Source organism: Acinetobacter sp. ANC_7513 (assembly GCF_056779915.1).
The window spans coordinates 1-115,343 of the sequence record NZ_JBWYIW010000001.1 but is presented as its reverse complement, the minus strand read 5'-3'; the positions used below and the strand labels follow the sequence as shown (position 1 = coordinate 115,343).

General features: G+C 38.7%; 98 protein-coding genes, 8 tRNA genes and 1 pseudogene (1 of these 107 running past the window's edge). 50 read left to right on the top strand and 57 right to left on the bottom strand.

The features are described 5' to 3' along the window. The 6 genes from AC1M9B_RS00535 to AC1M9B_RS00510 form a co-directional block, all read right to left on the bottom strand. Positions 1-459: the beginning of a 4-phosphoerythronate dehydrogenase gene (locus AC1M9B_RS00535; protein WP_481608301.1), read on the bottom strand. Its footprint begins 609 nt before the window's first position; 459 of the gene's 1,068 nt are visible here — the first part of the coding sequence; its start codon is at positions 457-459; its stop codon lies off the left edge, out of view. Between the two features lie 110 nt (positions 460-569). After that, positions 570-1,736, bottom strand: a complete 1,167-nt coding sequence (locus AC1M9B_RS00530; protein ID WP_481608300.1) for a type III PLP-dependent enzyme — start codon at positions 1,734-1,736, stop codon at positions 570-572. A 119-nt stretch (positions 1,737-1,855) separates the two neighbouring features. Next, the gene (locus AC1M9B_RS00525; RefSeq protein WP_228133240.1) at positions 1,856-2,089 is read right to left on the bottom strand and encodes a phosphopantetheine-binding protein; all 234 of its coding nucleotides are present in this window, start codon (positions 2,087-2,089) and stop codon (positions 1,856-1,858) included. A gap of 2 nt (positions 2,090-2,091) precedes the next feature. After that, positions 2,092-2,736, bottom strand: a complete 645-nt coding sequence (locus tag AC1M9B_RS00520; protein WP_481593150.1) for an isochorismatase family protein — start codon at positions 2,734-2,736, stop codon at positions 2,092-2,094. Between the two features lie 15 nt (positions 2,737-2,751). Beyond that, positions 2,752-4,416 carry a (2,3-dihydroxybenzoyl)adenylate synthase gene (locus AC1M9B_RS00515; protein ID WP_481608299.1) on the bottom strand — a complete coding sequence of 555 codons (1,665 nt, stop codon included), beginning with the start codon at positions 4,414-4,416 and terminating at the stop codon, positions 2,752-2,754. Position 4,417: 1 nt separating this feature from the next. After that, on the bottom strand, positions 4,418-5,647 hold the full coding sequence (locus tag AC1M9B_RS00510) for an isochorismate synthase (RefSeq protein WP_481608298.1): 1,230 nt from the start codon (positions 5,645-5,647) through the stop codon (positions 4,418-4,420). Between the two features lie 160 nt (positions 5,648-5,807). On the opposite strand from AC1M9B_RS00510, the gene AC1M9B_RS00505 reads away from it, so the two are divergent. Beyond that, positions 5,808-6,578, top strand: coding sequence for an SDR family oxidoreductase (locus tag AC1M9B_RS00505; RefSeq protein ID WP_481608297.1), 771 nt, complete (start codon positions 5,808-5,810; stop codon positions 6,576-6,578). A gap of 37 nt (positions 6,579-6,615) precedes the next feature. Here AC1M9B_RS00505 and AC1M9B_RS00500 read toward each other — a convergent pair whose 3' ends face one another. Then, positions 6,616-7,938, bottom strand: a complete 1,323-nt coding sequence (locus tag AC1M9B_RS00500; RefSeq protein WP_481608296.1) for a condensation domain-containing protein — start codon at positions 7,936-7,938, stop codon at positions 6,616-6,618. A gap of 231 nt (positions 7,939-8,169) precedes the next feature. Between AC1M9B_RS00500 and AC1M9B_RS00495 the strand changes: the two genes are divergently transcribed. Genes AC1M9B_RS00495 through AC1M9B_RS00475 form a run of 5 tightly spaced genes read left to right on the top strand, consistent with a single transcriptional unit; the run spans position 8,170 to position 12,809 of the window. Next, positions 8,170-8,979, top strand: a complete 810-nt coding sequence (locus AC1M9B_RS00495; RefSeq protein WP_481608295.1) for a siderophore-interacting protein — start codon at positions 8,170-8,172, stop codon at positions 8,977-8,979. 37 nt (positions 8,980-9,016) lie between these two features. After that, positions 9,017-9,967 (top strand): ABC transporter substrate-binding protein, encoded by a 951-nt coding sequence (locus AC1M9B_RS00490; RefSeq protein WP_481608294.1) that lies wholly within the window; start codon positions 9,017-9,019, stop codon positions 9,965-9,967. A gap of 1 nt (position 9,968) precedes the next feature. Then, complete coding sequence (locus AC1M9B_RS00485; protein WP_481608293.1) at positions 9,969-11,006, top strand: FecCD family ABC transporter permease; 1,038 nt, start codon at positions 9,969-9,971, stop codon at positions 11,004-11,006. A gap of 1 nt (position 11,007) precedes the next feature. Next, positions 11,008-12,024, top strand: coding sequence for a FecCD family ABC transporter permease (locus AC1M9B_RS00480; protein WP_481608292.1), 1,017 nt, complete (start codon positions 11,008-11,010; stop codon positions 12,022-12,024). Further along, positions 12,021-12,809 (top strand): ABC transporter ATP-binding protein, encoded by a 789-nt coding sequence (locus AC1M9B_RS00475; RefSeq protein WP_481608291.1) that lies wholly within the window; start codon positions 12,021-12,023, stop codon positions 12,807-12,809. The genes AC1M9B_RS00480 and AC1M9B_RS00475 overlap by 4 nt, the downstream gene beginning before the upstream one ends. A gap of 69 nt (positions 12,810-12,878) precedes the next feature. Here the strand turns inward: AC1M9B_RS00475 and AC1M9B_RS00470 are convergent. Beyond that, positions 12,879-12,968: transfer RNA gene (locus tag AC1M9B_RS00470), tRNA-Ser, on the bottom strand. A gap of 97 nt (positions 12,969-13,065) precedes the next feature. Further along, the gene (locus AC1M9B_RS00465; protein ID WP_481591288.1) at positions 13,066-15,099 is read right to left on the bottom strand and encodes an FAD-dependent oxidoreductase; all 2,034 of its coding nucleotides are present in this window, start codon (positions 15,097-15,099) and stop codon (positions 13,066-13,068) included. 428 nt (positions 15,100-15,527) lie between these two features. Between AC1M9B_RS00465 and argG the strand changes: the two genes are divergently transcribed. From argG to AC1M9B_RS00435, 6 genes are all read left to right on the top strand, one after another. Continuing rightward, positions 15,528-16,868, top strand: a complete 1,341-nt coding sequence (argG, locus tag AC1M9B_RS00460) for an argininosuccinate synthase (RefSeq protein WP_092765981.1) — start codon at positions 15,528-15,530, stop codon at positions 16,866-16,868. A gap of 227 nt (positions 16,869-17,095) precedes the next feature. Next, a complete protein-coding gene (gene pyrC / locus AC1M9B_RS00455; protein ID WP_481595616.1) occupies positions 17,096-18,130 on the top strand; it encodes a dihydroorotase in 1,035 nt (344 codons plus the stop codon). Next, positions 18,115-18,771, top strand: coding sequence for a ribonuclease T (gene rnt / locus AC1M9B_RS00450; protein WP_035266446.1), 657 nt, complete (start codon positions 18,115-18,117; stop codon positions 18,769-18,771). Before pyrC ends, rnt begins: the two co-directional genes overlap by 16 nt. 215 nt (positions 18,772-18,986) lie before the next feature. Beyond that, positions 18,987-21,494 (top strand): TonB-dependent receptor plug domain-containing protein, encoded by a 2,508-nt coding sequence (locus AC1M9B_RS00445; protein WP_481608290.1) that lies wholly within the window; start codon positions 18,987-18,989, stop codon positions 21,492-21,494. A 152-nt stretch (positions 21,495-21,646) separates the two neighbouring features. Continuing rightward, positions 21,647-22,588, top strand: a complete 942-nt coding sequence (locus AC1M9B_RS00440; RefSeq protein WP_035266435.1) for a hypothetical protein — start codon at positions 21,647-21,649, stop codon at positions 22,586-22,588. Between the two features lie 33 nt (positions 22,589-22,621). Then, the gene (locus AC1M9B_RS00435; RefSeq protein ID WP_171076764.1) at positions 22,622-22,771 is read left to right on the top strand and encodes a hypothetical protein; all 150 of its coding nucleotides are present in this window, start codon (positions 22,622-22,624) and stop codon (positions 22,769-22,771) included. Positions 22,772-22,855: 84 nt separating this feature from the next. Here the strand turns inward: AC1M9B_RS00435 and serC are convergent, their stop codons facing one another. From serC to AC1M9B_RS00405, 6 genes are all read right to left on the bottom strand, one after another. Further along, positions 22,856-23,938 (bottom strand): 3-phosphoserine/phosphohydroxythreonine transaminase, encoded by a 1,083-nt coding sequence (serC, locus tag AC1M9B_RS00430; protein ID WP_035266433.1) that lies wholly within the window; start codon positions 23,936-23,938, stop codon positions 22,856-22,858. A 525-nt stretch (positions 23,939-24,463) separates the two neighbouring features. Beyond that, a complete protein-coding gene (gene gyrA, locus AC1M9B_RS00425; RefSeq protein ID WP_481608289.1) occupies positions 24,464-27,439 on the bottom strand; it encodes a DNA gyrase subunit A in 2,976 nt (991 codons plus the stop codon). A gap of 318 nt (positions 27,440-27,757) precedes the next feature. Continuing rightward, positions 27,758-28,417, bottom strand: coding sequence for a hypothetical protein (locus AC1M9B_RS00420; RefSeq protein WP_481608288.1), 660 nt, complete (start codon positions 28,415-28,417; stop codon positions 27,758-27,760). 178 nt (positions 28,418-28,595) lie between these two features. Continuing rightward, the gene (locus tag AC1M9B_RS00415) at positions 28,596-29,528 is read right to left on the bottom strand and encodes an FAD-binding protein (RefSeq protein WP_092765976.1); all 933 of its coding nucleotides are present in this window, start codon (positions 29,526-29,528) and stop codon (positions 28,596-28,598) included. Between the two features lie 18 nt (positions 29,529-29,546). Then, complete coding sequence (locus tag AC1M9B_RS00410; protein ID WP_035266425.1) at positions 29,547-30,299, bottom strand: electron transfer flavoprotein subunit beta/FixA family protein; 753 nt, start codon at positions 30,297-30,299, stop codon at positions 29,547-29,549. Positions 30,300-30,751: 452 nt separating this feature from the next. After that, positions 30,752-31,360, bottom strand: coding sequence for a LysE family translocator (locus tag AC1M9B_RS00405; RefSeq protein ID WP_035266421.1), 609 nt, complete (start codon positions 31,358-31,360; stop codon positions 30,752-30,754). Between the two features lie 112 nt (positions 31,361-31,472). Here AC1M9B_RS00405 and AC1M9B_RS00400 point away from each other — a divergent pair, with 112 nt between their 5' ends. Beyond that, positions 31,473-31,967, top strand: coding sequence for an Lrp/AsnC family transcriptional regulator (locus AC1M9B_RS00400; RefSeq protein ID WP_092765973.1), 495 nt, complete (start codon positions 31,473-31,475; stop codon positions 31,965-31,967). 86 nt (positions 31,968-32,053) lie between these two features. Here the strand turns inward: AC1M9B_RS00400 and mtlD are convergent, their stop codons facing one another. Further along, on the bottom strand, positions 32,054-34,201 hold the full coding sequence (gene mtlD / locus AC1M9B_RS00395; RefSeq protein ID WP_481608287.1) for a bifunctional mannitol-1-phosphate dehydrogenase/phosphatase: 2,148 nt from the start codon (positions 34,199-34,201) through the stop codon (positions 32,054-32,056). Positions 34,202-34,411: 210 nt separating this feature from the next. Next, positions 34,412-34,786: a hypothetical protein gene (locus AC1M9B_RS00390; protein WP_481588525.1), complete on the bottom strand. Its 375-nt coding sequence runs from the start codon at positions 34,784-34,786 to the stop codon at positions 34,412-34,414. Between the two features lie 335 nt (positions 34,787-35,121). Here AC1M9B_RS00390 and AC1M9B_RS00385 point away from each other — a divergent pair, with 335 nt between their 5' ends. Further along, a complete protein-coding gene (locus AC1M9B_RS00385) occupies positions 35,122-36,792 on the top strand; it encodes an amidase (RefSeq protein ID WP_481607104.1) in 1,671 nt (556 codons plus the stop codon). Positions 36,793-36,852: 60 nt separating this feature from the next. Here AC1M9B_RS00385 and AC1M9B_RS00380 read toward each other — a convergent pair whose 3' ends face one another. The 5 genes from AC1M9B_RS00380 to AC1M9B_RS00360 form a co-directional block, all read right to left on the bottom strand. Then, positions 36,853-37,770, bottom strand: coding sequence for a tyrosine recombinase XerC (locus AC1M9B_RS00380; protein ID WP_481607105.1), 918 nt, complete (start codon positions 37,768-37,770; stop codon positions 36,853-36,855). A 112-nt stretch (positions 37,771-37,882) separates the two neighbouring features. Then, complete coding sequence (gene dapF / locus AC1M9B_RS00375; protein WP_481607106.1) at positions 37,883-38,725, bottom strand: diaminopimelate epimerase; 843 nt, start codon at positions 38,723-38,725, stop codon at positions 37,883-37,885. Between the two features lie 11 nt (positions 38,726-38,736). Then, the gene (gene lysA / locus AC1M9B_RS00370; protein ID WP_481607107.1) at positions 38,737-39,981 is read right to left on the bottom strand and encodes a diaminopimelate decarboxylase; all 1,245 of its coding nucleotides are present in this window, start codon (positions 39,979-39,981) and stop codon (positions 38,737-38,739) included. Between the two features lie 47 nt (positions 39,982-40,028). Next, entirely contained in the window at positions 40,029-40,223 is a 195-nt protein-coding gene (lptM, locus tag AC1M9B_RS00365) for an LPS translocon maturation chaperone LptM (protein WP_092765967.1), read from the bottom strand. A 150-nt stretch (positions 40,224-40,373) separates the two neighbouring features. Then, complete coding sequence (locus AC1M9B_RS00360) at positions 40,374-41,771, bottom strand: amino acid permease (RefSeq protein WP_481607108.1); 1,398 nt, start codon at positions 41,769-41,771, stop codon at positions 40,374-40,376. 322 nt (positions 41,772-42,093) lie between these two features. Between AC1M9B_RS00360 and AC1M9B_RS00355 the strand changes: the two genes are divergently transcribed. Further along, a complete protein-coding gene (locus tag AC1M9B_RS00355; protein WP_481608286.1) occupies positions 42,094-43,452 on the top strand; it encodes an alanine/glycine:cation symporter family protein in 1,359 nt (452 codons plus the stop codon). Positions 43,453-43,510: 58 nt separating this feature from the next. On the opposite strand, the gene AC1M9B_RS00350 is transcribed toward AC1M9B_RS00355, so the two are convergent. Then, positions 43,511-43,909, bottom strand: coding sequence for a hypothetical protein (locus AC1M9B_RS00350; protein ID WP_092765964.1), 399 nt, complete (start codon positions 43,907-43,909; stop codon positions 43,511-43,513). Positions 43,910-44,096: 187 nt separating this feature from the next. Between AC1M9B_RS00350 and radA the strand changes: the two genes are divergently transcribed. Next, positions 44,097-45,485 carry a DNA repair protein RadA gene (radA, locus tag AC1M9B_RS00345; protein WP_481608285.1) on the top strand — a complete coding sequence of 463 codons (1,389 nt, stop codon included), beginning with the start codon at positions 44,097-44,099 and terminating at the stop codon, positions 45,483-45,485. A gap of 131 nt (positions 45,486-45,616) precedes the next feature. Then, positions 45,617-46,621 carry a Tim44 domain-containing protein gene (locus AC1M9B_RS00340; RefSeq protein WP_481608284.1) on the top strand — a complete coding sequence of 335 codons (1,005 nt, stop codon included), beginning with the start codon at positions 45,617-45,619 and terminating at the stop codon, positions 46,619-46,621. A gap of 235 nt (positions 46,622-46,856) precedes the next feature. Here the strand turns inward: AC1M9B_RS00340 and AC1M9B_RS00335 are convergent, their stop codons facing one another. Continuing rightward, entirely contained in the window at positions 46,857-48,044 is a 1,188-nt protein-coding gene (locus AC1M9B_RS00335) for a trypsin-like peptidase domain-containing protein (RefSeq protein WP_180028696.1), read from the bottom strand. Between the two features lie 170 nt (positions 48,045-48,214). Here AC1M9B_RS00335 and AC1M9B_RS00330 point away from each other — a divergent pair, with 170 nt between their 5' ends. From AC1M9B_RS00330 to AC1M9B_RS00305, 6 genes are all read left to right on the top strand, one after another. Beyond that, positions 48,215-48,973, top strand: a complete 759-nt coding sequence (locus AC1M9B_RS00330; RefSeq protein WP_481608283.1) for a Nif3-like dinuclear metal center hexameric protein — start codon at positions 48,215-48,217, stop codon at positions 48,971-48,973. 161 nt (positions 48,974-49,134) lie between these two features. After that, positions 49,135-49,761 carry a superoxide dismutase gene (locus AC1M9B_RS00325; RefSeq protein WP_092765960.1) on the top strand — a complete coding sequence of 209 codons (627 nt, stop codon included), beginning with the start codon at positions 49,135-49,137 and terminating at the stop codon, positions 49,759-49,761. Positions 49,762-49,914: 153 nt separating this feature from the next. After that, positions 49,915-49,990: transfer RNA gene (locus AC1M9B_RS00320), tRNA-Asn, on the top strand. Positions 49,991-49,996: 6 nt separating this feature from the next. After that, positions 49,997-50,072, top strand: a tRNA-Asn gene (locus AC1M9B_RS00315). Between the two features lie 505 nt (positions 50,073-50,577). Continuing rightward, positions 50,578-50,653: transfer RNA gene (locus AC1M9B_RS00310), tRNA-Asn, on the top strand. Between the two features lie 41 nt (positions 50,654-50,694). Then, positions 50,695-51,174: a DUF2726 domain-containing protein gene (locus AC1M9B_RS00305; RefSeq protein WP_481608282.1), complete on the top strand. Its 480-nt coding sequence runs from the start codon at positions 50,695-50,697 to the stop codon at positions 51,172-51,174. Here AC1M9B_RS00305 and AC1M9B_RS00300 read toward each other — a convergent pair. The 4 genes from AC1M9B_RS00300 to AC1M9B_RS00285 all read right to left on the bottom strand — a co-directional run bounded on the left by AC1M9B_RS00300 (position 51,171) and on the right by AC1M9B_RS00285 (position 54,226). Beyond that, a complete protein-coding gene (locus tag AC1M9B_RS00300) occupies positions 51,171-51,401 on the bottom strand; it encodes a hypothetical protein (protein ID WP_481608281.1) in 231 nt (76 codons plus the stop codon). The two genes, AC1M9B_RS00305 and AC1M9B_RS00300, sit on opposite strands and share 4 nt — an antisense overlap. Positions 51,402-51,513: 112 nt before the next feature. Continuing rightward, positions 51,514-52,737 carry an alpha/beta hydrolase family protein gene (locus AC1M9B_RS00295; protein WP_481589694.1) on the bottom strand — a complete coding sequence of 408 codons (1,224 nt, stop codon included), beginning with the start codon at positions 52,735-52,737 and terminating at the stop codon, positions 51,514-51,516. 108 nt (positions 52,738-52,845) lie between these two features. Further along, positions 52,846-53,724 (bottom strand): 4-hydroxybenzoate octaprenyltransferase, encoded by an 879-nt coding sequence (ubiA, locus tag AC1M9B_RS00290; protein WP_481608280.1) that lies wholly within the window; start codon positions 53,722-53,724, stop codon positions 52,846-52,848. A gap of 10 nt (positions 53,725-53,734) precedes the next feature. Continuing rightward, complete coding sequence (locus tag AC1M9B_RS00285; protein WP_481608279.1) at positions 53,735-54,226, bottom strand: chorismate--pyruvate lyase family protein; 492 nt, start codon at positions 54,224-54,226, stop codon at positions 53,735-53,737. A gap of 160 nt (positions 54,227-54,386) precedes the next feature. On the opposite strand from AC1M9B_RS00285, the gene AC1M9B_RS00280 reads away from it, so the two are divergent. Next, positions 54,387-55,301, top strand: a complete 915-nt coding sequence (locus tag AC1M9B_RS00280) for a polysaccharide deacetylase family protein (RefSeq protein ID WP_481608278.1) — start codon at positions 54,387-54,389, stop codon at positions 55,299-55,301. A 30-nt stretch (positions 55,302-55,331) separates the two neighbouring features. Here AC1M9B_RS00280 and AC1M9B_RS00275 read toward each other — a convergent pair whose 3' ends face one another. Then, positions 55,332-55,610 carry a hypothetical protein gene (locus AC1M9B_RS00275; protein ID WP_481595635.1) on the bottom strand — a complete coding sequence of 93 codons (279 nt, stop codon included), beginning with the start codon at positions 55,608-55,610 and terminating at the stop codon, positions 55,332-55,334. Between the two features lie 96 nt (positions 55,611-55,706). Next, entirely contained in the window at positions 55,707-57,122 is a 1,416-nt protein-coding gene (gene glnA, locus AC1M9B_RS00270) for a type I glutamate--ammonia ligase (protein WP_171076768.1), read from the bottom strand. Between the two features lie 952 nt (positions 57,123-58,074). Here glnA and AC1M9B_RS00265 point away from each other — a divergent pair. The 6 genes from AC1M9B_RS00265 (at position 58,075) to AC1M9B_RS00240 (ending at position 62,583) form a co-directional block, all read left to right on the top strand. Then, on the top strand, positions 58,075-58,659 hold the full coding sequence (locus AC1M9B_RS00265; protein ID WP_092765952.1) for an anthranilate synthase component II: 585 nt from the start codon (positions 58,075-58,077) through the stop codon (positions 58,657-58,659). A gap of 9 nt (positions 58,660-58,668) precedes the next feature. After that, a complete protein-coding gene (gene trpD, locus AC1M9B_RS00260) occupies positions 58,669-59,715 on the top strand; it encodes an anthranilate phosphoribosyltransferase (protein WP_035266991.1) in 1,047 nt (348 codons plus the stop codon). An 18-nt stretch (positions 59,716-59,733) separates the two neighbouring features. After that, positions 59,734-60,540 (top strand): indole-3-glycerol phosphate synthase TrpC, encoded by an 807-nt coding sequence (gene trpC, locus AC1M9B_RS00255; protein WP_481586573.1) that lies wholly within the window; start codon positions 59,734-59,736, stop codon positions 60,538-60,540. Positions 60,541-60,824: 284 nt separating this feature from the next. Then, on the top strand, positions 60,825-61,508 hold the full coding sequence (locus tag AC1M9B_RS00250) for a Smr/MutS family protein (RefSeq protein ID WP_481596743.1): 684 nt from the start codon (positions 60,825-60,827) through the stop codon (positions 61,506-61,508). A gap of 94 nt (positions 61,509-61,602) precedes the next feature. Continuing rightward, positions 61,603-62,151: a GTP cyclohydrolase I FolE gene (folE, locus tag AC1M9B_RS00245; protein WP_171076769.1), complete on the top strand. Its 549-nt coding sequence runs from the start codon at positions 61,603-61,605 to the stop codon at positions 62,149-62,151. A gap of 72 nt (positions 62,152-62,223) precedes the next feature. Further along, a complete protein-coding gene (locus AC1M9B_RS00240; RefSeq protein WP_481608277.1) occupies positions 62,224-62,583 on the top strand; it encodes a cupin domain-containing protein in 360 nt (119 codons plus the stop codon). Positions 62,584-62,628: 45 nt separating this feature from the next. Here AC1M9B_RS00240 and AC1M9B_RS00235 read toward each other — a convergent pair whose 3' ends face one another. The 4 genes from AC1M9B_RS00235 to hemE form a co-directional block, all read right to left on the bottom strand. Beyond that, positions 62,629-64,506, bottom strand: coding sequence for an Lnb N-terminal periplasmic domain-containing protein (locus tag AC1M9B_RS00235; protein ID WP_481608276.1), 1,878 nt, complete (start codon positions 64,504-64,506; stop codon positions 62,629-62,631). Positions 64,507-64,565: 59 nt separating this feature from the next. Beyond that, on the bottom strand, positions 64,566-65,036 hold the full coding sequence (locus AC1M9B_RS00230) for a DUF3015 family protein (protein WP_035266978.1): 471 nt from the start codon (positions 65,034-65,036) through the stop codon (positions 64,566-64,568). A gap of 150 nt (positions 65,037-65,186) precedes the next feature. Further along, entirely contained in the window at positions 65,187-65,987 is an 801-nt protein-coding gene (locus tag AC1M9B_RS00225; RefSeq protein WP_180028684.1) for a DUF817 family protein, read from the bottom strand. 17 nt (positions 65,988-66,004) lie between these two features. Then, positions 66,005-67,078, bottom strand: a complete 1,074-nt coding sequence (hemE, locus tag AC1M9B_RS00220; protein WP_092765946.1) for a uroporphyrinogen decarboxylase — start codon at positions 67,076-67,078, stop codon at positions 66,005-66,007. A 205-nt stretch (positions 67,079-67,283) separates the two neighbouring features. Between hemE and AC1M9B_RS00215 the strand changes: the two genes are divergently transcribed. Both AC1M9B_RS00215 and AC1M9B_RS00210 read left to right on the top strand, forming a co-directional pair. Next, positions 67,284-68,513, top strand: coding sequence for a L,D-transpeptidase family protein (locus AC1M9B_RS00215; RefSeq protein ID WP_481608275.1), 1,230 nt, complete (start codon positions 67,284-67,286; stop codon positions 68,511-68,513). Between the two features lie 148 nt (positions 68,514-68,661). Further along, positions 68,662-69,360, top strand: a complete 699-nt coding sequence (locus AC1M9B_RS00210) for a pirin family protein (protein WP_481607121.1) — start codon at positions 68,662-68,664, stop codon at positions 69,358-69,360. Between the two features lie 141 nt (positions 69,361-69,501). Here AC1M9B_RS00210 and AC1M9B_RS00205 read toward each other — a convergent pair. Both AC1M9B_RS00205 and greB read right to left on the bottom strand, forming a co-directional pair. Further along, a tRNA-Ser gene (locus AC1M9B_RS00205) sits at positions 69,502-69,591 on the bottom strand. A gap of 90 nt (positions 69,592-69,681) precedes the next feature. Continuing rightward, positions 69,682-70,176 carry a transcription elongation factor GreB gene (greB, locus tag AC1M9B_RS00200; RefSeq protein WP_180028138.1) on the bottom strand — a complete coding sequence of 165 codons (495 nt, stop codon included), beginning with the start codon at positions 70,174-70,176 and terminating at the stop codon, positions 69,682-69,684. Between the two features lie 366 nt (positions 70,177-70,542). Here greB and AC1M9B_RS00195 point away from each other — a divergent pair, with 366 nt between their 5' ends. Further along, a complete protein-coding gene (locus AC1M9B_RS00195) occupies positions 70,543-71,658 on the top strand; it encodes a transglycosylase SLT domain-containing protein (RefSeq protein ID WP_481607122.1) in 1,116 nt (371 codons plus the stop codon). A gap of 47 nt (positions 71,659-71,705) precedes the next feature. Here the strand turns inward: AC1M9B_RS00195 and AC1M9B_RS00190 are convergent, their stop codons facing one another. Then, positions 71,706-72,089, bottom strand: a complete 384-nt coding sequence (locus AC1M9B_RS00190) for an SCP2 sterol-binding domain-containing protein (protein WP_092765941.1) — start codon at positions 72,087-72,089, stop codon at positions 71,706-71,708. 339 nt (positions 72,090-72,428) lie between these two features. Next, a complete protein-coding gene (gene ttcA, locus AC1M9B_RS00185; protein WP_035266955.1) occupies positions 72,429-73,352 on the bottom strand; it encodes a tRNA 2-thiocytidine(32) synthetase TtcA in 924 nt (307 codons plus the stop codon). Between the two features lie 514 nt (positions 73,353-73,866). Here ttcA and AC1M9B_RS00180 point away from each other — a divergent pair. Together AC1M9B_RS00180 and htpX are read left to right on the top strand one after the other, a co-directional pair. Further along, on the top strand, positions 73,867-74,724 hold the full coding sequence (locus tag AC1M9B_RS00180) for a lytic transglycosylase domain-containing protein (RefSeq protein WP_481595671.1): 858 nt from the start codon (positions 73,867-73,869) through the stop codon (positions 74,722-74,724). A gap of 124 nt (positions 74,725-74,848) precedes the next feature. After that, positions 74,849-75,754, top strand: coding sequence for a protease HtpX (gene htpX, locus AC1M9B_RS00175; protein WP_035266954.1), 906 nt, complete (start codon positions 74,849-74,851; stop codon positions 75,752-75,754). Between the two features lie 60 nt (positions 75,755-75,814). Here the strand turns inward: htpX and AC1M9B_RS00170 are convergent, their stop codons facing one another. From AC1M9B_RS00170 to AC1M9B_RS00160, 3 genes are all read right to left on the bottom strand, one after another. Further along, on the bottom strand, positions 75,815-76,390 hold the full coding sequence (locus AC1M9B_RS00170; RefSeq protein WP_035266953.1) for a DUF4112 domain-containing protein: 576 nt from the start codon (positions 76,388-76,390) through the stop codon (positions 75,815-75,817). A 40-nt stretch (positions 76,391-76,430) separates the two neighbouring features. Then, positions 76,431-77,768 (bottom strand): magnesium transporter, encoded by a 1,338-nt coding sequence (gene mgtE, locus AC1M9B_RS00165; RefSeq protein WP_481608632.1) that lies wholly within the window; start codon positions 77,766-77,768, stop codon positions 76,431-76,433. A 158-nt stretch (positions 77,769-77,926) separates the two neighbouring features. Then, positions 77,927-81,034 (bottom strand): multidrug efflux RND transporter permease subunit, encoded by a 3,108-nt coding sequence (locus AC1M9B_RS00160; protein WP_481608274.1) that lies wholly within the window; start codon positions 81,032-81,034, stop codon positions 77,927-77,929. Positions 81,035-81,363: 329 nt separating this feature from the next. Here AC1M9B_RS00160 and AC1M9B_RS00155 point away from each other — a divergent pair, with 329 nt between their 5' ends. Beyond that, complete coding sequence (locus tag AC1M9B_RS00155; protein WP_481608273.1) at positions 81,364-82,593, top strand: hypothetical protein; 1,230 nt, start codon at positions 81,364-81,366, stop codon at positions 82,591-82,593. A gap of 35 nt (positions 82,594-82,628) precedes the next feature. On the opposite strand, the gene AC1M9B_RS00150 is transcribed toward AC1M9B_RS00155, so the two are convergent. From AC1M9B_RS00150 to AC1M9B_RS00130, 5 genes are all read right to left on the bottom strand, one after another. Beyond that, positions 82,629-83,798, bottom strand: a complete 1,170-nt coding sequence (locus AC1M9B_RS00150; protein WP_481608272.1) for a LuxR C-terminal-related transcriptional regulator — start codon at positions 83,796-83,798, stop codon at positions 82,629-82,631. A 149-nt stretch (positions 83,799-83,947) separates the two neighbouring features. After that, positions 83,948-85,582, bottom strand: a complete 1,635-nt coding sequence (groL, locus tag AC1M9B_RS00145) for a chaperonin GroEL (protein WP_035266940.1) — start codon at positions 85,580-85,582, stop codon at positions 83,948-83,950. Between the two features lie 69 nt (positions 85,583-85,651). Then, a complete protein-coding gene (locus AC1M9B_RS00140) occupies positions 85,652-85,942 on the bottom strand; it encodes a co-chaperone GroES (protein WP_004810787.1) in 291 nt (96 codons plus the stop codon). Positions 85,943-86,111: 169 nt separating this feature from the next. Further along, on the bottom strand, positions 86,112-86,888 hold the full coding sequence (locus AC1M9B_RS00135; RefSeq protein WP_481607126.1) for a metallophosphoesterase family protein: 777 nt from the start codon (positions 86,886-86,888) through the stop codon (positions 86,112-86,114). Then, the gene (locus tag AC1M9B_RS00130; protein ID WP_481589682.1) at positions 86,885-87,808 is read right to left on the bottom strand and encodes a diacylglycerol/lipid kinase family protein; all 924 of its coding nucleotides are present in this window, start codon (positions 87,806-87,808) and stop codon (positions 86,885-86,887) included. The genes AC1M9B_RS00135 and AC1M9B_RS00130 overlap by 4 nt, the downstream gene beginning before the upstream one ends. A gap of 406 nt (positions 87,809-88,214) precedes the next feature. Between AC1M9B_RS00130 and AC1M9B_RS00125 the strand changes: the two genes are divergently transcribed. Both AC1M9B_RS00125 and AC1M9B_RS00120 read left to right on the top strand, forming a co-directional pair. Then, complete coding sequence (locus AC1M9B_RS00125) at positions 88,215-90,044, top strand: phosphoenolpyruvate carboxykinase (GTP) (protein WP_481588545.1); 1,830 nt, start codon at positions 88,215-88,217, stop codon at positions 90,042-90,044. Between the two features lie 143 nt (positions 90,045-90,187). Beyond that, positions 90,188-90,619, top strand: a complete 432-nt coding sequence (locus AC1M9B_RS00120) for a hypothetical protein (RefSeq protein ID WP_035266928.1) — start codon at positions 90,188-90,190, stop codon at positions 90,617-90,619. 11 nt (positions 90,620-90,630) lie between these two features. On the opposite strand, the gene AC1M9B_RS00115 is transcribed toward AC1M9B_RS00120, so the two are convergent. Together AC1M9B_RS00115 and folD are read right to left on the bottom strand one after the other, a co-directional pair. Then, the gene (locus AC1M9B_RS00115; protein WP_481608271.1) at positions 90,631-91,311 is read right to left on the bottom strand and encodes a class I SAM-dependent methyltransferase; all 681 of its coding nucleotides are present in this window, start codon (positions 91,309-91,311) and stop codon (positions 90,631-90,633) included. A gap of 173 nt (positions 91,312-91,484) precedes the next feature. Next, the gene (folD, locus tag AC1M9B_RS00110) at positions 91,485-92,333 is read right to left on the bottom strand and encodes a bifunctional methylenetetrahydrofolate dehydrogenase/methenyltetrahydrofolate cyclohydrolase FolD (RefSeq protein ID WP_481595648.1); all 849 of its coding nucleotides are present in this window, start codon (positions 92,331-92,333) and stop codon (positions 91,485-91,487) included. A 153-nt stretch (positions 92,334-92,486) separates the two neighbouring features. On the opposite strand from folD, the gene AC1M9B_RS00105 reads away from it, so the two are divergent. From AC1M9B_RS00105 to AC1M9B_RS00095, 3 genes are all read left to right on the top strand, one after another. Next, positions 92,487-92,560 (top strand) — tRNA-Cys (locus tag AC1M9B_RS00105). Between the two features lie 9 nt (positions 92,561-92,569). Beyond that, positions 92,570-92,655, top strand: a tRNA-Leu gene (locus AC1M9B_RS00100). A 119-nt stretch (positions 92,656-92,774) separates the two neighbouring features. Further along, positions 92,775-93,506, top strand: a complete 732-nt coding sequence (locus AC1M9B_RS00095) for a hypothetical protein (RefSeq protein ID WP_481608270.1) — start codon at positions 92,775-92,777, stop codon at positions 93,504-93,506. 8 nt (positions 93,507-93,514) lie between these two features. On the opposite strand, the pseudogene AC1M9B_RS00090 reads toward AC1M9B_RS00095, so the two are convergent. Next, a pseudogene (locus tag AC1M9B_RS00090) lies at positions 93,515-95,278 on the bottom strand (alkaline phosphatase D family protein). A 217-nt stretch (positions 95,279-95,495) separates the two neighbouring features. On the opposite strand from AC1M9B_RS00090, the gene AC1M9B_RS00085 reads away from it, so the two are divergent. Further along, positions 95,496-95,581: transfer RNA gene (locus tag AC1M9B_RS00085), tRNA-Leu, on the top strand. Between the two features lie 108 nt (positions 95,582-95,689). On the opposite strand, the gene AC1M9B_RS00080 is transcribed toward AC1M9B_RS00085, so the two are convergent. From AC1M9B_RS00080 to rlmE, 4 genes are all read right to left on the bottom strand, one after another. Further along, on the bottom strand, positions 95,690-96,001 hold the full coding sequence (locus tag AC1M9B_RS00080; protein WP_035266912.1) for a DUF5713 family protein: 312 nt from the start codon (positions 95,999-96,001) through the stop codon (positions 95,690-95,692). Positions 96,002-96,163: 162 nt separating this feature from the next. Further along, the gene (folP, locus tag AC1M9B_RS00075) at positions 96,164-97,018 is read right to left on the bottom strand and encodes a dihydropteroate synthase (protein ID WP_481586561.1); all 855 of its coding nucleotides are present in this window, start codon (positions 97,016-97,018) and stop codon (positions 96,164-96,166) included. 103 nt (positions 97,019-97,121) lie between these two features. Continuing rightward, the gene (gene ftsH / locus AC1M9B_RS00070; protein ID WP_035266907.1) at positions 97,122-99,011 is read right to left on the bottom strand and encodes an ATP-dependent zinc metalloprotease FtsH; all 1,890 of its coding nucleotides are present in this window, start codon (positions 99,009-99,011) and stop codon (positions 97,122-97,124) included. A gap of 137 nt (positions 99,012-99,148) precedes the next feature. Beyond that, complete coding sequence (rlmE, locus tag AC1M9B_RS00065) at positions 99,149-99,799, bottom strand: 23S rRNA (uridine(2552)-2'-O)-methyltransferase RlmE (protein ID WP_035266905.1); 651 nt, start codon at positions 99,797-99,799, stop codon at positions 99,149-99,151. A gap of 196 nt (positions 99,800-99,995) precedes the next feature. On the opposite strand from rlmE, the gene yhbY reads away from it, so the two are divergent. From yhbY to greA, 5 genes are all read left to right on the top strand, one after another. Next, positions 99,996-100,319: a ribosome assembly RNA-binding protein YhbY gene (gene yhbY / locus AC1M9B_RS00060; protein WP_035266903.1), complete on the top strand. Its 324-nt coding sequence runs from the start codon at positions 99,996-99,998 to the stop codon at positions 100,317-100,319. Positions 100,320-100,334: 15 nt separating this feature from the next. Then, entirely contained in the window at positions 100,335-100,871 is a 537-nt protein-coding gene (locus tag AC1M9B_RS00055; protein WP_481608269.1) for a DOMON-like domain-containing protein, read from the top strand. 807 nt (positions 100,872-101,678) lie between these two features. Further along, positions 101,679-102,821, top strand: a complete 1,143-nt coding sequence (gene carA / locus AC1M9B_RS00050) for a glutamine-hydrolyzing carbamoyl-phosphate synthase small subunit (RefSeq protein ID WP_035266900.1) — start codon at positions 101,679-101,681, stop codon at positions 102,819-102,821. Between the two features lie 14 nt (positions 102,822-102,835). After that, positions 102,836-106,069 (top strand): carbamoyl-phosphate synthase large subunit, encoded by a 3,234-nt coding sequence (gene carB, locus AC1M9B_RS00045; protein ID WP_180028121.1) that lies wholly within the window; start codon positions 102,836-102,838, stop codon positions 106,067-106,069. Between the two features lie 95 nt (positions 106,070-106,164). Then, complete coding sequence (gene greA, locus AC1M9B_RS00040) at positions 106,165-106,641, top strand: transcription elongation factor GreA (protein ID WP_035266896.1); 477 nt, start codon at positions 106,165-106,167, stop codon at positions 106,639-106,641. 49 nt (positions 106,642-106,690) lie between these two features. Here the strand turns inward: greA and AC1M9B_RS00035 are convergent, their stop codons facing one another. Beyond that, positions 106,691-107,308, bottom strand: coding sequence for an FMN-binding negative transcriptional regulator (locus AC1M9B_RS00035; RefSeq protein WP_481608268.1), 618 nt, complete (start codon positions 107,306-107,308; stop codon positions 106,691-106,693). A gap of 104 nt (positions 107,309-107,412) precedes the next feature. Here AC1M9B_RS00035 and AC1M9B_RS00030 point away from each other — a divergent pair, with 104 nt between their 5' ends. Beyond that, on the top strand, positions 107,413-108,030 hold the full coding sequence (locus tag AC1M9B_RS00030; protein WP_481596729.1) for a CatB-related O-acetyltransferase: 618 nt from the start codon (positions 107,413-107,415) through the stop codon (positions 108,028-108,030). On the opposite strand, the gene AC1M9B_RS00025 is transcribed toward AC1M9B_RS00030, so the two are convergent. Beyond that, entirely contained in the window at positions 108,013-109,419 is a 1,407-nt protein-coding gene (locus AC1M9B_RS00025; protein WP_481608267.1) for a KAP family P-loop NTPase fold protein, read from the bottom strand. The two genes, AC1M9B_RS00030 and AC1M9B_RS00025, sit on opposite strands and share 18 nt — an antisense overlap. Before the next feature lie 411 nt (positions 109,420-109,830). Here AC1M9B_RS00025 and AC1M9B_RS00020 point away from each other — a divergent pair, with 411 nt between their 5' ends. Continuing rightward, positions 109,831-110,271: a universal stress protein gene (locus AC1M9B_RS00020; protein WP_481596727.1), complete on the top strand. Its 441-nt coding sequence runs from the start codon at positions 109,831-109,833 to the stop codon at positions 110,269-110,271. A gap of 32 nt (positions 110,272-110,303) precedes the next feature. On the opposite strand, the gene AC1M9B_RS00015 is transcribed toward AC1M9B_RS00020, so the two are convergent. Beyond that, complete coding sequence (locus AC1M9B_RS00015; protein ID WP_481596726.1) at positions 110,304-110,627, bottom strand: MGMT family protein; 324 nt, start codon at positions 110,625-110,627, stop codon at positions 110,304-110,306. 105 nt (positions 110,628-110,732) lie between these two features. Between AC1M9B_RS00015 and AC1M9B_RS00010 the strand changes: the two genes are divergently transcribed. After that, a complete protein-coding gene (locus AC1M9B_RS00010) occupies positions 110,733-111,695 on the top strand; it encodes an alpha/beta fold hydrolase (protein ID WP_481608266.1) in 963 nt (320 codons plus the stop codon). Between the two features lie 92 nt (positions 111,696-111,787). Here AC1M9B_RS00010 and AC1M9B_RS00005 read toward each other — a convergent pair. Further along, on the bottom strand, positions 111,788-115,343 hold a 3,556-nt coding region (locus AC1M9B_RS00005), incomplete at its 5' end, for a BapA/Bap/LapF family large adhesin (RefSeq protein WP_481608265.1).

The window sequence follows — 115,343 nt, the reverse complement described above, 5'->3', positions numbered from 1 at the left end:
ATTTTCTCTTTGTACAAAAGGATCAAACCCGATGACGCTCCATCCCAATAGTTTCGCCATATGTGCGAGTCGTGAACCGACATTACCCAGCCCAATAATGGCTAAAGTGAAATCTTGTTCAGCATCTAGAAGATGAGGATTTAGAGCTAATAACGCAGTAATAACATATTCAGAAACAGCTTGGGCATTACATCCTGCAGCATTTGACCAATGAATATTTTGTTGTTCAATTGCTGGAATGTCCAAATGATCTGTGCCGATCGTTGCACTACCCACAAAGGTTAATGCAGTATTTTGAATGAGCGCAGAATTCACTTTCGTCACAGAACGTACTAATAAGGCTTCAGCATCGACCACATCTTCATGCTTTAAGGTACGACCAGCTTTATTATCAATATCGCCAAATTCTGAAAAGAAATAATCTGTGAATGCGAGATTTTCATCTGCAACGATTTTCATGAGCCTACCCATCAAGATTTTAGCATTATGATAACGCTTCTGGGAGGGTTAGGCTATGTGGCTCGCAGCTTGAGCGACTGACTACCAACCACATAGCACCATTCCTTAAATCAATCTAAATAGAACGTTTTTAAAGGTGGATAACCATTAAATTCGACCGAAGCATAAGAGGTTGTATAAGCTCCAGTACTTAACCAATAGAGTCGATCTCCAATGCTCAAGTTTTTAGGTAACTGATAAGGCACTTTTTCATACATGATATCAGTTGAATCACAGGTCGGGCCTGCAAGCACAACACTTGAATGCTCAGGTGTTGAATGCATTTTAGGTGTGTATATAGGATATTTGATCATCTCACCTAAAGTTTCAATTAGTCCATTAAAGACGCCCACATCCGTGTAGACCCATCGTTTATCATCATGTGCTGATTTATTGGCGATAAGAACAATCTCTGAAACAATCACACCAGCATTACCCACCAACGATCTGCCTGGCTCCAAAAATAATATCACCTGATCATCAAAGTGTTCATCAAGATAGCGTTGAATCTCGTGCGCATAACTTTGAATACTGTCAACATCAGCTAAGTAATGTGCTGGGAAACCACCACCCAAATTGATTAATTGTAAACTGATACCGTATTGGTCTTTCAAAGTAATAAATATTTGCTTCACTATCGTTAAAGCTGAACGCCATACAGTGACATCACGTTGCTGACTACCGACATGGAATGACACGCCAAAGGGTATTAAACCCAATTGTCTAGCTTTCACCATTAAATCAACCGCCATATCTGGATGGCATCCAAATTTACGTGACAGTGGCCAATCTGCTGTACCTCCCGACTCTACCATTGCCCTGACAAAGACTTTAGAGTTCGGTGCGAATTCGGCAATTTGTGCGAGATCTGCTTCCGCATCGGTAACAAATAAACGGATTCCTTTTCGGTAAGCGTATTCAACGTCTGAAGCTTTTTTAATAGTATTACCGTATGAAATACGATCTGGATGAATTCCACATTCAAGCGCTTTGTCTAACTCATAAATTGATGCAACATCAAAACATGAGCCAAGTTGATCAAGTTTATGAATAATTTCACGACCTGGATTTGCTTTCACTGCATAATAAATATGGGCTTTTGGAAAGCTATTTTGCAACTCAATAAATTGAGTTTGCACTTGATCTAAATCAACAACTAAAAAAGGGCTTTGCTTTGTTTCGGCAAAATTTTGGATTTTTTTCCATTGTTGATCAGAATAGTATTTTTCTAATTGCATGTAAGATCCACTCACGTTAGCGAATAATTTAACGAAAATGGCCTTTGGCTATAAGTACTTTGGCTAGGGCCGTTGATTGTGCATGTGTTGATTTTCAAGGTATGCACATTAGTCTTACATTAATCTCTATTCAATTTAAGACGATCACTCCATTCATTCAACGTTGGCTCCTCCACCAGATCTTGAAATTCAATTTGAAAGCCTTTTTCACGTAGCAATCCAACCAGCGTCATAAGACTGACTGAATCAAGTCCTAACATAAATAAATTATCTTCCTGCTGAATTTCATCTACAGGTAAATTCAATTGATGTGCGACCATATTTTTTAACTCAAGCATGCTTAATTCATTCATGATCATTGCCCCTGACCTAAGGCGTTAATCACAGTCTGAGTATCCATGACTTTTGCACAGCGCCCAGTCGCATACTTTAGTGCAAGATCATGTTCTTCTCGGCTAAAATCCGCCAAGGCATCACCCACCATAAATGCTTGAATATCCAACATAAATGCTTCCGCAGCTGTTAATAAGCAACCAATATGGGCATATACTCCACAAATCACTAATTGATCGCGATTGGCTTGTTTGATTTGCTGCTCAAAATCACTTTTTTTAAATGCGCTGTAGCGCCATTTTGTCAGCACAGTGTCTTCATTTTTTGGTTGAAGTGGATCAATAATTTTGGTCAATGCTGGATCAGCTGACAAACCTTTACCCCAAAAATCCGTTAGTAGTTGACGATGTTCTTGAGTCTGATCTCCAGGTTGTGCGGTGTAATAGACTGGAATTCCTAGTGCATGTGCCTGATCAATAAGGGCTTTACAATTTCGGATTAATGTGGGAATGGGCGCTTGGGTCTGATCGTAAAAATCTAAAAAATATTGCTGAACATCATGTACCAATAAAACCGACCGTGACGCATCTAAAGTCCAATCAACTTTGTTAACTGGAAAATCTTGAGCAGATGGCATGGGATAACTTGCAATACGTGGGATTGCCATATTTTATTTCCTTCGTTAAATCGTGTCTTCGGTGAGGCGTTTTCTGAGTAGTATCTTGTCGATTTTGCCCAATGCCGTATAAGGCATTTCTTCAATAAATTCGATGCGATCTGGGATCTTATAGGTCGCCAGACCGTATGCTTGAATGAATTGTCTAATTTGCATTTTCAGCCTTGTTTCTGATGCATCTTGGTTGTTAGGTCGCCATTGAATAAATGCACAACTTTTTTCTCCTAACATTGGATCTGGTTGTGCAACCAAGGCGGACAAGATGATTTGTTGGTGTTGATTTAAAACCTGTTCGACTTCTTCCGTCGCGATTTTTTCACCTCCACGATTAATTTGTTCCTTACTTCGCCCTTCAACAATAATATTGCCTTCTGGCGTTAATCGAACTAAATCACCAGTGCGATAAAATCCATCTAAGGTAAAAGCACTTCGATTATGTTCTGAAGCCCGATAATAACCTCTAATGGTATAAGGGCCGCGAGTTAAAAGATGCCCCACCTCACCCAATGGCAGCTCGTGATCCTCCTCATCGACGATTTTTATTTCATCATCTGGACTTATACGGGAACCTTGGGTACCTATAATGACTTCTTTCGGATCATCGTAACGCGTGTAATTCACCAAGCCTTCAGCCATACCAAATACTTGTTGTAATCGGCATTGGTATTGATCAATCAACTTTTCAGCTAAAGCATCTGGCAACCTTGCTCCACCGACCTGTAAGGCCGTTAATTTATTAAAAATATTTGTTGCGCCGTTTTGAACTGCTTCAGCCCATGTTGCTGCTAATGCAGGGACAAGAGCAACATGCGTAATATGGTGCGCTTCAATGAGTGGAAATGCAGTTTGGGGAGAAGGATCTTTCGCTAAAACAAGTGTTCCACCTGCATAAAATAGACCCAATGAACCAGCCGAACTCATACTGAAATTATGTGCTACTGGAAGCACCATAAGCATACGGCTTGCTGTATCAAGCTCACAAATATCTGTACTGGCACGAACACTATACAAATAGTCATCATGTGTTCTTGGTATAAGTTTCGGTGTGCCAGTACTGCCCCCTGAAAGTTGAAAAAAAGCCACATGGCGAGCCGTTATTTTGGGCTTTGAAACCATATGATTTTTAAACGATGCAAGATTCGGCCAAGGATCAAAATCGCCTGCATCACCAACGACAATCACTTGCTGTAAAGTCGGACATCTGCGCTGGCACTCTTGCGCTAAGGATCTGTAATCAAAACCTAGATGCTTATCTGCACAGATATACAATTTGGCATCTGTTTGCTGAATAAAATGACTTACTTCGGCATGACGATGTGCTGGTAAACTCATCACTGGTCGCATCCCTATTCGCAAAGCTGCAAAATAAGCAATAAAAAACTCTGCTATATTTGGCATTTGAATCACAACAGCATCTGCCAGCCCATAGCCTTGTTTAGTCAAGAAGACTGCAAATTGTTCAATATTTTGATTCAACTCTTGATAAGAATACTGGCGATCACCACAAATCAATGCCACCTGATTGGCAAATTTCTGGGCTGATTCTTGAAAAAACTCTGAAATGGTTTGACCTTTCCAATATCCCTTTTGAATGTACCGCTCTACGAATTCTTCTGGATATGGAACGATGCCATCCCAGAGTAAAGACTCGTCATTTACATTCGCATTCATTTTATTCCCCATGATTTAAGTGCTGAGAATCTAAACCCAATGCATTTAACATCGTTTTAAATTTCACGATGGTTTCTGACAGTTCACTGTTCGGCTGTGAAGCTTCAACAATTCCTGCACCCGCATAAAGACGCGCATAATGGTCAAAGATACGCCCACAACGTACATTCACTGCCCAAGCACCATTCCCTCGGGCATCACACCACCCCATGGTTCCAGCAAAAAGGTTACGGTTAAAAGGCTCTAGTTCCGAAATCAACTGGCGAGCCATAGGGGCTGGTTGTCCACAGACTGCTGGCGTTGGATGTAAAATTGAGACCACATCAAAGATATGTTGCTCTGGATCTTTCAACGTTCCCTGAATTTTGGTCGCCAAGTGCCAAACCGCCTCTGTTTTAATCAGTGAAGGTGATTTTGGGATATTGAGCGTTTTACACAAGGGAGCGAGTTGATCTGCAATGGCTTCGATAACTACGGCGTGTTCATGCTGATCTTTTTGCGAAGCAAGCAATTTTTCAGCTTGTTGTTGATCCAGTGTTGGATCTGAATGACGTGCTAATGTTCCTGCAACTGGATGGCTAAACAAATAATCATTTTGCTTCGCAACGAGAAGTTCTGGACTTGCCCCCATAAACCAACCAGATTGTTTTGGGTTTTGGGCCAATGCAAATGTATAGCCATCAGGATTAGAGGCCAACAACTGGTAAAATAAATCAATAATATTAATTTTGTGTTGGGTTTTAAGATCAATTGCCCGAGCCAATACTGCTTTTTCTAGCGGTGATGACTTCATCAATTCAACCAATTTAACGACACCAGCAATGTATTCCTCTTGTGCTGGGATGAGAGTCGCTTGCACTTGATCATTAAGAGAAGACTGAGCCGATTGATCAATGCGCTCATTTACAAATGTGTTTTTTGCTTCCGCAATCGAGATTTCTGGTAAATCTCGATGATCAAAAGGCAAGCTCCCGACCAAAATAAGATCTTTATTCGCTGTTAATTCGATTTTTTTTTGTAGTGCAGATTTTGCTTGTTCGAGCCACTGTGCTTGCTGCTGATTAAAATTTAAATGAGAAGCTCGATCAAATTCGATATGTTCAACTAACTTTTTACTTGAAATGGTCCCCGTTGGCGTTGCGAACACGAAGCCAGGTTGATCTTCCTCAATTAACTCTTCCTTTTTTATGCCTATCATATTTTGAAAAACTGACGGTTCTATTGGCAACATATTTGTTCTCACGATTATCTGTTCACACTGCGTGCATCAAACTTTCAACATTCACAAAAGGACAACCTCTAGGAGTTGAACGCAACCAATATAATAATTATTATTCCCAATTGAAAATGATTATCGTTTCAATTTGTTAATAAAATTAAAGGATACTTAAATGGGTTTATATATCGTGACGGGTGCAGCCAGAGGAATTGGTGCTGAAATTTGTCGTCAACTATTGCAGAAGGATCATCAAGTCATCGCAATTGATCGGATTGTTGACATCAATCAATGGGAACTTTTTAAATTAATTCCTGAAGCATCACTCAACCATCTAGACCACATCAGCTGTGACATTCGTAAGACCAATGAGATTATTCAGCACATTGAAAATTCGATACTTTTTAAAGGTACGATCACGGGGTTAGTGAATGCTGTGGGGGTCTTAGAAATTGGATCTTTATTAAATACATCTGTTGAACAATGGCATGAAAATTTGTCGATAAATTTCATTGGCCCTGCCGAACTTAGTCGTTGGGTCGCTCACCAAATGATTCCGCAAAGAGAAGGTGCGATTGTGAGCATCAGTTCAAATGCAGCCCTCATTCCAAGAATGAATATGGGTCTGTATGCAACGACCAAAGCTACAGTGAGTCACTATTTTAAAAATCTCGCGTTGGAACTCGCGCCTCACAATATTCGCTGTAACTTAGTTTTACCTGGCTCAACCCTTACACAAATGCAAAAACAACTATGGACTGAGGATCGCCCTCCAGCAGGCATTGTCAACGGAAATCTAGAACAATTCCGAAATGGTATTCCATTGCAAAAGATTGCTGAGGCTGAAGATATTGCCAATGCCGTGATGTTTTTACTTTCAGAGCAAGCACGCCAAATCACAATGCACGAATTAGTGGTTGATGGTGGAGCAACTCTAGGCGTGTAACAGCCCTATTGCCTCATTCAAAGGATAAACTGCCAGACTATTCTGGCAGTGGTTTGTGAATTTGAAGTTGTTCAAAAACAAGTTCTGGTTGAGCTAACCAAGTTTTCATCATCCCCATAAAATCATACCAATAAGCTTTGAGACTTGGCACATCATAAAGTTCTTTATGGCCGTCAACAGCGAGATACAAACGCTCAATACCATTAACAAACTTATTGGTAATCGCGGTATCAAAGTCTTCAATTGGGCCAGCGGATATGGTTGTTTTTGTTAACTTACACCCTTCGAAATGTTCAGGTAAAGGATAAGGAATCCAATTCACAATAGGTCCAAACAAGATATTTTCATAGGGATCAAAATCTTCTAATACAAATCGCATTTGCTCAAAATAGCTTTGCTGATGCGGTCGAATTTCGGCAAACCTTTTCGTTAATAATAAAATGATTTCTTTTAAGTTTTCTTGTCCAGTAATGCCCAACCTTAATGGCAGGATATTCATGACTAAGCAAGGAATACGCATAGATGAAGTACCCAACCGAGACATAAAAGGTACCCCAAAGCATTGTTGAGGATCTTTAGACTGTTTTATTAAATAACTCATCATCACTGCCATGACGATAAGAGCACTGGGCAATTTTAATTCAGTTGCTAACGCATTTAATTGTATCTGTGTAGGCCAATCAATTACCTCTTCATAACGCGGCCCTTGTGAAAATGGTTCTTTTAATTTTTGTTTAAGTCGTTTCTTAGGGGCTTTCTCATACGAAAAATTAGCCTTCCAAAAGTCTAAATCTTTTTTAGCTTTTTCAGAGTAAAGGTAGTGCTGTTCTTCTGCAATAAACTTTTCATAATGATCGAACCCTTTAATTTTTAATTCAGTACCATTTTTGAGAGATTGATAATAATCAATAAATCGGCTAATCATCAGTCCGTAAGCGTAGCCATCTAATGCAACGTGATGCGCTTTAAAAAATAATCCATACTTTTGCTCACCTAAGTGTGCAAATACATAATCATATAAATGACCCGATTCTAAATTAAATGCTGGTTCTATTTCTTTTTCAGCCCACGCTAAAATTTCCTCTTCATCAAGCTGAGATAAATCAACGAAGCTAGGTTTCCGTATCGTCACATCATCTACTCGATAGACGTGTTCGCCCTGAACTAAAGCTCGCCAATGAAGCGATTTAGCTTCCTTTAATGTGAGATAAACTGCTTTTTGAAAAAGCTCTCGATCTAATGGTCCCTCAATAACCAACCACTCCGCCGTATGAAAAGGATAACTGCCATGATAATGATGTCCTTTCCACATACTGTGTTGTGCACGAGTTAATAGATCATGGGATTCATTGATTTGCATAAGACAACCGCATATATTTAATTTTCATTAAAAATCAAAGCTTTACAAAATATCCTAACCTTCATATTTTGTGATTACACTTTGGCACAAAAAGATTATTAAATATAATGATTATCATTTGCAAATTTAATTTGTTTGATTTAGATTAATAACCATTCAAATCTGTCGACTGACGCACGTATTACTGTATCGACGATCTTCACTCCATTGATAAGTACAGAAGATTAAATAATGACGACACAATCTCCTCCTCTAGCTCGACATATTTCTGTCCATTCAACAGAACAAATTTCCACTCATTTACAGCGTATTAAGTTTAAAAGTGAAGATTTCACAGGTTATGCAAAATGTGATGGTGGTGCGCACATCAAATTGTTTTTTCCGAACCCTGATCAACAAGCACCTGACCTCCCGTTTCGAAATTCTTTAGGCAAAATTACGTGGCCATATGGAAAGAAACCAATTACTCGGACATATACTGTTCGAGATTTCGATGAAGAACTGCAACTTTTAGTCATCGATTTTGTAAGACATGAAGATTTTGGTATAGCGGCTGATTGGGCGAAGCATGCGAGTCCAGGGGACTTATTAGGTCTAGCTGGTCCAGGAGGACCAGCACGTTTTAAAATCGATGCAGAATATTGGATTTTTGTTGGAGATCTTTCAGCAATCCCGATGATCGCTGCCTCTCTTGAACAATTACCAAAAGACGCCCATGGTGAAGTTTGGATCGAGATTGAAGATGATTCAGACCAAATACATCTGAATAAACCTGAACACATTAAGCTTCATTGGTGCAACAGCACTCATGAATTGAATAATAACATCCGTCATTCTTTGCAAAACTTAGACTGGAAAAATAAAGATATTTCAGTATCACTGGCGGGTGAAAATTCAACGGTGGTTGAACTTCGTAAAATACTGAGACAAAACTTCCAGTTACCCAAGAGCAATTTATATGCTGTGCCTTATTGGAAGCAAGGTCACAACGAAGAGGCTTATCATGAGGAACGCCATCAAGTGATGGATGGCATTGAATAAGTGAATAGAATTATTTTAATGAAATATGTAGAAAGATATGAAATATAAAATTGCAATTATGTTGAGTGCTGTCACTCTCTTCACAGCATGCTCTCAGTCGAATGAACCTTCTTCACGAGACAGTAAAGCGACGGTTGAATCTCAAATAAATACGACACGACAAATTGAAGATGCTTTAGGTCGTCAAGTTACGATTCCTGTTCAGCCACAACGTGTTGTGGTTTTAAGTGAGCTTGATTTGGATAGTGCTATTGCACTTGGAATAAAACCTATAGGCAGTAGTTATGTTCGAGGTCAAAGTCATTTTCCAGATTACCTCAAAAATGAAACACAACAGATCGCCTCCGTCGGTAACTTTGGACAACCGAGCATGGAACAAATTCTCACGTTACAACCTGACTTAATTATTGCTGGAAGCATGATTGATACACAAATGATTAATCAATTGCAGCAGATTGCACCCACTGCAGTCAGTTTTGCACGCGGAGAGCCATGGAAAGACAGTTTCAAAAAGGTAGCTCATTTATTAAACAAAGAACAACAAGCCCAAAAAGCTCTAGAAGCGTACGATCAATATGCGCAAGAAGCTCAACAGAAATTACATGCTCAACAAGGTCAATCAGTCAGTGTCATTCGTTGGACAGCCAATGGACCTGTTTATATGTTAAATGATTCATTTGCGAGCCAAATTTTAAAAGATATTGGCTTAACACGACCTCAACATCAGCAACAACCAGGTGCAAGCCATACGCCTCCAATCAGTCGAGAGCGTTTTGATCAAATTGATGCAGACTGGCTCATCATTGGCAGTCATCTAAACTCGGAAAAGCAACTGGCAGAACTAGAAAAATTACCAGAATTCCAACGTCTTAATGCTGCAAAAAACAAGCATTATTTCGTGGTTGATGCATCTATGTGGACTGGCATAGGTGGACCACATGCTGCTCGACATGCCATTGATGATGTATTGAAGCATCTCCATAATTAACATGCTGACGAATGCTACAACTGTACTTGACCGATTCCCGCTGATGGGAATCGTGCTTAGCTTGATTATTTTATGTTGCGCTGTTTTGTCGATCGCGTACGGCGCTGGTCAGCCCTACTTTACAGACAGTTTGCAACTTATTCTTCAGGCATTAAGTCAATGGTCCTTAGAACCAATCACTCCCCTATTGGAAATTAGAATTCCACGTACTATTGCGGCGGTGAGTGTCGGATTAGCTTTAGCGATCTCAGGCGTCATCCTTCAAAACTTGCTTAAAAACCCTTTGGCTGATAGTGGATTAATCGGAATTAATAGTGGTGCATCTCTTGCCATTGTTTTGGCCATTGTTCTTCAAATGGATACCTTCGGACTATTTTTTTGGGCGCTGATTGGAGCTTTAGTGAGTGCATTATTGGTCTTTGCAATCACCCCTCGTCAAATGACAGATCATAGCTCACTTACACGTTTAGTCTTGGCTGGACTGGCAATCACCAGTACATTCCAAGGTTTTATGGCTGCCATTCTTATTAGTTTCCAAAATGGTTTAGACGACTATCGTTTTTGGGTTTTGGGTTCGCTCAATCGCGTTGATATTCAATATCTCGGTCTTGCACTAATTTTAATGGCGATCGGACTCATCATCGCTGTATTGGTAATACGCCCTCTAGGTCTTAGTTTAGTTGGTGATCAACTGGCGAATAGCTTAGGCTTAAATACGAAACTACTTGATGCATTCTGCATTTTAGCTGTGGTTTTATTAACTGGAAGTGCCGTTGCATTAACAGGACCAATTGCCTTTTTAGGCTTGATTGCACCTTACTTTGCACGAGCTATTGGTGCTCTGAGTATTCAGAAACAACTCATCTATAGCGGACTATTTGGCATGTTGTTGTTGCTGATCGCGGATATCATTGCACGTGCAGTCGTGCAACCTTTCGAAGCCCCTGTCAGTATTCTTTTAGCCTTATTAGGTGCACCTATTTTGATATGGATGGTACGTCAAAATAACCTACAAAATATCATTCAAGCGGAGAAATAATATGTATTCTCTGTTGAATCGTTTAAAACAAAAATCAGTGATAAAGGCTTGGATAATCATTGCGATTCTACTGATATCACTTAGTTTATTTAGCCTGATGTACGGTGAAATCACATTAAATTTGAATACGCTATGGAATGTATTGACAGGCAATGCGTCAGCTCCACATCAACTTCTCGTTGAAAAGATTAGATTACCACGACTTTTGGCAGCCTTATTGATTGGCGCTGCACTCGCCTTATCTGGTCTCATTCTTCAAATTATCACCAAAAATCCTCTTGCGAGCCCAGATGTTTTTGGTATCAGTGACAGTGCAGTGCTTGCTTTGGCATTCACCATTCTCCTCTCAAGTTCTAGTATGTTAGGTCAATGGTGGCAAGCATTAGTGGGTGCGATCTTCTGTGTTTTTTTTATTTTAATTGCTTCAGGCGGCGTAGGAACACAGGGGTATCGTATTTTGGTCATCGGGGTCGGAATTGCAACACTCATGAAAGCCAGTTTTGACCTTATCCTTGCGACACTGCCAGTAATGCACACCAGTAATATTTTAATTTTTAGTAGTGGTAGTTTGATTGGTCGAAGCTACAGCATCTTGCTACCAACTTCGATTTTTATCATGCTGCTTGTCAGTATGATTGTGCTGTGGCGGCGACTATTTAGTGCAATGGTTCTCCCTGATTCTGTCATTGATAGTCTAGGAGAACCCTTACCTAAAATTAGACTGATGCTCATTATTATTGCTGCGTTTCTCGCTGGGACCGCTGTCAGTATTGCGGGCCCCATTGGATTCGTGGCTATTGCCGCACCAATCATCGCATTTAAATCATTTCCTCATCATTTATTTCCGATTTTCCCAACCATGTGTATTGGTGCATTAATGGTTTTAAGTGCTGATTTACTTGGAAAAAATTTGCTTGCCCCTGTCGAAATTCCCGCAGGCATTATTAGTGGCATGGTTGGTGGTCCACTGTTGTTGTGGTTGTTATATCGTCATTCTAGAAGTATGAGTCGTACATGAGTTTAATCATCAATCAATTAAGTGCTGGATATAATCATCATCAAGTTTTGAAGGGTATCAATGCTGAATTTCAGCAGGGTCAAGTCATCGTCCTCATTGGTCCAAATGGCTGTGGAAAATCGACCTTGTTAAAATGTATTGCTCAAATTCATCCATATGATCAAGGCGAAGTCATTTGGGAAAAAAATCAACTGAATATACTCAGTAAAAAGTTGCTCGCTAAACAACTTGCATTACTTCCACAGCATGTAACTGCACCCAACGGCATGACAGTTGAGCAGTTAGTGCGCTTCGGTCGTTTTCCACACCAAGGTTGGTTTAAACTACTCAACATCGAAGACCAAAAAGCGATTGATGACGCCTTGTCTGCGACCCATTTAAGCGAATTAAAAAATCAAAATTTAAGCAATCTATCAGGAGGTCAACGTCAACGTGCATGGATCGCAATGGTCCTCGCACAACAAACTCCTTTAATTCTTTTAGATGAACCAATCAGTATGCTCGATATCGGTCATCAAGCCGATATTTTAAATTTAGTCCGCTCTCTAGCCTCACAAGGTAAAACCATAGTGATGGTTCTACATGAATTAGCCACTGCTGCACGCTGTGCCGATTTTCTAGTTGCCATGAAAGATGGTCAAATCATTGTACAAGGAAAATCAGAAGATGTTTTAACAAAGCAATTAGTTCATCAACTCTATAACTTAGATGCTGAAGTCAGGCTGGTTGAAGATGATCAACTCAAAAAAAGGTTACTGGTCATCCCAAATAAGTTTGGTGATTAAACACTCGAATAAAAAGCTTGAATATATAGAATGAAAAAAGCCCTGACATTTGTCAGGGCTTTTTGAATTTGGCGGAAGCGGTGAGATTCGAACTCACGGAGGACTCACACCCTCGTCGGTTTTCAAGACCGGTGCATTAAACCGCTCTGCCACGCTTCCATGTGCGCCATAATACGAAGCTTTTCATATCATGACAAGTAAAAATTACAATCAAACCATTCAAGTGAATATAGTTTCACCAAATGATTCAAATTTATTAAATTTTGGCTGCAATTTCAGCACCTTCACGAATCGCACGCTTAGCATCAAGCTCAGCAGCAAGCTTTGCACCACCAATAATGTGATATTTTGCTAAAGTTGTTTCAGTCTCTGATGGCATAATCTCTTTAACAGATTCTTGCCCTGCACAAACAACGATAGTATCGACTCGTAATAATTGATCATGCCCACCAACTTCGATCCACAGACCTTCATCACTCACTGATTTGTATTGAACGCCACGCAACATTTTCACATGATGTTTTTTTAATTGGGCGCGGTGAACCCAACCAGAGGTTTTACCTAATCCTATACCCAAAGGCGTTGTCTTACGTTGCAATAAATATATTTCGCGAACTGGATGATCCACTTCAGCAGGTTGTAAACCACCTTCAGAAACATACTGAATATCAGGATCAACTCCCCACTCACGTTTCCATTCTGCCAAAGGTTGTGGCTGTGGCTGATGTTCAGGTTTTAATAAAAACTCTGACACATCAAATCCGATACCACCAGCACCAATTACTGCTACCTTTTGACCCACAGGCGCACCTCTTAATACTTCTGCATAAGATAAAACTTGTGGTGCATCACTTCCTTCAATCTTCAATGCACGTGGTACAACGCCTGTCGCAACAATCACTTCATCAAAGCCTTCACGCTCAAGCTGTTCACGATTAACTTTAGTATTTAAACGAAGTTCAACCCCAGTGCGCTCAATTTGGACTTTAAAATAGCGAATGGTTTCATGAAATTCTTCTTTCCCAGGAACAACTTTCGCTAAGTTGAATTGTCCCCCTACATCATTAGTGGCTTCAAATAAAGTAACCTGATGACCACGACTGGCAGCAACGGTCGCTGCCGACATTCCAGCTACACCACCACCCACAACAGCTACTTTTTTTGGCTTCTTGGTTTTTAAATAAACCAGTTCAGTTTCATAGGCTGCACGTGGATTCACTAAACATGTGGCACGTTTATTTTTGAAAGTATGATCCAAACAAGCCTGATTACACGCAATACACGTATTGATTTCATCAACACGATTAGTTGCCGTTTTATTCACCCAGAAAGCATCTGCCAATAATGGTCGAGCCATTTGAATCATGTCGGCTTTACCTTCAGCCAAAATAGCTTCGGCAGTTTCAGGCATATTGATTCGGTTGGATGCAATCACAGGCACAGACACATGTTTTTTTACCTCTGCGGTATAATCTACAAATGCCGCACGAGGAACAGAGGTTACAATTGTTGGCACACGAGCTTCATGCCAACCAATACCTGTATTCAATAATGTGATACCCGCTTCTTCTAGCGCTTTGGCAACCGTGATCACTTCATTCATTGTATTACCGTCATGAACTAAATCGAGCATAGATAAACGGAAACAAATGATAAATTTTTCGCCAACTTTCGCGCGAATTGCCTTAACAATTTCAACTGCAAAGCGCATACGGTTTTCTATTTCACCCCCCCATTGGTCTGTACGTTGATTGACATGACGACTCATAAATTGGTTCAGCAAATAGCCTTCTGATCCCATGATTTCAACACCATCATAGCCAGCTTTTTTCGCGATACTTGCTGTAGCCGCATAATCTTGAATCGTATCCAAAATTTGTTTTTCTGACATTTGTCGTGGTTTGAATGGTGAGATCGGCGATTTTATTGGGCTTGCAGAAACCACAAAAGGTTGATAACCATAACGCCCTGAATGCAAAATTTGCATTAAAATTTTTGCACCATGTTTATGAACTGCATGTGTCACTAATCGGTGTGGGGCAACATCACCTAAGGTATTCATTGTGCCACCAGCTGGAAGGAGCCAGCCTTGACGATTAGGCGAAATACCACCTGTAATGATGAGACCTACGCCCCCTTTAGCACGTTCACCAAAATATGCTGCTAATTTAGGATAATTATAAAAACGATCTTCTAGACCGGTATGCATCGATCCCATCACGACACGATTTTTGAGGGTAGTGAAACCAAGATCGAGAGGTTTTAATATATTTGCATAGCGAGTTGTCATGGCAATTCCTTATTTTATGGGCTTTGCAACTTGTTGCATAAAACTATACTTCTTTTTTCATAACTGTTTATGGCAATTTTTTTTCTTTTTCTATAATAAATTACCAACTATGAAATTAGATATTAATATTCAATCACTTACAAAAAATATTTTTCACTAAGTTCGCTTTGAAAAATTGCAATAAAATAAATTGATGCATAAAAATCTTCATAAATGCGCTGTATTCTTTTCAAGAAGAAATCATGAATTAGATTAAGCACTACCTATTACTTCTGAGTTTCGACGAAATATTGCTACTTATTCTAATATTTTTGCACCACGTATCTTTTTTTAAAAAAAATTACCAATGAAAAGTGCTACAATTGAAGAAATATATTTTTCAGGTTACCAATTTTCTAGGTGCCTATATTCTATCGTTAGGATGAACAATGTCTGATAATGCAACTATCTTACAGAATGTACCTGTAGGCAAAAAAGTTGGTATTGCCTTCTCTGGTGGTCTTGATACTTCTGCAGCTCTATTGTGGATGAAACAAAAAGGTGCTGAACCTTATGCGTATACAGCAAACTTAGGTCAGCCAGATGAAGATGATTACGATGCTATTCCAAAGAAAGCTGAAGCTTATGGCGCTGTTAAAGCACGCTTAGTGGATTGCCGTTTACAACTTGCATTAGAAGGTATTGCAGCAATTCAATGTGGCGCATTCCATATCTCTACAGGTGGTGTACCTTACTTCAATACAACGCCACTTGGTCGTGCAGTCACAGGTACAATGCTTGTTACCGCGATGAAAGAAGATGACGTCAACATTTGGGGTGACGGATCTACTTATAAAGGTAACGACATTGAGCGTTTCTACCGTTATGGTCTATTAACGAACCCAGCACTTAAAATTTACAAACCTTGGTTAGACCAAACATTTATCGATGAACTTGGTGGCCGTGCAGAAATGTCACAGTTCCTCATCGATAACGGTTTTGACTATAAAATGTCAAAAGAAAAAGCATACTCAACAGACTCAAACATGCTTGGTGCAACTCACGAAGCGAAAGATCTTGAGTATCTTGATGCTGGTATCAAAATCGTTGAACCGATTATGGGTGTTGCTTTCTGGAAAGAAGACGTTGAAATCGCACCTGAAGAAGTTTCAATCACATTTGAAGAAGGCTTCCCTGTTGCACTTAACGGTCAACGTATTGAAGATCCAGTTGAGTTAATTCTTGAAGCGAACCGTATCGGTGGTCGTCATGGTCTAGGTATGTCTGACCAAATCGAAAACCGTATCATCGAAGCGAAATCTCGTGGTATTTATGAAGCTCCAGGTATGGCACTTCTACACATTGCTTACGAACGTCTTGTGACTGGTATTCATAACGAAGATACCATTGAACAGTACCGCATCAACGGTTTACGTTTAGGTCGTTTACTTTACCAAGGTCGTTGGTTCGACTCACAAGCGCTTATGCTTCGTGAAACTGCTCAACGTTGGGTTGCTAAAGCAATCACAGGTACTGTGACTTTAGAACTTCGTCGTGGTAACGATTACACTATTATGAACACTGAATCTGAGAACCTTACATATGAAGCTGAACGCTTAACTATGGAAAAAGGTGATTCTGTATTCACGCCAATGGATCGTATTGGTCAATTAACCATGCGTAACCTAGACATTACAGATACACGCGCTAAGTTAGGAATCTATACTGGTGCAGGTTTACTTGCTGTAGGTACAGGTTCTGCTGTTCCACAACTTAAAGACAAAAACTAAGATTTAGTTTAGTCCTAAAAAAACCGCGCTTTGAGCGCGGTTTTTTATTTGGACATGAAAATCTATCATTGTTCCCTAGATGAATAATGACTCATTCATCCAACGTATGCTTCATTTTTATATTAATCAGCACAAATAGATGTAAAACCCCTTTTATCGGCTTTTGTCGTTATCAATTTCAAGCAATATCGATTATCATCTATGTTATTTTTTCAGTAAGACTTGCCTTGAATACGATCACTTTAATCCAGCCAGATGATTGGCACGCTCATTTAAGAGATGGTTTAGCACTTCAACGTACTGTTCCTGATTTGGCGAAGCAATTTCATCGCGCAATCTGTATGCCAAATACAGTTCCACCTGTAAAAACTGTGGAAGAGGCACATGCCTATCGTGAAAGAATCATGGCGCATGTTCCTGAAAATGTAAAATTCGATCCTCGTATGGTGCTTTACTTTACGGATCATACTTCTCCTGAAGAAGTACAAAAAATTAAAAAATCTCCATATGTAAATGCAATTAAGCTTTACCCTGCTGGAGCAACCACGAATTCTGATAATGGCGTTAGTGATATACGTAAAGTGTATAGCGTCATTGAGCAACTTGAAGAACATCAAGTTCCTCTCTTACTCCACGGCGAAGTAACACATCATCATGTTGATATTTTCGATCGTGAAAAACGTTTCTTAGATGAAGTTTTAGCACCGCTGCTTAAACAATTTCCAAAATTGAAATTAGTTTTAGAACATATCACCACAAGCGAAGCTGCACATTTTGTACTTGAGCAAGATCGCAACGTGGCAGCAACGATTACACCACAACATTTGTTATTCAATCGCAATGACATGTTGGTTGGTGGTGTTAAACCGCATTTCTATTGTTTGCCAATTTTAAAACGCCAGACACATCAGCAAACTTTGTTAGAAGTCGCAACAAGTGGCAACCCTAAATTTTTCTTAGGTACTGACAGCGCTCCGCACTCTAAAAATGCGAAAGAAAATGCATGTGGCTGCGCTGGGTGTTATAGCGCTCCAACTGCAATTGAATTGTATGCTCAAGCATTCGATCAGGCCGGTAAAATTGAACGTCTTGAAGGTTTCGCTTCATTCTTTGGTGCAGACTTCTATGGTTTACCTCGTAATACTGAAACCATTACATTGATCAAAGAAGATCAAGTGATTCCTGAAAGCCTTGAATATTTAGATGGCGAACAGATCATTCCTCTTTATGCAGGTAAAACAATTCAATGGAGAAAAGTGTGACCACTGAAACATTACCTGTCATCGGTCAACGCTTCCGCGGGTTCCTACCCGTGGTTGTTGACGTGGAAACAGCTGGTTTTAATGCGGATACCGATGCATTGCTTGAAATAGCATGTATTCCAATCATTTACGACGAATCTGGAAAGTTTGTACCTGGTCAAGCGCATCATGCACACATCAATCCATTTGAAGGTGCAAATTTAGATCGTCGCTCACTCGACTTCATTGGCATTGATCCTTTTAATCCAATGCGTGTAGCGATGGCAGAAGATGAAAAGTCTGCACTTAAACGTATGTTCAAAGCAATTAATGAGGTACGCAAACAACAACAATGCACACATGCTGTGCTAGTTGGACACAATGCTCATTTTGATCTTGGTTTTTTAAAAGCGGCAATTGCACGTACTGGAACTAAGAATCAAAATCCATTTCATAGTTTCTCGGTTTTTGATACGGTGACTTTGAGTGCTGTGATGTTCGGACAAACTGTTTTGGCTAAATCATGTATTCAAGCTGGCATCGAGTTTGATGGTAAAGAAGCCCACTCTGCTTTGTATGACACACAGAAAACAGCTGAATTATTCTGCTATATTTTAAATAAATTAGCGCCCCATTTACTTGAAACACTCGTTTCAGAGTAAAAATCTTTAAATACCCCAATATTTTAGAAATCTTGATCATCCTGTGGATTGATCTTAATTGAAAAGTATTGGGGCTTTTTGTTCCAATTTTTAACTATCGCTTTTTTATATTATGTTAATCGGAATATAGTATTGATAATTATTCTCATTAATATTGTGAAATAAGTATTGTTAAATGATAATCGCTATCGTTTTTATTCTCTCAATGTTAAATCATGTCATTTGTACGCTCAAAATTAAATTTAGCCATTCTTACGATTCTCTCAACTACAGTTTGTGCAAATGAAACAGAAATAAATTCAACAGCTAATGATGATTCAATCAAACTCAATACAATTGTAACGAATGCAACTGAGCAACAAGAAGTTGGAAAAACCCTCTATACGAAGGATGACTTAGACAAGACACCCAATAGTTCTAAGAACATTACTGATTTTTTAAAAGTAAATCCTAATGTGCAATTTGGTAATAATTTTAAAAGTGGCTTACAACAAGGTGAACTTAGCCCAGCCGAAATTAGCATCAATGGCGGTTTACCCTATGAAAATAAATTTCTAATCAATGGGATGAGCATTAACAATAATATTAACCCTGTGGGTGCAACAACATCGAACTCAAATAATGAACTACTCGGCTCTAGTCAAGCTGTTGCAGTCAATGCAGACCTGATTTGTAATATTAAACTGCTTGATAGCAATGTGAGCGCTGAATATGGTGAATTTACTGGCGGTGTAGTGAGTGCAGAAACCTGCGCACCAAAAACTAAGGTAGGCAAAATTCACGGTAATATTACCTATGATTATACATCTGATTCTTGGTCTAAAATCAACTTTCCTGATCCAGAAAGCCAACAGGAATTTGAAACCTCCAACAGTGAAAAAAATCAACCTTTCTTTACTAAACAAGGAGTCAGTGCAACACTGTATGGTAATCTCACAGACCAATTAGGTTTCAATGCTTTTGGCTCTTTTCGACATTCCTTAATTCCATTAAAAACGAATTTTATTGAGCCAGCAGAATTAGACCAAACACGTGCTGCGAGCAATTATGGTGTCGAACTCTTCTATACACCTTCAGATAAAACCTCATTAAAAATAGGAACTCAGCTATTTGAAAATAAAGGTGAGTACTTCAATGCTACATTTTTAAACTCAGAAAACACACAAATATCTGATAGTCAAAGTATTTATATCAATTTAAAAAATAAATTAAATGCTGTTCGGTTAGAACAAAAACTTAATTTTCAAACACAAAAAAACTCGCGAAAGGCAGAGCAAGATGCGTATGTGTGGGCTCGATCTTCAACAAAGAATTGGAATCCGAATTTAAGTACGCAATCTTATGGAAACTATGGTGCATTATCACAAGAAGAAAAAAAACTCGAATACTCAATCAAAGCCCTATTTGAACCAATAAACTTTGCGAACTCATCACACCAATTCAAAATGGGTGCAGGTTATGGTCATTATGAAGCGTATTGGGAAAGACCTGAAGTTTCTAATAATTATTACACAACTACTATCGCTTCGAAAAATATTGAAAACTTAAACTGTTACACTTCTGATGGTCGTCGTTATGATGCTTGTGACGAAGGTAATTCAATTGACGGGCAATATTTAACGCAACGATTTAAATATGATGCAGGACAAATCAATGTACGCCAAGATCGTTGGCATGCATATCTCGAAGATTCAATTTATGTTAATCCATTTATTCAATCTAGTTTAGGCTTACGAGCTGATTATGATTCACTGACTCAAAACACCAATATTGCACCTCGTAGTTCATTTGTTTTGAAGCCATTTGGCAATGATCAATTATTTATCACGGCTGGTTGGAATCGCTATTATGGTTTAAACGCATTCGCCAACGAATTACAAGCTCAACGAGGTCGATTACAGACAAAATTTAAGAGAAATAGTCTTTCTGAAGATTGGGAACTCGACCCGACGTTTATGCCATCCTTCAAATCAAGGTCAGAGCTGGATACGCCGTTTTCAGATGAATCTGTATTTGCTTTTAACACCAATATTTGGAACATCAATACTGGTTTAAAATATGTTCAGCGAGAGAACAAAGACCAATTACGCCAGCAGCAAGGTAATAAGTCTTATAACAACTCAGGAAAATCTGAAGCTGAAATATTAACTTTCTCTTTAAAAAATATTAAACCACTTGTATTTAAAAATTCTGTGCATTATTTAAGCCTAAATGCCGATATGACAGATACAAATCGTAATTTTGATAGCTATGAAAGCAACTACTACACAGGTACATCACAAATTTATTATGATGGCAAACTGATTAATGCTGAAGATAAACCCACTGATAATTTCAATACTCCATGGACAGTTAGACTAGATTGGAATATTGGTTTTAATAATATTCCTTTAAATATTAACCATTATCTTAGCTATCGTGCAGGGACACCAGGTATGAAAAAAACCCTGAGTACCAGTAAAACTGAATTTGTCTATGAACTCGATGGTATGAAATATGACACTTACACTGCATACAAAACGAAAAATGCTTTGAATTGGGATATGCGTACTACCTACACAATACCGAGTTCAAAGAATACGCAAACTATTTTTGGTTTAACCATTAATAATGTACTTAACCGTAAAAATAAGTATTTTTCTTCCAATACATCCTCAGTGACACCAACACCAAGTCCTGAAATCGGTCGTCAATTCATTGCAGATGTTACATTTAAGTTCTAACTCATGATTCCCATAGAGCACTTAGGTGCTCTTTTTCATTTATGCCACGTTAAACTTTTGGATTGCATAAAGAAAAAACAATTCAAGACTTGAAAAATATCAATTATCCTCGATATTACATAAAGTAATTCACTCAATCTTAGAATGAGCATATGAACAATCAAAACAAACCTGAAATTATTACGATAGAAGATCAAAGCTTTGGTAGCCATGTAGAACATTGGGCGCTGTTAACTGATGATCCGACTGTTCAGGTTCCAAAATGGTTGAGTGAAGCACTAAATGCACCTGTCATGCCGATGGGGATTTGTGCTGAAGAACAAGATATGGATCCGAATGTTTGGCTAATTCAAGGACCTAAACAACAACCTATCCAATTGGTTCAAGTCATTGCTGTAGAAGACAATAAACCTAAAGCAGTCAAAACAGCCTTCCCTACTTTTGATAGTCCTTATACGTTGAACGCGACGATTGAACGCATCATTACATGTAAGTCCAACACGCAAGCAGTGTTACAATTAAAAGTTAGTGATAATAGTGTGGTTTATGCTTTTGATAGCTTATACAGTGTTAACCAAATTCAATACCAAAAAAATCAATCTTATAAAGTCCAATTAAATGCGTGGGCTTATGAGCTAGAAAAAGTTGCTGATCAAGAACAAATTGTTGTGGATGATCCAGCTTCAATTAAACACCATCGTGCTTTAAATGAAATTTTGAGTGAACACAATGGTGTAGCGCCAGATAATTTACAGCAGCTGATTGATGCTTGGGAACCTAAATCAGATGCCGATAAAGAACCTGTAACGGTCGATTTTTCGAAAATGGTGGCTTACTTGTACGGTGAAACCATGGGTCAGGAAGATGAGGCCTGGTTCCAAGGAAAAGTGGTTGGCAAGACCCAAATGCAGTTCAACGATCAATTTTATCAACTTTATGATGTAACACTTATTTTAGAAGAAAACCAACCTGCTACACTTATTCGTATCGCGACTAAGGATGAGAATTATAAAAATTTCGAAATTGGTCAATATATTCGTGGAAATATATGGATTCAGGCGAATATTTATGCTAAAAATACATCAAATAAATAGGATTTAACTATAAAGTAATATTTAGGCTCCTAGATGAAAATTATACCGGAACAATCAACAGGCTTAATGGAACAAGCACGCCCTCGTATTCGAGTAGACAAGGGTGCTTACTGTTTCTTTTTCTTAGGTGTTTTCCTCGCTGCTTTTATTTTCCACTTTACCAATCTTATCCCAGCATTTTAATAAATTAGTGTTGATTACTTTCATCTGCGTTTTAGTGCATAAAAAAAAGCCTGTCATATGACAGGCTTTTTTACAAACTGATTTTTAAGCATTACGCTTCGCAAAATCATCCATAAATTTCACAAGAGCTTGTACACCCTCAAGTGGCACTGCATTGTAAATACTCGCACGCATACCACCTACTGAACGATGTCCTGCAAGATTTAATAAATTATTTTCCTCTGCTTCTTTCAGGAATTGCTTTTCAAGTTCAGGCTTCGCCAATGTAAATGGCACATTCATAATTGAACGATATTCTTTCGCAATTGGATTTGCATAGAAGTCACTTGAATCAATATAACCATACAACAATTCAGCTTTTTGCTGGTTCACTTGATGAATTGCCTCTACACCACCCTGTTCAAGCAACCATTCAAATACTAAGCCTGATAAATACCAAGCATAAGTAGACGGTGTATTCACCATAGAATCATTCTTCGCTTGCGCTGAATACTTCAAAATGCTCGGAATTTCTTCTTTTGCTTGGTCTAATAAATCATCACGAATGATTACCAAAGTTAAACCAGCAGGACCGATATTTTTTTGCGCACCCGCGTAAATAAGACCGAACTTTGAAACATCAATTGGTGCCGACAAAATACTAGAAGATAAATCTGCAACCAGTGGTTTATCCGTAGTTGGGATATTTTTAAATTGAATACCACCAATCGTTTCGTTATCGGCATAATGAACATAGGCAGCATCAGCAGATAAATTCCATGTACTTTCATCAGAAATTGCAAGATTACCATCTGCATCTTTAATACCAGCTTCGATCACGTTAATTTCGCCATAACGTTTTGCTTCTTTTAAAGCTTTTTCAGACCAAATGCCAGTATGGATATAATCTGCTTTGTTATTTTTCCCTAATAGATTCAATGGAATCGCAGAGAATTGTAGAGAAGCACCACCCTGTAAGAAAAGCACTTTGTAGTTCTCAGGAATATTCATCAACTTGCGTAAGTCTGCTTCTGCTTTTTCAGCAACAGCGACGTAGTCTGCACTACGATGACTCATTTCCATGATTGATAGGCCCTTACCCTGCCAATCAAGCATCTCAGCTTGAGCTTTTTCTAATACAGCAGTAGGTAATGCAGCAGGACCAGCACAGAAGTTGTACGCGCGCATGATTTTTCCTTTCAGAGTGAAACACAATAAAATGATGGCATTTAACCACAGATAACCATAGCTTGCAGTATATTCAACTTAAATAATTTCAATCTTGTTTTCACACTAAAGCTATTTTTTCAATAAGCTCTACATTTATCAGAGATTTATGTTTACTATATTTTGAGAGACACCGTAGTTAGTAAGTTTAAATCGCTCACTACAACAGCTCTCAATCTGACAAAATTTATTATGACTATTTCGTTGTATTGTCTTTCATTTCAAGCGAACACTTAAAACATCTCACCATTATAAAGCGCATCAGTATTTACAGCTGAATGTTTTGTTTATGAACAATATTCCTCAGATTCCCCTCTCTCCTTCATTCAGCTGAAATGAAAGGGTTCACTACATGCTGTTATAAACAGTGTTATTACAATCAGCAAGCTATAATTAAATTTGAGTTTCATTTTTAATTAAAATTCTTTTTTAGACTATTGTTAATTAAAAAAGGACGCTTCAGCGTCCTTTTTTAATTCCTACAAATTATTCATCTGTAGATTTTTCATCGCTATCAGTCGTATCAATTTCTTGAGTATCTACTGATTCATTAGATTCAATTGAAGCCTCTTCACCTTCAACTGATTCTATAAAATCATCTTCCTCAACAGCTTCAATCGCTTCAACACCAACCAATGTCTCGTTTTCACCTAAGCGGATTAAACGTACACCTTGTGCATTACGACCCGTCTGAGCAATTTCAGATGCACGAGTACGTACTAGCGTACCACCATCAGAAATCAGCATGACTTCTTTGCTGACATCGATCGCTACCGCACCAACTAGCTCACCATTACGATCAGATGTCTTGATCGCAATGACGCCTTTACCACCACGTTTCTTGGTCGGGAAGTCATCCACTGGCGTACGCTTACCGTAACCATTTGCTGAAGCACAAAGCACTTCACCTGTTTCCGGAACAACGACTAATGAAACAATACGGCTTAGGAAATTAGAATCCGTATCTTCATCTTCTGAATCTACATCATTATCTTCAATTTCTTCCGCTTGAGCCAATCCAATGGTGACACGCATACCACGTACACCTTTCGCAGATCGACCCATTGCACGTACATCAGTTTCTGCAAATCGAATCGCTTTACCTTCATTCGAGAACAACATAATTTGTTGTTCACCGTCAGTAATCGCAACACCAATTAAACGGTCATCTCCAGCTAACTCGATTGCACGTAAACCATTTGAACGTACATTAGAGAACTGCTCAAGTTCAACTCGCTTGATCGTACCGTATTCAGTTGCCATAAAGACATAGAAGTTTTTACGTAAGTTTTCTGCAAGCTCAGCAAATTCAACTACTACTTCATCATCAAGATCTGTAGTTGATAATTCAACTCCTAACTCTTTCAGATGTGTACGCAATTCGTCCGATAGATCGTCACCATCTGCTAGATCAGCAAATGATTTTTCTAATGCATCATAGTGTGCAGCAATGATTTCGTTTTGCTGTAATTGAGCTTGATGAGATTTAACAAACTGACGGAAATCGGCTAGACGTTCTTTAAATTTCTTCGGTGCATCAATCACTGGCAGAATAGCAGTAATTGTCTCATTTTCATCTAATGGCAATAAGTTCACCATAGGACGACCTTTTGCACCACGAGAAGCTTGAGGCACTTCAAAAACTTTTAAACGATAGACTTTGCCGACATTGGTAAAGCATAAAACTGTTGCATGGTTAGATGTCACAATCAAATGTTGAATGTAATCATCTTCTTTCATAGACGTTGCTGATTTACCACGCCCACCACGACGTTGCGCAGCATAATCAGAAAGTGGCTGTGTTTTCGCATAGCCTGATTGAGAAACGGTTAAAACAACTTGTTCTTCTGGAATTAAATCCTCACGAGAGAAATCTACACGAGATTCTACAATCGCAGTACGACGCTCATCACCGTATTGCTGAAGAATAAGTGAAAGCTCTTCACGAATCACGTTCATCAACAATTCAAAATCATTAAGAATTGCTGTCAACTCTGCAATTTGTGCCAAAATTTCAGAATATTCTGCATGCAGCTTATCTTGTTCTAAACCAGTTAAACGATGCAAACGTAATTCTAAAATTGCACCCACTTGAGTCGGCGAGAGACGATAAATATTGCCAGATAATCCAAACGGTTTATTAGGATCTTCACCCTCAATCTCATCTGGGCGAACAGAAACTGAACCTGCTTTTTCTAATAAAGCAACTACACCACCTGCAGACCATTCCCCTGCTTGCAAACGTTCACGTGCTTCTTGCGGATTCGCAGAGGTTTTAATGGTTTCGATGATGGCATCAATATTTGCTAAAGCAACCGTTAAACCTTCCAAGATATGACCACGTTCACGCGCTTTACGTAATTCGAACATCGTACGACGTGTTACAACTTCTTGACGATGGCGAATGAAAGCAGCAATGATGTCTTTTAAATTCATCAGCTTTGGCTGGCCATTATCCAAGCAAACCATATTAATACTGAATGAATTTTGAAGCTGAGTATTTTGGAACAAATTATTAACAATTACTTCAGCGTTTTCGCCACGCTTTAAGTCAATTGCAATACGCATCCCTTCTTTATCAGATTCGTCGCGTAACTCTGAAATACCTTCGAGCTTCTTCTCTTTCACAAGTTCAGCAATACGTTCAATCGTTTTTGCTTTGTTCACTTGATATGGAATTTCAGTGAATACAATCGTCGTACGACCTGTTTTTTGGTCTTCTTCTAAATGGTACTTACCACGAATAAATAAACGACCTTTACCACTACGGTAAGCATCAACAATACCTGATTTACCGTAAATGATACCGCCTGTAGGAAAGTCTGGACCCGAAATATGTTCCATCAATCCTTCAATACTGATATTCGGATTATTGGCATAGGCTAAGCACGCATTGACCACTTCAGTCATATTATGCGGCGCCATATTGGTTGCCATACCTACAGCAATACCCGTGACACCATTAATGAGTAAATTTGGCACACGAGTTGGCATAACTTGTGGGATACGCTCAGAACCGTCGTAGTTATCTTCCCACTCTACTGTATCTTTTTCTAAATCAGCTAACAGTTCATGCGTTAATTTACGCATACGCACTTCGGTATAACGCATCGCTGCTGCACTGTCACCATCAACAGAGCCGAAGTTACCCTGACCATCAACCAACTGATAACGTAAACTGAAATCTTGTGCCATACGAACGATTGTTTCGTATACAGCAGAGTCACCATGAGGGTGGTATTTACCGATTACATCACCAACGACACGCGCTGATTTTTTGTAAGCTTTGTTATAATCATTTCCAAGCTCATGCATCGCATAAAGAACACGGCGATGAACTGGCTTTAAACCATCTCTAACGTCTGGTAGTGCACGAGAGACAATGACACTCATAGCATAGTCGAGATATGAGCTCTTCAGTTCATCCTCAATGGCAATCGGTCGAATTTCCGATACGCTCATGCATACTCCTTATTACAAACAGCTTGAAGAAACTGCTCGATTTATATAATCAATCTTGCAAAAAATTAGCCCAAAATCTATGGAGCTAAATTCTAAAACTCAGCCGCAAATTATAGCACAAATCCGTATTTTTGTGTCGAAATATTCAGCCTAACCTTGTTAATTATCTTCATTTTAGCGATCATTTTCTTGTTATTTCAAAACCAAAAATTAGCGCATCCAGACAGGATTTTTCAATATCCAAAATTTTGAGAAATACATTAGTACAAAAAAAATGCGCCAATCAACTGGCGCATCTTCATAATTTTTTCTATATTTTTATTGTGCCTGGTTCAGTACTTTACGATAGCTCAGCACAGCCACAATCAATAGAACTGGCAATAACATCTCCACCCCTTCCTCAATGGTCATAATCATGATTTGAGTATGCAGCACCAACTGGATGCCGAATTCATCTTTCAGGGTTGAGGTCGTGCGATCCAGCACTTTGCTTAGTCCGCCACAGGCAATGGTGAGGAAAATAAAAAAATGTGCAATATTCAATGAATCTTTCATGCTTAGTATGGTTTGAACCAATTTTTTCGCCAATACCAGAAAGACAAAGATAATGCCGAGCAATAAAATAAATCCGAGTAGCTTATCCATGAGCGGAATTTCAGCACTACGATAGAAATTAGTTTTGATAAAACTCATTTCAAACACCTGCTTATGAAAATCCATTTCCCGTAATCCCAACAATGTCGCTGCTATAGCCGTAAATACTCGGGTATGGGGTTTGATTTCAACATTAAGCAAACACAGCACTGCCAGCAAGTACCATAACCATGGACTCATGACTTCAAAAGCGCCTGACTCACTAAATAAATACTGAGTCACCTCAGGCGGTGCATTCAAGGCAGTATGAATACAAATACCAAGATAAAGCGCAATCAGCAGAAAACTAATGAACAGGATATGGGCGGCTTTGGAAAAGGGCATGATTAAAAACAGAAGAAAAAGCAAACTGGGATTTTATCACTTTTCATACAAATGAAATACTCTAGTTTCGATTGTCGAGTACTTTTAAAATTTTTGCATAAAAAAACGCCCTTACACAAAGCAGTAAAACATTGCTTTCACTGCTTGCACAAGAGCATTTTTAAACTGTGTTCAGGAATTAGATTTTAGAAACTAATTCTGGAACCACTGTATTTAAGTCACCTACTAACCAGTAGTCAGCTACTGCATTAATTGGAGCTTCTTCATCTTTGTTGATCGCAACGATCACCTTAGAATCTTTCATACCTGCCAAGTGCTGAATCGCACCAGAGATACCTACAGCAATATAAAGGTCTGGCGCAACGATTTTACCCGTTTGACCAACTTGCATATCGTTTGGAACGAAACCAGCATCTACTGCTGCACGAGATGCACCTTGAGCTGCACCAAGCTTATCAGCTAATGGATCAAGTACTTTATGGTAGTTCTCACCAGAACCTACACCACGTCCACCAGATACAACAATGCGAGCTGCTGTTAATTCTGGACGTTCTGATTTTACGATTTCTTCAGATACGAACTTAGAAATACCCGCATCACCAGTAGAAGTTGCAGCTTCAACCGCAGCAGATCCACCTTCAGCAGCAACTGCATCAAACGCTGTACCACGAACTGTACCAACAACAACTGATTCACCAGACTCTACAGTTGCAATCGCGTTACCAGCATAGATTGGACGCTTGAAAGTTTTAGGACCATCAACTGCAATAATGTCAGTAATCATACTTACATCAAGAAGTGCTGCAGCACGTGGAAGTACGTTTTTGCCCGTCGTTGTAGACGCCGCAAGAATGTGTGAATAGCCTGTACCAATTGAAGCAACAAGCTTCGCTACATTTTCAGCCAATTGGTTTGCATATGCAGCATCGTCAGCTAAAAGAACTTTGCTTACACCAGCAACTTTAGCAGCTTCATCAGCAACTGCTTGAGCGCCTGAACCAGCAACTAATACAGTGATATCACCACCGATTTTTTGAGCCGCAGCTACAACGTTTAAAGTTGCACCGTTAAGTGCTTTGTTGTCGTGCTCAGCGATTACTAAAATACTCATGATTTTTATCCTTCTGTATTAGATCACTTTCGCTTCATTTTTTAGTTTTTCAACAAGCTCATCAACAGACTTCACTTGAACACCAGCTTTACGTTCAGCAGGCGCTTCAACTTTAACAGTCTTAAGCTTAGTTGCAGGATTAACACCAAAATCTGCAGGAGATTTAGTATCAAGCGGTTTCTTACGTGCTTTCATGATGTTTGGAAGCGCCGCATAACGTGGCTCATTCAAACGTAAGTCAGTCGTAATGATCGCTGGAAGTGCAAGTTCAACAGTTTGTAAACCACCGTCGATTTCACGAGTCACTTGTACTTTATCGCCTTCAACTTTAACTTCTGAAGCAAATGTACCTTGACCAGCACCAAGTAATGCACCAAGCATCTGACCAACTTGGTTAGAGTCGTCATCAATTGCTTGTTTACCAAGAAGGATAAGTTGTGGCTGTTCAGCGTCTACAACGCCTTTAAGAATCTTCGCAACTTCTAAAGCACCAAGTTGGCTATCATCAGCTTCAACTAGGATACCGCGGTCTGCACCAAGCGCCATTGCAGAACGGATTTGTTCTTGCGCTTCTTTAGGACCAATAGAAACAACAACGATTTCTGAAACAGTTCCTTTTTCTTTTAAGCGAACCGCTTCTTCCACTGCGATTTCACAGAATGGGTTAATTGACATTTTAACGTTAGTAAGGTCAACCCCACTATTGTCCGGCTTTACGCGAACTTTAACGTTGGCATCAACCACACGTTTTACAGCAACAAGAGCCTTCATGTAATCCTCGGCTGTTTTAACAGAAGTAAATATTCAGAAAAGTTATAATAACTCTTCATTTAAAATTTTTAGGTGTCCTATCTTGCAATGTGTTTGGCATTTCGGTCAAGTCACAATTCACAAAACTGCTGTAAAAAAGCGTAATTTTCGTTGAACGGAGCGTTCACGAAATTATTTTGTTAATAAATTTGTCAGCTTTTCAATATTTTTTGTAAAAAATTAAACTTTGATTTTTAATATTTTTTTAATTTATTAACTACATCAGTTGAATTGATGCTGTAGACTCTTATTTTACGTTGAAAAGCGTTGGCGTGAGTCACCAAATTTGAGGTAAAAAATGTCATAACAGACAGCAAAAATTACAATAACAGCTATTCTTTTTGAGTATAATTTAACCAAAGTTAAATCTATTTGAATAGAAAGCGCAAACATCAGTTTGCGCTTTTTTAATGTTAATTCACAATGAGCCATGTTGCTGCCAATGAAAGCATCACTCCCGAACCACCATCAATCCATTTTTGACGTTTTTCATTTATCCCTGTTTTCTGTGTCAAAAATGCAAATACAAAACTCAATGATGAATAAATAATTAAGCATAATCCAATGAAGATTAGGGATAAGACAATCCCCTGTCCCATAATCGAAGAGGTATGCTGGTTAATAAATTGAGGCAAAATCGCAAAATAAATAAGCATACCTTTAGGATTAAGTAAGGATGTTATAAAACCGCGTCGAATCGGACTAATGACCTGGCTTTGTTTAATTTCAATATTTTTGTGATTAAGCGCAGATCGAATCAAATTAAATGCCAAATAAAGCAAATAACAGATTCCTAACCATTTGATCGTTTCAAAAATAATAGGGAAAGAAATAATGATAGCCGCAATACCCACAACGACTAAAAAAGAATGGACGAAATAACCCAAACACACCCCTAAAGTCGCCATAACGCCTGCTTTCGCATTTTTACCCATTACCTGTGACAGAATAAATAACATATCCGGACCAGGCGTAAAAATAAGAGGGATAACTGTCAAAGCAAATAACCAATAGGTAGACATTTTCTTTCTTCCATCATTAATGAAAATGAAAAAAAAGTATCTTCGAATTTACATAAAATAGGATTTCAAATATTCTATTTATTCTTTAATTTTTAGAATTTAATTCTAATATATGAAAATAATATCTAAATCAATTTCAGTTAAATTAGATCGTATCGATAAAAGTATCATTCATGAACTTCAAACCAACGGTCGAATTCAAAATAATGATTTAGCCAAAGAGATTGGCTTATCACCATCCTCTTGTTTAAGACGCGTAAAAATTCTCGAAGATGCTGGAGTCATCCAGCAATACACAACCATTGTTGATCCTCAAAAAATCGGATTACAACTTATTCTATTTTCGCGTATTTGGTTGGTGGGACAAGACGCTGAAACCATCGATACTTTTATTGAAGCGATGAAAGAACTCCCTCAAGTCATGGAGTGCTATATTATTTTGGGCGAATGTGATGCGATGTTAAAAGTTGTCGTACCTGATTTGGAGAACTATCGTAAATTTCAGTCAGAACACTTAACCAAAAAAAATGGGATTACCAGTGTGAAAACGGATTTACCCAGTCAAATCATTAAACAAAGCTATCAACTGCCCCTGCAATCAATTTAATACCATTAAGCAATCGATCCGACTGACTTTTCAGATCGGACCGATTATCCATTTTGATCAAGTTAAAAAGTTAAATGTTCAATGCTTTAAGTTTTTTCAACCTCGATTTTTTCATTCAAAATTTTTTCTAGAAGTACATGCTGATCCACTGATTCACTCAATTTAGGATCACAAATTTTGAGTCTCCGTTTCAGCTCTTCCTGCAAATACAATTGATCCTCAAGTTCCAATTCAGTTTGACTAAGTTGCTGAGCAAAATGCCGAATCACATCTTCAAATCGTTGATTTTGCTTCAATATAACGTATGCATAACCCAATACAAGCCCTTTGAAAATTTCCTGATAAGGCTTGCCACGTTGAAAATTGTATGCCAATGAAGATAGTACCCGCTCACCAAAACCTAACTTACGATATGGGTCTCGTGCCACTCGATCACATGGGTCTTTATAAGCCGTCTCACAAGAGTCGATAAAACTCTTCGCCAACAATTCTAAATTTTCTTTTCGATGTGGTAGTAGATCCTTTAATCCAACTTTAACCTCATGGAGTACTGCCAACATAAATTTAGAAATTTGCTCATCAGACAGTGCAATCCCGATCGTTTCATATTGTCGAAAACTTGCAGCCCATGCTGTCATTGCATGCACACCATTCCACATGCGATTTTTGATTAACTGTATCTCTTCAATCTCTTCAACCAGAATCATTTGGCGCATTTTTGCCAATAAAGGACTGTTATTTTCCACATAAAGTGGCATATCTGTTTCGGCATGAAATAAGATCAATTCTAGATTTTGTAGAATATGCGCCGATTTGAATTTTTCGTATAGATCGTCAATATACTGAGTAGCCAATTGTTCTTGTTCAGCATTTAAACGCGTCCCTTCATCCACATCCGTCACGTCTAAATCATGCTCATCCTGCACATGTCTAAAAATATTGTATTTGATTTTTAACTGTCTAAATAGTTTTTGATCTGTAATTTTCGCTACCATTCGATTGACTACTGTATCGCAAAAATAGTGCTGCGACATGATGATATTGACTGTCTTCGCATCCGTAATTTCATGCAAAGCACTACAAATCTGTTGTTCAATTAATGATTTTGCGCCTACTTTGTTTAAAACAATTAAAACTGTTAGAGGATTCAACTGTTCTTCAAAATGGATATAACGCGCATACAACCCTTGAGCAATGGTTTTAGCCTCTTGCTCGATTGCCTTTTCAGGTAAACACAGTGCAATTAAACTTGATTCAATATACATGTGCTGCATCATTTCAATATTTGATGCATCTATGACGGTTATATTGTCTATTCGCTCGTCATGAGAGTGTTGCCCATAACGAATACTGTAACCACCAAAAGTATTCACACTATTTCTATAGAGTGAATTCCGCGTTGAAGCATAGATTTGTTTTGGTCGAGTATATCCATCCCAATGAGACAATACTTGGGCAATGTAGCCACCACCTATTGCCCCAAAACCATGTATCCCCACGACATGCTGATTTAAAGTCTGAGGAAAAGAGTCAAATAGAGCAGGCATTTTTAATTTTGGTGTAAATTGATTCAAATCTTCCAGAAAATCATGCATGCTTTCGTAAAAGAAATTCGCTTTTTCGAGCATGGTTGAATTAGGTTCTTTGATATCTTGAAGTAATACCGTTAATCCACCCGCTTCAAACGCTGACATCACTCCATTTTCTGAGTCTTCAAACATTAAACATAAAGTTGGATCAATGTTCAGTTGCTCAGCAGCTTTTAAGAAAATTTCTGGGTGTGGTTTTCCATTAGCAACCTCATCGCCGCATACGATAATGTCGAAAAACTTATATACATTGGCATTGATTAAATACTCTTCAGCTATTTCACGTCGACTCGAAGTTGCTACTGCCATTTTCAGATTGGACTTTCTTAAACGTTCAAGAACTTGCATGAGTCCAAATTTAATCGGCACTCCGTATTTTCTTACATGCTCAAGTTCTAGCTGATCTGCTCGCTTTCTAATTTCCGCATACGGTACTTCTTGACCATATTGCTGATTTGCCAGTTTTTCGGCACTACGAGCACTTAAACCCAAACAAGATAATAAATATGCGTCTGTAAATTCGACACCAATGAGTTCTAATGATGCTTGCTTCAAAGTTTGAAAACGAAGTCGCTCCGTATCAAACATTGTGCCATCCATATCAAAAATGGCGGCATGGATATTATTTTCATGAAATTTAATCATTTACCCCTCTCCAAAAAAAATCAAAATTACTAGACAAGTGTAAAGAATTTGACTGAATCGAATGAGCAGAATAAATATATGAAACAAAATTGAACGTTATTTAATCAATAATTTTATCTTTATGTATTGAGTTGTTGGAAACGGGTAAATATAATTTTCTATAAAGTAACAGAGCTAAAATTATTAGCCCTGTTTTTTAAATGATTTTTTTCAAACTTGATTGAGCGCCGCCAAGTAATCACGATGGACGTGACTCAATTCAATAATAGGATATTGTTCTAGTTCAAAAATTTTCCAAACTTCAATAAAGTCTTCTTTCAAATCAACTCCTTGATCTGCAATAGGTCTTTCTTGCCATTGCTGATCAGAAATCCACAAATAAGTCTTAGATGCTATTGGATCAATCGCTTGGATTTTTCCTTCAGTATTAATACCCTGCACATAGGCATTGTTAGGTAGAGCGGCCTCAATCATCGGTAAATTGATTTCCACAAAATGTTTCACCTGACGTAAACCATAACCTGCAAAAATGTCTTTTTGTGCTGAAGAGAGTTGCTGATACTTTTGATCAATATTGTCAATCATGGCTTGACCTAATCATTCCTGCAAAATATTTTTTAATTTGTATACAACTTAAATCCATCTATTAAAGTTATACCTTAAAAATCGTATTAAAAAAAATCAATTCGAAAAATTTAAGCTAAAGTTTAAGGGAAAATTATTTTTAAAAGCGCAGCTTTCAAAAGCTCAATCCCAACAATACATTATTTTTCAAATAATTTTATTCGCATTAAATTAACGCATTTTATTTATATCAATGGTTATTAGCTATTTTCTGGAGCATAAAACTGTAAATTTCATTCATTCTAGAGTGGCACATTCATTGCTTAACCAGTTTGAACTTAATCTGGGGAATGCACATGATCACATTTAAAAAAACTTTGCTTGTTGTCACGATAGCAACTTTCTTAACAGCCTGTGGTGACAATGAAAGTAGCACAAATAATTCTAACACGCCGCCTCCTGTCCCGTTTAATCCTGTAGAAGCAACCATTAGTGATTTGCATAACTCGATTTTAAGCAAAGGTTCATCTTGTGTTGATGTTGTGCAAGGATATTTAAATCGTATATCAGCTTACGATCGACAAGGTCCAGAGCTCAATAGCATTATTTCTTTAAACCCAAATGCACTTAAAGAAGCAGAAGTGCTCGACCAACAATTTGCAAAAAATTCGAAACTTTCAGGACCTCTTCACTGTGTCACTGTACTCGCTAAAGACAATATTGATGCTGTAGATATGGCGAACACAGCAGGTTCTGTAGCATTAAAAGATAATTTTCCACATGATGATGCCTATATCATAAAAAATATCAAAGAAAATGGCGGAATCATTTTAGGAAAAGCCAATCTTGATGAGTTCGCTTTCGGCTTTGGTGGAAAATCAACTCTAGGTGATCAAACTAAAAATGTGTATGACTTAAGTAAAGGCCCAGGTGGTTCATCATCAGGAACTGGCGCTGCCATATCTGCAAGTTTTGCAATGGTGGGAATAGGAACTGATACGGGAGGGTCAATTCGTGTGCCTTCATCAGTACAGGGTCTTGTCGGTTTACGACCATCTTTACGTCTTTTGAGCCAAGATGGAATTATTCCACTGGCACCAACTCAAGATACTGCTGGACCAATGTGTAGACAAGCTATTGACTGTGCAAAATTAATGGATGCAATGATCGGATTCGATAGCTCATTAAGTTCAAATCAACGTAGTGAATTTGCACGCACTTCTCCTCTTCTAAAATCAGAGTCTGCTTACCGCGAATTGATTAATCAACCGAATAGCTACGTTCCTCATGACACTGTAAGTCTTGAAGGAAAGCGTATTGGTATAGTACAAGCACTTTACCCTTCCGAAGGTTCAACCACTCAACAGAAAGAAGACTACAATCTCGTTAAAGAAGCAATGGATAACGCAATTACTAAACTTGAAGAGGCAGGAGCGACTGTAGAAATAGTTACAATAAGCGATCTAAATACAATTTTGACACGTTATTCGAGTCTTTCAAGTGCTGAATTTAAAATATCACTTACAGAATATCTAAAGACCACAAGAAGTATTTACCAATCGTATGAAGATTTACTCGCTAGTGAACTAATGATCCGTAACTTCAGTGGCTATAATTCTGATCCAACAAGTGCTTCATATATTGAGAATTATGAGCGCAACACCACTGAAAGAAGTCCATTCGTGCGCTTACGCATGAACAGCGCTTTAAATAATGTTGAACTAGATGGTACTCGTAAAGGCGTACAATACGACGCTTTAGCCTACCCTTCTATTACTGGGTTCGCTGGTAATTTAGGAAGTAGCCCGACCACAGGTACCAATAATCGCCTAAGTCCGTTTAGTGGTTTTCCTGCATTATCTATGCCTGCTAAATCAGTCAACTCAAGTCGCAGTAGTTATCCTATGAATGTTAACATCGAGTTTATTGCTCGTGAATTTGATGAGCCGACTTTATTTGAAATCGCAGTCGCATTCCAAAAAGTGAATCCCGCACGTATGATACCTATACACACACCAGCACTTTAAACAGATAACTTTATCATTCAGTACAGTATTAAGTATATTCAATATACTTAATACTGAGGATTAAGATTTTTGGGCTCTAGGGTGAGCTTTATCATAGACTTGAGCCAAACGATCAAAATCTAACTGAGTATAAATTTGTGTCGTAGATAAATTACTATGACCTAGCATTTCTTGAACTGCTCGTAAATCACCACTGTTTGAAAGCAGATGACTAGCAAAACAGTGTCGCAGTAAGTGAGGATGTAAATCCACATTTACGCCCGCTCTTTGTGCTTGCAATTTGACTCGATTTTCAATCTGTCGATTCGTCAATCGACTCCCTTTTTTAGTAATAAAAACTGGGGAATCTAACTCAATTTCCCCACACCAGATACGATGGACTTTAAGCCATTCGATTAAACTCGTTTTCGCTTTCAAACCAAAAGGAACAACCCGAGTTTTATTTCCCTTACCCGTAATTCGAAGTAATTGTCGTGTAAAATCGATATCTCGAATATTCAATCCTTGTACTTCGGCTAATCGTAAACCACTTGAATAAAGCAGCTCCAAAATAGCTTTATCTCTTAACCACAAGAGATGATCTTGAGAGGATTCAGGTGCAGGTTGATCCAAAATTTGCTGAATCGTTTCGACATCAACCATACCCGGCAAAGGCCTTGGCTGTCTTTTTAACTTAAAATCATGAATGGGATTATTCGATAGATATTTCCCTTCCACAGCCCATTTCATGAATTGACGAATGGCTGTTAAATGACGTTGTAAACTTGCACTGTTGAGTTGATGTTGTTCAACCTTATAAGCCATATATTCTCGTAAATCAGATGCTTCAACTTGATTTAATTCAATTTTCTTTTCATAACAAAAGTCAATAAAACCAGACACATCACGGAAATACGCCTCAAGCGTATGCTCAGATTGATTTTGAATCTTTCTCTCTTTCAACCACATTGACAGCAATTGCATTGCGCCATATTGCATTTGGTTTTCTCTCTATTGAATCGATGCCTAATCATCAATACTCGTGGGCATTCCAACAAATCATAAAGTAAAAAGCCCTGAATTTCAGGGCTTTTTAGTCAGGAAATAAGTTTTATTGAAAATAACGTAGATCCAAACGACCTTCATAGACCGTTGCAGTTGGACCAGTCATCCAAACCACATCTCCCTCTTTCCATTCAATCAGCAATTTACCGCCGGCAAGTTCGATTTCCACATTGCTAGACAATAAACCACGGCGCATACCTGAGACAGCAGCAGCACATGCACCTGTACCACAAGCTAATGTTTCTCCCACACCACGTTCAAAAACTCGTAATCGAGCATGTTTTTCATCAACGATCTGCATAAATCCAGCATTTACACGCTCAGGAAAACGTTCGTGAGATTCCACTTGAGGGCCTATTTTAGCAACATCAGCAGTTAACACGTCTGGCACAATGGTCACTGCATGCGGATTTCCCATATTAACCACATCGATGCTGATCGTCTCATTATCCGCTAAAGCTAAATCATATAAAGCAGCAGGCGTTTCTGCTAAAAATGGGATTTGGTTCGGTAAGAACTTCGGATACCCCATGTTCACACGAACCCATCCATTCGCACCCAACTCAGGCTCGACAATCCCCGCCTTTGTTTGCACTTTGAATTTAGTTTTATTGGTTAAATGACGATCATGAACAAATTTGGCAAAACAACGAACCCCATTGCCACATTGCTCAACTTCAGAACCATCCGCATTAAAAATGCGATATTTGAAATCAACGTTAGGATGGTCTGGTGTTTCAACAATTAATAACTGATCAAAACCAATGCCAAAATTACGGTCAGCCAACCGGCGAATCATGACAGGATCTAGATAAGCACGTTGGCTGATTAAATCAACCACCATGAAGTCATTACCTAGACCATGCATTTTAGTAAATTCTAGCAACATCTATTGTCTCCTTAAGGCAATAAGGACTCACGTTCCCACAGAGACTCAATCGTTTCGCGTTGACGAATTAAGTGTGCTTGATCACCGTCAACCATCACCTCTGCTGCACGACCTCGGCTGTTGTAATTTGAACTCATCACAAAACCATAAGCACCTGCACCCAAAACAGCTAAATGATCGTTCGCTTGAATCGCAAGTTCACGCTCTTTACCGAGGAAGTCACCTGTTTCACAGATCGCACCAACCACATCCCAAACTTTTTTCTCAGTTTGCGAATTTTGATTAACCTCTTGGATATCCATCCAAGCTTCGTACAAAGAAGGACGAATCAAGTCATTCATTGCTGCATCAACAATTGCAAAATTGCGATGATTGGTTGGTTTTAAAAGATCAACTTTCGTCACCAATACGCCAGCATTCGCCGAAATACTACGCCCTGGCTCCATATACACTTTAAGACCTAGTTTTTCTAATGCAGGACGTAAAGCATTTGCATATTCTTCAACTGTCGGTGGAACTTCATTTTTATAAGTCACACCAAGACCACCACCAATATCAATATGTTTGAGGTTGATCCCTAATTTTTTCAATGCTTCAATCATGTTCATGACACGATCTAGCGCATCAACAAAAGGTTGAGTTTCAGTCAATTGTGAACCAATATGACAATCAATTCCTACGATATCTAAGTGACTTAAACTTGCTGCATACTGATAAGTTTCATATACCGAATCAGAAGGAATACCAAATTTATTTTCTTTAAGACCAGTCGAGATATATGGATGTGTTTTGGCATCAACATCTGGATTTACCCGAAGTGAAATTGGAGCTTTTACATTAAGTTCTGCTGCAACTTTTTGAATACGGTCAAGCTCTGCATATGATTCCACATTAAAACAAGCAATACCCACTTCTAATGCTTGACGAATGTCAGCTTCAGACTTGCCCAAACCAGAGAAGACAATTTTAGAAGCGTCACCACCTGCGCGTAAAACACGTGCTAATTCACCTCCAGTCACGATATCAAAACCGCAACCAAGTTTCGCCAACACATTTAGAACTGCGATATTTGAGTTTGACTTCACTGCAAAACAAATTTGGTGATCGATAAAGTTAAAAGCACGATCCATATCCAAATAATGTTTTTCAAAAGTTGCTTTTGAATAAACATAAAGTGGTGTACCAAATTGCTGAGCAAGTTGATCCAATGAACATTGTTCTGCGTGCAAAACCCCTTGAATGCGAGGGAAACTCATGGATGTATCCTTTCTAAATTGCGCTGGAGAAAAAAAATAAATGAATATTAATCTTGAGTAGGTGCAGCATCTGCTTTAGGTTCAGCTTGATCCTGACTTGGGCGATCATTGTTTTTATAAATTAAATATTGTGCTCGCTTGTCATAGTTTGGATCACTGGGTAGTTGTAATGCACCAGTCTGACCACATCCAGCCAAGATTGAAACAACGGCTGCACTGATAACTCCGATCAAAATACGCATACCTACACCTATCAGTAAAATTTATAGAAGTATACCTTGATCATCTAATTCACCAAAGTATTTAACGCAACAGATTAATAACAGAAATAAAAAAACGCCAGTAATTACTGACGTTTCTTTTGACCTAAATTGCAAATCATTTATAAATTTTTATTTTTTCTTATAAAAACCAAAATAACCAATGATCAGAATAACAAACCAAATCGGGCTCACCATCAATGCACGGCGAGTATCATCTTCTAAAGCCAATACTCCAATCATGCCAACAAAGAATATAGCAACAATCGCACATGTCACCAATCCACCTGGTAGTTTAAATTTCGATTTGGCATGAAGTTCTGGGCGTGTTTTGTAATACACCACATAACTCCAAATAATCATCAACCATACACAAATAAATAAAATGGTGGAAAGTGTTGTCGCTAAAGTAAATGCTTCCACCGTATTCGGTACGAAGTATTGCAGTGCTGCCCCTAGTAACAAACATACTGCTGAGAAATACAAGGCATTCGCTGGCACAGCTCGCTTATTCAGTCTTCCAAAAGCTTCAGGAGCTTGAGTCTCGCGCGACAAGCCAAACAGCATGCGGCTGGTTGAGAATACGCCACTGTTCATCGATGACATCACTGAAGACAATACAACCAAATTCATAATAATAGCAGCGGCTGCAATACCTGCTTGACTAAACAAGTTTACAAATGGGGAAATATTCGGATCAATCTTATTCCATGGTGTAACCGACATCACCACCAGCAACGACAAAACATAGAAAATAATGATTCGAATAGGAATCGAGTTGACAGCTTTCGGCAAGTTCGTTTCAGGATCTTTAGTTTCAGCTGCGGTTGTACCCACCAGTTCTACACCCACAAAAGCAAAAATTGCGATTTGGAAGCCTGCCAAGAAACCGATTGCACCTGTTGGGAAGATCCCGCCGTTTGACCAAATATTGCTAAATGCTGCGATTTCACCTGATGTAGAAGTGAAACCTGTAAATATCATCCAAAAGCCAACGCCAATTAAAACAACAATTGCGATAATCTTGATTAAAGCAAACCAGAATTCTAATTCACCAAACAGTTTCACTGTAACAAGATTCAATCCCATAATAAATACGATTGCAGCGATGCTAATCATTACCCCTTCTTCAGGGCTAAAAGGCATCCCATTATTGAAGAACTGAAGGTAATAAATGATCGCCGATAAATCTGCAATACCGATGGTGATCCAACACAGCCAGTAGGTCCAGCCCACAAAGTAACCTGCCCATGGTCCAATTAAATCCGTGGCGAAATCTATAAACGACTTATATTGCAAATTTGAAAGCAACAATTCGCCTAGTGCTCGCATCACTAAAAAAACCATGAAACCGATGATCATGTAAATTACGAGAATTGAAGGACCAGCTAGGCTAATTGTTTTCCCAGAGCCCATGAACAAACCTGTTCCAATTGCGCCTCCAATTGCAATTAACTGCAAATGTCGATTGGATAGACTTCGTTGTAATTCACCATTTTGCTGAGGCGAATTTATATTTTGATCTGACATTTTCAAATTCACCAAATATATTAATCGGCACAACTTAACTGAAAAAAATCAGATTTCAAAAAGAAAATTAGCACGATCAATATTTTCTAATTAGTTTAAAGTATTAATTCATTTTTCTTATATATCACCAGAATGATCAATTATTCATCATATTTATTTATCTTATTTTGAGTAAAATATTGAAAATCTTGTTGTTATATGTAAAAAATATAAGTGCAAAAAATAATCAAAAGGAATGATGTGTTTGATCGCGCAAAAGTATGGCATATCCCTTGCTTGATCATGCATGTAAAAAACAATCAGGAAAATAAGAAGGTAGTTTATGCAAGAAATACAATCAATCATGGAAACACTCAGCGGCTTAGTCTGGGGACCTTATATGCTGGTGCTGATTGTTGGGACAGGTGTTTTCTTAACATTCCGTCTACTTTTTTGGCAATTCAGGATGCTTCCATTGGCATTTAAACAAGTGTTCGGGAAACACCCAGATAAAAAAGACTCGGGAGATATCTCACAATTTGCCTCACTCATGACTGCACTTTCAGCCACGATTGGTACAGGTAATATCGCAGGGGTAGCGACTGCTTGTGTACTGGGTGGTCCGGGTGCTGTATTCTGGATGTGGATGACTGCATTTTTCGGTATGGCAACCAAATACGGTGAAGGTGTTTTGGCGGTCAAATACCGTGTAAAAAATGAAAAAGGAGAAATGTCTGGTGGTCCAATGTACTACATTGAACGAGGACTTGGCGCGAAATGGAAGTGGCTCGCAGTCCTCTTCGCATTATTTGGTACATTAGCATCCTTTGGTATTGGTAGCTCAGTTCAATCAAACACAGTGGCACTAGCAGTAGAAAATAGTTTGGGTATAAGCACGCTCACCACTGCCATCATTATTACAATTTTCTCTGCATTGGTGATTTTAGGTGGTATTAAGTCTATTTCCAAAGCATCCTCAATTATTGTTCCAGTCATGGCTCTAGGCTATGTCATTGGCGGGCTAATTATTATTTTCAATAACCTTGAATTAATTGTTCCTGCTTTAAAAATGATCTTTACCTATGCATTCACAGGTGAAGCGGCAGCAGGTGGTGCGATTGGTGCAGCGATTCGTTACGGTGTTGCCCGTGGTGTATTCTCAAACGAAGCAGGTATGGGTTCAGCGCCAATTGCAGCGGCAGCAGCAAAAACTGATCACCCTGCCCGTCAAGGCCTAGTTTCAATGACAGGTACATTCATTGATACAATTATTGTGTGCTCAATTACGGGTATTGTTCTTGTTATGGGTTTCATCATGGCAGGACAAAGTTTCGGTGATCAAACTGGGGCTGTTTTGACCATTAGTGTTTTTGACAAATTACTACCAGGATTTGGGGGCTGGGTTGTTACGTTCGGAATCATCTTTTTTGCTTATTCAACTATTTTAGGTTGGAGTTATTACGGCGAAAAATGTTGCACCTATTTACTGGGTGAAAAGTCAGTATTTATTTATCGTCTCATTTATATTGCTTCAGTATTTCTAGGCTGTGTCGTCACACTTGATTTAGTTTGGCTTTTCGCAGACACCTTCAATGGTTTAATGGCAGCACCCAACTTAATTGCCTTATTGTTACTTTCTGGAGTTATTGCAAAAGAATCTAAAGATTTTATTGAACGACGAAAATCTGGTGAGCTTTATTAAACAAATTAATAGAATCAAACCCCCAAAAAGCCTCATTGATGAGGCTTTTTTTGTCTTTTCACGAAAATTTCTGATCGTTCAAATTTTGTTTTTCCTCTTGATCCTTTGCAATTTCTTCCGCAACCTCCAAGCTCAACACAAAAAATAGAACATGTTCAATTTTCATATTGCCCTGTTCATCTTCAAGATAATTTTTAACCAGCTGATACTGATTATTTTGCTCATCAAAAGGAATATCTAGATATAGGTCACCCAGATAGCTGTCAATTTCATCCTCACCAGACAAACCTAAACATGGCACAAATTCAATTTCATGTTGTTCAAGCCATGCAATCACATGATCTCGAATACTTTCTTCCTCATTCTGATCATCCGTGTAATTCTCAAAATGAATAAACAGCACATCACGCTGTATTTCGCGTGCGATGGCATCAATATGTTGAGCGTACAAACGCATATCAAATAACTCAGTCGATTTTTGATATGAGTATAAATCAATTCATGATTGCTTTAATTTAATATCTCGTTAAAGCACACGTCATGACTTGTCTTATTGTTTTAAAATTTGATAAATATTTTTTTGTTTTCGTAACCTTTACTCAGTATGCTCAGTATATAGAAAATCAAAAAACCTATATTAAGTTATGGCTAAAGCAAAAAGTGTATATCGCTGTGAACAATGTGGCGCAGATCATCCTAAATGGGCAGGTCAATGCTCAGAATGCGGAGAATGGAACAGTTTAGTTGAAGTCACTATTGCCCCTGCGATTACGCATCGTGCAAATCCAAAAATTGCAGGTGGTTATGCTGGTCAAGCAGCATCAATCACTACATTGAATCAAGTTTCAGTTTCTCACGAAACACGTTTAGCAACAGGGATTGGAGAATTTGATCGCGTTTTAGGCGGAGGGCTTGTTACTGGTTCAGTTGTACTGATCGGTGGTGACCCTGGTATTGGTAAATCAACAATTCTTTTGCAGACGGCAACCCATATGGCTGCCGCGAAAAGTTCCGCCCTATATGTCACTGGTGAGGAATCTTTATCTCAAGTTGCATTACGTGCCAATCGTTTGGATCTTCCAACTAATCAATTAAAAGTGATGGCTGAGACGTGCGTAGAGCGTATTTGCGAAGTATTAGCGCATGAACGACCTGCTGTCGCGATCTTAGACTCGATTCAAACTTTATACACTGAAACCTTACAGTCTGCGCCAGGCGGCGTTTCTCAAATTCGAGAATCTGCAGCCCTTCTGACACGTTTTGCGAAGAACAGCGGAACAGCTTTATTTATTGTGGGTCATGTGACCAAAGAAGGTGCTTTAGCTGGCCCTCGTGTTTTAGAACACATGGTCGATTGCGTACTTTATTTTGAAGGTCAATCTGATTCACGTTATCGAATGATTCGAGCTGTTAAAAATCGTTTTGGTGCAGTCAATGAACTGGGTGTTTTTGGGATGACCGATAAAGGGCTTAGAGAGGTTGCCAATCCCTCAGCCATCTTTCTTAGCCGATATGATGAAGCGATTCCTGGTTCTATCGTCATGATTAGTCGAGAAGGCACACGTCCACTCTTAGTTGAAGTGCAAGCCCTAGTAGATGACGCGCATGGTCAACCTCGCCGTGTTGCATTGGGTCTTGAGCAAAACCGTTTAAATATGCTACTCGCCGTCATGCACCGACATGGTGGTGTTCAAACTTCTGGTCAAGACGTATATGTGAATGTTGTTGGTGGCTTAAAAATTACTGAAACAGGTTCAGATCTCGCCGTCTTATTGGCCTGTGCTTCAAGTTTGAGAGCAAAAGCACTCCCTCAGCAATTGGCTGTATTTGGCGAAGTGGGATTATCGGGAGAGATTCGTCCCGTACCTAACGGGCAGGAACGGTTGAAGGAAGCAATTAAGCACGGGTTTAAATATATTATAGTCCCTAGAGCGAATGCACCACAAAAGGATATTCCTGGTGTTCGCATTATCGCCGTTGCCCGTCTACATGAAGCTTTAACTGAAGCGATGAGCTTAGCGGATGAACATTAATTCAGCTGATCAATTTATTTAACTGTACACTGTGTATGAATACTGAAAAAAATTGAGGTTTAAGTTGAAATTTAAGCCAAAAGACTGCATAAATACAGTGTGAAATTAACTTTTTAAAATAGGAATTTTAGATGGAAGTTCGACAGCGTAGTTTAGTTGCGGGTATTTTAATGGCGACACTCATGGTAGCGCCTTTTGCAGAAGCAAAACGTGCTGGTGGTGGTAAAAGCCATGGTATGAGCCGTTCTGCTGCTCCAACCCAATCATATCAGCAACCACGTCAAGCTACTCCTGCCCAACAACCTGCTGCTCCAGCGACTGCGCCTCAAAAGTCTGGTCCTGGTGTGGGTGGTATGGTCGCTGCTGGTGTTGCTGGTGCTGCAATTGGTGCAGTCGCAGCAAATGCTTTAGCAGATGATGATACTGTTCCAGCAAGTCAAGCAGAAGTTGCTGCACAACCTGAGGAAGAAGGTGGTATCCCAAGTTGGGTATGGTTGTTGATTATTGCTGCTGCTGCGTTCTTCATCTTCCGTAAATTCGGAGCAAAAAAAAAATTAGCGGCTAACAACCCTTATGCACCAAACAGTTCAGGTCCACAATCTGCACCGTTTGGTCAAACTGCTGCACCTCGCCCTTCAGTGTCTAATGACAATACCAATATTTTTGGTCAATCTGTGGGCGGTGGCACAGCTGCATCTCAAGCGCCATTTGGTCAAGCACCACAAGCTCCTTTTGGTGCAGCAACAATGTCTAGTGGAAGTCAGCTACCTGACGGAACTGAACCAGCTGCTTTCTTACGCATTGCACGCCAACGCTTCAACCATATTCAATCAATGAATACGGCAAGTAATATTGCTGAGATTCAACGTTATTTGACGCCTGATCTTTATCAATCGATGTATAACGATATTATGGGTAACCAAGATCAAGACGTAGCTGAGTTTTCAAATCTGAATGCTATGGTTGTTGATTCTGCGACTGAAAATGGTCAATACGTTGTCAGCGTTCGTTTCACGGGTACGGTAAGTGAAGACTTAAATAGCCTTCCAAAACCGTTTGCTGAAGTTTGGCATTTCGTTAAACCAGCAGGTTCTAGTCAAGATTGGTTGGTTGCGGGTATTCAACAGGAAAGCTAATTTTATTCTCAAAAAAAGCCAGTGAACCACTGGCTTTTTTTGTTTCGTACACTGTTTAATCATTGTTGAGTGAATTCAATTTTGCATGTGTTAAAACTCTATCTCACCGTCACTTAGGAATGCATGACCGTATTTAATTATTAAATAGCAGATTTATTCAGATTCATTCAAAGGTATGAAACAATATAGAATCTAAGAATTATAAAAAAGCCCCATATTACTGGGGCTTGTTAATTTAACGACGAGGTAATGGAATATACTGGCTATTACGATCGCTGGTTTCAGCTGGTCGTTCACCAATAACCACTTCAGTATTGATGCTCTTACCTTCACGTAAAATCTCAATTTTTGCAGAGGTATTCGGTGATTGCATTGCAACATAATTAATCAATTGTGATGGATTGTTGATCTCCTGATCATTTACTTTCATGATCCGATCACCGACTTTAATCTTAGCTTTATCTGCAGGACCAGACTCATAGACGCTGCTCACAATTACACCCTTCTCACGAGGTTGTAATACATCGGGTTGCGTCGGATTCGCCAAACCAATACCTAGCCACCCTCGAATTACTCTGCCTTCTTTTAATATTGAATTCAGAACTTGCTGGCAGACTTTAGCAGGAATAGCAAAACCAATTCCTAAAGAACCACCCGATTGCGAGAAAATTGCAGTATTAATCCCAATCAAATTACCTGCAACATCAATGAGTGCTCCCCCAGAATTACCTGGATTAATAGCAGCATCGGTTTGAATAAAATCTTCATAGAAATTTATACCCAATCCCGAACGTTCTGTCGCAGATATGATCCCTTGCGTAACTGTTTGCCCCACGCCAAATGGATTACCAATTGCGAGTACAACATCTCCAACTTCATTTCCACTCAGTTTGAAAGGAAGCACTGGCAGTTTGTCCATTTCGATTTTAATGACTGCTAAATCCGTATCAGGATCTGTTCCAATTACTTTGGCTTCTGCTCGACGACCATCATACAAAGCCACAACAATCTGGTCAGCCTGTGCAATCACATGATTATTAGTCAGAATATAACCATCAGGTCGAACAATCACCCCCGAACCCAAACTATTTTCATTTGGTTCTTGTCCAAAACGTTCAGGTAATTGACCACCAAAAAATTCTCTAAAAACAGGATCATTTAAAATCGGATGATCCACTTTTTTTACAGTTTGTGTTGTAAAAATATTAACGACTGCAGGTGCTGCGACCTTTACCGCAGCATTGTATGACACTACTCCCCCAGAACGTGTCGTATCCACCAAAGGTTCTACTTTTTCAGCTGGCATTTTATATCCATCAGCTGCTATTTGAGGCTTTGGTTGATTTAGTTTTTGCCATGTGACAAAACTAATAATGACAATAATGAGTAACACCCATGGTAACCATGTAAAGGACCGGCGCACTTTAATATCCTCTGAGAATTTTAATTTATTGATGACAAAAGTATTTTATGACTGCATATTGTAATCAAAAAAAATTTATATACCTAAAATTGTGAAAATAGTTTTGTTCGGCTTTAGTTAATATTAAAAATATGCTTTGATCTTTATATTTTCACAGACTTAAGAACATTATGGCAAAGCTAAACGACATTATCCAATGGTGTGATCAGACCCTAAAGGCCAATGAATTTAAAGATTACGCTCCCAATGGTCTGCAAATCGAAGGTAAAACAGAAGTAAAGCGAATTGTTTGTGCTGTATCGGCTTCTCAATCAGCTATTAATGCTGCAATCGAGCTGCAAGCTGATGTTTTATTGGTTCACCATGGCTATTTTTGGAAAGGTGAGCCATCTCCGATTACAGGAATGCGTGGCAAGCGAATTAAATCACTCATTCAACATGATATTTCACTATTAGCTTATCATCTACCTCTCGATAGCCACCCTAGCTTGGGAAATAATGCTGCGATAGCAGATTTACTTCATCTTGATCAAATTGAAGCACTTGATCCGAGTGAACGTCATCCCATTGGAAATATCGGCTATTTAAAAAATGCAATGACACCAGATGAGTTCAAAGCTTTTGTGTCACAACAACTTAATTATGATGCGATACATTTGATGGCTGATAAACCAAGTATTCAAAAAGTTGGATTTTGTACTGGCGGTGCTCAAGACTTTATCACTAAAGCTGCCGAACAAAATTGCGATGCTTATATTTCAGGTGAAGTTAGTGAGCGTACCTTTTATCAAGCTTTAGAATTAGATGTGCATTATTACGCATGTGGACATCATGCGACTGAACGTTATGGTGTTCAACGACTAGGTCAAGCAATTTGTGAACAATTTGGTCTTGAATATCATTACGTTGAACTCAATAATCCTATTTAAATTGATTTAACCACGCGTTTTAAATTGGAGTGAGCTTATACGTATTAATTCACGCTTTATTCTGTATTCTTATTTATAAGTAATGCGCAAAATATGGTGAGAATCTATTACAATAAGTGCACTTCGATGTAAAACCCAGCACAATGCAAGGAACTTAAAACATGACAACGATTACTTTACCAGCTCTTCCGTACGGTTACGAAGATCTTGCTCCACACATCAGCAAAGAAACTTTAGAATACCACCACGACAAACACCACAATACTTATGTTGTTAATTTAAACAACCTAATTGCAGGTACTGATCTTGAAGGTAAAACGCTTGAAGAAATCATCAAAGCTTCTGCTGGTGATGCTTCTAAAGCGGGTATCTTCAACAACGCAGCACAAGTTTGGAACCACACATTCTACTGGAACTGTATGGCTAAAAACGGTGGTGGTAAAGCGACTGGTGCTTTAGCTGCTAAAATTGACGAAGCTTTCGGTTCTTACGAAAAATTTGCTGAAGAATTTGCTGCTGCTGCTACAACTCAATTCGGTTCAGGTTGGGCTTGGTTAGTTGCTGATGAAGTAAATGGTAAACTTTCTATCATGAAAACTTCAAATGCTGATACTCCACTTGCTCATGGTAAAGTAGCTGTATTAACGATCGATGTTTGGGAACATGCTTACTACATCGACTTCCGTAACGCTCGTCCTAAGTATATTTCTACTTTCTTAGAAAGCTTAGTGAACTGGGATTACGCTAACGCGAAATATGCTGGTCAAGAAGCTGGCGTAGAAAAATAAGATTTAACCGTCTTATTACGTTTAAAAAACCATCCTTTTAGGATGGTTTTTTTGTTATTTACATCAATTTGAGTATTAATAAATCAAACTATTCATTTCTTTACAATAATTGGTTGACGACTAGTAATTTCAACCCTAAAATGCGCATCAGATTCTCCAATAGCTCAGTCGGTAGAGCGACGGACTGTTAATCCGCAGGTCCCTGGTTCGAGCCCAGGTTGGAGAGCCAATCTAATCTCCCATAGCTCAGTCGGTAGAGCGACGGACTGTTAATCCGCAGGTCCCTGGTTCGAGCCCAGGTGGGAGAGCCAAGATTCTAAAAACCCAAGCATAATGACTTGGGTTTTTTTATCCCTAAATTTCTGATTTGCTATAGAATTATTCTAATTTTCTAAAAAAGTCTAAAAATGAATACACCTTGGCTTAAATCACTGATTTTCTGGTCTCTACTTGTTGGCAGTCTCATCTTTATATTTCAATGCACTCAAAAATCTGAACATAATAAAATAGCCCCTACACTTATGTATGAACGTTTGTATCACTGCACTTCAGAATTATCCTCTGAACACATACTCCTGATTAAAAAAATTCAAAACGAGGTAAATGTGGAATCATCACAACAAACCATTATGGAACTTATGAGTTTATGCCGTAAAGCGAATCCACTGAAAAGCAAAGCAGAGTATGTCCATTTATTAAAAAAGCTATAGATCGTTTCACTTAGATTAAATTTAAATCAGTTGATTCATATTTCTAATATTTTTCAATGTTAAGGCTTGACCTCTCTTCATTTGACTCATAGAATGCGTACCAGATTCTCCAATAGCTCAGTCGGTAGAGCGACGGACTGTTAATCCGCAGGTCCCTGGTTCGAGCCCAGGTTGGAGAGCCAAGATTCTAAAAACCCACTCAATCGAGTGGGTTTTTTCTTATATGTACTTTTATTTACGAATTCCTGTGTTTCAATCCAGTCAAATTACTTTCTTAATTATTGGTGTTATTGCAACCCTTGCCCTGCTCACCATTATCTTTCAACAATTATTTAAAAAGCCACAACGCTTTTACCCCAAACGCATTATTACCGCATTTGAAAGTAAAATGTTTTTTAGATTAAAAGAGAGTTTTCCGCAATACCATGTGCTTGCTCAAGTCTCTTTTAGCGCTTTAATCACAAACCCCAGTCTAAAGATTCGAGCTAAATTTAATCGAAAAGTGACTGACTTTGTCTTACTGGATGATCAGCTTAAAGTTATTGCCATTATCGAACTCGATGATCCAAGTCATCTTGGTAAGGAACAAGAAGATGCTGAACGCGATCAAATGTTTTATGAAGCAGGATATCGAGTATTTCGCTATAACGATATCCCAAGTGTTCAAAGCCTCAAAAAAGATATTCTTGCTAAAAATAATTAGTTTAAAGGCTTTGCTACAGACGAAGCATTCTGCTCAAGCTGCTCTTGTTTTTCTCTAGCTTCAATTCGCGCGGCTTGTTCTGCACGTAACCGATCGTACTCTGCTTTGTTCTTTGCATCACTCTTTACTGCAAAAAAAGCGATCGCAATGATAAGCAACGGGATAAGGGGACCAAGACTTGCCAATAAAATAAATTTAGTGGTGAATTTCTTTTTTGATGAAGTCATCAACAAAACCTGTGTTATTGAGTCCGAGGCAATATAACAGAATAAAGTCATAGAAAAAACTTTAGCTTTAAGTGTCAACTAGGATGCAACACCCTAGCTGACATAGTCACGTTTAGCGCACCGGTAAATACGATTTAATAAAATCAACAACCTCATCATTTTTCTCAACAATCGCTTGTGTATGCGATGCTCCTGCCACAATATCTAATACAATTGGAGGTTGAGTCCCCAATCCATTTAACTGATTTACTAATTGTTGTGTTACTTGATATGGGACAGCGGTGTCATTTTCACCTTGAACCACATAAACCGGTTTCATGAGTTTTTGAGTTCCAGGCTGATTATTACTTAAAAAACTACTCACCACTGGATCATTTTCAAAGCCAACCTTTAACCCAGGATAGTCCATTACTTTTTGTGTTGAATTTGATTCCAAATAAGTCTTAATGTCTTTTCTAAACTCATCAATTAATGGCATCAAGCATAGGCCATTTTCACCAGTCGACCCCTCAGCTTTCTCTGCCACAGCTTGAGACCTAGATTGGAATATCGTTGCTAATGAAAATCTAGGTTCATATGCTTTAATCCCTACACCTGTATAAGCAGCATAAGCTAATAGCTCTGAATAAATAGCGATTGCCAAATCTCTATTTTGACTTTCTATCGCTGAAATGGCATTTGGTGCGACTTGGGTAATAATGTAACCCAAACTGGATGCTGGAGCAGTCGCTACAGCCCCTTTGTAATACGGATCATTATTGGCATATTGTGCAATTCCTAATGATGCATGACCACCTTGGGATTGGCCGACAGACATCCAAGATTTATTTAATCGTGATGGATATGCTTGGTGAACTGACTTTATTGCATGAATCGCAGATTGTGCAGCACTAGATAGATGAAGATAAGGATGAATCCCTTTAACCCCCAAACCTTCATAATCAGGGGCTACAATGACATAACCTTCTTTAAGAAGATTGTTCGCTAAAATTTCAAAATTCGAATTGAGTACATTATTGCTTGGTGCACATTCGTCTCCAACACCAGTTGTTCCATGTGCCCATACCACTACTGGCCATCCTGCTGCTGGCTGAGCAGTCTTAGGAAACATGACCATTGCTGTAGCCTTAGTTTTCTGACCCAGAACATTCGGCATTAAATAAGTCATAATTTGGATTTTGGAAGCTTGCTCTAGACTATCTTTTTGATAAGCTTTCTCAGCAACAAATACTTTTTCTTGAAAAATATTTTTATCATCATCACTATTACAAGCCGTTAAGAGTAATGCTGCCGTACAGCACATTGCGATAACCGTTTTTTTAATTGTACTCTTCATAATTCTTTCCATTCATTATTATCACTCTCCATGAGTACTTTTAATTAAACATAAAAAAAAGCATCCGACTAGGATGCTTAATTAGTTTATTTTTATTTAATGTTAAGATTAAATTAATGCAATAAAAATCCCCATAAAGATCATCACCCCTACCCATCGGTTATGTCTAAATGCCCAGAAGCACCATTGCGGATCTTTATCACGTGTTTTGGTCCATTGATAGATGAAATCACCTACCACGAGCACTAATGCGATTAATCCAAAAGGGACAAGTATGTGTTCAAGCCATAGTGCAGTACCAATTAAAATAACACTCATCGCCTGCAATAAACTGATAATTTTAATATCATTTTTTCCAAACAAAATAGCCGTCGACTTAACCCCAATCTTTAAATCATATTCGCGATCCGTAATTGCATATTGAGTATCATAAGCCACAGTCCAAGCCAAATTACCGAAATAAAGTAGCCAACACGTCCAATCCAAAGGCTTACCCATTGCAGTAAATGACATCGGTATACCCCATGAGAATGCCATCCCCAGTACCACTTGAGGTAAATGCGTATAGCGCTTCATAAATGGATAGATGAAAGCAAGTACCAGCCCAATTAAAGCACAATAAAAAGTTTCAATAGGCAGGAAGAACAATGTACAAGCACTTGCAGCAACCAGTGCGATAAACACCCAAACTGCTTCTTTTGCCGAAATCACACCTGTGGCTAATGGACGATTTTTAGTTCTTTCTACGTGTGCATCCACTTTACGATCAGCAAAATCATTAATGGCACATCCCGCTGCACGCATAAATATAGTGCCACATACGATGGCAAGCAGTGTCACTACATCAGGTATTCCACCAGCTGCAATCCACAGCGCCCATAAGGTGGGCCACAGGACTAACTCAGTACCAATTGGCTTATCGAAACGACATAAATAGTAATAAGCGCTTAAACGCTCGCGCCAGGTGATTGCTTGTGCGGTTGCCATAAAGTCTAGCTCAATGAGTTTTTATAAAACGTTCAAATGCTGGTAAAAATGTTTCTTGGACAATAAATTTACAGCCATGCCAAGTATAACAGCTCTGTCTGGTCCATCCATCCTCAAGTAAGATCACGCGACGTTGGCATTGCGGTTCTGTGCGTTGGAACAGGAATCGACCTATAGGCTGATTTCCAATATGTTGAAAGAGACGTGCTTTTTTTTGAAGGCTGGTAATTGGGAAAATAGATTTCGCTTTTACCCACGGTTCACACTCAGAACCAAATAAATGAGTCTCTCTAACCCAAGAAGTATGCTGATGTGATACACCCATCCAGCTGGCATCATGAAAATTTAAACGTTGAAATCGTTCTTGGATTCGTTGAACTTTGAATGTTCCATCAGCTAAATCTGTCAGTTGTTGGGTAAGTGAGCCTGAGGCGTACAACCATTTTTTTAACTCAGGACACATTAATTTTTCCTGATGATTAAATTGACGGTTTTCAAGCATATTTCAGACTACCATTATTTTATACTCTCAAGTGTACCCAAGCTTTAGAACTAATGCACCAAACCTATGGTTTAGTTTAAGGCATCACACTCACACATTTCATACTGCACCCCCCAAAAAAAATGCTATAAACATTAATTCGTAAACAACTTCATTAAACATGCTTAAATTTAGCTTGTACTTATTTATATCACTGTTATTTCTTTCCCAAGCTCATGCTCGTCAATTAGCACTGAGTTTTGATGATGGATTAAATGCAACTATTGATCCTACTGCTCCACACATTAATCAACAAATACTAGCGCATTTAAAAAACAAAAATATTCAATCTATCATTTTCCCAAATTACATCAAAATCGGTGACAATGCGGGTAAAGACTTAATACGTCAATGGGATAAACACGGACACATTGTTGGCAATCACAGTGCTTTTCACGAAAATTTAAATAAACCTGAAGTTTTGGCGAAAGACTACATCAAAAGCATTAAAATTAATGAATTGGTTTTTCATGATTTACAAAACTTTAGGAAAATTTTTAGATATCCCTATCTAAAAGAAGGTAATAATATTGCGAAAAGAGATCAAGTCCAAAACTGGTTAAAACAAAATCATTACCAGCATGGTGGTGTCAGTATTGATGCAAGTGACTGGTTTTATAATCAAAAATATCTAGCGTATCCAAAAGCAGGAAAAACGTCACACATTAAAAGATTGAAGCGTGCTTATATTGATCATCCTCTTGATCGAGCTGAATATTATGATTCACTCGCATTGCAAACCCTTCAACGCTCTCCTCAGCATGTATTGTTACTCCACACGAATGCGATTAATGGACAGTTTCTAGGCGAGATTATTTTAGCCTTAGAAAGCAAAGGGTGGACAATAATCAATGCAACAGATGCTTATGTTGATCCGCTATATCAGAATTTCAGCCCTAATATCCCCGCTGGGGAGAGTGTTATATGGTCTATCGCCAAAAGCCAAAATATTGAAAGTTTAAGATATCCTGCTGAGGATGCACCTTATGAGCGTGAAAACTTACTCAAATATGACTTGGATGATCACAAGGAATAAATCTTATTTTTTAGGCGCAGACTAACACATTCAAGCATTGTCTGATTTTGCAATCACTTCAAATTTACCTTGTGCTGTTTTTACTAAAATAAAACCTTCGGCACTGATATAAAATTCATTTGGATAATCAAATTGTAAAGCCAAATCAGGATTTCTCAGTTCAAGAAATTGTGCCTGTTTATAGCCTTCCATGGTTCTGCCAACTTCCAAATAGGTCACTTCAGAAAAATTGAGCTTAAATCCTTTTTCGTGGTCACTTGGATCATTCCAAGGAAAAAATCCCGTGTGCTTTTTACGTGGCTTTGCCATGAAATATTTCTCATATTTGACTACATTTATTTTAACTCAAAACACAAAAAAACCCGCGCATTGCGCGGGTTTTTTACAGCGAAATTCGTGAACGAATTACAGGCTGTAGTACATATCAAATTCAACTGGGTGAGTTGTCGTATTAAGACGACGAACTTCTTCAGTTTTAAGCTCAATGTAAGCATCAAGCATTTCTTTAGTGAATACGCCACCTTTAAGAAGGTAATCGTGATCCGCTTGAAGAGCTTCTAAAGCCATATCCAAGCTGTGTGCAACTGTAGGAATTTTTGCTTCTTCTTCAGGAGGTAGATCATACAAATTCTTGTCTGAAGCTTCACCTGGATGAATCTTGTTTTGAATACCGTCGATACCCGCCATTAACAATGCAGCAAAACCTAAGTACGGGTTCATCATTGGATCTGGGAAACGTGCTTCAATACGTTTACCTTTCGGGCTAGAAACGTATGGAATACGGATAGAAGCTGAACGGTTACGCGCTGAGTAAGCAAGCATAATTGGCGCTTCATAATGTGGCACTAAACGCTTATACGAGTTTGTAGAAGGGTTAGTAATCGCATTTAATGAGCGTGCGTGCTTGATGATACCGCCAATGAAATACAATGCCATTTCTGAAAGGCCTGCATATTCATCACCAGCAAACAAGTTCTTGCCGTCTTTAGAAATTGACATATGAACGTGCATACCAGAACCGTTATCACCAACCATTGGTTTAGGCATAAACGTTGCAGTTTTAGCATATTGATGAGCAACGTTCCAAACAGCATATTTAAACTGTTGTACTTCATCAGCTTTACGAACCATTGTGTTGAAGCTCACACCAATTTCTAATTGGCAAGATGCAACTTCATGGTGATGTACTTCTACACGACCTGGCCCCATGATGTCTTCAATTTTCGCACACATTTCTGCACGCATATCGTGGTGAGAATCAACTGGAGGCACTGGGAAGTAACCACCTTTAACGCGTGGACGGTGGCCTGAGTTACCTGATTCGTAAGAATTACCTGTAGACCAAGCAGCTTCTTCAGCGATTAATGTATGGCGAGCACCAGACATATCGATGTCCCATTTAACTTCGTCAAATACGAAGAATTCTGGTTCTGGACCAAAGAAAGCAGTATCACCAATACCAGTAGATTTTAAATATTCTTCTGCACGGCGAGCAATTGAACGTGGGTCACGGTCATAACCTTGACCAGTAGATGGCTCAATAACATCACAAGTCACCACTACAGTTGGCTCTGCAAAAAACGGGTCGATAAAACCTGTTTCAGCATCTGGACGTAAGATCATGTCAGACGCTTCGATACCTTTCCAACCAGCAATTGAAGAACCGTCGAACATTTTACCATCTTCAAAAGTATCTTCATCGATAGTATCTGCTGGGTAAGTAACATGTTGTTCTTTACCCTTAGTGTCCGTAAAACGGAAGTCTACCCATTTTGCGCCACTTTCTTGGATGAGTTGTAGGACCTTGTTCGCCATGCTCATTTTGCTCCGATGATTTTTTGTTGCACATTTAGTGCGTGTTAGTAGTTGGTAGTTTTAAAGCAATTACCGTACCAACTTTTAAAAGCAAAGCTAAAATCTTGAAATCCTTATCAGATTAACAGCTTTATTCACTTTGCTTTGCGACTATTATACTGTGCTTAAAACTAAATGCACCATATTCAGGCACAGTTCATCGCAATAAAAAATATTTATTTACAACCTGTATCAAAATGGTGCATCTCAGAGCATGATCGTTTAATTATTAAACTTAAAGTCAAGTTTATTCAGGGATTTAATTACCTAATTTACCAAACGATATATTTTATAAATTTTTATAAATTAGAAAAATGGATCAAATTTTCAGACACATGCGTTTAACACATTGTTTTATATATCATTAAATAAAAAATTTTAATATTTTATTTTTATTTGGAAGACAAATAATCCAACTCAATCATAACTTTATTAATACACATCGAGCCATGATAAATCTAAATTTTGTGCATCATATTAGTTCAGTAAAATTAAATATCTTAGATAAATGATGTAAAAGTGAACGACCGCGAGACTAAATCTTATAAATTATAAATTTACTGAGTGCATTTTGTTTGTTTGTTTTTAACACAAATCTCACTCATCAAACACAATGATTAAAAAAACTTATGAATAACACGTATGAGCTTTTAGATTCAGATCAATATTTCATTTATTACCGCTATTCACCTAGAACCATTCATTCACACATTAATTTGATTTAAGTGATCAATATTGCTGATGTTTTGAACCCCAAAATTTAACCTGCGCTGATAAAAGAATCTGCTATGATAACTGCCACTTAATCGCTTTGAGTTACTAGACAAGGATGCAGTCAACACCCTGTGATGCATCTTATCAATGTGAATAACAAAGCTAAATTAAGTTAAATTATAAATTTCAAGAGGTTAAGCTTAAAATGCTTCTGATGATCGACAACTATGACTCTTTTACCTACAACATCGTCCAATATTTTGGCGAGTTAAATCAGGAAGTAAAAGTGGTCCGTAATGATGCCGTGACTTTGGAGGATATTGAGCGATGGCAACCAAAATATCTCGTCATTGGACCTGGTCCCTGCTCTCCCTCTGAGGCAGGTATTTCAATCCCAGCGATTCAACACTTTTCAGGCAAGATTCCACTGCTTGGGGTGTGCTTAGGTCACCAAAGTATCGGGCAAGCATTTGGTGGAGATATTGTTCGTGCAAAAAAAGTCATGCACGGGCGTTTATCTGACATGTACCACTCTGATCAAGGGATCTTTAGCAATCTACCCTCTCCATTCTCAGCGACTCGCTATCATTCTTTAGTCATTGATCAAGCGACTTTACCTGAATGTTTAGAGGTGACGTGTTGGACTAATGAAGAAGATGGTTCTATGGAGGAAATTATGGGTGTGAAACATAAAACCCTTCCCGTTGAAGGTGTTCAGTTCCATCCAGAATCGATACTCAGCCAACATGGCCACAAAATTTTCCAAAACTTCTTAGAAATTTATGCGTAAGAGCAAGACATGAATATTCAACAAGCATTAAACAACATTACGAAAAATATTGAATTAACACAGCCTCAAATGGAAGCTGTTATGCGCACCATTATGGATGGTGAAGCGACTGATGCACAAATCGGTGCATTGATGATGGGTTTGCGTTTAAAAGGCGAAAGTATTGACGAAATTACTGCTGCTGCACGTGTGATGCGTGAATATGCGATCAAGATTGATGTCAGTGATCTTCCATACTTAGTCGATATCGTTGGCACGGGTGGTGATGGACAAAACCTGTTTAATGTATCAACTGCATCAAGTTTTGTGATTGCAGCTGCAGGTGCAACGATTGCCAAACACGGTGGCCGAGGTGTGTCATCAAAATCAGGCTCGTCAGATCTATTAGAACAAGCTGGTATTAATCTCGACCTAAATATGGCACAGACTGAACGCTGTATCCGCGATTTGGGTGTGGGTTTTCTCTTTGCTCCAAACCATCATAAAGCAATGAAGTATGCAGCAGGTCCTCGTAAAGAATTGGGCTTCAGAAGCATTTTCAACTTACTTGGCCCGCTTACGAATCCGGCTGGTGTAAAGCGCTTTGTAATTGGCGTGTTCTCAACAGAATTATGTCGACCTATTGCTGAAGTTCTTAAGCAACTTGGTGCTGAGCACGTCATGGTTGTTCACTCTAAAGATGGACTAGATGAAATCAGTCTTGCTTCATCCACCTATGTCGCTGAGTTAAAAAATGGTGAAATTACTGAGTGGGAAATCCTCCCTGAGGATGTAGAGATTGAATCTCAAACATTGACGCATTTATCTGTTGATAGCTCTGCTGAAAGTTTGGCACTGATCAAAGATGCACTAGGTAAGAAAAAATCACCGAAAGGTGAAAAAGCGGCCAGTATGATTGCATTGAATGCTGGTGCTGGTATTTATGTCTCAGGTTTAACTTCGAGTTATAAACAAGGTGTGGCATTAGCACATGACATCATTTATGGTGGTCAGGCACTTGAAAAGATGGATGTGCTTTCTGAATTCACAAAAACAATAAAACATTATGAAGCTTAATTAAGTCAGGACATTCTTATGTTAGATATCGCGAATACTATTCTTGGCAAAATTGTTGACCGTAAACAAGAAGAGTTTGCTGCACGATTAAAACAACGTAGTTATAAGGACGTCGAAGAACTCGCTCAAGCCGCTAGCCCTGTTCGCGGTTTTGCTCAAGCACTACAACACAAACGTCCTGCTGTCATTGCTGAAATCAAAAAAGCATCTCCTTCTAAAGGCATTATTCGAGAAAACTTCAATCCTGCTGAAATAGCTGAACAGTATCAATCAGCGGGTGCAGCTTGTTTATCAGTACTTACAGATATTGATTTCTTCCAAGGTGCCGATGAGAACATTCATATTGCTCGCTCTCACTGTGATTTGCCTGCACTAAGAAAAGATTTCTTAATCGATCCTTATGGTGTGATTGAAGCTCGTGCATTGCATGCAGACTGTATCCTTCTCATTGTTGCATGTCTTTCAGATCAACAACTTGAGGAAATGTCGAAAACTGCATTTGAACATCATTTAGATGTACTGGTTGAAGTGCATGATGAATATGAACTAGAACGTGCTCTCAAATTATCAGATCGTTGTTTATTAGGCGTTAATAATCGTAATTTAAAAACTTTCGATGTTGATTTGAACACATCAATTCGTCTAAAAAAACAACTTGCACCATCTCGTTTATTAGTAACGGAAAGCGGCATTGCAACCTCAGCGGATGTCACCATGATGCAAGAAAATGACATTCACACTTTCCTTGTGGGTGAAAGTTTTATGAAACAGCCTCGTCCTGATCATGCCTTTACCGCATTGTTTGGCGAACCTCAGAATATTTGACTCTAATATTCTGCGGTAAATTGTTCGACTAAAAATAATTCAATCTCATAAGAATGGATTTCCGAATCCATTCTTGCCTCCATTAATGCCAACAACAATAGCTAGAACAAATTCAAAATAAATTAGATTAATAATCAATCTCTTTTTTTTGCTTTATCCCTTAAGTTATCTCCAATTTATCCAACACCTTAAAATCAACTTAAATACTTCTCACTACAAAGTTGAGGGATTTTCGGATTATAATCACATTCATTCATCTTCCACTTTAAAGTCACAAGCACGTTATGAGTAAACATGATTCTTCTTTATCAAAAGATCAATTTAATTTACTGAAACAGTTTAAGAAACAAATCAGTAATCCTGCTCCTCGTGTTGAAGCTCCTAAACCTATTGAAAAGACGGTTGAACAAGAGCATGAGGAAGATTTAGAACTCTTTCGTCAGCAAATGCAAGGTGTTCAAAAAATTGATCATGGCAATATTGCAAAAATTGAGAAACCAGCCAAAAAGAAATTGGATGCTCAAACCTTAGCAAAACGTGCTGCTGCTGAAGGTCCAATGCATACTGATGAAACTGTGATGTCTGATACTCAAGCCATGCTCAATCCAGTTGGCAGTCAGGCTAGTCTCAGTTATCGAATTGCGACCTTACAACATAAAGTATTTGAAGATCTGAAAGCTGGAAATTTACGTTGGTTTGAAGCAGTTGATTTGCATGGCTGTACCGTAGAAGAAGCACGTTCAGCTGTATTGCAAATTATTCAGATGGCGAAAGAGCAAAATCAAAACGTCATTAAAATTGTTCATGGTAAAGGCCCTGAAGCTGTTTTAAAAACCTATGTTAATAGTTGGCTCAGACAACATCGTGATGTTTTGGCTTTTGTCAGTGCGCCTGAAAAACAAGGTGGCACTGGCGCGGTCTTAGTTCTGCTTAAACGTGCAGAAAAGAATCCAAAATTTACTCAATAATCGGAATTTTTTCTGAATATACGGCATTGTAATCGTTTTCTGATACAATGCCGTCCTTGTTCAACATCTGTGTAAGTGAACACGTCTTATGTCTATGCAGCAATCCTACGCCAACATTTTAACTGCCGTTGGCGAAGATCTTACTCGTCCTGGTCTTAAAGATACACCAATGCGTGCTGCTAAAGCTTTTTCGTATTTGACGTCAGGTTATAGCCAAACGCTTGAAGAAGTGACCAACAATGCGGTCTTCCCTTCAGACAACCGTGAAATGGTTTTGGTCAAGAACATCGAATTCTATTCGCTTTGTGAACATCATTTACTGCCGTTCTATGGACGTGTGCATATTGCCTACTTACCAGAAGGTCAAGTTTTAGGTTTATCTAAATTTGCACGTATTACTGAAATGTTTGCCCGTCGTCTACAGATTCAAGAAAATCTAACTCAACAGATTGCTGAAGCTGTGGCTCAAGTGACTGGTGCTAGAGGCGTAGCTGTTGTCATTGATTCAGCACATATGTGTATGATGATGCGTGGTGTAGGCAAACAAGAGTCAACTACTCGTACAGTATCATTTGTTGGGGACTTTAAAACTAACAAAGATGAACGTCGCGAGTTTCTGAGCGCTGTTCCAGAAAGTTATTAATTCATAAAACCTCAACCCTGTTGAGGTTTTTTTTAGACCGTATTCCAAGGCTCAATTTCTTAAGGTGAATATATGACATCTCTTCATGTTGCAGGTCAAGGTCAACAACACGCAGAAAAATCAGTCGACTTCCCGCGTCCTGATCGTCTCGTCCAAGGCAATCCCGAACGTCACACCTACAGTCTTTATGAACACGAGCATATGGAATGTGGGATTTGGGAATGTGAAGTTGGTGCTTGGAATATTCAATTTGCCGACAATAAACAAGAATTCTTTCAAATTATAGAAGGAAAAGTTCGCATCCACATTCAAAGTAAAGATCACTTTATCGAAGTTTCTGCAGGTCAAGCAGGTGTAATACCACCAGGATTCATTGGAACATTTGAAGTCGTTGAGAAAGTGAAAAAGTACTATGTGAATGTAATCGTTTAAAAACAAGCTTCTCCTTTCAACACAGTACTTCCTAGTACTGTGTATTTACCAATAGCGTGTAAATCCTAAACTAGTTTGATGCCAATCATGCTGTTCTTGTAATTGATAATTCCAGTGAATAGAGATAGCACTTTGCGAGTTAAGTGCATACTGAACTGAGGATCGTAGTCCGAGCTGCCAAGCCTGCTGATCTTCCCAAAAAGGGATTTCAATTTGCACTAAGCTATTCACTCGATCTGACCATAAGTTTTGACAACCTACAGTTGGCCCTAGCCCCAATCTCCAGCCCTTTTCTAAAGTTTTTCCAGCTTGAATATGATTCTGCATCTGCGCATAACACAGGTGTTCACGATCTGCATCTGCCCAACTATATCCAAACTGTGTTGATAGATTCAAAACACCATGTTGCTCGCTATCACTGACATTTCCAGAATCATCAATTGAGAGTTGTTTCCAACCGAATCCAAATCCCCAACTCAACGGCGTCTTAAAAGGCGTAATTGGATTATAAGAATTCACTTCTAAAAGATCCAAATCAGCCAACTTGAGTTGATCATTCCGAAACTCAAGACTCCCCTCAAGAAATTTCAACTGCGTTCCAAGTCGGTATCCCCCCTGAAGATCAGATAAATCGTGATAGGCTTGTCGATGGTTGATCTGCACAAACGTATCGTCTTGCACTCGTCCAAATTCAATCGATGTTTTTCGAGCATGATGCCCATCCACAGGGTCAATTCGTGGTCTTGCCACTTCAGTACGTTGTTTTTCAACAGGGAGTTGGCTTCTTAAACTCAAAATTTGTCGTATTTTAGGTTGCGCAATACTCGCTTCGATTTTTTGAGAAATGAGCTGTAGATACAAATGATCATATGCCATCTCAAGAATACGCGCCTGATCCTTGGCCGTAAATTGAGCTAAAAATTCACGCATTTGTGCTGGTTGCACCAGCGTTAATTGATGTGCCGAATGTGCTAAGTCATTACCATGTTGTTTTGCTTGATGAAGTAACTGCGTTTCAAGTGCTGGGCGATAAACAGTATCTCTAATGAGGCCTTGCTGCTGCACCGCTTTGATGGTTTCGACTGGAATTGCAATATGACTAAACTGTGCTTGTAGATTGGCATCGGGTTTTACCAAATCAATGAGTCCCAATAAGCGGTAGGCACAATTATCACTTATAAAATAATAGGGAAATTGGACATGCTTTAACTCCCAGATATGTTGTACTAAACGTGTGGTTTCTTCTGGGTTTAATGCTAATTCGTATTCCCACAAATCACGGCTTTCGAAATCACCATACTCTTTTACTTTTCGATAGTAGGGCATTAACGAATATTCACCTGGATATTGACCCGTTAAGCCTTTCCAAGCAAAAGAAAAACTATCACTATTTTCGACCGTCGCAGCGTAGTTGACTGCATAAGAAATAAGATTAAGCTCTTTTTGATCTTTAGGATCAAGACGTAGCAAGGTATGACCAAACATCGAACTTGGATTTCCCATGAAATCTGTCGCATAAATCAATGTTGCTTGATACGGTTTAATCTGTCCAATCCATTCCTCTAGAGCAGGACAATCTGCTTTAGGAAGCTCCTCTTGTTTTATTTTCAGTTGTTCTATTAACCATGCAGAGCGAGCTGGGAAACGACATATAATGGATTGATCTTGTCCTCGATCTATAAATAATTCACGAATATTTGCATTCAGCTCATCTTGTAAATTATCTGCACCATTTGCACTAAAAAAAAATCCTGAATAGCTGACTTCACTCTTCGCTTGATGTGCATACATTAATCTTTGCCAAGTTTTATTTTTATCAAGCTGATGGTGTTGTGCTTGTGCAATATATTGTTCAACTGGAGAAGTATATGCATGTGTCAGAAAGCTACTGACAATCAAGGCAGAAAAAAAAGCAAATTTCATAAAATGAACTTAATAATGATGAAACAAAAAAACCCTGCCATAAGACAGGGTTTTCGCAATTAAACGTAAGCTTTTAATACTTCGTCTTGAGACATAACAGTTTGAAGAGATGCAAGGACTTGGAATGCATCTTGATTGTCCGCTGAATAAATTTCAGAGAAATTTTCTTTTGATACTGCAAAGAAACGTGCTTTATCTTCAGATTTAATATTCAGAAGCTCTGCAAGGACGTTAAGACTTTCCCCCTCACCTACCGCCATATCACGTGCAAGAGCTTCGGCATTTTCATTTGTAAATGTTACTGCTTGTGCTGTTACTGTACCTGTACCACTACAGCCTAACGTCCCGAAAGTAATACCGAATAATTGGTTAGCAAATAAACCGTTGGTCGTACCTGCTAAGATTTTTGCAACTTTACCAGACTGACCTGCCCAAACTTGTGAACCGATACCACAACCAACATCACGGTCAGCAAATGCAGCTGTTGATCCTACTGCCAATACCGCAGCTAAAGCTAATTTTTTATACATAACATCACTCCAAACTTGATGTGCTCAAGTGTTCTTTATTGTTCCAATTTTGTTCTTTTACGAACTTCTTTAACATAGCGATATCAAGCCAAGAACGCAAAACAAATCTTACCAATGCCATCAAGTATTGAGTTTTTTTGATGAATTAACTTATTCGCCCTTCAATCGCCACAAACCCTGTGAATTCCGTTCACCTAAGATTTTTAACACCAATACTAAACTCAGCATTAGTAGGAGATACCAAGAACCAAGTTTCCCCCATCCCACCATATGCCACTGTTCCACTTGCGTTGGATACAACCAAATTTGATAAAAAGTACTGATATTTTCAGCAATCCAAATAATAAATGCCAACAACAAAAGCACAGGAAGCATTGGCAAGGTCATCTCATGATATTTAAGCTTGAACGTTATTTTAGTTTTCCAAAATATCAACACGCTCCATGCAAACAATAAGTATCGTATATCTGGGATAAAGAACTTCGTCATAAAGTTTAAATAGGACAAGATCGCTAAACTCATCATATTGAAAAAACTAGGTAAGTTCTCAATTTCTACGCGATAGAGCCTGAGTGAACGAGCAAAAAAACTGCCTACGGCAGAATACATAAATCCCGCAAAAAGTGGTACGGTCATAATCTTAAATACCGCAGGTTGCGGATATTGCCATGATGCAATCTGTGGATGTGTCAGGAAAATCTCCATGACCATTGCCAACATATGAAATATTGCAATAACTTTGGCTTCAGCCCAAGACTCTAACTTTAAAAGCAGTAAACAGACCTGAATAACCACTGCATAAATCAAGAGGTAGTCGTATCGGTACAATCCATAATATTCTTGATGCCCTATCGAAGCCGTCAAAGCAAAGGCTAGCAGTAATAAAATACCAAATAAGGCAGCGGATGCTGCCTTATAATGAAACTCAAATAATGATTTTAAAAAGCTCACACATTCATCCTAAATGTTTAGCCTAAATATTTTGCGCTGTACTCATGTACCGTATCAATGAAAACTTTAGGATTCGCAGGATCTACCCATTGGGTGATACCGTGTCCAAGGTTTGCAACATAACCCGTTTTTTCACCAGCAGCATATGCATCATCGAGCATTAATTTTACTGACTTTTCGATACTCGCAGGAGAGCCATATAATGTTGCAGGGTCTAAATTACCTTGTAGGGCAGCGCGACCAGCAACAGTTTGACGTGCAACATTTAAAGGGGTTGTCCAATCTAGTCCAAACGCATCTGCGCCAGTTGCGATCATAGGTTCTAACCATTGACCACCACCTTTGGTAAATAAAATTACTGGTACTTTGCGGCCTTCATTTTCACGCTTTAAACCCTTCACGATTTTGTGCATATAATTGAGGGAAAATTCTTGATATTCTCGATGTGCAAGTGCACCACCCCAACTGTCAAAAATTTGAATCGCCTGCGCACCTGCTTCAATCTGTGCGTTCAAATAATCTATGACTGAATCAGCCAAATGATCTAACAAGGCATGTAAAACTTCAGGTTGTGCATACATCATTTGCTTGGTGTAACGGAAATCTTTACTCGACCCACCCTCGATCATATACGTCGCGAGTGTCCATGGACTCCCAGAAAACCCGATTAGCGGTACCTGGCCACCTAATGCTGATCGGATTGTCGACACTGCATTCATGACATAGTCTAAGTCCGATTTAGCATCAATTTTTGGTAATTGGGCTACATCCTGCTCAGTACGGACTGTTTTCTTAAATTTTGGTCCTTCCCCAGCTTCAAAATATAGTCCTAAGCCCAAAGCATCAGGAACAGTCAAAATATCTGAAAATAGGATGGCTGCATCTAAGTCATAGCGACGAAGCGGCTGTAAAGTCACTTCACAAGCAAAGTCATTATTTTTGCATAAAGAAAGAAAATCACCCGCAGTTGCGCGTGTCGCACGATATTCAGGTAAATATCGACCAGCCTGACGCATCATCCAAACTGGCGTGCAGTCCACAGGTTCACGTAATAAGGCACGCAGAAAACGATCATTTTTTAAGGTCGTCATTTACTTTCTCGATGCAAAATTGAAATTCCATTCATCATACCAAAAAGCTGCACTTTAAAGTATTTAGTTAGAATGAAAATAAAGATTGAGACTATCGGAATTTATTTGATTTAAACAAAACAAATACTGCATATCCGTGTTTTTTCTGCAATACTTTATCCGTGTTTTTATAAATCAATATGAATAATTCTTAAGGTTGAATTACATGTTCGTTCGCTCAATTCTTGCTTTGAGTTTAAGTTGTATTATGTCTGGAACTGCATTGGCTGCTTCTGGTACTGCTGAACAACCGCTTTCTCCAATTACAAAAACGAGTTTAGATACTATTCAAGATCCAATTGATCCTCTCGCGGTAGAATCTAGCTCTGAAGCCCAAATTAGCCAGCAAGAGCAAAATGATCTAAATCAAGCTGCAGATACGCTTCAAAACCTAGAAAGAACTGAGGATAGCACTGCGGACATTGGCAGTGCACCTGCATCTTCAGCAGTGACAAATTCAGCTCCATCTACATCAGCACCTGCTACAGCAAATTCATGGACGCTAGACAGTCTGAATAATGCTGAATGGTATGAAAATATTGGCAAAGGTCAATTCCCTGTATATGCCCGTGCACATGTAATGTTAAATAATTCACATGCTTCACCAGGTGCTATTGACGGTACAAGTGGAAAAAATACACTTAAAGCAATTGCTTCATTCCAGCAAATGAATGGTTTAAAGGCTACAGGTGTTTTGACGAAAGAAACTTGGGATGCTCTAGTTGCACGCCAAGCTGGTAAACCTGCTTATGTTGAATATATTATTACCGAAGCAGACCTAAAAGGTCCTTATGCAGCCTCAATTCCTCATGACTATGCTTTACAAGCGAAAATGAAAGGTCTTTATTACACTCGTGTAAGTGAAATGCTGGCTGAAAAATTCCATATGGATGAAGAGTTTCTCAAGAAACTAAATCCTAAAGCGACATTTAAGAAAGCGGGTGAAAAGCTTATTGTGACCAACATTCGCAATGAACTTCCAGAAAATATTCATTTAATCGTGGCACATAAAGGCGCTAAACAACTTTATTTGTTTAACCAACAGAACCAAATGGTTGGCTCATTCCCAGCAACCATCGGTAGTGCTGACACTCCTTCGCCGACTGGAACATACAAAATTACTGGTGTAGCGAAAAACCCTTGGTATAGCTATTCACCAAGTAACTTTGTACAAGGTAAAAATTTGAAGCCACTTTCATTACCACCTGGTCCTAATGGTCCTGTAGGTAATATCTGGATCGGTTTAAGCAAAAAATCGTTCGGTATTCACGGCACACCTAACCCATCAAGTATTTCTAAGACAGCTTCACACGGTTGTATCCGCTTAACCAACTGGGATGCGAATGATCTGGGTAACAAAGTTCGTTCTGGCGTTACAGTAAAATTCTTAGAATAATCTAATTTTAAAAAGCCTGCTTCAAGCAGGCTTTTTTATCCTTTTTATGTTTCAAAATTAGAACGATACGTTGTCCTAACCTACTATCTTATTCATTTTAAACTATTAAAATAACATCATCTTTAAGAATAATGAAAGGAGCATCATCATGAATGCTTATTTACATCGCAGTGAATCACGTGGTCATGTAAAAATGGGTTGGTTAGAATCCAAACACAGCTTCTCATTTGGGAGCTGGTATGACCCTAACCACATGGGCATCAGTGCTCTCCGTGTCATTAATGATGACCTCATAGCTGGTCATCAAGGCTTCGGTACACATCCACACGACAATATGGAAATTCTCACCTGTGTATTGCAGGGAGCGATTACACATAAAGATAGTATGGGTAACCACGGTGATATCAAAGCTGGTGAATGGCAACTGATGAGTGCAGGTACAGGCATTCAACACAGTGAAATAAACCAAGGTGATGAAACAGTTCATTTACTGCAAATCTGGATTATTCCAAATCAGCGCGATGCAGAGCCGAATTACCAACAAATTCAACTCGATCCTGCTGAACAACCGAACAAATGGCATCTGATTTGTGGACCGACAGAACAAGCACCCATGCATATTCGCCAAAATGCGGAGGTTAAAACAGCTGTTTTGGAGAAAGGTCATTCACTTGAAGTTGTTGCAACACAACATGTCAGCTATCTACATGTGATTAGTGGTTCAATTCAAGTCGCTGAACACACTGTGAATGCTGGAGATGCTATTGCTTTTATTGATCCAGCGCAGATTGAAGCATCAGAAGATGCTCGTGTGATTTGGTTCGATCTTCCAGAAAAAGTGGCTTAAACGCTGTAGAGAAACCACCTTAGGGTGGTTTTTTATGCCATGCTCAAAAAATTAAATCAAACAGTAAATATCAGTCTTAATATCGCACGAATATGAAGAAAATAAAAAAAGCCACTAATGATTAGTGGCTTTTTAAAAATTTGGCGGAAGCGGTGAGATTCGAACTCACGGAGGACTCACACCCTCGTCGGTTTTCAAGACCGGTGCATTAAACCGCTCTGCCACGCTTCCAATGGCGGCTATCATATAAATATTTTTTAAAATTGGCAAACACTTTTCTAAGAAATTTTGCTCGCCTGCCTATTTTTAAATCAGAAATTACTATTTTGATGAATTTTCGAGCTTTTCATAGCGAATTGAATTAATAAACCATGTTTTTTTTCCCAAGGGTGTATGTACCTCAAATTCATCATCTACTTGCTTACCTAACATTGCACGTGCCATAGGTGAATCTATTGAAATATGTTGAGGATGATGATCATAAATTTCATCTACACCGACAATCCGAATCGTCTTTAGTTGGCCTTCCTCGTTCTCGATGTCTACCCAAGCGCCAAAATATACTTTGCCCTCTTGTTCAGGAGAAAAATCGATAATCCGCAACTCTTCAAGTCGTTTACCGAGGTAACGAACACGACGGTCTATTTTTCGTAAAATTTGTTTATTGTATTGATAATCTGCGTTTTCAGAACGATCACCTAAACTGGCAGCCCAATTCACTTTTTTGGTGATTTCAGGTCGTTCCTCATGCCATAAGTATTGTAGTTCTGCGACCAATTTGTCATGCCCACTTCGGGTAATTAAATTCGATTTCATAGGCGATAAAATGAGTATTTTGCTTACGTTATAGCGACACATTGCAACATTTTATACCGCATTTCTACATGGAAAAATTTTATAAAGTTTTTTCTTTTTATTTATCAATATCTTAAAACCATGTTTTTTATTTTTTTTTGTACAAAATTTGACATGAGTAAAATTGACCATTAATATGCGCCCATGTTTTATCTTGATTACTTTTTGTACGAAGATCTTTTCTTCAATATTTTATCCACCCACACATGTCATTTTGAATGACGTTCATGACGCCCACCCTAATTGAATTTATCAACTTTAAATAAAAGTTTAAGGCGGTACTGCTTTTGCTTTTTTTGGGCATAAATTACTTGTAGCGGAGACAACATGCGCAGTAGTTCAAACACTGGATCGAGGCTTTGCCTTAATTCACTAACTTCTTCTCTCTCGTTTAAAGCGATGGTCCTCGCTACAGCATTTATCCCATTTCATGCATTAAATGCAACAAAGACCGACAACCAATACAACTCCATTGTAAATTCGAACAAGCTTACAGTGGTGGCCGTGTCAAATCCCACCGTGGTTTTTAAAGACGGTAACTTCAAACATGGCTTTGGCTATGACTTGGTGAGCAGTTACGCTCAAAACTTAAATGTAAAACTCGATTTTAAAACGGTTCAAAGTAATGAAGCCGCTTTGAAAATGGTGCAGCAAGGTAAAGCTCATTTCGCGGTGACCACAGCATCGATCATGACCATTGAGCAAAAGAATCTTTCAGGTTTTTCCGCATCATGTGGTGACCTTGAAAGCTTACGCAAAAATGGGCTTAATCCAGAAATCAATTGGGTTTTTAAAAATGCTGCTGATCCTTTAACAGATACTGCCAGCGGTTTTGTTTGTCAAAGCAAGCAAAATGGTGCTATCCGTCAAATGGCATCTTTCTACAACCGCAACGTGGTTAAACAAGATGATTGGGATACTATTCAGCGCAATCTGAAAACACGTATGCCAATTTATAAAGCTAGCTTTAAAAAGTCAGCCCAAACATACGACTTAGATTGGCACTTCCTCGCTGCGATAGGCTACCAAGAGTCGTTCTTAAAACCGAATTCTGTGTCTCCTACAGGTGTGCGTGGCATCATGATGCTCACCAACAACACAGCAAAAGCAATGGGTGTGTCAGATCGTGTTGATCCTGCTCAAAGTATTGCAGGTGGTGCGAAGTATTTTGATCTGATGATGTCGAAATATGATTATATTCCTAAACATGATCGTTATTGGTATGCCCTCGTGGCTTACAATATGGGGCCAGGTGCCACAGATGCGATTATGAAGCGCCTAAAAGCCCAAGGAAAAAATCCGAATGATTGGATACAGGTATATGATTTTCTTTACCGTAATCAATCGCACAATACGCGTTATAAGCAAGCGATCCAATACGTCACTCGTATTCGTGCTTATTTAGAACATATAAAAACGACACCAAGTTTGGTGAGTATTTAACAAAAAAAAGCTTACCTAAAGGTAAGCTTTTTTTTGTTTAAAAAGTCTTAAGTAGTTTGCTCTAAAACTTTTTTGAACAAATCTTTTTGTTCTTGGCTTGGCTTCGCTGTTTGTAAAGCCATCAATTGAGACATATCGCCTTGAACTTTGATTTTACCAGTCATAAATGCTTGCATAGCAGCAGCCATGTCAAACTCTAAGAATACTTTGCGTAAAGTATCCGCATCTAAGTTTAAAGTTGTTTTAGCATTCGCAGAAGCGCCTTTTTGGATCTTACCGCTATCAAGCGCTAATTCAGTCGTTCCTTCGCTACCTGTTACTACAAGATTCAATGCTAGATTTGCTAATGATGGTGGTAAGTTCAAATCACCAGCTTCAGCTGTAAGTTTCTCAACGTTTGCAAACCAATCATCAGTTAAAAATGCAGGCATGTTCTTTCCTCGATGTATTTATTCAATTTATTGCGTTACCTATCCAAGATAACAACATGTAGAAGCTTTACGCTTGAGAGAGTTATAGCATGATATTTTCCAAATGCGATACGTTTTTTTGTACTCTGCGTTCGATTTTTTTTGTAAATAAAACTAATCGCCTAAATATCATCAAATCTTTATTTTTTCACAAGTTTGTCAATGATTTTTTGTATCGGTACTACGACCTAAAGTGACAAAAAACATCATTTTGTAAATCGACTCAACACCTTCATTAAAATGTAAAAATCTAAGAAATAAAAAAAGCACTTCGAAAAGTGCTTTTTTTATTAAGACGAATTACTCAGCAGCAAAACCGAGATTGACCATGCTAATACGCTTATTTGGTGTGTCCCCTTCGGCTGTTGAACAAGTTACATCAAAATCAACTTCACGTTGTCCATCTAAGGCTTCAAAATCGAAAAGATCTCGGTCAGCCAATTGCGATGGCGAGACATTCTGTAACGCGCCAAAAATGCTGTGTAAACGTTTTGGATGAGCTTTATCCCATTCACGCAACATATCATTGATGATTGCGCGCTGTAAGTTTTCCTGCGAACCACACAAGTTACATGGAATAATTGGGAATTTGCGCATTTCAGCGTATTTGATGATGTCTTTCTCTTCAACATACGCCAAAGGACGAATCAAAATATTCTTTTTATCCGATGAAAGTAGTTTTGGTGGCATCGCCTTTAAACTACCGCCATGGAATAGGTTCAAGAAGAACGTTGCCATAATATCATCACGATGATGACCTAAAGCAACTTTGGTCGCGCCAATTTCTTGAGCAAAACCATATAAAGAACCACGGCGCAAGCGTGAGCACACTGCACAATAGGTTTTACCTTCAGGTGTAAGCTTTTTGGTAATGCTATATGTATCTTTTTCTAAGATGTAGTACGGAATGTTATTTTCTTCTAAATAACGGGGTAATACATCCTCAGGGAACCCTGGTTGTTTCTGATCAAGATTCACAGCTACAACATCAAAATTGATTGGTGCTATGCGTTTAAACTGCAGGAGAATGTCCAGCATGGTATAGCTATCTTTACCACCTGAAATACATACCATGACCTTATCGCCATCCTCAATCATTTTGTAGTCACGGATTGCATGACCTACTTGACGACGAAGTTTTTTTAATAAACGATAATATGCAGAACTTGTAGGTGGCTCTGGCTTAAAATTAAATCCTTGGTTGGATTCAACTGGCGAGTACATAGACGACATTAACCATAAAAAAAATACTGCGCAATTTTAGCCGATTCAGTGCTTAATCGCATCTAAAGAATCTGTTTTTTACATCTAATTTTTATTTTTTCATAACACTGTCTTATTCACACATCTAAAATGGACGCTTGGGTTCATTTTTTAGTCGAATTGCTTATCTTTTGGACTTTTCCACAGTTTTCCACAAAACCTGTGGATAAAATTGTGGACTTTTTAGGGGTTGACAAAGTTTTGGCAAGATAAGATGGTGCTTTCCCTTAGATTGATCATTTTTTAACCACTATTCTATATCCTTAAAATTCAATAACTTATATGTGTCAAGCAGTTGTTTATAAATAAAAATAAATAATTTTTTTGGATATTAAGCCAACAATTAAGACTTGATTTTTTTACAACGAATTGTTAAAAAACATTACATAGTCGAGAGACATCTCCATTGCAGAAAATCACCCACATATCATTTAGGGACAAAAATAGTGTTCGAATGATGAAAACTACAAATAAAATAAAAGTCATAGCGTTATTTGGGTGTGTGAATTTTCTAATATTCTCGCCACAGGCTTCTGCAGGTCAAACAATCTATCAGCTGAAAGATTCAAACGGCACTACCGTACTGACCAACCGCAAAAACAAATACAACCATCTTAAAGTTGAAAAGAAAACCTACTATCCAGATAGCAATATTCATAGTTACAGCAATTGGGGAAGCAACGAAGCATCTGTTCTCCCAAGCCATAGTAAAAATCGAAATGCCTTTGATGGCTATATTCGCCAAGCAGCTCAACGACACGGCATTTCTGAAGGACTCATTAAAGCGGTGATGCACACAGAGTCTGGTTTTAATATACATGCACGCTCCCCTGTTGGTGCTCAGGGTCTTATGCAATTGATGCCTGCGACTGCACAACGATTTAATGTCAATAATGCATATGATCCTGAACAAAATATTTTCGCTGGTGCAAAATATTTGGCTTGGCTATTGAAACGCTTTAATGGCAATACGCAATTGGCATTAGCGGGTTATAATGCTGGCGAAGGAAATGTTGCTAAATATGGTGGAATTCCGCCCTTTCGTGAAACTCAAGACTATGTCAGACGTGTACTCAGTCGTTACAATAATTTATACGCCAATGGTGTAGGCTCAAATCCAACCAATAGTTATGCAGCTTCAGCATCCTCTAAGTTAAGTTCACCGAGCTATAACAATCAGAATTTATCAGCTCAAGTGACTGCACCATCTAAACCAAAGTCACCTCCTCGCCAAATTATTGTGGCCGCTGATGGCAGTTTTACTGACGCACCAGCTGGTTCATATTCTACAAATAATGCCACAGCATCAGCGAAGATCTATATTTCGAATTAATCTCAATTTTTTTCGTTATATTTTTTATTTTTTTCTTGAAATTTTCCCTATTCGAAAGCATATTTGACGTAGGTTTTTTAATTCAAAAAGCTTATTAAATTTTATTTATAAGAGGATTTTCTCGATGATGCGGATTGGTTTGTTTTTGCTGACCAACCTCGCGGTACTGGTGGTAGCTGGCATAATCTTGTCACTCTTCGGTGTCGGTAGTTACCATGGCGCGGGTGGCTTGAATCTTGGCAATTTACTTGTGATCTGTTTTGTCTTTGGTATGGTGGGTTCTTTAATCTCCCTATTCATGTCAAAGTGGATTGCAAAGAAAACCACAGGTACAGAGTTAATTGATCCCAATGCTCCACGCAACCAAGCGGAAGCATGGTTACTCAATGAAGTAGCACAACTTTCTCAACGTGCTGGTATTAAAATGCCAGAAGTTGGTATTTTCCCATCTTATCAATCAAATGCTTTCGCAACTGGTTGGAACAAAAACGATGCTTTAGTCGCTGTTTCAACAGGCTTATTGGAACGCATGAATAAAGATGAATTACGTGCAGTGTTGGCGCATGAAATTGGTCACGTTGCTAATGGTGACATGGTCACCCTTGCTTTAGTCCAAGGTGTAGTCAACGCGTTTGTGATGTTCTTCGCGCGTATCGTCGGCGACTTTGTAGATCGCAATGTATTTGGTCGTGAAGAAGGTGAAGCACCGGGCTGGAGCTATTTCCTCATTACAATCGTGTTAGATATCGTATTCGGTATTCTTGCTTCGGCAATTGTGATGTGGTTCTCTCGCTATCGTGAATATCGTGCTGATGAGGCTGGCGCGCGTTTAGCAGGTAAACAAGCCATGATCAGTGCATTACTTCGCTTGCAAGCAGAAACTGAAATGCCAGATCAAATGCCTAAAGAAATGAAAGCTTTCTCAATTTCATCTGGTCGTGAAGAAGGATTCAGCCTTGCTGCACTCTTCCAAACACACCCAACAATTGAGCAACGTGTAGCAGCATTACAACAACTTGATTGTCCTTAATCTGCATCTAAAAAAAGCCTCCATAGGGAGGCTTTTTTATTGGACTCAATCTATAACACTTTAAATAGATTGAAACCATTGCCATAAGAACGTTACACCAAACCATAAGGCAACACCAAAAATAATTAAAAACAGAAGACCCAGTAAATCAGGAATATGAATCCAAATCCATGCCACGACAGGATTTCGCCAGAAGGCAGAGTTCTGCTGTTTACGCTCTAAGTTTTCATGTAAAAATGGGTGTACCACATGATGGTCTGAATGAATCTGATACTCTTCACGAATATGATCATGAACCACATCTAAAGCCTTGCGACTCGGTCGAATAAACACATCAAAGAGTGTACCTGCAACAGGGATTAAACCTACTACACCATCCATCACAGCAAGTTTAAGCACGCCATTCAATTTAGATTGGGGCACACCGATTTTTCGAGCTTGTAATACTGCATAACACGTAAGTACAAATCCAGCTACGTCACCCGCCACAGGAATCGTACTCAATGCTGCATCAGCCCCTACCCCTTGTTTAGTGAATGGAATTCTTACGACGGAATCCATCATGTTTGCGAACTTGGCAAGATCGCGTTCCATTTTGATGACTTCAGCTTGGGTTAATTTATTTTTATTTGTCATTTAAGCAACATCCTGCAAAGATACTCCATCAGTCATAGCCTTAGAATAAGAGTTGTGAAGCAATAAATAAATAGACCAATACACCAGTTGCATCACATATTGAAGTGACCAAGGGTGCAGATGCGCTTGCGGGATCGAGTCCTAGTTTATTGAGTACAAATGGTAAACTCATCCCGATCATACAGCCCATCATGACAATACCCATCATACTGATCGCAAGCACTAAAGCGACCATCATATCTCCACGGATATAGCCAAGAATTGAAACAGCTGCAGCCATCGTTGCACCCAAACATAGAGCAACCATCGCTTCACGACCAAGCAACACAAACCAATCCTTGGCTTTTACATCTCCAGTTGCGATTGCTCGAACCATCAAGGTTGCAGATTGGGAGCCTGCGTTACCACCACTCCCAACCAATAGCGGTAAAAAGAAGACCAAAACAATATGCGCAGCAATGATGTCTTCATAATGGGCGATCCCAATACTCGAAAGTAGGCTGCCAAAGACCAGAAACACTAGCCAAAAAACACGTTGTCTAAATAACAATAATATTGGTGCTGAACGAATACTGATATTTTCTTTAAGCTCTACCGCCCCACTTTTCAAAAAGTCTTCGGTAAATTCTTCTTGGAATACATCCATAGCATCATCATAAGTGACGATACCGAGTAGATGATCATCATGATCTAAAATAGGTAAGGCGATAAAATCATAGTGGCTTAATTTTTTTGCCACTGATTCCTGATCTTCATCCACCCGTCCGTAAATAACCTCAGTGGTCATGACTTCTTGGACTGTTTTATCCAAAGGTGCTTGCACAATTTCTCGAAGAGAAATTACACCCTCAAGTTTCTGAAATTGATTGGTAATATAGATCAGATATAAGGTTTCAGTATCTTTGGCGGAATGACGCAAAATCTCTAAAGCTTGTTGCATTGAGATGTCTGATGGCAAAGTGACATAATCAGATGTCATGATCGCACCAGCCGTTTCCTCAGCATACAGTGCCAAAGATTGAACTTGCTGCTTTGTTTCTCGATCTAAATTCGCAAAAATAAATGTTTTAATTTGATCCGGTAAAGCTTTGTACAAATCTGTTCGAGCGTCTGAATGCATTGAACGAATTAACTGGACTGTACTTTTGCCGTCCATTTTTTTAACCAACTGTACTTGATGATTGAGTGGCAAAAACTCAAATACATATGCTGCGTTTTCTAAATGGTGGATAAGTTGTATTTGTTGATCGATTTCTAATTGCTGTAAAAACAAAGCCAAATCTGCAGGATTAATCGTATCCGCAATATGATCAATCTGAGCGACATCAGAATTGATCAATGCTTGTTGTAATGCTTCAATTTTATGATCTTGTTTAATTTGATCCATAATCGCTTCATTTATTATCGTTTAGAATTGAGCAAGGCATGCTAACACTAATTGAAAATGTTAGTGCGTATTGATCTTGTCAAAAACTGATATTTAAAAATGGATTAAATCAACCGCAGTACCATACTCGCTGTACTGCGGATACCATATTAAATTTCAGATGCTGATTTTGATTTATATTTGAAAATATTCCTAACGATAACAAACATAAAGGGAATAAAGACAAGAACTAAAATTGTGCCGAAAATTACCCCCCCAAGGACACTGACACCAATTTCTTGACGACTGGCAGCACCTGCACCTGATGCAAATACCAAAGGTATAACCCCTGCACCAAAAGCAAGTGAAGTCATTAAAATTGGACGTAAGCGTAAACTTGCACCTTGTAAAGCAGCAGCAATCGCATTAGCTCCACGCTCCTGAGCCATTGCCGCAAATTCAACAATTAAGATGGCATTTTTACATGACAACCCAATCGTCGTAAGTAACGCAATTTGGAAGTAAATATCATTTGGAAATCCGACCAACCAACTAAAAATAATATTACCGCCAATACCCAATGGAATAGCAGCAATCACAACAGAAGGTATCGACCAACTTTCATATAAGGCAGCCAAACATAGAAAGATAAAGCCAACAGAGATGAGATAAAGCCAAATGGCTTGTGTACTCGATTGTTGCTCTTGAAACGATAATCCACTCCATGCTAGCCCAACCCCATCTAATTGATCAACCATAGACTTGATATCACGCATTGCAGCACCACTGCTCACATTTTTTGCAGTGTCTGCTTCCATTTGCAGCGCGGAATAACCTTGGAAACGAGTCACCACATCAGGGCCTCCATCCCAATCCACAGTGGCAAAATTACCAAATGAAATCATTTGATTTTGATTGTTTCGTACAGACCATAAATTGAGATCTTCAGGCTTTGAACGATACTCGGCATCACCCTGCATCATGACGCGTTTAATACGTCCGCGATCAATAAAGTCGTTCACATAGGAACCACCCCAAGCTGCAGCCAAAGTGCTGTTAATCGCAGATTGTGAAAGACCATTCGCCATCACTAACTTTTGATTGATATTCACTTTCAATTTGGCTTTATCTGGATTAGAGCGTTTTCCCAAATTTTCAAAAGTTGTGAAGTTGATTGCCTGTCGCTCTAGCGCTTGAAATTGATCTTCTAAATACTGTCGTCCTTGTCCATTTAAATCTTGAAGCCAAAATTCGATACCATTGGTATCGCCAAGACCACTTACAGAACCTGGTAAACTCACCATAATTCGAGCGCGACTGTCTTTTCTAAAGAACTCCATCGCTCGTTCACGAATAGCTTGTGCAGAGTTTGCCTCGCCCGGACGATCATCCCAATGATGTAATGCTACAAATCCTGTTCCTAAATTTTGACCCGTTCCTGAAAAATTTCGTCCATAACGAATTTGAACCAACCTAACATTCTGTTTTTCTTGTTCAAGAAAATACTCTCGAATACTTTCACCAACAAGCTGACTTTCTGTCATAGGTGCGCCTTCAGGTAAACTGAATTGGATACTGATAAAACCTTGATCTTCACTTGGAATAAAGCTGGTTGGAAGCGACTTATAAAACAAAGCAAAAATCACAATTAACCCAGCAAAACTGGTTAAAACGATCCATTTTAGTGACAGGCTTTTTTCAACCCACTTTAGATAATGCAATCGTAATGATTCCATTTTTGTATTAAACCATGTCGCCCATTTTGCTTCTTGTTGTTTAGGTTTAAGAATAATCGCACACAATGCTGGTGTGAGAATTAACGCGACCAATAATGACAGTGCCATGGCTGCAATCAAGGTAATTGAAAACTGACGGTATATAACTCCTGTCGATCCTGTAAAAAAAGCCATCGGAATAAATACTGCAGTTAGCACCACTGTAATTCCAATTAAAGCCCCCGTCATCTCTTGCATAGATAAGATGGATGCTTGCTTTGCAGATAGCCCCTTTTCATGCATTAAACGTTCGACATTTTCGACCACCACAATTGCATCATCTACAAGTAATCCAATCGCAAGAACTAATGCAAAAAGTGTCAACGTATTGATGGTCATTCCGAGCGCAAATAAGACGGCGAAAGTGCCCAAAATAACAATTGGAACCGTGACCGTTGGAATAAGTGTTGCGCGCCAGCTTTGTAAAAAGATAAACATGACCAACACAACCAAGATAATGGCTTCAACTAAGGTCTTTACAACTTCTTTAATGGACTCTTGAACAAACGGCGTGTTATCTCGTGGGTATACAATTTGGTAGCCTTCAGGAAGTTTTTTCTTGATGTCTTCAAGGACTTCTTTAATTTTTGCAGAGGTTGCCAAAGCATTCGCACCAGATGACATTGAAACAGCCAAGCCTGCTGAAGGTGATCCATTAATGGTATTAAAAGCTTGATAATTTTCAGCACCTAACTCAATGCGTGCTACATCTTTTAAATAAATAAAACTTCCATCAGGGGTCGCTTTGACAATGATATTTTTAAATTCATCGACTGTTCTTAGTCGTGATCCAGCGGTAACTTTTGCATTAAGATACTGGTCTGCTACTGTCGGTAAATCTCCGATTCCACCTGCAGCAACTTGTGTATTTTGTGCTTCAATTGCGGCACGAATATCACTAGGCATCAACTGATATTGTTTCAATAAGTTCGGATCTAGCCAAATACGCATGGCATATTGAGAACCAAAGACATCAACCTCACCAACACCTTCTACACGCGCAATTTCTGGTTCAATGTGATCAGCCAAATAATCTGACAACGCAATATTATTACTTTGGTTCGTAGTGTCATATAACCCCACCACCATAAAGGTGTCACCTAAGGATTTATAGACATTGACCCCTTGACGCTGCACGTCTTCAGGCAAACGATTGATCACCCCATTAATGCTATTTTGAACTTGGACTTGTGCTGTGTCTGGATCAGTTCCGTTTTCAAAACTTAAACTAATTCTACTATTCCCAGATGCATTACTGGTAGAGCTAAAATAAAGTAAGTTATCAATTCCTTTAATTTGTTGTTCTATGACCTGTGTGACACTTTCCTCAACTGTTTCGGCATCAGCTCCTGTGTAAGTTGCTGATACAGTAATTCTTGGCGGAGCAATATCAGGATAGCGTTCTACCGGTAAGCTCATCACCGCAAATATACCAATTGCCATGACAATGATCGCAAGTACGCCAGCAAAAATAGGTCGTTCAATAAAGAACTTAGATAACATAGTCGTAAAGCCGTCAAAAGAATTCTAGAAAGTGTTTTCATTAAAATATATAAAAATTTAATTGATATTCAGTGACTATGAATAAAAAAACAAGAACTAATAACAGAAACGATCAACATTGATTGAATTAAGAAGAGAATATGAAGCCCTCACCTATGAACCGCTTATCTGATCCTTCAAAAAAAATATGCGCAATTTCTCAAAAGTAAAAAACTTCTAAAATTACGCAGCATTAATGCCATCACCCCCCTCCCAATTTGAGGATAGTCATATTCAATTTTTTAAAACTATATTCGAGGTACAAAAATACGAATGATTTGGGGGAAATGATGAAAAAAGCTCTTCTAACACTGGCGCTCAGTACCTGTTTAGCAGCTTGTGGTGGTTCGGATAAATCCGCAAAAAATGATGATCAGATTAAAATAGGAATACTGACTGACAGCCCAGTAGCAGGTGCGACGTATATCGTGAATGGCAATAATGACAATGCGAAGAAAACCAATGCAAATGGGGAATTTGAATATCAAGATGGAGATGTCATTACATTTAAAATTGGTGATATCGAAATTGGTACTGTACAAGGTTTAGCTCGTGTGACACCAAATGAACTCGTGGATGAAGATTTAAATGCAGATGAACGTAACAAGAGAATTATCAATCTACTGATTTTTTTACAATCACTGGATATCGATGAGTATAAAGAGACCATACAAATCCCTGATGATGTTTCAACTCTCTCGCCTTCAGCGATTGATTTCAGCAACACGACAAGTGATTTTAGAGAGCGACTTCAAGCTCAAATTATCAATATTCCTGAAATTGCCTCCAATACAGTAGTCAGTGAAGAGCAAGCTAAAGAACATTTTAGCAGCTCACTGCTCAAAGACATTCAAGGCGTATGGTATGCAAAAAACAATGAGTCTGAAATTGTGTTATTTATTGGAGAGAATGGCGAATATATGCTTGGTGAACCAATCCCAAGTGAGCCCAATAGTTCTTCAAATGGCATGGAATACGCCAAGATTAATCTAGATGCTTTGAGTGGTAGCTTTTATACTTCTTCCATAAATAGTACTACGCCTGTGATTGACACAAATGAAGATTGGGGACTTCTCGATGATGGGGAATCACGTTCATTAAGGCTATCTTTTAATGGTTCTAAACTCAAAATTTTTGATGATGATAATCTTGATGAAAGTGCAGAATTTACGCGAGTTCCTCGAAATAAAAGTGGAATTGTAGGCGCATGGCAGTCCTCAAGTGGTAAACAAATTTTCGTATTTAATTCTAATAACACTTTCATTATGGTAGATGCTATTGGCGATGATCAACCAGATCCATATGATGGACCTTGTGGTGGCCCTGGTATTGAGTATGGTCGTTATCAATTACGCGACAACAAGCTCTTTGTTACCACGCCCCTCAGCATTGATACAAATGGTTGTGCTGGATTATCCGATACAGACGCGCATTTAGGCTTACCATTACAAATTTCTACTCAAAGTTTAAGCTTTACCGTAGCAGATGAAGGCACATTTACACTGACCAGAATGAATTAATTTTATCCCCCTTCAACATCTTCGTTAAAGGGGGATTATTCAATATGCTGAAAAGCATCAATAAATTCGATCAAAATCCGCATCATTTCAGCTTGTGAGGAGCATCCTAGCTTCTGATAAATCGTTTTCAGATATGTCCGCAGTGAACTCAGCGTAATCCCACATTTCAAAGCAATATTATCAAGATGCTGATCGTCCATAAAATGCTGACAAATTTCAATTTCTCGAGCTGTCAGTTGGAATGTTGACTTCAGTAACATTTTAGACAAGCGTTTTCGATCCTGCATTTTTGATAAGAATAATGCAACTTGATTATTGTCTAAGATCATTGAATCTGACAGCACCTTAAGTGGTGAGACTGTGATGAAGTAAGCTGATTGATGTCGATCGCTATATAACTGCATTGCACCCCCAACTTCTTCTTGATCATGCCTCTCTAATGAATAACGCTCATTCTTTTTGAATGTGCTCTGCACCAATTTTTTTAATTGAGTATTATAAGGCTCGATTATTTTTAATCTGTTATGCAAATCTATTTCAATCATACTCGTATCATTCAAACAATCCTTCGCATACTGATTCACAAATCTAACTTCTAAATCAGATTGAACAATGAGTACACCCACATTCAACTTATCTAAAATTTCGGTGTAATTACTTCTATCATGTTGAAGAAACTTAATTTGTCGATGAATTTGAATCGCTCTTCTAAAGTGTTTTGCGAGTCTTTCTAAACTTTGTAATTCAGCAGTATCATAAGCAGCTTCATCTGATGGTCGATGTACCGCAAGCACGCCCCATTTATATTTTCCATACTCTAACAATACCCCACTGAGATAACAGATGTTTGAAGGAACTAAACAATATTCATAAAAGTTCTTCAAATCCTCATTATCTGTTTCAGCATATGATCGACAATCAATTTGATAGGCATGCTCTAATCCATAGGTATTCATTAACTCACCATGAATACGCATGTCTACGACATCTAAGTTATACGTTTGATAATTTTGAATTCCATCAATCGGGATATTAATGGTGTAAATAAAATTTTGTTCGGGCCGAAGCTGATCCAAGTAAGTAAAGATCGCCGTTGAACTCTGTGTAAATTCCACGACCTGTTTTAAAACATTTTCCCAGTGATGTGGCTTTAAGGCAGCCTCATAAATTTCTTCTATGATTTGATTTTCTTGAACAGTTAACATCATCACCCCCAATCATGGTGTTAATGTTCCTTTAGATTAGCGCTCTACGAGGCTTTTATTCAATATTTACAATAGTATTCAAATATTTATCAGACAGATGACAAAAAAATCCCCGCTTAAAGCGGGGATTTTTTAGGCTGTGGGATGAATTACATCATACCGCCCATACCACCCATACCGCCCATGTCAGGCATAGCTGGTTTATCTTCTGGGATCTCTGTAATCATGCACTCAGTTGTTAACATTAAGCCCGCAACAGACGCAGCATGCTCAAGTGCAGAACGAGTAACTTTCGCTGGATCAAGGATACCCATCTCTAGCATATCGCCGTATTCACCAGTCGCAGCGTTATAACCAAAGTTGCCTTCGCCATTTTTAACTGCATTAATCACTACAGATGGTTCGTCACCTGCGTTAGATACGATTTGACGAAGTGGCGCTTCAATCGCACGACGAAGGATGTTGATACCTACGTTTTGATCATCGTTAATACCCGTTACACCGTCAAGTGCTTTAGCTGCACGTACTAATGCAACACCACCACCCGCAACAACACCTTCTTCAACAGCAGCACGAGTTGCATGAAGAGCATCGTCTACACGATCTTTCTTCTCTTTCATTTCAACTTCAGTTGCAGCACCGATTTTGATCACTGCTACACCGCCTGCTAATTTAGCAACACGCTCTTGAAGTTTTTCTTTGTCGTATTCTGAAGTTGATTCTTCGATTTGCGCACGAATTTGTTGAACACGCTCAGCAATTTGATTCGCATCGCCTGCACCATCAACAATCACTGTGTTTTCTTTAGATACAGTTACTTTGTGTGCAGTACCTAAATGTTCAAGTGTTGTTTGATCTAACTGCATACCGATTTCTTCAGAAATCACAGTACCACCAGTTAAGATCGCGATATCTTGAAGCATTGCTTTACGACGATCACCGAAGCCTGGTGCTTTAACAGCACATACTTTGATGATGCCACGCATGTTGTTTACAACAAGCGTTGCAAGTGCTTCACCTTCAACATCTTCAGCGATGATTAGAAGTGGTTTACCTGTTTTCGCAACTGCCTCAAGAACTGTAATCAACTCACGGATGTTGCTTACTTTCTTATCAACAAGAAGGATAAATGGGTTTTCCAATTCAGCAGTTAATGTATCTTGTTTGTTTGCGAAGTATGGAGAAATATAACCACGGTCAAACTGCATACCCTCTACAACATCTAGAGAATCTTCAAAGCCTGAACCTTCTTCAACAGTGATTACACCTTCTTTACCCACTTTTTCCATCGCTTGAGCGATCAGTGAACCAACAGTCGTATCAGAGTTCGCAGAAATCGAACCAACTTGTTCAATCGCTTTCGAATCAGATGCTGGTTTAGCCGTTGCTTTAATATCTGCAACAACAGCTTTAACTGCAATATCAATACCGCGTTTCAAGTCCATTGGGTTCATACCCGCAGTTACTGACTTGATCCCTTCGTTCAAAATTGCTTGAGCCAAAACAGTTGCCGTTGTAGTACCGTCACCTGCGATGTCATTTGTTTTAGAAGAAACTTCACGAACAAGTTGAGCACCCATGTTTTCAAACTTGTCTTTTAATGTGATTTCTTTCGCTACAGAAACACCATCTTTAGTGATGTGTGGCGCACCGAATGAACGATCGATAACTACGTTACGGCCTTTAGGACCAAGTGTAACTTTAACCGCATCTGCAAGGATATTCACACCTGCGATCATTTTTGTGCGAGCTGAATCACCAAACTTAACGTCTTTAGCTGACATATTTGACTCCGAATATTATTAAAATTACTAAATCTGATTGATTAAATGAGTAGTATTAAAAAGAATCAATTAGCCTTCTAAAACAGCTAAAATATCTGACTCTTTCATGATTAATAGTTCTTCGCCATCTACTTTCACAGTTGTTCCTGCATAAGTACCAAACAATACCTTGTCACCTACTTTTACATCTAAAGCGCGAACGCCATTGTCAGTGATCTGACCATTACCAACTGCAATAATTTCACCTTGAGCAGGCTTTTCTGCAGCAGAACCTGGCAATAAAATGCCGCCAGCTGTTTTTGTTTCTTCTTCAACACGACGAATTACTACACGGTCATGTAATGGACGAATGTTGCTCATAAAAATACTCCATCAGACTAAGTCTTTTGATTAATAGTCGTGATCTTAATTTCCTTAGATCACCACCAAAATTATTTGATGTCACTTTTGTGGGGATGGAAAAAATTGCTTCAAGGGGAAAATGAAAAAAAATTTAATTTTTTGTATTTTTTTTAGGCATTCCGATAATTTATCCTTCATTCCGATTTGCAACTAAATAAAATTTCTTGAATCTCGAATCAAAGCGATATTCACGCACCTTCAGTTTTTCATCAATTAGATTAAAACTATTAGAAAAGTCATGATGTAAACGATGTGACGTAGCGGTACCTGCATGAATATCCAATATTGGATGTTGAGCATTAAGTTGGAAAATCTTATTCAGATCATAAACAGCAGATACATGTAAATGACCATGTAGAATTGCATTCAACCCTGAGCTTGCCCATGTCTTTAGGGCTTTTTCAGTATTTTTAGGACGATCTTTAGACATATTTATACCGTGATCACCACTATAGAAAGGTTGATGCGTAAGCAGAATTTTTAATTTATCTTGAGGAGCTTCCTTAATTTTTTGATCAACATCCTGAATTTGAAACTCAGTAATACGACCTTTGGTATGGTACTTAGGGTGAATTGTATTGATTCCTATAATATAAAAATGCTCAGTTTCTAAGGTCTGTTCCATGTCACCAAAAAACAACTTATACCGATGAAACGGACTTAAAAATCTGCGCCATAAATGAAACAAAGGAATATCGTGATTACCCGGAATCACAATATAAGGAACATTAAGTTCTTCTAGAAATTTTTTGCAGTGATAAAACTGTGAAAATCTTGCCCTTTGAGTGAGATCACCACTGACCACAACAGCTTCGATCAAATGTTCTGCAACAAAGTGAGTAATTGCATCTAAGCAATCTTGTTGCTCAGTCCCAAAATGCAAATCAGACAAATGTAAAATCATTGTGGCACCATTAAGGTCAGTGCATTTCTTTCAACATGAATATCTAATGGTGAATCCAGTTGAATAATTTCTCCATCGATTGCTACAGTCATCTTTTTTTGATGAGAACGTATGCGCACATGATCCGCACTAAAACTATATACGTCTGCTGCCTGATCTAATTTTCCACGAACGAGTTGGATGAGTGTTTTAAAAATACTCAGCTTATCCGTGCGAGCAAGTACAACTCCCGCAACCCGACCCTCTTCTGCCGTTTTAGCGATATTGAGGTTCATTTCTTTTAATTGAAGTTGGTTATTACCTAAAAATAATAAAGGGGTTTTAACTGCATAATTTACACCATCCACCTCAATTTCTAACTTTAATTCTTTACGATCACGAATCAACACGTCTAAGCCAGAAGTATAGGCATGTAATGGTAGACGCCCTAGTTTTTGGTTATATAACTCTCTTTTTTTAATAAACAATGGATAAAGACCCAAACTCGCATTATTTAGATAAATGGCATCATTAATTTTTGCCACATGTACCGCTTTAGGCTTACCTTCAACCACCAGTTTTGCAGCTTCGAGAATATCTAAAGGAATATTCAAAACCCGTGCAACATAATTGAACGTCCCTAAAGGTAAAATTGCCAAAGGGATGGTTTGATGTAATAAATAATTAGCCACAGAATTTAACGTTCCATCCCCGCCAGCAACCACAATCACCCCCTGATTATCATGATTTAAATGTCGAAGATGAACTTTTTCGATGAGTGCTTGAACACTCATTTCTGAAGCAATATCAAAAACTTGTATTTCAAAACCTAGATCTGTCCAATAATGCATAAGTTGTTCATAAATTTGATCATTATTGGTGGCATGAAATCCAGATTTTTCATTAAAAATCATAGACAAAGGCTTTAGCATTGAATTCATTTTATGAGTTTAAAAATTGAATTACTTTAAAATTTCGTCTATTTACTACTCAATTAAAAGCCAATTTATGTAATTTTTAAATGATGTTCATTTGATTTTTCGATGATGAGAATTGATCTCATATTTTAATTAAGTTTTTATTTTAAATGAATATTTTAACTATAAATACCAAACATAAAATTTAAAAATGAAAAAGAAATTACTCATTTTTTAAAAAAATATCAAATAATTACATAAACTTAACACCAAACAAGTCTTAAGCACTATTTAAGCCGTTGGTCTTATTTTTTTTAAGAAAATATGCTTTAATACAGCCACTTTTTTTCATACTGAATCTAGAGTCTGCAAACCAGCATCTAGATATTATTTGTACACCACATTGTACACTTTTGATATAGGCCTCACCATGACCCAAGTGAACGCACCAGAATTCGTTCGTCACCCTAAGCTTATTGCTTGGGTGGAAGAGATTGCTAAACTAACAAAACCAGCAAAAATTGAATGGTGTGACGGTAGCGCAGAAGAATATCAACGTTATATCGACTTGATGATCGCTAACGGCACAATGCAAGCGCTTAACCAAGAAAAGCACCCTGGTTCATATCTTGCAAACTCTGATCCTTCTGACGTTGCTCGTGTTGAAGACCGTACTTTTATCTGCTCTGAAAACAAAGAAGATGCTGGCGCAACTAACAACTGGGAAGCTCCAGCGGTTATGCGTGAAAAATTAAACGGTTTATTTGACGGTTCTATGAAAGGTCGTACTTTGTACGTTGTACCTTTCTCTATGGGACCTTTAGGTTCTCATATTGCTCACATTGGTATCGAACTTACTGACTCTCCTTATGTTGCAGTCAGCATGTCTAAAATGGCTCGCATGGGTAAAGCTGTTTATGACGTTCTAGGCACTGATGGCGAATTTGTTCCATGTGTACACACTGTAGGTGCACCATTGGAAGAAGGTCAAAAAGACGTTGCTTGGCCTTGCAACAAAGAAAAATACATCGTTCATTATCCAGAAACTCGTGAAATTTGGTCATTTGGTTCTGGTTATGGTGGTAACGCATTGCTTGGTAAAAAATGCTTAGCATTACGTATCGCATCATTCATGGGTCGTCAACAAGGCTGGTTAGCTGAACACATGCTCATTCTTGGTGTGACAAATCCACAAGGTGAAAAACATTACATCGCAGCTGCATTCCCATCTGCTTGTGGTAAAACAAACTTTGCAATGTTAATTCCACCAGCAGGTTATGAAGGTTGGAAGATTGAAACTGTAGGTGACGATATTGCTTGGATCAAACCAGGTGAAGATGGTCGCTTATATGCAATCAATCCTGAAGCAGGTTTCTTCGGTGTAGCTCCTGGTACAAATACGAAGACTAACCCGAACTGTATGGCTACGCTTCATAAAGACGTGATCTATACAAACGTTGCCGTGACTGACAACGGTGAAGTATGGTGGGAAGGTCTTTCTAAAGAAGCACCTGCCAACCTAACGAACTGGAAAGGTCAACCACATACTGGTGAAGAAAAAGCAGCTCATCCAAATGCGCGTTTCACAGTTTCAGCTGGTCAATGCCCTTCTATTGATGCTGACTGGGAAAATCCAGCAGGTGTTCCAATCTCTGCGTTCATCTTTGGTGGTCGCCGTGCAGACACAGTGCCTCTAATTTCAGAAGCATTTGACTGGGTTGACGGTGTTTATAAAGCTGCAACAATGGGTTCTGAAACAACTGCTGCTGCTGTTGGTCAACAAGGTATTGTTCGTCGCGATCCATTTGCGATGCTTCCATTTGCTGGCTACAACATGGCTGACTACTTCACACATTGGTTAGAAATGGGTGAGAAAGTTGGCGAGAAAGCTGCAGCTGCTGGTAACAAGCTTCCTGGTATTTACAACGTGAACTGGTTCCGTCGTGATGCTGAAGGCAACTTTGTATGGCCTGGTTTCGGTCAAAACATGCGTGTTCTTGAGTGGATTATCGATCGCTGTGAAGGTCGTGCTGACGCTGTTGAAACTCCAATTGGTCGTGTTCCAACTTACGAACAGTTGAACTGGACTGGTTCAGACTTTACGAAAGAGCAATTTGACCTTGTGACTTCTCAAGACAAAGAGCAATGGATCAAAGAACTTGAAAGCCATACTGAATTATTTAACAAACTTGGTGATCGTTTACCAGAAGCGTTGAAAAAACGTCAAGCTGAGCTTTTAGAAGCGGTTAAATCTGCTTAAGCATGATGAGAAAAAAGGTCACTTCGGTGACCTTTTTTTTACTTCAAACAAACTGAATAAAGTGTATTTAGTAACGTTTATTAGTACCAATAAGTTGTCACACTTATGGCATACTAATTTAAACAGCTTATTAGGATCAGATAATGAAAAAAATAGAAATGATTGGCTCTTGTTTAATCGCCCTTATGCTTACAGCCTGTCAATCTGTTCCGCGACAGCACAATGGAGCTACAGGATATCAAATTGAAAACAAATCAGAAAATTCTGCCACTATTTCGTATACCCTCTCTGCACGTGCCAACCAAAATATTGATGAACACAAATTGCAACGCACTTGCCAACAAGTTTTAGGACATACTCAACAGTATAAAACCACCATTTTGAGTGTAAATGAAATTGCTAATCCCAATTACAAAACTCAAGAAACTCAACAGGTTCAAATTGGCCAATCACGAACATCATTCGGACTCTCAAACACTCAAAGTCTATACAGCAATGAAGACTACAATACACGTCTTTCTTTAGAAACTAAGCCTAGTCTCTTACAAGTCGTTCGCTTTAACTGCACACTCTAAACTTAAGACACTCAATGTACTTCATTGAGTGTCTTATAAAAACTGACATTTCTAAATTCAGGTGATTCATCTAAGTCTGGCCATGTCGTTGCACTGCGCTCATCAAGCTTTTCATATTTCGGATGATTAAAGTTTTTCACACGACTATCCGCCACCCATACCTCGGGTGCAAATTTTAAAAACTCATCTAAGAAGAAACGGTTGCACTGGTCATATAACACATCAGCCGCCAACAAGATATCAACTTGCTCAGCTTTATATAAGTCATCCAAATATTCAAGCTCAACATCATTCAATTCAGCATTGGCACGACACGCATCCAAACTAATTTGATCAATGTCACAACAAATGACACGTTTTGCCCCAGCCATTTTCGCCGCAATCGCAACTACGCCTGAACCTGCGCCAAAGTCTAAAACCACTTTGTCTTTCACATGATGCGGTTCAGCCAATAACCATTGTGCCATTGCTAAACCTGATGCCCAACAGAAAATCCAATATGGCGTATCATTCCATATACGACGAATAACTTCATCATCTAGCTTATCGGTTGGAAAAACAGGTGGAATGAGCCAAAGTGAAATTGGTGTATCAGGCAATTGCTGTGCATGAAGTTCACAACCTGGAATCACATCATGTAAGGCTTTTAGTAAATGTTCAGGCGCTTTAGGAAATTGGAAAGTACAGCTCATTGGATTTTATTTTTAAATATACAAAATTTGAGTTTCAAATACGAAACCTAAATTAATAAAGAGAATTCCCTCTCCTTTTAAAGGAGAGGGTTAGCGAGAGGATTTATCTAACTCAATACCCTCACCCCAACCCTCTCCCTGAGCCGTATACGGCGCAAGAGAGGGAGATAATATTAACCTAAAGCTTTTTCAGCTGCTTCAACTGTTTGACGAATCAACGTTGTGATTGTCATTGGACCTACACCACCCGGTACTGGTGTGTAAGCTGAAGCAATTTCTTCAATACCAACAAGTTGAATATCGCCCACACCACCGCCATCACGTGGATGGAAACCAGCATCAACAACTACTGCACCAGGTTTAATCCAATCTTTTTGAATCAATTCAGCTTTACCCACTGCACCCACAATGATATCCGCTTGCTTCACAAAGCTAGCAAGGTCTTGTGTACGAGAGTGACAAATCGTTACAGTAGCATTCGCCTCGAGAAGCATAGCTGCCATTGGTTTACCCAAAATTGCAGATCGACCTACAACAACCGCATGCTTACCTTCGATTTCGATGTTGTTTTCTTTCAGAATCGTCATAATACCAGCAGGTGTCGCAGAACCGTAAGCCGCTTCACCCATTGCCATACGACCATAACCAAGGCAAGTAACACCATCCACATCTTTTTCAAGTGAGATCGCATCAAAACACGCTCGCTCATCAATTTGCGCAGGTACTGGATGTTGTAAAAGAATACCGTGAACATCAGGATTTGCATTGAGTTTTTCAATTTCAGCAAGCAATTGTTCTGTCGTCGTTTCTTTTGGTAGTTCAACTTTAAGTGAATCCATACCAACACGGCGGCATGCATTACCCTTCATACGCACATAAGTTGCAGATGCACCATCGTCACCTACTAAAATCGTCGCAAGAATTGGAGTACGTCCTGATTTTGCTTTTAACGCTTCTACGCGAGTTAACAAATCAGCCTCAATTTGTTTTGCCAATGCACGACCATCTAAAACTAATGCCACGGCACATCTCCCAAGTGTTGATATGAATCAATTTCGCACATTCTACATGAATATTTTAAATAATTTCCGTTATATGCTGTTTTTCTGCACATACGAATAAAAGCACTATTGTTTTTTTTTCAGAGCTTGTTAATATACGCATCAACAAGACATGGCGGGGTGGCAGAGTGGTCATGCAGCGGACTGCAACTCCGTGTACGCCGGTTCGATTCCGACCTCCGCCTCCATCTTGTTAAGCCCGAGTGGTGAAATCGGTAGACACAGGGGATTTAAAATCCCCCGCCCACAAAGCGTGCCAGTTCGAGTCTGGCCTCGGGCACCATTCTTCTAATAGAGAATAATGGTGTAAATAAAGAACCCAGCGTAAGCTGGTTTTTTTATGTCTGCATTTTCTTTAAACTCATCTGCTATAATCACTCATCTTCAGAATTTCATATTCAAATGAATCAAAATCAGCAAGTTGCTCAATATCTTCAAGAACTAAAACAACAATATCCTCAAGCGTTTAAAAAAAACTTCTTGCTCTATAGTCAGTTAAAGACCAAAGGGATTCTAGATGAGCGTAAAGAACTGATCCCGCTTGCACTTGCATTAATGATTTTCCTCCCTTGCTCATATTTGTTAACCCTTTTGCTTAAACAACACATTGTTTTTTTAGAAGGCTTTCAATCTGGCGGGAGTGCTGTGTTGTGTATCATGTTATTTTTTATGCTGATTACGCCAATCATCCTCAAACAGATCAAGCATAGTAGCATCTCAACTTACCAGCAACTTAAAAATACCCCATTCAAACTGACCATCCTCATTCTTTTACAAAGTTTAAATATCGCTTTTATGGAAAGTTGGTTCTTACAGGGAATTTTGTTTTATTTCGCTATGAATTTTGGTTTCGTTAAATTTTATAAAGAGAATTTATTCCGAGAAAATACTTCTAAAGAAAACTATTACTACATTCAAGAAATTCGTAGAGTGGCTTTCTGGAGTTATAAACAAAATTTTAAGCTTAACTTAAAACTAATCTTTTCATCCAAAAACTCAAAGCAGCATCAATTATTGATTGAACAAAAACAAAAAAATGCGCAACTTTATGTTCATTTGATGAACTATGAAAACAAATTGTGTATGCGCTACAAGCATACCGATATAGAAAAATATATCGATAGCATCATGTAGCGCTACGATCAACTTGCTTGCTGCATTACTTTAATTATATTCAAATTGGTACCATACGTTGTTGAGTGCAATCTGAGTTGATCAACTTGATACTTCTGTGAATGAATATCTGTTAAAAACAACCATTCTGCACTCAATTGCGTAGAATCAAAGCTCAATTTTAAATAGCCTCGTTGATTCAAATTACAAAAGCTTAATTCATCAATCAATTGGATAAACACTTGTTCAAATTGTTGCATTAAGTTCTCAGGTAAATTGAGATATTTCTCCATACCTGGTGAAGAAACTGAACTTGTTGCTAATTCAATCCCCACCTTCTCACCATTTTGTTGATGTAATGCAGACTCCCACGCATTATGGGTATCTCCAGCCAACACAACAACTTTCTTCTGATACTGCTCATACAAAGCATAAACACGCTCACGCTCAGCATAATAACCATCCCAAGCGTCTAAATTATAAGGAATCACGGTTAGGATTCTTAATAATTCAGCGTCAGTTAAGCTCGGGTCACTATTTTTATAACGCAATTTAATCGCGACCAACTCCATCAGACGTTTTTGAGCTTCTATTAAAAAGTTATCATCTACCATTCCACTTTTGGCAACATTTAATATTTGCAATACTTCAGCAGGTACCAACATTTTCGCCATCAATACTTGCTGACCCAATACATTCCATATTGCACGAGAACTCTGAAGACTATTCGCCAACCAATTTAACTGATCTATCCCTATTAGCTGTCGCTGCTCATTCAATAATGCCGCTCTAAATTGCTCAACATTTAGATTTTCACCATCCATAAATGAAGCAAAAGCCAGTTGCTCATCTCGTGCCAACATACGTGTATCTAGCATATTAAGTTGAACTAAATCACCAAAATTAAACTGACGATAAATATGAAGAATATCGTTATTGCTTTTTTCGCGGATTGGCATCCACTCAAAATAAGCGGTTAGGGCTGCTGTTCTTCGTGCTACGAAATCTCCCTCTAAATCAGGTTGATGATTCTGCGCACCAGCTCTCCATGCATCATTTGTCAGCTCATGATCATCCCAAATCAGAATAAATGGATGACGTTGATGAACCGCTTGTAAATCAGGATCTGTTCGATATTTTGCATAACGTTTTCGATAATCTTCTAGACGGTAAATCTCGTTTTGATTATCCACATCGAGTGTTCTACCAAGCTTTTCGGCTTGTTCAGCTGCATACCCATCTTTGCCATATTCGTAAATATAGTCACCCAGATGCAGCACAGCATCCACGTCCTGCTTCGCAATTTCACGGTACACATAAAAATAACCAGCAGGATAATTTGAGCATGAGCATACCGCAAAGTTAACCGCATTGGACTTGGTTGCTAAGGTCTTCGTACGACCAATTGGAGAATGTATCTGCCCATATTTAAATCGGTAATAATAACGAGTATCGGCTCTCAAATTAAGCACATCGACTTTCAAGCAAAAGTCTTTAGCAGCAGAAGTCTTGATTTTCCCCATCTGAACAATATTTGAAAAATTCTCATCAAGTGCAATTTCCCAATCTAATTCATATGTTGCCGCCACATCTGTAGGTGTTATTCACGACCAAAGAATTATTCGATCCTGTAATGGATCTCCACTCGCCACTCCATGCAAAAAATCAACTTTATGCTCATTGCTGGTTTGACCATCGCCATTACATGCTGTAATCAGAACAGGCAGTGAAATCGCACCTAATCCAGCCAATGAATTTTTAATTAATGCGCGTCTTGAGATTTTATTTTTCATTTTATTTACGAATTGGCGAGTTATTTTAACTTCGAACTTAAACCGTATTTATGAAGCTAAAATTGCAATCAGATGACAATTTAATGTACAAATATCATAAACCATCGCCCCAAAATTTATATTTTTTAATCTAATAAATGCAAGTTGATTGAAAAGAAAGCAAATAATACGATTTTCTCTTGCCAAGCTTAAAAGTGTCCTCTATTATTGCGCACATGCCCGAGTGGTGAAATCGGTAGACACAGGGGATTTAAAATCCCCCGCCCTCAAAGCGTGCCAGTTCGAGTCTGGCCTCGGGCACCATTCTTCTGATAGAGAATAATGGTGTAAATAAAGAACCCAGCGTAAGCTGGTTTTTTTATGCCTAGCGTTTAGCCACAACAATAACAACACAAAAAAATAGAGAGCGATTTACCACTCTCTATTTGAAACAAGTTCTTCCATTTCGATATCTAAGAATCCCTCTTCCTGAACGACCATCATCATTGCCTCAGCAATATAGTCTGCTGCTGCATCATCAAGAGAAGAATCAAGATCTTCGAACTGAGGTTTCATCTCATTAATTTCCGCCACAATATCATTGGCGATTTGATAAATCTCAGCATCGGAATTCACCTTAGATACCTTCTTTGAGAATTTTTCAATGAGTTGCTGAATTTCAGCCACGAGAATATCAGGATAATATTCATCGTCGAACATCGGGAGAAGTACATCATTCAACATATTAAAGCTCAAGTAATAGCATTAACAAAAACCGAGCTTATATAACACAAGCTAGACATTAAACCAACAATAAAAACGAGGAGTAAATCTCACTTTTAATCAAAGTATAACTAAGCTAATATTTTCATTGATGATTTTAACCGTCTTAAATCTGCCTTTAATTTAACTAACACTATTCATTGCTGCCCAAATTTGAATAGCTTGCACCATTTCTTTTACATCATGTGCTCTGACCATACATGCTCCTTGCTGTATGCTTAACAGATGCCCCGTCACCGAACCCACTGCACGTTCATGGGCAGGTACACCACCTAAAGCTTCACCAATAAATCGCTTACGAGATAATGCAGAAAGCATTGGATAGCCCAACTCATTTAATTTATACAACTCTTTTAATAATTTCAGGTTTTGATGTGCATTTTTTGCAAATCCGAAACCCGGATCAATCATGATATTTTCAGGTTTAATTCCTGCATTTAATGCTGCATCTAATCGAGTTTGCAATTCTGAAATCACATCTAAAGTAATATCATCATATTGATCCAACTGGTTCATTGTGGTTGGCTCACCACGCATATGCATGATAATGACTGGAATATCTAATTCCGCAGCTGTTTCTAAAGCATGTGGCTTTGTTAATGCTCTGACATCATTCCAAATATGCGCTCCAGCTTTAACCGCCTTTTTAATCACTTCTGGTTGAGAAGTGTCGATTGAGATCACTACATTCAATTTTGACAACGCTTCAACGACCGGAACTACACGATCTACTTCATCTTGAACATCAACAGCAGATGCGCCAGGGCGAGTTGACTCACCACCTACATCAATAACACTCGCCCCTTCAGCAATCATTTGCTTTGCTCTCTCTAGTGCCGCCTCTACACTATTGTGTTTACCACCATCACTAAACGAATCTGGCGTTACATTTAACACACCCATTACATGAGGCTTTGACAAATCAAGTTCCAATGCACCACATTTAAGAATCTGATTAGGTAAAGAGATAAGTTGCATATTGATGTTCCTAGAAAATCTATTCACATGATATCAAGTAAAATTTAAACATGAGGGATAATTTCAACACAAAAAAAAGAGCCTCATAAGAGGCTCCTTCATTTTAGCTTGCTGGTAAAGGTGGAGGCGTTGAAGGACCATCTGTAGGGGTTACATCTACAATTGGATTCTCAGCCACATATACCTTAGGTGGTTGAGGTTCACGACCTTCCATAATGTCACGGATTTGATCACGATCAATCGTTTCCCACTCAAGCAAAGCTTTTACCATCGCATGGGCAATATCTTTATTATTTTCTAAGATATCACGTGCAACTTTGTACTGCTCATCTAGGATACGGCGAATTTCACGATCAACTTCAAGTTGAGTCGTTTCAGAAATAGTACGACCACCTAGACTACCCATAAATGACTGTTGAGCATCTTCTTCATAAACCATGACACCCATCTTGTCAGACATACCGTACTTAGTCACCATTGCACGCGCCATTTTTGTTGCACGTTCAAAGTCATTAGAAGCCCCAGTCGACATCTGATTAATGAAAATTTCTTCTGCAATACGACCACCAAACAGAATAGAAAGCTCATTCAACATTTTGTCTTTGTAATGACTGGTTTGATCAAACTCTGGAAGCTGCCAAGTTACACCTAATGCCCAACCACGTGGCATGATCGTGACTTTATGTACTGGGTCTGTGCCTGGAAGCATTTCAGCTACAATCGCATGACCTGCTTCATGATAAGCCGTTGCGCGACGCTCTTCTTCACGAAGAACCATTGATTTACGCTCTGGCCCCATATAAAGCTTATCTTTTGCATCTTCAAAGTCATGCATATCGACCGTATTTTTATTACGACGTGCAGCAAATAACGCAGCTTCATTGACTAAGTTTGCCAATTGCGCACCAGAGAACCCTGGAGTACCACGTGCCAATACTTTGACATCCACACCAGTCACTGAAGGTAATTTTTTCAAATGCACATTCAGGATTTGCTCACGACCTTTAATATCTGGAAGTCCAACCATCACTTGACGGTCGAAACGTCCCGGACGAAGCAAAGCTTTATCTAGAACGTCAGCACGGTTAGTCGCAGCAATAACGATGATACCTTCATTACCTTCGAAACCATCCATTTCTACCAACATCTGGTTCAAGGTTTGTTCACGCTCATCATGACCACCGCCAGTACCTGAACCACGATGACGACCCACCGCATCAATTTCATCAATGAAAATGATACACGGCGCATGGCGTTTCGCTTGCTCAAACATATCACGTACACGTGATGCACCAACACCAACGAACATTTCTACGAAGTCTGAACCTGAGATACTAAAGAATGGAACCTTAGCCTCTCCAGCAATCGCTTTCGCAAGTAAAGTTTTACCTGTACCCGGTGGACCTACCATCAGGACACCGCGAGGAATGCTCGCACCAAGACGTTTAAACTTTGTTGGATCTTTCAAGAAATCAACAATTTCAACGACTTCTTGTTTCGCTTCGTCACAACCCGCAACATCTGTGAAAGTGACTTTGATTTGGTCTTCTGAAAGCATTTTTGCTTTTGACTTACCAAAACTCATCGGGCCGTTTTTACCACCAGCACCGCCACCCATGTTGCGCATAAAGAACATGAATAACAAAATGATTAAAAGTACTGGAAAGCTTGCGATCAAAAGCTGCATCAATAAACCTTGACGTTGCGGAGCAGTGCCCTCAACAACGACATTATTTTTGATGAGATTCGGCATTAACTCAGGATCTTGAACCGCAGGACGAATACTCTCAAATGGAGAACCATTTACTTTTTCGCCACTAATTCGTTCACCGTCAATGGTAACTTGTTTAATTTGACCAGCATTAACCGCTGCAACAAATTCTGAATAGTTCAATGCAGCAGGCTTATCACGGTCACTAATGTTGCTGAAAATTAATATCAGCACACCAAGTATAACAAGCCATAAAACGGCATTCTTAAAGAGATCGCTCAAAGCTTTATTCCCATATCAATCTAATTTGATCATGCCCAAAATTGGGTGACCTTTAACAAAAAGCGAGTAAATCAATTTCGCAATAAAATATTCAAAAGGTACAAAATGCACATTTTTTAGCGACTTGGCAAGTCACTTTATTGCGATTTCTTTTTACGGCCCTGTCCAATTAAAAAAACTTCCTTCGAACGAGCACGCGAAGCAGCAGGCTTTGCAGTTTTTAATACTTCAAAACTGTCTACAACTTCCTTACGGAATTCGTCAAAACCAGTTCCTTGGAAAACTTTGACAACAAACTGTCCTTTCGGACCTAAAACTTTATTGGCAAAGTCTAATGCAAGTTCACACAAATAAATTTGTCGAGGTTGATCAACGGCCTTATTACCTGATGTATTGGGGGCCATATCTGAAATTACAACGTCTACAGTTCGTCCATTTAAAATATTTAACAATTTTTCGAAAACTTCCTCTTCTCGAAAGTCTCCTTGCAGGAACGTCACATCTGGAAGTGCATCCATTTCCAAAATATCTGATGCAATCACTAAACCTTTATCACCCACTAATTTTCCGGCGATTTGGGACCAACTACCAGGTGCAGCACCAAGGTCCACGACAGTCATACCAGGTTTAATGATTTTGTATTTCTCTTGGATTTCAAGCAATTTATATGCAGCACGCGCACGATAACCTTCCTTTTGTGCTTTTTTCACAAACGGGTCATCTAAATGCTCTCTCATCCACGCACGACTACTTTTGGATAACTTCTGATTGGTAATGCGTGTTGCCATAACTCTTTAAATACACGTAATCTTCTAACTTTTTATTGTACGTGAATTTTATCCCCCTTGCAGTATTCATCTGTATCTAATTCAAGATTATCGTTTATGTTTTTTTGATTTAAGTTGATCGATTATTTCTGAGAAACATAAGCGTTTGATCTCTTGATTTGCTATACTAAGTCGTTTTTAAAATTAGGTTATCTTTATGGCGGCTTTATCAATTCAGGAACGCAAACGTTTGCGTCAAATCGGACATGCACTTAACCCAGTGGTAATGTTAGGTGGTCAAGGTTTAACTGAAAATGTCATTGAAGAAACTCAACGTGCTTTAAATGATCATGAGTTAATTAAAGTAAAAATTGGCGGTGAAGATCGTGATGCTCGTGCAGCAGTCATTACTGAAATCGCCGAAGTCACTGGTGCAGAGGTTGTTCAAACCATTGGAAAGATTGCACTTTTATATAAGAAAGCGGCAAAACAAAATCCTAAACTTTCGAATCTTGTTCGCCACGCACATCTTTCTAATTAATTTGAGTTGCATTGAATGGCAAGTTACGAACTAAATTCTTTTGACCGTTACTTTGATATCTCCTTGGTTGGTGCAATTGAACAAGCGAGCCCATACACACTAAATGTGGGCTATTGGTTACGTGACCCAAATCAATACTTAGTTTATCCGGAAATTGTAGCTGGTCATCCACGACGAGATTTTCTTTGGGAAGAAACCTGCTTTGAAATTTTCATTGGGGTGAAAGATCAGGACTTTTATCGTGAAGTCAATCTCTCCACTTCTCAAGCTTGGCAAGCGTATCAATTTGAAGAGTATCGTTACCCTGAAGATATGCCACCTCAAGCAGCTTATGACATAGAACTGAATTCACTCAAAAAGACGCACTATGGTTTAAATGTGAGCCTTGATCTAACGGAGTTTATGTTAAAACATAAATTGAAATGGCAGGATATTTTTATTGGCTTATCCGCTGTATTAAACACATCGCAAGCTAAACATTATTATGCGATGCAGCATAGTAGTCCTGAGGCTGACTTCCATAACAAGCGCGATTGGTTGCATCAGTTTTAAAAAAAAATAGTGAGATTTAATCTCACTATTTTTTTTACCCCAATATTTCAGTTCTATAGTTGTAGACTCTTCCCACCTCTTTTAGAGTTAAGTTTTATACAGCTGATCTCAACGTGTTATATCTAGTTATATTTGTAATTCCTGTTATTCATTTCTAATTTCAAAATTGTCCTTAATCACTTGAACAGCCAAATCTGCTCTTAAATATTTTTTCACAAACACCGAAGTAGCGTCAAATCTCTTTAAATTCGATCTCGGTTTAATTTTTAAAACCCAGCATGCTAACTACCAATTTCATCTTTAAATAATTGAACCTACGCTTTTAACAAGCAATTCAATATTTACCTCTATTTTCCATATTTAATCAGTCCTTTCTAAAATACTTGTAAATTGACCTAATTAGTACTTTTTTCGGACTTTTAGGAAGCATTTGGAGCAACTTCAACATTTGTTCTATTTAACAAATCAGCTTTTCAGAAGCTTTGTTATTCTGTTTCAGAAACTTAGCTTATTAATTGTAAGTCTACATAAATTTTGATAAATCGTGATAAAACTTAACTTTTGAATTATTAAACAATTCTTACATTCTTAGACTTTTGTCCAAAGTTTAAAAAGCAGACTTTTAAACAAATTACAAGGTATATATCTGACTAATTCAGGTTTATTTACGTGGACTTTATCAAGGTGTTTGCGTATAATGCCGTGTTAAGTTCAAGCGAGCAGATGTAAGGAGGGTGGGTTTTAAAGTAGCCTTCCTTTTTTTTCGTCTACTCGCTTTTTTACAGCCTAAATTTCAGGAGCTTTGGTTTGAGCACCCCAGCAATTTTAGCCCTTGCCGATGGTACGATCTTTAAAGGAACGTCAATCGGTGCATCGGGTAGTACGACTGGTGAAGTCGTTTTCAACACTGCCATGACTGGCTATCAAGAAATTTTGACTGACCCAAGTTATGCACAACAGCTTGTTACGCTTACCTATCCACACATTGGTAACACAGGTTGTAATGATGAAGACGCTGAGTCAGGTCGAATTCATAAAGTATGGGCAAACGGATTGATCATTCGTGACCTACCTTTATTGCACAGCAACTTCCGATCTACGCAATCTTTAGGCGAATACTTAAAATCTCACAATGTTGTCGCTATCGCTGACATTGATACACGTAAACTGACACGTATTTTACGTGCTAAAGGTGCACAAAACGGTTGTATCTTAGCTGGTGAAAATATTACAGAAGAAGAAGCTTTAGAAAAAGCTCGTGCATTCGGCGGTCTGAATGGTTTAGACCTTGCGAAAGAATGCTGTGATCCAAACGGTTTCGAATGGACTGAAGGTTCTTGGAAATTAGGTCAAGGTTTCTCCCAACCAGAAGCAAAATTTCATGTTGTCGCATATGATTACGGTGTCAAAACCAACATCTTACGTATGCTCGCAGACCGCGGTTGTAAATTAACTGTTGTACCTGCACAAACTCCTGCTGAAAAAGTTCTTGCTCTAAATCCAGATGGCGTATTCTTATCGAATGGTCCTGGCGATCCTGCAGCATGTGACTATGCAATTGAAGCTGTAAAAACAATTGTTGAAGATGCTCGTAACGTACCTGTATTTGGTATTTGCTTGGGTCACCAAATTCTTGCTCTCGCTTCTGGCGCTAAAACGGTGAAAATGCCTCATGGTCACCATGGTGCGAACCATCCTGTACAAAACATCGAAGATGGTACAGTGATGATTACTTCTCAAAACCATGGCTTCGCAGTGGATGCAGAAACATTACCTGCAAACCTTAAAGCGACGCACAAATCATTGTTCGATCAAACTCTTCAAGGGATTCATCGTACAGATAAGCCTGCGTTTAGTTTCCAAGGTCACCCAGAAGCAAGCCCAGGTCCACATGACTGCGCACCATTGTTCGATCATTTCATCGAACTTATTGAAGCATCTAAGAAGTAATTGAGGAGCAAATAATGCCAAAGCGTACGGATATTAAAAGCATCTTAATTATTGGTGCTGGTCCAATTGTTATCGGTCAGGCGTGTGAGTTTGACTACTCAGGTGCACAAGCATGTAAAGCATTACGTGAAGAAGGTTACCGTGTAATTTTGGTAAACTCTAACCCTGCAACGATCATGACTGACCCTGCAATGGCAGATGCAACGTATATCGAGCCAATCACTTGGCAAACTGTTGCAGCGATCATTGAGAAAGAACGTCCAGACGCAGTTCTTCCAACAATGGGTGGTCAGACTGCATTGAACTGTGCCCTTGCCCTTGATGAGCATGGCATTTTAGAAAAATTCAATGTTGAATTGATTGGTGCAACGAAAGAAGCGATCGAAAAAGCGGAAGACCGTAAACTTTTCGACCAAGCAATGCGTAAAATTGGTCTTGAATGTCCAAAAGCAGCAATCGCTGAATCGATGGAAGAAGCTCTAGAGATTCAAGCACGTTTCGGCTTCCCAGTGATTATCCGTCCATCATTCACCATGGGTGGTTCAGGCGGTGGTATCGCATACAACAAAGAAGAATTCCTTGAAATCTGTGAACGCGGTTTCGATCTTTCTCCAACTAAACAATTATTGATCGATGAATCTTTAATTGGTTGGAAAGAATATGAGATGGAAGTTGTTCGTGACAAAAACGACAACTGTATCATCGTATGTTCGATTGAAAACTTTGACCCAATGGGCGTACACACAGGTGACTCAATCACTGTTGCACCTGCACAAACATTAACAGATAAAGAATATCAGTTAATGCGTAATGCATCTTTAGCAGTGTTGCGTGAGATTGGTGTAGAAACAGGTGGTTCTAACGTACAGTTTGGTATTTGTCCAAATACTGGCCGTATGGTTGTGATCGAGATGAACCCACGTGTATCTCGTTCTTCTGCATTGGCTTCAAAAGCAACTGGTTTCCCTATTGCAAAAATCGCTGCAAAATTAGCGGTTGGTTATACCCTTGATGAGCTTAAAAACGACATCACTGGCGGTACAACTCCAGCATCTTTCGAACCTGCGATTGACTACGTTGTAACTAAAGTTCCACGTTTCAACTTTGAGAAATTCCCACAAGCTGACGCAACTTTAACTACACAGATGAAATCTGTTGGTGAAGTGATGGCGATTGGTCGTAACTTCCAAGAGTCTATGAACAAAGCACTTCGTGGTCTTGAAGTAGGTGCAACTGGCTTTGATGAAAAAATCGAAGTGGGTGCTGAAGGCGCGCGTGAGAAAATCTTACAAGAACTTCGTGTTCCGGGTCCTGAGCGTATTTGGTATGTTGCTGATGCATTCCGTCACGGCTTTACATTAGAAGATGTATTCCAAGCGACTAAGATCGACAAATGGTTCTTGATCCAAATCGAAGACATCATCAAAACAGAAAACCAAATCAAAACTTTAGGTTTTGGCGATTTAAATGCGGACAACATCCGTTCATTTAAACGTAAAGGTTTATCTGACCTTCGTATTGCGAACTTGATGGGTATTTCACAAAAACAATTCCGTAAACATCGTTGGAACTTGGGCGTAACCCCAGTTTACAAACGTGTAGATACTTGTGCTGCTGAGTTTGAATCAGACACAGCGTATATGTATTCAACTTACGATGACGAATGTGAATCAAACCCGTCTAGCAAAGACAAGATCATGGTGATCGGTGGTGGTCCTAACCGTATTGGTCAAGGTATCGAATTCGATTACTGCTGTGTACACGCGGCTCTTGCAATGCGTGAAGACGGTTATGAAACTATCATGGTGAACTGTAACCCTGAAACAGTTTCAACTGACTATGACACTTCAGATCGTTTGTACTTTGAACCAATTACGCTTGAAGATGTGTTAGAAATCGTACGTATTGAGAAGCCAAAAGGCATCATCGTACAGTACGGTGGTCAAACACCACTTAAATTGGCTCGTGCTTTAGAAGAAGCTGGTGCACCAATTATTGGTACATCTCCTGATGCGATTGACCGTGCAGAAGACCGTGAACGTTTCCAACAAATGATTCAACGTCTGCAACTTCGTCAACCAAACAACAGCATTGTAAAATCTGCTGAAGAAGGTATGGCTGAAGCAGCGAAAGTTGGCTATCCACTTGTAGTACGTCCATCATATGTACTTGGTGGTCGCGCGATGGAAATCGTATACAACGATGAAGAGTTACGTCGCTATTTACGTGATGCTGTTCAAGCTTCTAACGATGCCCCTGTTCTTCTTGACCGCTTCCTAGACGACGCGATCGAAGTTGACGTAGACTGCGTATCTGACGGTAAAGACGTGGTGATCGGCGGTATCATGCAGCACATCGAACAAGCAGGTATCCACTCAGGTGACTCTGCATGTTCGATCCCTCCTTACTCTCTTTCTAAAGAGATTCAGGACGAAATGCGCCGTCAAACTATCGCAATGGCGAAAGAGCTTGGTGTTGTTGGTTTAATGAACGTACAGTTTGCTGTTAAAGGCGAAGACGTTTACATCTTAGAAGTGAACCCACGTGCATCACGTACAGTTCCATTTGTATCTAAGTGTATCGGTGAGTCTTTAGCGAAAGTCGCTGCACGTTGTATGGCGGGTCAATCTTTAGAATCTCAAGGATTCACTACAGAGATTATCCCTGAGCACTTCTCTGTTAAAGAAGCAGTGTTTCCATTCAACAAGTTCCCTGGTGTTGATCCAATCCTTGGGCCTGAGATGAAATCTACAGGTGAAGTAATGGGTGTTGGTAAAACATTTGGTGAAGCGTTCTATAAAGCTGTATTAGGTGCAAATGAGCGTTTACCAGGTCTTCCAACGGAAGGTGAAGTTAAACATGCGTTCATCTCTGTACGTGATTCTGATAAACCACGTGCAGCTGGTATTGCAAAACAACTTGCTGACTTTGGCTTCAAAATACTTGCTACTGGTGGCACATACGATGTCATCAAAGCGGCTGGTATTGAATGTGAACGTGTAAATAAAGTGACTGAAGGTCGTCCAAATATTGTGGACCGCTTGAAAAATGGCGAAATACACCTCATTATCAATACAACAGAAGGTAAACAAGCTCAGCAGGATTCGTTCTCAATCCGCCGTTCTGCACTTCAAGGTAAGGTCTATCATACGACTACCCTTAATGGTGCAGATGCAGTTTGCCAAGCTTTAGCAATCAAATTGCCAATGGATGTATATCGTTTGCAAGACTTACAAACAGTAGGTTAATACACTACCAAGAAGTCCCGTCACCTCTTGGTGGCGGGCTTTTTTTCATTTATAGACTTAGTATTTTTTCATACTTACTTTTTTGAGGGACAACTATGCAACGTTATCCTATGACACCTCAAGGCAAAGAAGCGCTTGAGAAAGAATTACACCAACTTAAAACTGTAGATCGTCCTCGTATTACAGCAGCGATTGCTGAAGCGCGTGAACACGGAGATCTTAAAGAAAACGCGGAATACCACGCTGCACGTGAGCAACAAGGTTTCTGTGAAGGCCGTATCCAAGATATCGAAGGAAAATTGGGTGCTGCACAAGTGATTGACGTTAAAGAACTTGAGCAAAATGGACGCGTTGTTTTTGGCGTGACTGTCACAATTGAAAATTTGGATACTGAAGAACGTAAAACGTATCAAATTGTTGGTGACGACGAAGCAGATTTTAAAATTAACAAAATATCTGTGAATTCCCCTATCGCGCGTGGTCTTTTGGGTAAAAATGAAGGCGATGAAGTTAAAATTACGACACCTCAAGGTGAAGTTGAATACGAAATTGTGAGCGTAGAATATCTTTAATTCTTGATATTTTAGGCTATAAACCCCTCTGATGAGGGGTTTTTTATTTTCATTTTAATTGATTCATTGTTTTTGCTAGATGCACTTTTCCAGCTTCATGAAGCTTCGTAATAACATTACGAAAATCTTTTTCATCTCTATTTTGACTTAGTTTTGATTTAGCAATGATTCTTTCAATTTTAATTTCAAATACAACAAAATGGTTGAGCATTTCCATCAAGAAATCTTTTGGTGCATCTGCCATTTTCCAAGCATTTTTACCATTCGTGATACGTTCATGTTGTTGGGTGAGTTGACCTAATACTGCAAGTTTAGTTTTCTGATCATGATAAAACTGAATTTCACCATTAATGTGTACGACTTGATAATTCCAAGTAGGTACTTTTTTGTGATCTTCAAATTTTGAAGGATAATAATTCGGTGAAATATAAGCATCCTCTGCTTTAAAGATGCATAGTATTTGATTATTCAAAATCGAATGATTGAATAGTGTATTCTGCAATGAAACATGTCCTCTCAATGTTTGTTCATCTACTAATATGAGCGGGATATGTTCAGCAATTAACCCTGTTTGAGTCTGTGCGACCAAAGATGCAAGAGGATACTCCTTTATTATTCTATATATTTCTTCAGGTCTATCTTCTCTAAATTCTGTTTCAACAAACATAGCTTTTCCATTCTTCTAATGCTCAATGAATATAAAAGTTTTTATTCAGGATGTAAGTTTTAATTGGTATATAATGCCCTGAAATATTCTCCTTTTATTTCACCATGTCTGAAAAGCTGATCAACTCCCCTGTCAATCACTGGTGCGAATTCGAATTTATCTCTAAAACAGTCAAAAATCCGAATATTCATATTAAAGGCAATTACAGTTATTACTCAGCCTATTGGGATCAAGGTTTTGAGCGTTGTGTAGTGCGTTATCTACATGACAAACCTTCGACACCAGAAAAACCCATCGATCAGCTTTATATTGGCAATTTTGTCTGTTTTGGCGCTGAGTGTGTCATCATGATGGGTGGAAATCAGTTACACCGTACCGACTGGATTTCAGCATTTCCTTTTGATACGCGTAGTTTTGTGCCTGCTGGCGATACTGTCATTGGTGATGGTTGTTGGATTGGTAGTCGTGCCATGATTATGCAAGGGGTAAAACTTGGTGAAGGTGCAGTCGTTGCTACAGGTGCAGTCGTGACCAAAGATGTACCGCCTTATGCTGTCGTCGGTGGTGTACCTGCTAAAATTATTAAATACCGTTTCCCTGAACAAGATATTAAAAAATTGCTTTCTCTTAAGCTATATGACTTAGATGAAAAGCAGTTTTTAAAAATGCGTGAACAGTTGCAGACCGATGATATTGAAAAATTATCAATATTTTTCAAATAGTCCTGTTTTTATATATTGCATCCAAATCGAATTAAAATCCTTAATATCTTTTAATTTACTAATACAATAAGGGCTCAAGAACCTTTGAAGAGTTTGATTTTTATGATCCTTTTGCCCTACAGTCTTAAATCTTTCTTCTATATCTAAAAGTGTTTCATACAAATTGCAAATAATAATGTCATCGATATTTTTTTCGTTCAATAATTGCTGTCGGATAAAATAAGATTTTGTCGTATATCCATTTTCATCGCCGTTTAAATAGTTGAATAAATAATCAATTATCTTATGCAAATAATTAGCTGAAATATTAAAATTTTCATCAAAGATGAAAGCATTTAAAATTAGATTAAGCTTGAAATCATTTGTTCTCAAGAGTGCATATTGATTAATTTTTTTCACCAACTCTCTAGAATTGTATTCTTTGCTAGATTGCAAACTTAAAATCCAAAAAAACAATTCATTTTTAGTATCTACAGATGTTAATTCGCCGATACGATATAACTGCTGTGCTATTACCTCTTCATACAACTGCGTCTTTCCTAAGTTAGGAAATTCAACAGTAAAATCAATAAACTTTGTTAAATATTCTTCACCAAGACTTTCATCATAACCATAGTTATGACAAACCACTTTTGAAAATTGGGTTTTATCCATTACCAAAACAAAAACAATTTTTGGAATGTCAAAAAAATGTTTAATCCTTTCAATTAAACGAATAGCAAAATCAGGTCGGCAACGATCTAGCTCATCAATAATAAATACCAATGGCTTTTCTAATTTTGCAGCAAGTTCAGCGAGCTCTTGCTTAAAATCTTGAATGGTTTGCTTTTCGATATGATGATTTTCAATCTTCTTCTCAATGTGCTCTTTAACTTTATTGGCTATTTCTTCACTTGCTGTGTCATATACATCTTTGCCCTCTTTATAGACCTCTTGTAAAGCTTCACCTGCACCGCCTAGTCCTACCAAATGCAAACCTGCTTTTGCAGCAATTAATGGCATGACAGCCGCCAAAGAAATTAATACCGAAGCAGTCTTAGAGTTAAAATCTTTAATATCAGCATCATCGATCTCATTTGCATCGTTCAAAGCATGGCTAATCTCTGCTGCAATCGTCAAAAATGGATCATCTAAATAATCATTGGCAAAAGCATCTAAATAAACAACTTGGTGACTTTGATCTTCTAAATGCTTTTTCCAATGCCTTACAAACCAGGTCTTACCTTCACCCCAACGAGCATCTAAAGCTAGAACAGCACCACAATTTAAGCGATCTACATAACGTTCTAATTGCTCACCTAGACGACGACGATCCCATAAATCGCCTTCCCAAGCGATTTCAATATTCTCAAAATCATCATGAATGATATTTACTGGATAATCTTTCATTGTTGTTAAAATTCAGTTGCTTATTTTCCAAATATCTTATCATTATCACTCTTAAAGACATAAAAAACCCACTCAAACGGAGTGGGTTTTCAAAATATAGTCGCTAAAGTAAGGCTTATACTTTTTAATTCTAATTATAGACTCCATACTTTATAAAGATATCTGACGCATCCTTAATTACATCTCTACCCATCACAATATTTTCAAATTGATCTTTTTATGATTCAGTTAATCAAATTTCATTCTTCATAGTTCGTTACCATCTTATATCTCTAAAATTTTAAGATAATAAATCAAAAACAATAACTTAATATAAAAAACCATAGCTTTACACTTGGTTTTATTTTGAACAATTTAGGTCTATGATGAACTTATACACTTTTAAATAGAACGGTTAAAAAGGAGAACAACATGAGTTATCAAAATATCCTTGTTCCAGTGGATGGTTCAGAAGTAGCACTCAACGTCGTTCAGCATGCTGTTGAATTGGCTAAAGCATTTAATAGCAAAATTACCGTTGTTCAAGTGATGACACTCGATCCCTATATCGCAGCCGAATATCTCTCAGATGGGCAGTCAAATCTTTTAATTGAACGAGCACGAAAATTTATTGAAGATAACCTAGCTCAAGCTAAAGCAAAGTTTAATGAATATGGAATAGATGTAGAGACTAAAATACTCGAAGGAGAAAGTATTCACCGCACAATAATGAAAGCGATTGATAATCTTAATATTGATCTTATTGTTATCAGCTCGCACGGTCGCACAGGATTCAAGAAATTAATTATGGGCAGTGTCGCACAAAGCCTCATCACCGAAGTCAATGTACCTGTTTTTGTCGTAAAGCAATAATAACGGATAGCTCCGTATACCGTCATACGGAGCTACTCGAACCATCCAAAAATCTTGAAATCTATTTTGCCATTGTTAAACACAACTCCCTCTTCAAGTAATCTAGCTTGCTGGCAATTAAAACCTTGATCATCCAAACGCTGATGACTAATTTTACCTTGCGCATTAATGACACGATGCCAAGGCAAGTCGCTACTCACATCTAATTGATTCAAAACACGACCAACCAACCGGGCATGTTTAGGCAGTCCTGACATCGCAGCAATTTGGCCATAACTGGCTACTTTCCCATAAGGAATTTGTGATACTGTGGCCAAGATCAACTGTGCCATTTCCGCTGATACTGATCGATTCATCAATAATTGACCTATAGTTTATCGGATGATTGATTTGAGCAAATGCATTTCATAACAGACTCACTTAATCTAAATTTGCACAATAACAATACACAGAGAAATACAATGAAAAGGATATTTTCACACTTACTTGCTGCTTCAATTGCAGTCGGTACAATCTCTATTACATCGACAACTCAAGCCGCGCCAAGCAGTATAAATATTCAAGATATTTTACAACAAGAACGTGCTTGGGCTGGACTGAATACCAAGCGCATTAAAGTCTCCGACATCGATTGGGCTTACAGTGAAGGTGGAACCAAAGGCAAACCAGTACTTATGCTTGTGCATGGTCTTGCAGGCAGTCGGGATAATTGGAACCGAGTCGCTCGCTATCTGACACCACATTATCACGTCATTATCCCTGATTTACCTGGACAAGGTGATAGTAAAGTAGCTGCAGATTTTGATTATTCAATTCCAAATCTAACTGAAAAATTACGTCGCTTTGCGGAAGCCATTCATGTTGATCAAAATCTAAATGTTGCCGGTCACTCCATGGGCGGTGCTGTAGCATTACTTTATGCAGCTCAGTATCCAATCGATACTAAATCATTACTACTCATTAACAGTGCAGGTGTATTTAAATCAGCCAATACGCCTTACTTAAAAGACCCAAACTTACTCAAAAATTTTATCGTTTCTAGACCTGGAGATTTTGATCGGTTATTTAAAATTGCTACGCAGCAACCTCCATTTATACCGAACGAACTGAAAGTCGAACAAGAAAAGCTCATGATATCCAATGTTACGAATAACACGAAACTCGTCGAGCAACTTATTCTCATGTCCAAATCATTTACACCTGAAACATTTGCGCTAGCGGCTCGTTCAATCGATCAACCATCACTCATCATATGGGGAGATCGTGATCAAATTATTAATGTAGAAGCTGCAGCTGAACTGAAAGGATTACTGAAAAATGCTCAAGAACCTATCATCTTAAAAGGTGTAGGTCATACACCAATATTGGAACAAGAACAAATCCTCGTACAACATTATTTAAATTTTCTTAATCTACTCAAATAAGTTATAGACAATGAATGGGACATTTTAAATGTCCCATTTTTTTCAAGAATAAAAAAAGAGGAACCGAAGTTCCTCTTTTTCACATTAGTCTATTAGAACAACAAGTGGTTTTTGTTCAACAAGTCTTGAAGTGAAACATCAGTATTGTTGAAAGTAATTAGGTCAACCTTGTTATAAGTTGTACCTGCACCATCACGATCAATACTTAACTTCGTATTGTTTCCATCTTTCTCGACAAAGATGAATTTATCAATGTTTTGAGCAGTTGCATTATCAGATAACAACTCAGAAACATCAATCTTCACATTGCTGCCTAATTGGAAGTCATTGATTGTGTCAACACCGTTACCACCGTTATGGCTGTTGTCATTTAACACATTAAAGATCAACTTATCCAAACCTTTAGCAGAAACTGTTTCATTCAAGTAAGTAGAATTAAACTTACCTGCTGTTTCATTCGCCAATGCATCAGCATCATTCGCATTTGCTTCTGGTGTGAATTTGCTCCAAGCCAATGGTGAACCTGATTTAGAATCAATTTGAAGTACTAATTGCGCTGTATCAGACTTACCAGTTACAGGATCAGTAATCGTGTATTTAAAGACATCCGTTTTACCAATCGCGTTTAGGTTTGCATTTGGCTTATAAGCGTATGTACCGTTTGCATCGATAGTTAATGTACCAAACTCGCCTTTAATTGTTGTTGCACCATTAATCGCAACACCATTTACAGCTTTCACAACAGCACCGGCAACTACAAGATCTTTACCATGTACAGCATCAAGATCAGTAATCACATTACCTTTCGCTTCAGTGATTGACTTCACAACAGGCGTTGTACTTGTATCAGTTTCTTTAATTACTAAATTAGTCTGTACATAACCTGGTAAAGAAGCAAGGTTACCATTACTCATTTCAATACGATATTTACCTGCAGGTAAATCATCTAAATTGATATGAGCAACCTCTCCAAATAAGCCAATGAAATCAAATAATCCTGCAGATTTATTATCGGCAATTGGTACCCACTTGCCAGAACTATTTTGCTGGTAAAGAACAATTGATACTGAGTCTAATAATGTTCCCCATGATGCGGATTTTACTTGAAGCTGCACATCTGCAGTTTTGTTTGCACCAATTGTAAACTCTGTAGCACCACTCGTTTTACCAAGCGTAATTCCGAGGAAACCAATCAACCAGTTATATGAAATCGCATCTTTAATGAATTTCTCTGTAACAGGATACTCGTACTCGATACCAGCTTTAGCAACATTATCAATGGCATCCAACGGAATGTTTGGAGCAGTCACTTGACGTGGTGCAGATTCACCCGCTACATCAGAAGCAGTCACAGATACATTTTGTCCATCGTTCAAACTTGGTATCAACTTAATTGAGTAGTTTCCATTGCTATCCGCAGTGGTTGTACCAATCACGTTGTTGTTTGCATCTTTTACTTTAACAGTTGATAAAGCTTGTGCAGTACCTGTTACTAATGAACCATCTGCATTAAATGTTGCCGTTGGAGCATCTGGAGGAGTTACATCCAAATCGAAGCCGATGCTTGATGAAGGACCGACATTTCCAGCTTCATCAATCGCTTTAGCTTCAACGATAATTGTACCTTCTGGTAAATTATTGTTGATTGGATATGTCCAATTACCATTTTGATCAGCAGGAACAAGTGCAGAATCAATAATTCGACCTGTAGAGTCCTTAATCACTAATTCGACAGTAGTATTCGCTTCAGCTTTACCTGTTAATACTGGTTTCAAGTCACTTGGATCTGTAATTGGATTAATAATCACAGCATCAGGAGCTTGAGTATCAACTGTTAATTGCTGAGTTTCAGTTTTTTTGTTCTTAGCTAAATCAGTAGATGTTACTTCAACTGTGTAATTTCCATCCGCTAAATCTCTTGGCGGTGTAAATGTCCAATTGCCTGAGCTATCTACAGAAGCTGGTGCATCTACAACAGTATTTCCATTCTTATCTTTAATCACGACTTGAACTTTAGAATATTGTTCAGTTGAACCAGAAATTGCTGGAGTAGTATCGTTTGTAGGATATAACTCTTCAACTGACAAATCAGGTGAAAGTGTATCTACACCAAATTTTAAAGAAACTGTACGGCTAGTATTACCAGCAGCATCACGTGCAGTGGCTACAAGTGTATATATACCATCTGCTAAAGGTTCTGCTGGTTTATAACTCCAACGGCCTGCAGACAACACTGCTAAACCACTAGATACCACAGCACCGTTAGCATCTTTAATCTCTACAGCAACCTCTTTAGGATTATTTACTGTATTACCACTAATCGTACGTTGTGGATCATTAGTATAATTAATACTTGGATCAACGGCCGTTACTTGAGCTGCTGTGACTACTGGTTCAGCAATAAATAATGAGCGTGCAGCGAAAGCAGAGAATGCAGCAATTTGAGGCTCAGCAGCTAATGATACTGCCTGTACAGATGCAGCTTCACTCACATCCCATGCAGCTTCTTCATCATCCCAAGGATCGATATCTAACCAAGGATCATTATCATCTTCCCACGGATCAATATCGATATCTGGTGGTGTCAAGTCGATTACAAAATCTTGTTCAGTTGGATTACCTACGTTTCCAGCTTCATCTTTAGGAGTAGCTTCGATTTTGTAGTCACCTTCTTCCAACTCAGCTTCTGGTTTATACGACCATTTACCATCTTCTCCAACTTCAACAGTGGCCTTCTCTTCGAAGCCATCTGGACCGGTGATCACGATATCCACTAGCGAACCTTTCTCACCTGTTCCTGTAATTTCAGGTTGAGGATCATTCGATTCGAAATCATCACCACCAATTGGATCAATAGTAATGTCAGAAGGAGGTGTTGTATCAACTTCTAACTGTTCTTTAGAAGTATCACCTTTGTTACCCGCTTTATCAGTCGGAGTTACTTCAATATCGTAATGACCTTCTGGTAATTCTTCAGTCGGTGTATACGTCCAGTTACCTTCTGGATCAACTTCTGCTTTACCTTCAGAGACAATTTCACCGTCTTTGTCTTTGATCACAACATCAACTATCGCTCCTGGTTCTGTTTTACCAGTAATTTCAGGAGTGGTATCGTTTGTTGGCTTAAGCTCATCGATGGTTAATTCAGGCGCTACTGTGTCAACCTCGAAGCTCTCTGGCTGAGATTCACCTGTGTTACCTGCTTGATCTGTTGCTTTTGCAACTACGTCATATTCGCCATCTGCCAATTCAACTGATGGTGTATATGTCCATGTGTCACCTGTAACTGTCGCTGGACCTTCTGCAACAACTTGACCGTCTTTGTCTTTAACAACGACATTTACTGTTGTTCCTGGTTCAGTTGTACCTGTGATTTCTGGTGTTGTATCGTTTGTATCCGCAATTGGATCAATCGTTACATCGGTATCAGATGGTGCAGTTGTATCTACAGTTAATTTGCCATCCGCAGTTTCAGTAGCAGTATTACCCACCGCATCTTTCGCTTCAGCTTTAACTGTATATTCACCTTCTGGTAATTCTTCAGTCGGTGTATACGACCAGTTACCTTCTGGATCTACAGTCGCATCACCTGTTGCTACAGGGTTGCCATCTTTGTCTAAGATTTCAACTTTTACTGTTGCACCTGGC

Excerpts from the sequence above, each read along its gene's own strand:
- AC1M9B_RS00530 (WP_481608300.1), bottom strand. The coding sequence starts at position 1,736 with ATGCAATTAGAAAAATACTATTCTGATCAACAATGGAAAAAAATCCAA.
- AC1M9B_RS00525 (WP_228133240.1), bottom strand. The coding sequence starts at position 2,089 with ATGAATGAATTAAGCATGCTTGAGTTAAAAAATATGGTCGCACATCAA.
- AC1M9B_RS00520 (WP_481593150.1), bottom strand. The coding sequence starts at position 2,736 with ATGGCAATCCCACGTATTGCAAGTTATCCCATGCCATCTGCTCAAGAT.
- AC1M9B_RS00515 (WP_481608299.1), bottom strand. The coding sequence starts at position 4,416 with ATGAATGCGAATGTAAATGACGAGTCTTTACTCTGGGATGGCATCGTT.
- AC1M9B_RS00510 (WP_481608298.1), bottom strand. The coding sequence starts at position 5,647 with ATGTTGCCAATAGAACCGTCAGTTTTTCAAAATATGATAGGCATAAAA.
- AC1M9B_RS00505 (WP_481608297.1), top strand. The coding sequence starts at position 5,808 with ATGGGTTTATATATCGTGACGGGTGCAGCCAGAGGAATTGGTGCTGAA.
- AC1M9B_RS00500 (WP_481608296.1), bottom strand. The coding sequence starts at position 7,938 with ATGCAAATCAATGAATCCCATGATCTATTAACTCGTGCACAACACAGT.
- AC1M9B_RS00495 (WP_481608295.1), top strand. The coding sequence starts at position 8,170 with ATGACGACACAATCTCCTCCTCTAGCTCGACATATTTCTGTCCATTCA.
- AC1M9B_RS00490 (WP_481608294.1), top strand. The coding sequence starts at position 9,017 with ATGAAATATAAAATTGCAATTATGTTGAGTGCTGTCACTCTCTTCACA.
- AC1M9B_RS00485 (WP_481608293.1), top strand. The coding sequence starts at position 9,969 with ATGCTGACGAATGCTACAACTGTACTTGACCGATTCCCGCTGATGGGA.
- AC1M9B_RS00480 (WP_481608292.1), top strand. The coding sequence starts at position 11,008 with ATGTATTCTCTGTTGAATCGTTTAAAACAAAAATCAGTGATAAAGGCT.
- AC1M9B_RS00475 (WP_481608291.1), top strand. The coding sequence starts at position 12,021 with ATGAGTTTAATCATCAATCAATTAAGTGCTGGATATAATCATCATCAA.
- AC1M9B_RS00465 (WP_481591288.1), bottom strand. The coding sequence starts at position 15,099 with ATGACAACTCGCTATGCAAATATATTAAAACCTCTCGATCTTGGTTTC.
- argG (WP_092765981.1), top strand. The coding sequence starts at position 15,528 with ATGTCTGATAATGCAACTATCTTACAGAATGTACCTGTAGGCAAAAAA.
- rnt (WP_035266446.1), top strand. The coding sequence starts at position 18,115 with ATGGAGAAAAGTGTGACCACTGAAACATTACCTGTCATCGGTCAACGC.
- AC1M9B_RS00445 (WP_481608290.1), top strand. The coding sequence starts at position 18,987 with ATGTCATTTGTACGCTCAAAATTAAATTTAGCCATTCTTACGATTCTC.
- AC1M9B_RS00440 (WP_035266435.1), top strand. The coding sequence starts at position 21,647 with ATGAACAATCAAAACAAACCTGAAATTATTACGATAGAAGATCAAAGC.
- AC1M9B_RS00435 (WP_171076764.1), top strand. The coding sequence starts at position 22,622 with ATGAAAATTATACCGGAACAATCAACAGGCTTAATGGAACAAGCACGC.
- serC (WP_035266433.1), bottom strand. The coding sequence starts at position 23,938 with ATGCGCGCGTACAACTTCTGTGCTGGTCCTGCTGCATTACCTACTGCT.
- gyrA (WP_481608289.1), bottom strand. The coding sequence starts at position 27,439 with ATGAGCGTATCGGAAATTCGACCGATTGCCATTGAGGATGAACTGAAG.
- AC1M9B_RS00420 (WP_481608288.1), bottom strand. The coding sequence starts at position 28,417 with ATGCCCTTTTCCAAAGCCGCCCATATCCTGTTCATTAGTTTTCTGCTG.
- AC1M9B_RS00415 (WP_092765976.1), bottom strand. The coding sequence starts at position 29,528 with ATGAGTATTTTAGTAATCGCTGAGCACGACAACAAAGCACTTAACGGT.
- AC1M9B_RS00410 (WP_035266425.1), bottom strand. The coding sequence starts at position 30,299 with ATGAAGGCTCTTGTTGCTGTAAAACGTGTGGTTGATGCCAACGTTAAA.
- AC1M9B_RS00405 (WP_035266421.1), bottom strand. The coding sequence starts at position 31,360 with ATGTCTACCTATTGGTTATTTGCTTTGACAGTTATCCCTCTTATTTTT.
- AC1M9B_RS00400 (WP_092765973.1), top strand. The coding sequence starts at position 31,473 with ATGAAAATAATATCTAAATCAATTTCAGTTAAATTAGATCGTATCGAT.
- mtlD (WP_481608287.1), bottom strand. The coding sequence starts at position 34,201 with ATGATTAAATTTCATGAAAATAATATCCATGCCGCCATTTTTGATATG.
- AC1M9B_RS00390 (WP_481588525.1), bottom strand. The coding sequence starts at position 34,786 with ATGATTGACAATATTGATCAAAAGTATCAGCAACTCTCTTCAGCACAA.
- AC1M9B_RS00385 (WP_481607104.1), top strand. The coding sequence starts at position 35,122 with ATGATCACATTTAAAAAAACTTTGCTTGTTGTCACGATAGCAACTTTC.
- AC1M9B_RS00380 (WP_481607105.1), bottom strand. The coding sequence starts at position 37,770 with ATGCAATATGGCGCAATGCAATTGCTGTCAATGTGGTTGAAAGAGAGA.
- dapF (WP_481607106.1), bottom strand. The coding sequence starts at position 38,725 with ATGTTGCTAGAATTTACTAAAATGCATGGTCTAGGTAATGACTTCATG.
- lysA (WP_481607107.1), bottom strand. The coding sequence starts at position 39,981 with ATGAGTTTCCCTCGCATTCAAGGGGTTTTGCACGCAGAACAATGTTCA.
- lptM (WP_092765967.1), bottom strand. The coding sequence starts at position 40,223 with ATGCGTATTTTGATCGGAGTTATCAGTGCAGCCGTTGTTTCAATCTTG.
- AC1M9B_RS00360 (WP_481607108.1), bottom strand. The coding sequence starts at position 41,771 with ATGTCAGATCAAAATATAAATTCGCCTCAGCAAAATGGTGAATTACAA.
- AC1M9B_RS00355 (WP_481608286.1), top strand. The coding sequence starts at position 42,094 with ATGCAAGAAATACAATCAATCATGGAAACACTCAGCGGCTTAGTCTGG.
- AC1M9B_RS00350 (WP_092765964.1), bottom strand. The coding sequence starts at position 43,909 with ATGCGTTTGTACGCTCAACATATTGATGCCATCGCACGCGAAATACAG.
- radA (WP_481608285.1), top strand. The coding sequence starts at position 44,097 with ATGGCTAAAGCAAAAAGTGTATATCGCTGTGAACAATGTGGCGCAGAT.
- AC1M9B_RS00340 (WP_481608284.1), top strand. The coding sequence starts at position 45,617 with ATGGAAGTTCGACAGCGTAGTTTAGTTGCGGGTATTTTAATGGCGACA.
- AC1M9B_RS00330 (WP_481608283.1), top strand. The coding sequence starts at position 48,215 with ATGGCAAAGCTAAACGACATTATCCAATGGTGTGATCAGACCCTAAAG.
- AC1M9B_RS00325 (WP_092765960.1), top strand. The coding sequence starts at position 49,135 with ATGACAACGATTACTTTACCAGCTCTTCCGTACGGTTACGAAGATCTT.
- AC1M9B_RS00305 (WP_481608282.1), top strand. The coding sequence starts at position 50,695 with ATGTACTTTTATTTACGAATTCCTGTGTTTCAATCCAGTCAAATTACT.
- AC1M9B_RS00300 (WP_481608281.1), bottom strand. The coding sequence starts at position 51,401 with ATGACTTCATCAAAAAAGAAATTCACCACTAAATTTATTTTATTGGCA.
- AC1M9B_RS00295 (WP_481589694.1), bottom strand. The coding sequence starts at position 52,737 with ATGAAGAGTACAATTAAAAAAACGGTTATCGCAATGTGCTGTACGGCA.
- ubiA (WP_481608280.1), bottom strand. The coding sequence starts at position 53,724 with ATGGCAACCGCACAAGCAATCACCTGGCGCGAGCGTTTAAGCGCTTAT.
- AC1M9B_RS00285 (WP_481608279.1), bottom strand. The coding sequence starts at position 54,226 with ATGCTTGAAAACCGTCAATTTAATCATCAGGAAAAATTAATGTGTCCT.
- AC1M9B_RS00280 (WP_481608278.1), top strand. The coding sequence starts at position 54,387 with ATGCTTAAATTTAGCTTGTACTTATTTATATCACTGTTATTTCTTTCC.
- AC1M9B_RS00275 (WP_481595635.1), bottom strand. The coding sequence starts at position 55,610 with ATGGCAAAGCCACGTAAAAAGCACACGGGATTTTTTCCTTGGAATGAT.
- glnA (WP_171076768.1), bottom strand. The coding sequence starts at position 57,122 with ATGAGCATGGCGAACAAGGTCCTACAACTCATCCAAGAAAGTGGCGCA.
- AC1M9B_RS00265 (WP_092765952.1), top strand. The coding sequence starts at position 58,075 with ATGCTTCTGATGATCGACAACTATGACTCTTTTACCTACAACATCGTC.
- trpD (WP_035266991.1), top strand. The coding sequence starts at position 58,669 with ATGAATATTCAACAAGCATTAAACAACATTACGAAAAATATTGAATTA.
- trpC (WP_481586573.1), top strand. The coding sequence starts at position 59,734 with ATGTTAGATATCGCGAATACTATTCTTGGCAAAATTGTTGACCGTAAA.
- AC1M9B_RS00250 (WP_481596743.1), top strand. The coding sequence starts at position 60,825 with ATGAGTAAACATGATTCTTCTTTATCAAAAGATCAATTTAATTTACTG.
- folE (WP_171076769.1), top strand. The coding sequence starts at position 61,603 with ATGCAGCAATCCTACGCCAACATTTTAACTGCCGTTGGCGAAGATCTT.
- AC1M9B_RS00240 (WP_481608277.1), top strand. The coding sequence starts at position 62,224 with ATGACATCTCTTCATGTTGCAGGTCAAGGTCAACAACACGCAGAAAAA.
- AC1M9B_RS00235 (WP_481608276.1), bottom strand. The coding sequence starts at position 64,506 with ATGAAATTTGCTTTTTTTTCTGCCTTGATTGTCAGTAGCTTTCTGACA.
- AC1M9B_RS00230 (WP_035266978.1), bottom strand. The coding sequence starts at position 65,036 with ATGTATAAAAAATTAGCTTTAGCTGCGGTATTGGCAGTAGGATCAACA.
- hemE (WP_092765946.1), bottom strand. The coding sequence starts at position 67,078 with ATGACGACCTTAAAAAATGATCGTTTTCTGCGTGCCTTATTACGTGAA.
- AC1M9B_RS00215 (WP_481608275.1), top strand. The coding sequence starts at position 67,284 with ATGTTCGTTCGCTCAATTCTTGCTTTGAGTTTAAGTTGTATTATGTCT.
- AC1M9B_RS00210 (WP_481607121.1), top strand. The coding sequence starts at position 68,662 with ATGAATGCTTATTTACATCGCAGTGAATCACGTGGTCATGTAAAAATG.
- greB (WP_180028138.1), bottom strand. The coding sequence starts at position 70,176 with ATGAAATCGAATTTAATTACCCGAAGTGGGCATGACAAATTGGTCGCA.
- AC1M9B_RS00195 (WP_481607122.1), top strand. The coding sequence starts at position 70,543 with ATGCGCAGTAGTTCAAACACTGGATCGAGGCTTTGCCTTAATTCACTA.
- AC1M9B_RS00190 (WP_092765941.1), bottom strand. The coding sequence starts at position 72,089 with ATGCCTGCATTTTTAACTGATGATTGGTTTGCAAACGTTGAGAAACTT.
- ttcA (WP_035266955.1), bottom strand. The coding sequence starts at position 73,352 with ATGTACTCGCCAGTTGAATCCAACCAAGGATTTAATTTTAAGCCAGAG.
- htpX (WP_035266954.1), top strand. The coding sequence starts at position 74,849 with ATGATGCGGATTGGTTTGTTTTTGCTGACCAACCTCGCGGTACTGGTG.
- AC1M9B_RS00170 (WP_035266953.1), bottom strand. The coding sequence starts at position 76,390 with ATGACAAATAAAAATAAATTAACCCAAGCTGAAGTCATCAAAATGGAA.
- AC1M9B_RS00160 (WP_481608274.1), bottom strand. The coding sequence starts at position 81,034 with ATGTTATCTAAGTTCTTTATTGAACGACCTATTTTTGCTGGCGTACTT.
- AC1M9B_RS00155 (WP_481608273.1), top strand. The coding sequence starts at position 81,364 with ATGAAAAAAGCTCTTCTAACACTGGCGCTCAGTACCTGTTTAGCAGCT.
- AC1M9B_RS00150 (WP_481608272.1), bottom strand. The coding sequence starts at position 83,798 with ATGTTAACTGTTCAAGAAAATCAAATCATAGAAGAAATTTATGAGGCT.
- groL (WP_035266940.1), bottom strand. The coding sequence starts at position 85,582 with ATGTCAGCTAAAGACGTTAAGTTTGGTGATTCAGCTCGCACAAAAATG.
- AC1M9B_RS00140 (WP_004810787.1), bottom strand. The coding sequence starts at position 85,942 with ATGAGCAACATTCGTCCATTACATGACCGTGTAGTAATTCGTCGTGTT.
- AC1M9B_RS00135 (WP_481607126.1), bottom strand. The coding sequence starts at position 86,888 with ATGATTTTACATTTGTCTGATTTGCATTTTGGGACTGAGCAACAAGAT.
- AC1M9B_RS00130 (WP_481589682.1), bottom strand. The coding sequence starts at position 87,808 with ATGAATTCAATGCTAAAGCCTTTGTCTATGATTTTTAATGAAAAATCT.
- AC1M9B_RS00125 (WP_481588545.1), top strand. The coding sequence starts at position 88,215 with ATGACCCAAGTGAACGCACCAGAATTCGTTCGTCACCCTAAGCTTATT.
- AC1M9B_RS00120 (WP_035266928.1), top strand. The coding sequence starts at position 90,188 with ATGAAAAAAATAGAAATGATTGGCTCTTGTTTAATCGCCCTTATGCTT.
- AC1M9B_RS00115 (WP_481608271.1), bottom strand. The coding sequence starts at position 91,311 with ATGAGCTGTACTTTCCAATTTCCTAAAGCGCCTGAACATTTACTAAAA.
- AC1M9B_RS00095 (WP_481608270.1), top strand. The coding sequence starts at position 92,775 with ATGAATCAAAATCAGCAAGTTGCTCAATATCTTCAAGAACTAAAACAA.
- AC1M9B_RS00080 (WP_035266912.1), bottom strand. The coding sequence starts at position 96,001 with ATGTTGAATGATGTACTTCTCCCGATGTTCGACGATGAATATTATCCT.
- folP (WP_481586561.1), bottom strand. The coding sequence starts at position 97,018 with ATGCAACTTATCTCTTTACCTAATCAGATTCTTAAATGTGGTGCATTG.
- rlmE (WP_035266905.1), bottom strand. The coding sequence starts at position 99,799 with ATGGCAACACGCATTACCAATCAGAAGTTATCCAAAAGTAGTCGTGCG.
- yhbY (WP_035266903.1), top strand. The coding sequence starts at position 99,996 with ATGGCGGCTTTATCAATTCAGGAACGCAAACGTTTGCGTCAAATCGGA.
- AC1M9B_RS00055 (WP_481608269.1), top strand. The coding sequence starts at position 100,335 with ATGGCAAGTTACGAACTAAATTCTTTTGACCGTTACTTTGATATCTCC.
- carB (WP_180028121.1), top strand. The coding sequence starts at position 102,836 with ATGCCAAAGCGTACGGATATTAAAAGCATCTTAATTATTGGTGCTGGT.
- greA (WP_035266896.1), top strand. The coding sequence starts at position 106,165 with ATGCAACGTTATCCTATGACACCTCAAGGCAAAGAAGCGCTTGAGAAA.
- AC1M9B_RS00035 (WP_481608268.1), bottom strand. The coding sequence starts at position 107,308 with ATGTTTGTTGAAACAGAATTTAGAGAAGATAGACCTGAAGAAATATAT.
- AC1M9B_RS00030 (WP_481596729.1), top strand. The coding sequence starts at position 107,413 with ATGTCTGAAAAGCTGATCAACTCCCCTGTCAATCACTGGTGCGAATTC.
- AC1M9B_RS00025 (WP_481608267.1), bottom strand. The coding sequence starts at position 109,419 with ATGAAAGATTATCCAGTAAATATCATTCATGATGATTTTGAGAATATT.
- AC1M9B_RS00020 (WP_481596727.1), top strand. The coding sequence starts at position 109,831 with ATGAGTTATCAAAATATCCTTGTTCCAGTGGATGGTTCAGAAGTAGCA.
- AC1M9B_RS00015 (WP_481596726.1), bottom strand. The coding sequence starts at position 110,627 with ATGAATCGATCAGTATCAGCGGAAATGGCACAGTTGATCTTGGCCACA.
- AC1M9B_RS00010 (WP_481608266.1), top strand. The coding sequence starts at position 110,733 with ATGAAAAGGATATTTTCACACTTACTTGCTGCTTCAATTGCAGTCGGT.